The sequence below is a fragment of the Aminobacter sp. NyZ550 genome (genome assembly GCF_025628925.2).
Lineage (GTDB): Bacteria > Pseudomonadota > Alphaproteobacteria > Rhizobiales > Rhizobiaceae > Aminobacter > Aminobacter ciceronei.
In genome coordinates, this window is the sequence record NZ_CP114190.1 from 1,182,694 (window position 1) to 1,295,366 (window position 112,673).

The following is a 112,673-nucleotide window of genomic DNA, read 5'->3' on the forward strand; positions in this document are numbered from 1 at the left end:
GCCCTTCGCCGCGCCTTGCGCTATGGCAAGTGCGCTGAAACAACGAAATAGCAGCAGAAGACGAAGAGTCCGATGAAATTTCTCGATCAGGCCAAGGTTTACATCCGCTCCGGCAACGGTGGCGCGGGTGCAGTGTCGTTCCGGCGCGAAAAGTTCATCGAATTCGGCGGCCCGGACGGTGGCGATGGCGGCCGCGGTGGCGACGTCTGGCTCGAGGTCGTCGATGGTCTCAACACGCTGATCGACTATCGTTACCAGCAGCATTTCAAGGCGCAGACCGGCATTCACGGCATGGGCCGCAACATGACCGGCGCCAAGGGAGCCGACATCACGCTCAAGGTCCCGGTCGGCACGCAGGTCTATGAAGAAGACAACGAGACGCTGATCTGCGACCTGACCCAGGTCGGCCAGCGTTATCTGCTCGCCAAGGGCGGCAATGGCGGTTTCGGCAACCAGCATTTCAAGACCTCGACCAACCAGGCGCCGCGGCGAGCCAATCCCGGCCTCGAAGGCCAGGAGATGTGGGTCTGGCTCAGGCTCAAGCTGATCGCCGATGCCGGCCTCGTCGGCCTGCCCAATGCCGGCAAGTCGACCTTCCTTGCCTCGGTCACGGCGGCAAAGCCGAAGATTGCCGACTATCCCTTCACCACGCTGCATCCGGGCCTGGGCGTGGCCCGCATCGACGCCCGCGAGTTCGTCATCGCCGACATTCCCGGTCTGATCGAGGGCGCGCATGAAGGTGTTGGCATCGGCGACCGTTTCCTTGGCCATGTCGAGCGCACGCGCGTGCTGCTGCATCTGGTCTCGGCGCGGGAAGAAAGCCCTGCCAAGGCCTACAAGACGGTGCGCCGCGAGCTTGAGGCCTATGGCCACGGTCTCGACGAGAAGTTCGAAGTGGTCGCACTTTCCCAGGCTGATACGCTCGATCCAGATGAACGCAAGAAGAAGATGGCATCGTTGAAACGCGCGGCTGGGCGCGCGCCTATCCTCCTGTCGGCGGCGACGCGCGAGGGCGTCGAGGAGACGCTGCGCGCGCTGATGAGCGTGGTCGAAGAGGCACGTCAGGCAAGCGGCGAGGTGGCGCCCTCCGACGCGCGCTGGACGAAGTAGACTGCCATGACGATCCCTACGCTTCGAAGCTACAAGCGCATCACAGTCAAGATCGGCTCGGCGCTGCTTGTCGACCGCTCGACCGGTCTCAAGCGCGAATGGCTGGCCTCGATGGCCGACGACATCGCAACGCTCGCCGAAGGTGGCGCCGACGTGCTGGTCGTCTCGTCGGGCGCGATCGCGCTTGGCCGCACCATCCTCGGTCTCGGCAAGCGCGCCTTGAAGCTGGAAGAGAGTCAGGCCGCCGCGGCCGTCGGCCAGATCGCTTTGTCGGGCGCCTGGGCGGAAGAGCTCGGCCGCAAGGGGCTGAAGTCGGGCCAGATTCTGGTCACGCTCGGCGACACCGAGGAGCGCCGGCGCTATCTGAACGCGCGCGCCACCATATCGACGCTGCTCAAGATGGATGCTGTGCCGGTCATCAACGAAAACGACACGGTGGCGACGAGCGAAATCCGCTATGGCGACAATGATCGCCTGGCGGCGCGTGTGGCGACGATGATGGGATCTGATCTTTTGGTGCTGCTGTCCGACATCGACGGGCTCTACACCGCCCCGCCGGCAAGCGACCCGAATGCCAAATTCATTCCGGTCGTCGACCGCATCACGCCTGATATCGAGGCGATGGCCGGGGGAGCTGCCTCCGAACTGTCGCGCGGCGGCATGCGGACGAAGATCGACGCCGGCAAGATCGCCACTGCGGCCGGCACGGCGATGATCATCACCGCCGGCACGCGGCTGTCGCCGCTGATGGCGATCGAACGCGGCGAACGCTCCACCCTGTTTCGGCCGAGCGGCAATCCGGTGAAGGGCTACAAGACCTGGATCGCCGGCCAGCTCGAGCCGGCAGGACGGCTGACCGTCGATGCGGGTGCCGTCGGTGCGCTGCTGTCGGGCAAGTCGCTGCTGCCGGCCGGTGTGAAGCTTGTCAGCGGCAATTTCTCACGCGGCGACACGGTGGCGATTCTGTCGCCCGAGGGGCGCGAGATCGCGCGCGGGCTGGTTGCCTATGACGCTGCGGATGCCGTAAGGATCGCTGGACTGAAGACGGCGGAGATCGAAACCGTTCTTGGCTACGAGGCACGCTCGGCGATGATCCATCGTGACGACCTCGTGGTCAGCCATACGGACAAGGTTGCGGTGCAAGCGGAAGGGTAGGACATGCTGAAGGCGCATGAGAAGTCCCATGAGGATACGGCGCGGCTGATGGCTGATATCGGCCGCAAGGCTCGTGCCGCCGCCCGCCCACTCGCTGTCGCCTCCGCCGAACGCAAGCATGCTGCTCTCATCGGCATGGCCGAAGCCATGCTGAATCGCGAGCACGAGATCCTCGAAGCCAACGCCATCGACGTGAAGAACGGGGAAGAAGCCGGTCTCAGCGGTTCGTTCATGGATCGTTTGAAGCTGACGTCGGGCCGAATCCGCGACATGGCCGACGGCATCCGCGCCATTGCCGATCTCAGGGACCCGGTCGGCGAAGTGATTGCCGCATGGGACCGCCCCAATGGCCTGCATATCGAGCGCGTGCGCACGCCGCTCGGCGTCATCGGCGTGATCTATGAAAGCCGTCCCAATGTCACGGCGGATGCCGGTGCGCTGTGCCTCAAGGCCGGCAACCCCGTTATCCTGCGCGGCGGCTCGGATTCGCTCAACTCGTCGCTGGCGATTCATTCTTGCCTCGCCGAGGGACTGAAGTCGGCCAACCTGCCCGAGGACGCGATCCAGTTGGTGCCGGTGGCCGACCGTGCCGCCGTCGGCGAAATGCTGAAGGGCCTGTCGGGCAATCTCGACGTCATCATCCCGCGCGGCGGCAAGAGCCTTGTCGAACGCGTTCAGACCGAGGCGCGAGTGCCGGTATTCGCCCATCTCGAGGGTATCTGCCATCTCTACATCGACAAATCGGCCAAGCTCGACATGGCAGTGGCGATCGCAGTCAACGCCAAGATGCGCCGCACCGGCATCTGCGGCGCGGCAGAGACCTTGCTCGTTGATCGCGCAGTTGCGGCGACACATCTGATTCCGGTGCTCGAAGCGCTGCGCAAGGCAGGCTGTGAAATTCATGCCGACGCGGATGTACTCGCGGCCTTTGCCGACGCCAAGCCGGCGACCGATGCCGACTGGGTGACCGAATATCTCGACGCCATCATCTCGGTGAAGCTTGTCGACGGGGTCGCCGGCGCCATCGAGCATATCGAGACGTTCTCCTCACACCACACCGAGGCGATCGTTGCCGAGGATGCGAAGGCCGTCGAACGTTTCTTCAACGAGATCGATTCGGCGATCCTGCTGCACAACGCCTCAACCCAGTTCGCCGACGGCGGCGAGTTCGGCATGGGTGCGGAGATCGGCATCGCCACCGGCAAGATGCATGCGCGCGGACCGGTCGGCGTCGAGCAACTGACCTCGTTCAAATACCGTGTGCGCGGCAACGGCCAGCTTCGGCCGTGACGGAAAGCATCGGGCTGGTGTGACGGCTCAGGGGGCCTAAAGTTGCTGTTGCCTTCGGAGCCGCCAGTTTCCCAAAAGTACCTTCGCATGCCGCATGCCATGAAAGGCATGCAGGTCGGGCTGTTCGGCGGGTCGTTCAACCCGCCGCATGCCGGCCATGGCCTCGTCGCTGAAATCGCCATGCGCCGCCTGCAACTCGACCAGCTGTGGTGGATGGTCACCCCAGGCAATCCGCTGAAAAGCACACGCGAGCTGGCGCCGCTGGCCAGACGCATCGAACTGTCCGAGCAGATCGCGGAAAACCCGCACATCAAGGTCACCGCCTTCGAGGCGAGCCACAATGTGCGCTACACCGCCGACACGCTGGCGCTGATCAAGGCGCGCAACCCGGGCGTCGATTTTGTCTGGATCATGGGCGCCGACAATCTGCGCGATTTCCATCGCTGGCAGCGCTGGCGGCAGATCGCGACGACCTTCCCGATCGCCGTCATCGACCGGCCGGGGGCGACGCTGTCGTTCCTGTCGTCTGTGGTCGCCAAGACCTTCGACTATGCACGTGTCGACGAGGGTGACGCGCCGCTGCTGGCGCGGATGAAGGCCCCTGCCTGGACCTTCATCCACGGACCCCGTTCCCTGCTGTCGTCGACGGCGCTGAGGAACGGGACGGCCAAGGGCAAGTCCTAGCCGTCCGGACGGAAAACCGCGGTACAGTTTTCCTGGAATTGCGTCAGCCTTTGATCGGGATCCAGATCTCGTAGCCGCCATTGCCCGTCGCCGGGTCGAAGCTCTCCGGGTAGAGCTCGAAATTGGGACCGTCTGCGGCTTCATGCCCCGATGTCGGCAGCCACTTACTCCACACCGTGTGGGTGATGCGACGGATCATCGAAATGTGGTCGGTGGTGGCAAACACCGCATATCGCTGCGGCGGGATGCGCAGGCGGGTGTACTCCGAGGTCAGGTCGGCGAAATCCTTGACCTCGACGCCGGCGATGTACTCGAAACTGTCGTCGTCGAAATTGCAGCAGACGCCATAGCCGACATAGTTCTTCTGGCCGGGCACGCTGCCAAAATGCGGGCCGAAGCGCTGCCACAGCGACGGGATCGCCAGGCTCGTTTCGCTGGTGTAGCGCTGGCCGAAGCTGGCTATGAGCAGGGGGCCGCCATCGACGAAGCGCGACGGGGCGAGGTTTTCGACGAAGGTCTCGTCCATTTTGAGAAGCTCCAGGCATTGGGTCTGTGAAACGGAGCCATTGGCGCGCACCTCCTCGGGCGTCTGCCCAAAGCGATCGCGGAAGGCCCGGGTGAACGCCTCATGCGAGCCGTAACCGGCGTCGAGCGCGACCGCCAGAATGTCGGGCGCGCCCTTGGCCAGCGCCAGCGCGGCATCGATCAGGCGGCGGGCCCTGATATAGCCCGTGACCGATTGGCCGGTGGCGGCAGCGAAGGCGCGCGACATGTGAAAACGCGAGACCCCGCCAGCGGCGGCGATGTCATCGAGGCCGATGTCCTTGAGGTAGTGGCTCTCGATGTACCAGATGGCTTTCTGAACAGGGGTCATTGTTGTTTCCGGCATGAGGACGACCCCGATATGCCTGCTTGCGGGGAAGTCCATTTGATCGTGCTTGCTGCACAGCGCTTTTTGGCGCCGATGTCGATGGCAATAACGCCGGTCGGCCCGTCTTGATCCAGTCCGGACTATTGGCTGAACCTGCACGGCCGATGTCGCAAATGCAGCGGCGCCAATGTATCGCAGCCGCGAAACTGGCTGCATGGAACAACGGCACGGGATGATCAGCGAAGTCGAAGAGGGCGACCACACGCCGGCGATCGCCGTTGGCGGTGTGATCCTGGCGATGGCGCTGCTCGCCGTCGGCAACGGCCTGATGTTCGGCTACATCCCTGTCAGCCTGGGGGCCGCGGGCTATGCGCCGACCTGGGCGGGCACGATGCTGACCGGCCTGTCGGCGGGCGGCCTTGCCGGCTGCCTGCTCACCGGAGCGCTGGTGCGCCGTGTCGGCCATGCCCGTGCCTACATGGTGTTTTCCGCCCTGATCGTGCTGTCCAACGTTGCCGTTGCTGCAGGCACGTTCCCCTTCGTCTGGATCGCCGCTCGGGCGCTTTATGGCTTTGCCATCTGCGGCTTGTTCATCGTCGCGCAGAGCTGGCTCAACGACGCCGTCGGCAACGACATACGCGGCCGGGTCATGGCGATCTTCTACGTCGCTTATGTCGTCGGCCTCGGTATCGGTTCGTTCCTGCTGCGCTTCGTCGACATCGCAACCGCGCAGGCGCCGTTGCTTTGCGTGGCCTCCGCCGCCATCTCGATCCTGCCCGTCGGGCTGACCCGGCTGCGGCAGCCGCCGCCACCGCTGGCGGCCTCTGTGGCGCTGGCGCGGGCGTGGCGGATCTCTCCCGTTGGCGTCGCCGGTATGCTTGCGGTTGGTGGTCTGTCGATGATGATCGCCGGCTTCGCGCCGATCCACGCCACGGCGAGCGGTTTCAGCCAGCAGGAGGTGGCGACGCTGTTGTTTGCCATGCCCCTCGGTACGCTCCTGTTCCAGATCCCGCTGGGCTGGATCTCCGATCGAACCGACCGGCGCTATGTGCTGGTGGCGGCGGGGCTCCTGGTGGTGATCGCCGGGATTGCGGCAAACCGTTTCGACGGCAGTGCCCTGCCGCTGATGGTCGCGATCTATGTCGTGTGGAGCGGCACCAGCGAATCGATCTACTCGCTGTCGAGCGCGCATGCCAGCGACCGCGCCCACAAGGACGACCTCGTGGCACTGTCGAGCAGCATGCTGTTTGCCTGGTCGCTGTCGGGCTTCATCGTTCCCGGCCTCGGCACCTTGCTGACGGCTTTCTACGGAACCCAGGCTTTCATGTATGTCGCCACTGCCATCGCGGCGTTGTTCACCGCTTTCGTGCTCTGGCGCCTGCGTATCAGTCCGGCGGTGCCGGAGGCCGATGCTGGCAGCTTTGCGCCGATGTCGGCCCAGCTGCCGCCGTCGACCGAGCCATAGGAACCCTGGCGCGAGGGCTGCCGGGAACGATCAACTTGTTGTCGCTGTCTTGAAACTGTAGCCTAACTCTGCCTATCTAAATGGTGTCGCCCGAGTTCAGGGTGATTTGGTTGTTCCTGTCGGAAAGGAAAGACACTGAGAACAGCACTTCGGAAGAAGGCGGAAGTCATGCCTTCGCCGGCCGGGATAGGCGAATTCGACGCCGTTGCCCGCGCCCTCAAGACAGTCCTTGACAGTCTGGAAGACTCCAAGGCCGAAAACATCGTCTCCATCGACATTCAGGGGAAATCGAGCCTCGGCGACTACATGGTCATCGCCTCGGGTCGATCGCACCGTCATGTCGCGGCGGTTGCCGATCATCTCCTCACAGCGCTGAAGGATGCCGGTCTCGGCGCCGCCCGCGTCGAGGGGTTGTCAGGTGCCGACTGGGTCCTCATCGATTCAGGCGATATCATCGTCCATGTCTTCCGGCCCGAAATCCGCGAGTTCTACAACATCGAAAAGATGTGGCAGGCGCCGGATCTCGAGGAAGAAACGGTTCATTGAGCCGCTAGACGCCAGGGATGAAAGTCTGGGTACATGCCGTGGGCCGGATGAAAGCCGGCCCCGAGAAGGAACTCGCCGACCGCTATCTCGATCGGTTCTCGAAAAGCGGCGGCCCGCTCGGCCTCGACTTTTCCGGAGTTACCGAGATCGCAGAAAGCCGTGCCCAGACCGTCGATGAACGGCGGCGCGAAGAAGCCGACAGGCTGCGCGCCCAGATGACGCCGGGAACCGCACTCATCCTGCTCGACGAACGCGGCAAGAATCTCTCCTCGCAGCAATTTGCCGACAAGATGTCGTCGCTGCGCGACGGCGGCCAGCGCGGCGTGATGGTTGCCATTGGCGGTCCTGACGGCCACGACGAGGCGCTGCGCAACGAAGCCCAGATGCTGATTTCGTTCGGTGCCGCGACCTGGCCGCACCAGATGGTGCGCATCATGCTCGGCGAGCAACTCTATCGCGCGGCGACAATTCTTTCAGGGCATCCCTATCATCGCGCGTGAATGGGCTGATGTAGCGGTCTAGCTGTCGAAGCTATGAAGGTTGTTCATTCGAGGAGGGACTGAGAAGCTGGGGTTGCGAAGCCAACCAACCTTCAGTGGAGCTCCCCGAATGAACGTCCATAAGAATGCGCGTCTGACGCCGTCAGGTCGAGTGCTTTTGGTGCAACGAATTGAACAGGGCTGGAGCGTGCGGCGTGCTGCCGGTTCGGCCGGGGTTTCGGAACGAACGGCTTATCGCTGGCTCGACCGCTACCGGGCCGGCGACCGGGTTCTGCACGATCGCAGTTCGGCGCCGCACCGCTGCCGGCATCGGCTGGCAGCCATGCAGGTGTCGCGGATCGAGCAGTTGCGGCGCCAGCGCATGACCGGGCCGGCAATTGCCCGGTCCTTGGGCCTGGCGCGCTCGACGGTGGGCCTTGTGCTGCGCCGGCTAGGACTGAACCGGCTGGCCTGGCTCGATCCCCGGCCCCCGGTGTTGCGCTACGAGCGGCAGCGGCCGGGCGAACTGATCCATATCGACATCAAGACCCTGGGCCGTATCGACGGCGTTGGCCATCGGATCACGGGTCAGCACCAAGGCCATCATCGCGCCCGAGGCATCGGCTACGAACACCTGCATGTCGCCATCGACGATGCCTCGCGCCTCGCCTATGTCGAACTGCTGCCCAGCCTGGGCCGGGATGATGCCACCGGGTTCCTCAACCGGGCACTGGCCTGGTACGCCAGGCTGGGCGCCAGGGTTGAGCGGGTGATGACCGACAACGGCTCGGCGTATCGCTCCAAACTGTTCGCCCAGGCACTCCAAGGTGCCGGTGCCCGACACATCCGCACAAGGCCCTACACCCCGCGCACCAACGGCAAGGCCGAGCGCTTCATCCAGACTTCGCTGCGCGAATGCGCCTATGCCAGGCCATACGCCTCATCGAACGAACGCGCCAAGGCCATTCACCAATGGGCAGCCAACTACAACCTGGCACGCCCACACTCGGCCCTTGGAGGCATCAGCCCGTTCCAAAGACTGAACAACCTTCTTGGAAACGACATCTAGCCACCCTGATCAAGCTGGGCTGACATGTCGGCAAGCGCCTTGTCAGTTAGCATTTCCGGGCAGGATCTGGCGAACCGTTCAGCAAATGGATCCGGCACCATGTATGCGCCTCTGGTTCGGGAATGGTAGACCACGTGCTCGGTTGGATTGCCGCACAAGGTCTGCATATTGCAGCTGAAAACGCTGGTGCCGAAGTGCAAAGGCGGCGTCGTCCTTTTCCGGCACGCCAAGGTTGCGAGCTTTTCTTGGGCTGCCCCGGTAAGGTCCTGACCAGACAAGTATTCGTAGAGCGAATATACGTCGCCTGTGGCGCGGCTCTCGATGGTCAACGCATCCGTCGCTGCGATAAGTGCCGAGCAGATACATGCCAGTGAGAGGAACCTCCTTAGTCTTGTCATGTGGGTTCCCCGACAAGGCCTATCGCGTCCACTATACAAATTCGAACAGGAAATAATGGCAGCGTCCGGAATTTGACAAAATGGCTGGGCAAAAGTCCGCCCGCGGTCGTGCCCGATGAACATGGTTGATGGTTCGTTAACGATGCCGCCGCTAAGGTCTCAAGAATACAACCGGATCATCGCATGGCGCGGAATTCCCCAGTGAAGGCATGGCTCCAACCATGCCGCGGCATCGTCGCGGCAGGCTGGATCGCGCTCGCCTGCGGAGCCGCATTGGCCCAGGTAGGCCCGCCCTTGCCGGACCCGGACCGTACGCGGTCCGAACTCGAGAACCTGTCGCGCGTCATCGAGGTTTCAGCCGAGCGGCGCGAAAAGCTGGCGGCCGAGATTGCCCAGGTGAAGAAGGATCACGCCTCGATCACCGCGGCGCTGATTCAGTCGGCAAAGACTGAGCGCAAGCTCGCCCAGGACATCGAAGATATCGCCGGCAAGGTCGAGGGGCTGAAAGAGCAGGAGGCGGGCATCCGCACCTCGCTCAACATGCGCCGCGGCGTGCTGGCGGAGGTGCTTGGTGCGTTGCAGCGCATGGGCCTCAATCCGCCGCCGGCGATCCTGGTCAAGCCGGAGGACGCGCTGTCGTCGATCCGCAGCGCCATCCTGCTTGGCGCCGTGGTGCCCGAGCTGCGCTCCGAGACCGAGATTCTGATGGCCGACCTCAAGGAGCTGTCACGGGTTGTGGCCTCGATCGAGGCGGAACGTGACCGCCTGACAACCGCGATGACGGCGCAGGCCGGCGAAAAGGCGCGACTCGACCTGCTGCTCGAAGCCAAGAACCGGCTGCGCTCGGAATCCGAGACAGCGCTTGCCGAAGAGACGAAAAATTCAGTCGAACTCGCAGCGCGAGCCGAAAGTCTCAAAGATTTGATCGCCTCGCTCGACAAGCAGGCGGCGAAGAAGGCCGCCGACGCAGAGGCCTCTCGAAAGGCTGCCGCGGAGGCAGCGAAGGCAGCAAACGAACCGGTCTTTCCGGTGGTGCCGGAAGCCAACCAACTTGTTGCTTCCGCTCCATTTTCCTTGCTCCAGGGGCAGGTGGCGCTACCGGTCGCCGGGCGTATCAAACGCCGCTTCGGCGCCGACGATGGCATCGGCGGCACCATGCTTGGGGACATGGTTGCGACACAATCGGGCGCCATCGTCACCGCTCCGGCGGATGGAAGCGTTCTTTATGCGGGGCCTTTCCGCTCCTATGGTCAACTCTTGATCCTCAACGCCGGCGACGGCTATCATGTCGTCTTGGCGGGGATGAGCAGAATCAGCGTCGCGCCGGGTCAGTCCGTACTAGCAGGCGAGCCGATCGGTGCGATGGGAGAGGCGAGGGTGGCGAGCACCTCAGCCTCGGACAATGCAAATGCGACGCCGGAACTCTATATCGAGTTCCGCAAGGATGGAAAACCCGTCGATCCGACCCCGTGGTGGGCGGACCGCACCTCTGGAAGGACATGAAATGATGCGTAAACTGTCGCTTCTGCTTGCCGGGGCGCTGATGGGAGGCTCCGCGATGAGCCTGGTGTACGGTGCGCCCGGCTCGACAGCGAATGCGGCGGGTTCCGAAACCTACCGCCAGCTCGCCATCTTCGGCGACATCTTCGAACGCGTGCGCGGTCAGTATGTGACCCCGCCGGACGAAAAGTCGCTGATCGAGAACGCCATCAACGGCATGCTGACCTCGCTCGATCCGCATTCGTCATATCTCAACGCTGAAGCGGCCAAGGACATGCGTGTCCAGACCAAGGGCGAATTCGGCGGCCTCGGCATCGAGGTGACGATGGAGAATGAGCTGGTCAAGGTCATCACCCCGATCGACGACACGCCCGCCGCCAAGGCAGGCGTGCTGGCCGGCGATTACATTTCCAAGATCGATGGCGAGGAAGTTCGCGGCCTGACGCTGAACGACGCCGTCGAAAAGATGCGCGGCCTGATCAACACCCCGATCAAGCTGACGATCCTGCGCGAAGGCGCCGACAAGCCGATCGAGCTGTCGATCATGCGCGACGTCATCAAGGTCAAGGCGGTCAAGTTCCGCGTCGACAACGATGTCGGCTACCTGAAGGTCACCTCCTTCACCGAAAAGACCTTCGACGACCTGCAAAACGCGATCACCACGATCAAGAAGCAGGTCCCGGCGGACAAGTTGAAGGGTTATGTGCTCGACCTGCGCCTCAACCCGGGCGGCCTGCTCGACCAGGCGGTCAGCGTTTCCGACACGTTCCTCGACCGCGGCGAGATCGTTTCGACCCGCGGCCGCGATCCGAAGGACATCACCCGCTTCGACTCGCGTCCCGGCGACGACATCGACGGCAAGCCGCTGATCGTCCTGATCAATGGCGGTTCGGCGAGTGCTTCGGAAATCGTGGCTGGCGCGTTGCAGGATCTGCGCCGCGCCACCGTGGTGGGCACGCAGTCCTTCGGCAAGGGTTCGGTGCAGACCATCATCCCGCTGGCCGAAAACGGCGCGCTCAGGCTGACGACGGCGCTTTATTACACGCCGTCAGGCAAGTCGATCCAGGGCAAGGGTATCACGCCCGACATCAAGGTCGACCAGCCGCTGCCGGCAGACCTGCAGGGCCGCGACGTGACCCGTGGCGAGTCCGAACTCAAGGGCCATATCAAGGGGGCCGAGGAAAGCGACAAGGGTTCGGGGTCGGCAGCCTATGTGCCGCCGGAGCCGAAGGACGACTTGCAGCTCAATTACGCACTGGAGCTGTTGCGTGGACAGAAGACCGATCCGGCCTTCCCGCCCAACCCCGACAAGGCCGTGATGAACCAGCAGTAAGGGGCGACCGGCGAAGCGCTGGCCTGCTTTACGTGACAATGCCATGCTGCCGGGACCGCAAGGTTCCGGCAGTTTGATTCGGGGAGGCTGGCTTCGGCCACAGGGCACGGCGTGGTGCAGATCGAAAAAGAAATCGACCGTCCGCTTGGACAGGCGCCGCGCCGTCCGACTGGCAAGCGCTCTGCCTGGCTGCGCAAGGGGCCGCTGCTTGCCGGCCTGTGCGTCCTGGCATTGGTGGCGGCGTCGGCGTCGATCGCCTTTCGCCAGAAGCCTTATCGCACGCCTGAAGTCGTTGCGGTGGTTACGCCCGAGGTGGTTGCCGCGGCGCCCGCACAACCCGTGGCCAAACCGAAGCCGGCACAGACGCCAAGCGGCGGCCCGCAGATCATCCGCGTCAACCCGCCAGAGAGCGAGGGTGGTGCCGTCGTCGTCCGCGATCCCTCTGCCGTCGGGCTGAATGTGCGCGTCGCCCATTTGCCGGAGAAGGCACTGATCGAGGCCAGCCCCTCCGGGCCGTTGCCGATCCGCGCCGCCGACGGGCGCCGTCCGTTCGACGTCTATGCCCGGGCCTGGTCCGGTGCGCGTGGCGCGCGGGTGGCGATCGTGATCGGCGGGCTCGGACTGTCGCAGACCGGAACCCAGACGGCGATCGGCAAGCTGCCGCCGGAGATCACGCTCGGTTTCGCGCCGCAGGGCAACAGCCTTGGCCGATGGATGCAGGCGGCGCGGCGCGAGGGCCACGAGATCGTCATGCAGGTGCCGCTCGAGCCGTTCGATTTTCCCAACGTCAATCCCGGTCGCAACACGCTGACCGTCGAGGCCGGTGCCGACGAGATCCTCAAGAACCTGCGCTGGACGCTGTCGCGGACGACAAACTACACCGCCGTGATGAACTACATGGGGGCGCGCTTCTCGACGAACCCCGAGGCGATGGGCGTGATGATGGCCGAGCTCGGCAAGCGTGGTATCGGTTATGTCGACGACGGCACATCGGCACGAAGCCTCGCACCTGAGACAGCGTTGAAGAACGGCGTGCCGTTTGCTGCTGGTGATGCCATCATCGACGGCGTTCAGGATCGCGGCGCGATCCTCGACAAGCTCGACGAGCTGGAGCGGACGGCGCGCGCAAAGGGCTTTGCCATCGGCACCGGCAATGCATTCGACGTCACCGTCGACGCCGTGGCCTCGTGGGCAAGCGAGGCACGCAAGCGCGGCATCGAGATCGTGCCGATCTCGGCTGTCGCGAGCGACCCCGAACGAGGATAGGACTTGATGTCGAAGACCCTGAAAGCGCCCGCAGATCTGCCCTACCGTCCTTGCGTCGGCATCATGGTGCTGAATGCGAGGGGGATGGTCTGGGCCGGCCACCGCATCGCCGAGCCGGACAGCGAACTGTCTGATACCGACCAGTTGTGGCAGATGCCGCAAGGCGGCATCGACAAGGGTGAAGATCCGTATCCGGCCGCACTCCGCGAGCTTTATGAAGAGACCGGCATGCGCAGCGTCAGCCTGCTTGCAGAGGCGCCCGACTGGATCAACTACGACCTGCCGCCGCATCTGCTCGGCATCGCCCTCAAGGGCAAATATCGCGGCCAGACGCAGAAATGGTTCGCCTTCCGCTTCGAGGGCGAGGAAAGCGAGATCGCCATCAACCCGCCGCCGGGCGGCCATTCGGCCGAATTCGACCGCTGGGCGTGGAAGCCGATGTTCGAGCTGCCGGAACTGATCGTGCCGTTCAAGCGCAAGGTCTATGACGAGGTCGTGGCGGCGTTCAGGCACCTGGCCGGATAATACTTGGCCGGATAGCATCTGGCCGGCCGCCCTTGACAAGCAGGGCGGGGTCGGCGACCCTCCGGCCATGTGCACTTACGCTCATATTGGCAGCTTTGCCTTGTTCCGGGTCTGCCCCATCGCGGGATCCTAGCCCCGGCTCGGTCGCTATGCGACGTCCGAGCCTGCGGGGCACTTTTCAATGCATGAAATCATGAGCACCGGGCCGCTGGGCGGAACGGTCTGAACATTTGGGCACGTCCGCTTTTGCGCGGACGGACCGGTCGTGAGCGTTTCCGCCACGGCCGGACGAGAATCCGTGGAGTATCCATTGCGCCAGAACATCAAGCAGCGCCGCGAACATGAGATCGTGGTGAGCGAAAACGATCATGCCAGGCTGACCGGCCTCGCCGAATCCAGCCTCGAACGTCTACCTGGAATCGCCGAGGAACTGCTCGCCGAAATGGAGCGCGCCAAGATCAAGCCGCTCAGCCGCATCCCGGCCAATGTCGTGCGCATGGGCTCGACCGTGACGTTCCGCGGCGGCGACGGCGAGGTCAAGACGGTGACGCTGGTCTATCCCGGCAAGGCCGACATCGCCGAAGGCAAGGTCTCGATCCTGACGCCGGTGGGTGCAGCGCTGATCGGTCTTCGCGAAGGTCAGTCAGTTGCCTGGACATCGCGCGACGGGCGCCGTCTCGAACTGGAGATCGTGACCGTCGAAGCACCCCGTGCGGACGCCAACTGACGGCGCGCTCCTGCCAGCCCACTCCTGAAATCCCGCCTGCGCGTCCACCTTGACGCCTTGGCGCTGCATGCCGGGCAACAACCCGGTGCTTGCGGAGACAAGCCATGTCCAAATGTCAGCTGACGACCAAGGATTTTGCCATCGTCAAGACGATGCTCGACCGCCTCGCCTGGTCGGGCGGTCCGCTGGTGGCGCTGTTGCGCCGGAAGCTCGCTTCGGCCCAGGTCGTGTTTTCGAATGAGGCCGACGCCGACGTGGTGACGCTGAACAGCCGCGTCACCTTCAGCGTCGATGGTGGCGCGCCGCATACCCGGATCGTGGCGCATGGGCCGATGGACGGCATGGTCGGGCAGATCATCCCGATCACCGTGCCGCGCGGGCTTGCCCTGCTCGGCCTGCGCAAGGGCCAGTCGATATCGATCGACTGCGGCCGCGGTGCAACCGAGACCATCTGCGTCGACGAGATTCACTACCAGCCCGAGGCGGCGCGGCCGGGCATCGCGACGCCGGACCTTCGTCCCGACCCATCTGAACGCCGCTTTCCAGTGCTGGTGTTCAGCGCCGATGAGCCGCAAGCTCTTGGCGTGCCGGGAAAAATCCGGCACATCTCGACAAATGGCGATGATCCGGGCCCGTCTGCGGCCTGACCGGCGCCGTCTGCCGCGCTTCGGAGAGTGCTCGAAGCAGCCGCAAATCGGGAATATGCACGCTCCGAAATCGACCTGATATGTCGGAGCCTGTATCTGGGGGCGCAATGAAGGTCATAGTCGTCGGCGGCGGCGTCATCGGGGTGACGACTGCCTACTATCTTGCCGAGGCCGGCCACGAGGTGGTCGTCTACGACCGCCAGAAGGGGCCGGCGCAAGAAGCCAGCTATGCCAATTCGGGCGAGATTGCCTCCGGCTGTGCCTCGCCTCTGGCAGCACCTGGCTTGCCGCTCAAGGCGCTGAAATGGCTCGCCATGAAGGATGACTCCTTTTCCTTCCGGCCGAAATTCGACCCCAAGATGTGGATGTGGCTGGCCCGGGTGCTGCGCAATTGCACGGCCGAGCGCTACCAGGCGAACAAGTCGTTGATGGTGCCGCTCGCCGAATACAGCCGCGACATGTTGCGGGTGCTGCGCGAAGGCACCGGCATCGCCTATGACGAGCTCAGTCATGGCACGCTGCAACTGTTTCGCACCCAGGAACAACTCGACGGCATCGCTGCGGATGTCGCCGTGCTCGACAGGCTCGAAGTGCCGTACGAAATTCTCGATGCGGCGGGATGCGTTGAAGTGGAGCCCGGTCTTGTTCGCTCGCGCCACAGCTTATCTGGCGGCCTGCGCCTGCCTGACGACGAGACCGGTGACTGCAGCTTGTTCACCGAGCGCCTGGTCGAGTTGTGCGCCGCGCGCGGTGTGGTGTTCAAGTTCGGGCAGAAGGTCTTTTCGATCGATGCCTGGGCCGGGAAAGTTCAGCGCGTCACGGTCAACGGCCATGAGGACGCCGACGCGTTCGTTCTGGCGGCGGGCAGCTATTCCGAACGCTTCATGCGTAAGCTGCACCAGCGCCTGCCGCTCTATCCGCTGAAGGGCTATTCGCTGACGGTGCCGATCGCCGATGTCGATGCAGCGCCTGCCTCGAGTGTTATCGATGTTGCCGGCACGGTCGCGGTCACACGGCTTGGCGACCGCATCCGCATCGGTGGCACCGTGGAGATGTCGGGCTTCGATCCGACCCTGCACGAGCAGCGTCGGGTGCCGCTCGAGCGTGCGCTAAGCGAGCTGTTTCCGGATGCCGGCGATCTGCGCGAAGGGCGCTTTTGGTGCGGCTTGCGTTCGATGACGCCTGACGGTCCGCCGGTTCTGGGACGGACCAAGCTGCCGAACCTCTACATCAACGCCGGCCACGGCATGCTAGGCTGGACCATGGCCTGCGGTTCGGCGAAAATCCTTGCCGACATGATCTCCGGCCGCGAGCCGGAGGTCGATATCAGCGGCCTTGGCCCTGAGCGCTTTTGGGCCTGACGTCAGGCCACCTTCTTCAGCGAGCGCGGCGCCTCCGCCGATTGGTACATCGAGATGACGTGGCCGTCGGGATCGGTGAATTCGGATGACCATCCGCCCGGCGCGTGGCTCACCGGGGTGACGATGGTCACGCCATTGTCGGCCAGCGTCGACACGATGTCATCGATGCCGCCGTCGGCGATCTCGAAGACGATGATCGGTGAGTTGCCGGGCCGGGACTCCATCGCAAAGAAGATCAGGTCGACGCCATTGGCGGTATTGGCGAGCAGCCAGTCGCCGCCGGTGTCCGCGTCGCCTTCCATGCGCTGGAGCTCGAGACCCATGACATCGCGATAGAAGGCTTCGGTCTTGTCGATGTTCGAGACGTAGTAGCAGATGTTACCGAGTTTGCTTTTGCCGAACATATGGTCACTCCGTGATGTCGGTTGCACGCCTGTTGAGTTGCCGTGCCGCCGGGTTTTGTGAGGTGCCGACGACAAAAAGGTGCCCGTCGGGGTCGTGGCTGGCGAGCAGGGCGCCCGGTTGCTTGGCCAAAGCGAGCAGGGAACGCCTGATGCTGCCGAAGGCAAGAGTGCCGGTCAGGCCCGGAATTTCCCCAAAGGAGCCACCGCCATAGGCCAACCAGCGCCGCCGGATTTCTGCGATGCGCTGCCGCAAGGCCGGATCGGCGAGGTGCTGCAGCCAGGCGATTTCCTGCCGCGTATGGCCTGTCAGCGCCAGCAGCGTCGTCGTGCGCAAGCTAGGGGGCAAGGTCGCGACGAACCTGACCGGCAAGGCTTCTTGGGGCTTTGGCTCGCAGCTGATGGCTGCGAAAGGTTGTTCTCGTTTTCTGCGCCGAACTGCCGAACGCGCGTCGAAGGCGGCGCGGCGTCGCAATGCGCCTTCAAGCCAGCGCCGGTTCTCGACATTCGACAGGTCGGTGCGCCCCGCCTCGACCGCCGCGACAAGAACCGTCTGCAACAGATCTTCGGCCTCATCGGCGCGCCTCGTGGCGCGCCGGGCCTTGCGCAGCAATTCTGCGTAGGGACGGGGCAGCAAATCGGTTTCCTCGGTTGGAGTACCGACGTTAGCGGATGTGTGAGCTTGTCGGAAGGCTGTTCAGATGAACAGCGCCCGCTCGCGTTCCACAGCTTTGGTGATGAAGCCCGCCACCGTCTGGATGCGGCGCAAAGGCCGGACGGACTCGTGATAGACAAGCCAGTAGGCGCGGCGGATTGGCGGGATCGCCGTTACCGGCACGATGTCGGCAATCCTGCGGGCAATGAAGGTGTGCAGTATGCCGATGCCAGCGCCTGAGCGCACCGCCTCGACCTGCCCGAGCGCGGACGAAATCGAGAAGGCGGACTCCCATGACGGGCTGAACTCGGCGGCGTAGTCGAGCGATGAGCTGACCACGAGGTCGGGTACGTAGCCGATCAGGCGGTGGGCCGAAAGCTCGGGGCGCGAGGTGGGGAGGCCGTATTGTTCGACATAGGCGCGGGAAGCAAACAGGCCGAGCGAATAGTCGACAAGCTTTGCCGCCACCAGTCGGCCTTCGCTCGGCCGCTCGGTGGTGATGGCGATATCTGCCTCGCGCCGCGACAGTGAAAATGTCCTTGGGACCGGAACGAGCTGGATGCGCAGGTCGGCGTGCTGGGCGGTCAGCGTGCCCAGGCGTTGCGCAAGGAAGGCAACGCCGAATCCGTCAGGCGCGCCGATGCGCACAGTGCCCGACACTTCGTCGCCTTCGCCCGAAATTTCGGCGCGGGCAGTCAGCATGTCGGCTTCCATGCGCTCGGCGACTTCGAGGAAGCGCTCGCCGGCGGGCGTCAGTTCGCTGCCGGTGGTCAGCCGGCGGAAGAGTTTTGTCTTCAGCGCCTCTTCGAGGGCTGCCACGCGCCGAGATACGGTTGCGTGGTTGAGCTCGAGCCGCCGTGCCGCACCGAGGATCTGGCCGGTGCGCGCGACGGCGAGGAAGATGCGGACGTCATCCCAGTTCATCGGTGGTTCCGACCTCAGGCGAAGGGCTACGATCCGTGCACCCTACTATGCATGAAATCGCATTCAAGCTCTCGTCGGACTTTATTTTCTGCACAACGGTTGCGTTCACCCTCGCGTTGCAAAGGCGCGCGTTAAGCGGGACAATGAGCCATCAACAAAGAATTGGGAGAGAAGCAATGGTCGATTACGGTCATTTCATCGGCGGCAAGCATGTCGCCGGCACCAGCGGGCGCAAGCAGGACGTGCTGCAGCCGATGGACGGTTCGGTACGCGCCACGGTGGCACTTGCCTCGGCGCAGGAACTGCGCGCCGCCGTCGAGAATGCCAAGGCAGCACAGCCTGCCTGGGCGGCCACCAATCCGCAGCGCCGCGTCCGCGTGCTGATGAAGTTCCTGGAGCTGGTGCACAAGGAGTACGACTCGCTGGCCGAGCTTCTGGCGCGCGAGCATGGCAAGACCATTGCCGACGCCAAGGGTGACATCCAGCGCGGCCTTGAAGTTGTCGAAGTGTGCATTGGCGCTCCACACATGATGAAGGGCGAGTTCACCGACGGCGCCGGCCCCGGCATCGACGTCTACTCGATGCGCCAGGCGCTCGGCGTCGTCGCCGGCATCACTCCGTTCAACTTCCCGGCGATGATCCCGCTGTGGAAGATCGCGCCGGCGATTGCTTGCGGCAACGCCTTCATCCTGAAGCCGTCAGAGCGCGACCCGGGCGTGCCGTTGCGCATCGCCGAACTGTTCCTCGAAGCCGGCCTTCCGGCAGGCATCCTCAACGTCGTCAACGGCGACAAGACGGTTGTCGACGCGATCCTCGACGATCCCGACATCAAGGCCGTCGGCTTCGTCGGCTCGACGCCGATCGCCCAGTACATCTACAGCCGGGGCTGCGCCAACGGCAAGCGCGTGCAGTGCTTCGGCGGCGCCAAGAATCACATGATCATCATGCCCGACGCCGACATGGACCAGACCGTCGACGCGCTGATCGGCGCCGGCTACGGCTCGGCCGGCGAGCGCTGCATGGCGATCTCGGTGGCCGTTCCCGTCGGCCACGACACCGCCGAACGGCTGATGGAAAAGCTGGTCCCGCGCGTCGAGAGCCTGAAGGTCGGCCCGTCGACCGACTCGTCCGCCGACTTCGGCCCGGTCGTCACCCGTGAGGCGCTGGAGCGCATCAAGGGTTACGTCGACATCGGCGTCATGGAAGGCGCCAAGCTCGTCGTCGACGGCCGCGGCTTCAAGATGCAGGGCTACGAGAACGGCTTCTATATGGGCGGCTGTCTGTTCGACCATGTGACCGCCGATATGCGCATCTATAAGGAAGAGATCTTCGGCCCGGTTCTCTCGGTGGTGCGCGCGCCAACCTACGAGAACGCCATCAAGCTGGCCAACGACCACGAGATGGGCAACGGCGTGGCGATCTTCACCCGCGACGGCGACGCCGCCCGCGATTTCGCTTCGCGTGTCCAGGTCGGCATGGTCGGTATCAACGTGCCGATCCCGGTTCCGATCGCCTACTACACCTTCGGCGGCTGGAAGGCTTCGTCCTTCGGTGACCTCAACCAGCACGGTCCGGATGCGTTCCGCTTCTACACCAAGACCAAGACGGTGACCTCGCGCTGGCCGTCGGGCGTCAAGGACGGTGCGGAATTCGTCATTCCGACGATGAACTAAGCCCGACGGCGTGGAGTTCATCATCCCGACGATGAACTGACCGTTTCTAGCGGGAAAATGAACGGGCGCCCGTTGGGCGCCCGTTTTACGTTTCGTCCTCTTCTTCCGGTCCCGGCTGGTACTCCAGCAGGTCGCCCGGCTGGCACTCGAGCTCGGCGCAGATGCGGGCGAGCGTCGAAAACCTGACACCGCGCACCTTGCCGGACTTCAGCAGCGACAGGTTCTGCTCAGTGATGCCGATCTTGGCGGCGAGTTCCTTGGAACGCATCTTGCGGCGCGCCAGCATGACGTCGAGATTGACGATGACCGGCATGTCAGACGAACCGCTTGTTGTCGTCGTCGACCTCGGCGGCCACCGCAAGGAGGTGGCCAAAGACGATCAGTATGCCCGACAGGATCAGGGCCAGCAGTTCGTGCGTGCCGAAGCTGATCGCCAGGAACCGCTGGCCGGCCGGCATGTCGAGGCTGACGATGAGCGAGACCAGCGGCGGGGCCAACGCCATGGCGATCGCGTTGGTCAGAAAAGCCACGCCTGACAGGCGCATCAGGCGCGCGCTTTCAGCGCCGACGATGTCATGCAGGCCGATCTCGCGGAACGCCGCCCGCAGCGTCTGCAGCGCCCATCCGAGCAATCCGGCCTGTGCGAGAAATGCCGCTGCCAGCAACAGCATCGTCGAGGTCGAGAGCTGCGTCGGCGTCGGAAGTGCCAGCCTTTCGATCACGAACGTGCCGATCCAGGTCGGGTCGGACCAGGCCAGTACCTGCCCGTAGAGGACGAACAGGCCGAGAATGGCCATCAGCACGAGGATGAGCTTTTCCATGCGCCGGCTCAGCAAACGGGCGCGCTCGCGGGCAGTCTCCATTTCGGCCTCTCAAATTCTGTTTGCAAAAATTATCGTAAAACAATAAGTCAGTGCTGTCAAACAACCATATGGAGGCATTATGTCGGTGCGTGGACGTTCGATTGCAGGGCTGGCCTCGCTGTTGACGCTGTCTGCCTGCGCTTCGCTCAATCCGATGGCGCTGACCAGGCTCGCAGCCCTTGATCCTCTAGAGATCGCGCCGGAGCAGATGAGCGTCGCAGCCGTCATGCCTGTTCCGCTCAAGCTGCGCACCGGCGATGTCGTGCTGCATTTCGCGATGGAGGCGCCGGCACCTTATGGACCGGTCAACGAGGCCTTGCCGCTCGAAATCGTATCAGGCGACAATGCGCCGGGCGTGTCGGCCAGCCCTTCCTTCGAAAGGATCCAGGTCGCTCGCGTCGCGCAGGCGGACCTGGCCCGGCTCGCCGCCGCGCAGGCCAAGGCGCGCGCTTTCAAGGCGACCGGCCGGAAGGACGGCAAGGGCAGCATATCCGTGACGATCAAGGGTGGATGCCGCGACGGTGCCATCAACCCCGGCGCGCTCGCGGCAGAGATTTTCATGCGCAGCCAGGCGGACGAACAGTACTTCCTGGTGTCGTCGGTAAACCTGAGAAAACTGCTGACGGACGACGCCATCGCAAAGCTGCCATTGTGTGATCCCCGACAGGGCTGACGTGCCGCCGCTTGTTGCGGCGGTGTGCAGCAATATGCCCCGGGTGCGAGGGCCTGGACGGAATGACGGAAGGCCCAATGCTTCCGGGGCTTCCACTGGCCCTTCGTGTTAAGATGGGTCGTTACCTTCCCGCACAGATGCGGCGGCAAGGAGGTGTCGAATGGCGCTCGTGCCCGCATTCCACACAAGCGGGCTGGCGGCCGTCGGCTTGGCGCTGATGCTGCCGGCCACCCCGGCAGTTGCAGAGCTGTTCTGCAGCGACCATGACGCGATCGTGGCCGGCCTGACGGACAGTTTTCACGAGCGGCGCCTTGGTTACGGCGTCGCCAGCGACGCGGCCATCGTCGAAATCTACATCTCCGCCGATGGCACCTGGACCGTGCTGTTGTCGGATGTCAGAGGCCGCAGCTGTGTGCTCGCCGCCGGCGACGGCTGGGAGAGCGCCGTTGACGAGGTCAGGGAAGCCGAACCGAGACATTGATCGATCATGCGGCCTTACCGCGTCGCTGCCGCCTCGGCGTGGGCGCGCAGCATCGCCATCAGCCGCTCGGCTTCCTGGGCGGCGCCCTCCTCGTCATGCTCGAGGATGGACCGGATCAGGGCGACGTGGTGCTCGGCAGAGGCTGCGAGGCCGGTGTCGCGCTGGTAGCGGAACCAGAAACGCCGGCTGTGGGTCTGCAGGGGTGCTGCGAGGCGGGCGGCAAAGTCGTTGTCGGCGGCAAGGGCGAGCGCCTCGTCGAGCGCCTTGTCGGCCGCAAGGAAGCCGAGCACGTCGGCCGCGATCACTGCTTTCTGCATCGCAAGGGCTGCGGCATGGAACTGGTTGGCGGCATCGCGGGTGACGAAGCGCGCCGCCGAGCGAGCAAGCACGACCTCGATGCCGCGGCGCGCGTCGAGCACGCGCAGCCAATCGCCGGGGTGCAGCGGCGCAATCGCCAGGCCTGCGCGCGGCCTGATCTCGACCAGTCCTTCCCAGGCCAGGCGCTGGATCGCCTCGCGCACCGGCGTGCGGCCAAGGCCAAGCCTGTCGATCAGAGAACCTTCGGTGGCAATGGTCCCAGGGGCGAGTTCGAGGGTGACGATGAGCCGTTCGAGCTCGTGGTAGGCCCGTGTCGCAGCCGGTTCCAGTTTCTCAGCTTGCATGACCGAATCTCTTGAAAGCGCAATGATATATTTTTGATATATCAGATGCGATTGGCGATTGACAATGTTGGTCGCCTCGTCATATATCACTGATATATCAGATGGAGAGAGCGCCATGTGGGCCGGAGTCATCCCAGCAGTCACCACCAAATTCACGGCGGACGATCGCCTCGATCATGCCGAAATGGAGCGCTGCTTCGCGCTGCAGATGGAGGCCGGATGTGACGGCCTGATCGTCGCCGGCTCGCTCGGCGAGGGCCCGATGCTCTCGCATGACGAAAAGATCGAGGTGCTGAAGACCGCCCAGAAGGTCGCCGCCGGCAAGCCGGTGCTGCTGACGGTCAACGAGGCCGGCACCCGCGAGGCGGCGGCCATCGCCAAGCGCGCCTCTAGGGAAGGCGCGTCCGGCCTGATGGTGGTGCCGAGCCCGATCTACCACACCAACCCGGAAGAGACGGTGGCGGCCCTTCGCGCCGTGGCCGAAGCCGGCGACCTGCCGGTCATGATCTACTCCAACCGCCTCGCCTACCGCGTCGACGTCACCGTCGACCAGATGGAGGAACTGGCGTCCGACACGCGCTTCGTCGCGGTAAAGGAATCGTCCGACGACATCCGCCGCTCGACCGAGATCATCAACCGCCTGGGCAACCGCTACGACCTGTTCACCGGCGTCGACAACCTCGCCTTCGAGGCTCTTTCGGTCGGCGCAATCGGTTGGGTTGCAGGCCTCGTCGTCGCCTTCCCGCGCGAGACTGTCGCCATCTACCAGCTGATGAAGCAGGGCCGGCGCGAAGAGGCGCTCGCCATCTACCGCTGGTTCCGCCCGCTGCTCGACCTCGACGTCTCGACCTATCTGGTCCAGAACATCAAGCTTGCCGAGGTGCTGGCGATCGGCTCCCACGATCGTGTGCGCATGCCGCGCAAGCCATTGTCGGGCGAGCGCCGCAACGCGGTCGAGAAGATCATCAAGGACGCCCTGGAAGTCCGCCCCAAGCTGCCTTCGTTCTGATCTGGTAAGGGCAGGGCTCGGAGGGGAGCAAGGCATGAGTGCAGCGGTCGACGAGATCGACATTGCCATCATCGGCGCCGGCATCGTCGGCATCGTGGCGGCTGCCTATCTCGCCGAGGCCGGGCGCAAGGTGACGGTCTTTGACCGCACCGGCGTCTGCGAGGAAACCAGCTCCGGCAATGCCGGGGCGTTTGCGTTCTCCGATGTCCTGCCGCTTGCGCACAAGGGCATGATGCGCAACGTACCGAAATGGCTGGCCGACCCGCTTGGCCCGCTGACCATTCCACCTGCCTACCTGCCCAAGCTTGCGCCATGGCTCTTCCGCTTCTGGCGTGCCGGGGCGCCCGCCAACTATGAGGCGAGCCTTGCCGCGCAGGCCGGGCTGATGAAGCTCGCCGAGCAGGAGTGGGCGTCGCTGATGGCGCGCTCGGGTACCGGCTCGATGCTGCGCGAGGACGGTTCGCTTGAACTCTACGAGCGTGAGGCGGAGTTCAAGGCGGCATTGCCGAGCTGGGCGGCGCGTGACCGCTTCGGCATCGCCTACCGGCATCTCGAAAAGCACGAACTCGCAAACTATCAGCCCGGGCTGGCCGACCGCTTCACGCGTGGCACCTTCGTGCCCGGCTGGAAGACGGTGTCCGACCCGAAGGATCTCGGCAAGGCGATCTGGCGTCATGCCGAGGTCAGCGGCGCTTCCTTCGTCAAGGGCGATGTCGGGCTTGTCCGGCCGGCTGGTGACCGCATCCTGATCCAGCTCAAGCAAGGCCGCACGCTGTTCGCCCGCCAGGTGCTGATCGCTGCCGGAGCCTGGTCGCATCTGCTCGCCCGTCAGCTCGGCGACGTCATCCCGCTCGAAACCGAGCGCGGCTACAACACGACGCTCCCCACCAGTGCTTTCGACGTCAAGCGACAGCTGATCTTCTCCGGCCATGGCTTCGTCATCACGCCGCTTGCCACCGGCCTGCGCGTCGGCGGCGCGGTCGAGCTGGGCGGCATCTCGCGGGCGCCGAACTATGCGCGGTCGAAGGCGATGCTGGAGAAGGCGCGCAAGTTCCTACCGGGTCTCGATACTTCGGGCGGGCGCGAATGGATGGGCTTCCGCCCGTCGCTGCCCGATTCGCTGCCGGTCATTGGCGGCTCGCGCAGCCAAGCCGGCGTCCACTACGCTTTCGGCCATGGTCACCTTGGCCTCACCCAGGCGGCGGCCACCGGCCGGCTGGTGCGCGAGCGCATGCTGGGTCAAAAGTCGGCGATCGATCTCACCCCCTTTTCCGCCCAACGTTTCTGACGCAAGGTATCATCATGGCGCGCCACTCCTTTTTCTGTATCGACGGCCACACCTGCGGCAATCCGGTGCGGCTGGTGGCGGGCGGTGGCCCCCGCCTCGAAGGCGCGACGATGATGGAACGTCGGGCGCATTTCCTTGCCGAATACGACTGGATCCGCACCGGGCTGATGTTCGAGCCGCGCGGCCATGACGTGATGTCGGGCTCGATCCTCTATCCGCCGACGCGCGAGGATTGCGATGTCGCCATCCTGTTCATCGAGACGTCGGGCTGCCTGCCGATGTGCGGCCACGGCACGATCGGCACGGTGACGATGGCGATCGAGCACGGGCTGATCAAGCCGAAGACGCCGGGCACGCTGCGCCTCGACACGCCGGCCGGCCTCGTGATTGCCGAGTACAGGCAGGTCGGCGATTATGTCGAGGAAGTGCGCATCACCAACGTGCCGTCCTTCCTTTATGCCGAAGGGCTTTCGGTCGAATGCCCTGTACTCGGCGAGATCAGGGTCGACGTCGCTTATGGCGGAAATTTCTACGCCATCGTCGAGCCGCAGGAAAACTACCGCGACATGGCCGACTACACCGCCGGCGATTTCATCGCCTGGAGCCCTGTCGTGCGGCAGCGGCTGAACGAAAAATACCAGTTTGTGCATCCTGAAAATCCCGGCATCGACCGGCTGTCGCACATGCTGTGGACGGGTGCGCCGAAGCATGCCGAAGCGCATGCCCGCAACGCGGTCTTCTATGGCGACAAGGCGATCGACCGCTCGCCTTGCGGCACCGGCACCTCGGCGCGCATGGCGCAGCTTCACGGCAAGGACAAGCTCAGGGCGGGTGACGATTTCGTGCACGAATCGATCATCGGTTCGCTGTTCAAGGGGCGGGTCGAGCGCGAGGTCGAAGTGGCCGGCAAGAAGGCGATCATTCCCTCGATCGGGGGGTGGGCGCGGATGACCGGATTGAACACCATCTTCATCGACGATCGCGATCCGTTCGCGCATGGGTTCATAGTCAAATAGTCGTATGGCAGGGAGCTGGAGCAGCCAATATGTCTAGACATTCATAGGAAAGAGACCATCGGCAAGACGCAAGAACCTGTTGCTGTTACGTATCTTGGCGCTACATTCTTCGATCATGGCGCGCAAAATCACCGGAAACGGCAAAGACATTGCGTTGAGCCAATGATAGGTTTCGCGATAGTCCAGGGCCTGGACAACAAAAAACAGAGGCGGCGGAAAACGCTGTCCGGCAAGCCGCAACGGGTTGAAGAATCACGTTGCAATCCAGGCTCGAAACTTTAGGACTAGGGGAAATATCAAAAGGAATGCGTGCATCGCGCGACATTCCAGGGGAGCCGCATCCATATGCAATATTTCGTCCAGCAGCTGGTCAATGGGCTGACGCTGGGGTCCATCTATGGCCTGATCGCGATCGGCTATACGATGGTCTACGGCATCATCGGCATGATCAATTTCGCCCATGGCGACATCTTCATGCTCGGGGCGTTTACAGCCCTGATCGTGTTCCTGATCCTGGGCGCCATGTTCTATTCGGTGCCGGTCGTCATCGCCCTGCTGATCATGATGGTCGTGGCGATGCTCCTGACCAGCCTCTACAACTGGACGATCGAAAAGGTGGCCTACCGGCCGCTGCGCGGATCGTTCCGCCTGGCGCCGCTGATCACCGCCATCGGCATGTCGATCGCGCTGTCCAATTTCGTTCAGGTCACCCAGGGTCCGCGCAACAAGCCGATCCCGCCAATGGTCAGCCAGGTCTACGATGTCGGCGGCATCTCGATTTCGCTGAAGCAGATCATCATCGTCGTGGTCACCGCCCTGCTGCTCGCTTTGTTCTGGTACCTCGTCAACAAGACCTCGCTCGGCCGCGCCCAGCGTGCCTGCGAGCAGGACCGCAAGATGGCAGCTTTGCTCGGCATCGACGTCGACCGCACCATCTCCATCACCTTCATCATGGGTGCAGCCCTTGCCGCCGTCGCCGGTACCCTGTTCCTCATGTATTACGGTGTCGTTGCCTTCTCCGACGGTTTCGTGCCCGGGGTCAAAGCCTTCACGGCGGCGGTGCTTGGCGGCATCGGCTCGTTGCCGGGAGCTGTCATTGGCGGCCTGATGATCGGCTTCATCGAAAGCATGTGGTCGGCCTACTTCTCGATCGACTACAAGGACGTTGCAGCGTTCTCGATCCTCGCCATCGTGCTCATCTTCCTGCCCTCCGGCATCCTTGGCCGGCCCGAAGTCGAGAAGGTCTGACAACATGGCCAATATCGCCCAAGCTTCACGCGAAGAGACCGCCAGCCCATTGCAGCACGGCCTTCGCGAGGCCTTCTATGCGGGTATCATCGCGTTTGGCCTTTTCTTCCTCTTCATCGGCCTCAAGACCGACCAGAACATCAGCAACGAACTGGTCCTCGTTCCGCGCTGGGGCCTGCTTACCATCGTCGTCGGTCTGGTCATGCTCGGCCGCTTCCTCTACGTCGCCTATGCGCAGCCATTCATGGCGCGACAGAAGATCGTCGATGTCGCCAGCGGGCTGCTGCCAGACAGCGTGGCGACGCGGTTCTTCCGCTTGCCCTACTTCATTGGGGCGCTGGTCGTCGCGGCGGTGCTTCTGTTGTTCGCCAGCTCGCTTGACGGGATTTTCGGTTCCGGCCTGGCTGGTTACCTGCGCTTCTTCCGCGCGCTGGCGATCATCTATGCGCTGGCCTCGGTGCTGTTCTACTTCCGCGCCTTCATCCATAACCACTTTTCGGCCCTCGGCGTCGGCGTCCTGATCGCCTATCCAATCGTTGTCGTCCTGATCCTGGCGCTCTTGACGGGTTCGATGGCTGGCGGCTTCCAGGGTTCGCTCAAGTGGGTCGACAATTTCGGCATCCAGATCCTGATCTACGTCATGCTGGCCTGGGGCCTGAACATCGTCGTCGGTCTCGCCGGGCTGCTCGATCTCGGCTACGTCGCTTTCTACGCCGTCGGCGCCTATGCCTACGCGCTTTTGGCAACGCAGCTCGGCTGGTCGTTCTGGATCCTGCTGCCGGTGGCCGGCATCATGGCCGCCTTCTGGGGCGTCATCCTCGGCTTCCCGGTTCTGCGGCTTCGAGGCGACTATCTGGCGATCGTCACGCTCGCCTTTGGTGAGATCATCCGCCTCGTGCTGATCAACTGGCGCGAAGTCACCAACGGTGCTGCCGGCATCTCCGGCATCCCGAAGGTCAGCTTCTTCGGGCTGATGTCGTTCAACGTCTCCGATCCCAACTACATCGCCAAGGTGCTCGGCATCGCCCAGTCCGGCGCCTACTACAAGATCTTCCTCTACTACCTCATCCTTGGCCTGGCGCTGCTGACTGCCTTCGTCACCATACGCCTGCGCCGCATGCCGGTCGGCCGCGCCTGGGAAGCGCTGCGCGAGGACGAGATCGCCTGCCGTTCGCTCGGCATCAACACCACCACCACCAAGCTCACCGCCTTTGCGACAGGCGCCATGTTCGGCGGTTTCGCCGGCTCGTTCTTCGCCGCGCGCCAGGGCTTCGTGTCGCCTGAATCCTTCGTCTTCCTGGAATCGGCGATCATCCTGGCTATCGTGGTGCTCGGCGGCATGGGGTCGCTGGTCGGCATCGCGGTCGCGGCCGCGGTGATGATCGGCGGCACCGAGATCCTGCGCGAGATGGAGTTCCTCAAGCACGTTTTCGGGCCGGACTTCACGCCTGAGCTTTACCGCATGCTGCTGTTTGGCATGGCGATGGTCATCGTGATGCTGTGGAAGCCGCGAGGTTTCGTCGGCAGCCGCGAACCCACGGCCTTCCTGCATGAACGAAAAGCTGTCTCCAGTTCCTTCACCAAGGAAGGACACGGCTGATGAACGCGAGCGCATCCATGAGCAAGCCGATCCTGCAGGTCGAGCATCTGTCGATGAAATTCGGTGGCCTTGTCGCCATCGGCGACCTGTCCTTTGAGGCCAAGCGCGGGGAAATCACCGCGCTGATCGGCCCGAACGGTGCCGGCAAGACCACGGTCTTCAACTGCATTACGGGCTTCTACAAGCCGACCGAAGGCATGATCCGGTTCAACGGCCGCGAAGGCGGGGAATTCCTGCTCGAGCGCATGCCGGACTTCCAGATCACGGCCAAGGCCAAGGTCGCGCGTACCTTCCAGAACATCCGGCTGTTTTCGGGCATGACGCTGCTCGAGAATCTTCTGGTTGCCCAGCACAACAAGCTGATGAAGGCCTCCGGATTTACCGTCATGGGCCTGGTCGGCCTTGGCGGCTACCGCAGGGCGTCGGCTGAATCAGTCGAGCTTGCCAAGCATTGGCTCGAAAAGGCCGAACTGCTCGACCGTGCCGACGATCCGGCGGGCGACCTTCCCTATGGCGCACAACGCCGCCTCGAGATTGCGCGCGCCATGTGTACCGGACCAGAGCTGCTTTGCCTCGACGAACCGGCGGCCGGCCTCAACCCCAAAGAGTCGCTGGCACTCAATACGCTGCTCAACGACATCAAGGACAACACCGGCACGTCGATCCTGCTCATCGAGCACGACATGTCGGTGGTCATGCAGATTTCCGACCACGTCGTGGTGCTGGAATACGGCCGCAAGATTTCCGATGGCGACCCGATGTCGGTCAGGACAGATCCGAAGGTCATTGCCGCCTATCTCGGCGTCGACGACGAAGAGGTATCCAACGTTCTGGTCGAGGTCGGCGACGAGCAGGTCATCGAAGAGCTCGAAGGCATGCCGGATCCGGCCCATGGACCTGGTTCGTCTTCGTCGATGATGGCCGGACCGGTGAGCGACACCATTGGCCACAGCGATGGTCATGGCGAAGTCGTCTCGGTCTCCAAGGGCGCATCGAAAGCCAGTCAGGTTGAAGTGCAGGCTGCAAGGGCAGCCGCCGCGTCTGCAAGCCAGATGGCTCCCGCCGGAAAGGCGAAGAAGGCCAAGCCTACGGCTGCACCAGCCGCGGGGTTGATGTCTGCGCCGGTCAAGCCTGCGCCCAAGGCGGCAGCCGGCAAGGCATCCGCCGCTGTTCCTGCCAAGCTAGCGGCAAAGGCTGAGACGAAGCCTGCGGCCAGAGCAAGCAGGCCTGCCGTCTTGAAAGAGGCGGTCAAGCCCGCGGCCAAGGCAGCGTCGGCACCTTCAAAGCAAGTCGCCAGGGGGGATGCGCCGAAGGCTGCTGCCAAGACAACGACCAAGGCCCCGGCGAAGGCTGCTCCGGCAGCCAAGCCAGCCGCTGTATCGGCCAAGCCGGTTGCCAAAGCCACGACCGCTGCGAAGCCGACCGGCACGGCCACGCCGCCGGCGAAACCGGCTGCCAGGGCGACACCAGCCGCGAAACCTGCTACCAAGACAGCAAAGGTCGTAAAGTCTGCAGTCACGGCCACGCCGGCACCAAAGGGCAGCGCCAAGCCTGCCCCGGCTGCCAAGCCAGCGGTCGCCAAAGCCGAAACGAAGACGCCAGCAAAACCGTCATCAACGGCTGCGACAAAGGCGCCCGCCAAGCCGGCTGCGAAGGCTGCGGCCAAGCCGGCCGCCAAACCTGCGGCGTCAACGCCCAAACCGACTGCCGCCAAGCCGGCGGCGTCCAAACCTGCCGCCGCGAAGCCCTCAGCTCCGAAGACCATCTCCAACGTACTTGCCGCTCCGCGTGGCGGCGTTGCCGACCGGCTCATCGCGATCAAGGGCATCGGGCCGGTCAACGAAAAGAAGCTCAACGAGCACGGTATCTTCCATTTCGACCAGGTGGCGGCGTGGAAGAAGTCGGACATCGCGGCGGCCGAGGCCTATCTCGCCTTTGACGGCCGCATCGAACGGGAAGACTGGGTGGGGCAGGCCAAGGCGCTGGCGCGTGAAGCGGCCAAGCCGGCGAAAGCCAAGCGCGGAGGTGGCAAGTGACGGCTAAGACCTTGCTCGACATCAAAGGTGTCGAGACCTACTACGGCAACATCCGCGCCCTCAGCGGCGTCGACGTCGCTGTCAATGAAGGCGAGATCGTCGCGCTGATCGGCGCCAACGGCGCTGGCAAGTCAACGCTGATGATGACCATCTTCGGTACGCCAAGGGCGCGCCGCGGCACCATCACCTTCGCCGGAACCGACATCACCGACATGCCGACGCACGAGATCGCGAGGTTGCGCATCGCGCAATCGCCCGAGGGCCGGCGCATCTTCCCGCGCATGACGGTGATGGAAAATCTTCAGATGGGCGCAAGCCTCGACAACCTCAAATACTATGATGAGGACGTCGAGAAGGTGTTCACGCTGTTTCCACGTCTCAAGGAGCGCATCGGCCAGCGCGGCGGCACGCTTTCCGGCGGAGAGCAGCAGATGCTGTCGATCGGCCGCGCGCTGATGGCTCGACCCAAGCTGCTGCTGCTCGACGAGCCTTCGCTCGGTCTGGCGCCGCTGATCGTGAAGCAGATCTTCGACGCCATCCGCGAGCTCAACCGCACCCAAGGGCTGACCGTGTTCCTTGTCGAGCAGAACGCCTTCGGCGCGCTCAAGCTGGCGACGCGCGGCTACGTCATGGTCAACGGCGTCGTCACGATGAGCGGCACCGGCAAGGATCTGCTCGCCGATCCCGAGGTTCGCGCAGCCTATCTCGAAGGCGGCCGTCACTAGGAGATACCATCATGCACGGCATTCTCTACGAGGAAGCCTCGATCTGGCAGTTCCTGTTCGTCAGCTGCCTGCTGGGTGGATGGGCGGCCTGGATGACCGGACGCGCCTGTGCCCAGACCTGGCGCAGCTACGCGCAGCTCGTGTTGTACATTCTGGGGCTTGGGCTCGGCGTACGCTTCATCCACCACGCGCTGTTCGAGGGCACCATGTTCTCGCTGCAGTACTATATCGTCGACACCGTCATATTGCTGGTTTTTGCAACGCTTGGTTACAAATACACCCGCACCAATCAGATGGTGAAGCAATATCACTGGCTCTATGAAAAGGCCTCGCCGCTTTCTTGGCGCGCCAAGTCTTGAGGGGGTTCTAACGCGCCGATTCGCCAATGAATCGGCGTGACAACTGCCGGAAAATCGGCAAACTCACCTTTCTGCGATATGGGTGGGCATCGCATGAAAGAACATCCACGCCCACTCAACTAATGGGAGTGTTTCAATGAAAAAGTCACTTTTGTCGGCTGTTGCACTGACCGCGCTTGTGGCGTTCAGCGGCAGCGCATGGGCCGATATCATTGTTGGCGTCGCTGGCCCGATCACCGGCCCGAACGCAGCCTTCGGAGCGCAGCTCCAGAAGGGCGCCGAGCAGGCGGTTGCCGACATCAACGCCGCGGGCGGCATCAACGGCGAGCAGATCAAGCTGGTTGTCGGCGACGACGTTTCCGATCCGAAGCAGGGCATCTCGGTCGCCAACAAGTTCGTCGCTGACGGCGTCAAGTTCGTGGTCGGTCACTTCAACTCGGGCGTCTCGATTCCGGCTTCGGAAGTCTACGCCGAGAACGGCATCCTCGAAATCACCCCGGCTGCGACCAACCCGCAGTTCACCGAGCGCGGCCTGTGGAACACCTTCCGCACCTGCGGCCGTGACGACCAGCAGGGCGCCATCGCCGGTGCATATCTGGCTGAGAAGTTCAAGGACGCCAAGATCGCGGTGATCCACGACAAGACGCCTTACGGCCAGGGTCTGGCTGACGAAACCAAGAAGGCGATGAACGCTGCCGGCCTGACCGAGGTCATGTACGAAGGCGTCAACATCGGCGACAAGGATTTCTCGGCACTCATCGGCAAGATGAAGGAAGCCGGCGTCACCATCATCTACTGGGGCGGCCTACACACCGAAGCCGGCCTGATCATCCGCCAGACGGCTGACCAGGGCCTCAAGGCGAAGCTGGTTTCGGGTGATGGCATCGTCTCGAACGAACTCGCCTCGATCGCTGGCGACGCTGTTGCCGGTACCCTCAACACCTTCGGTCCCGATCCGACGCTGAACCCGACCAACAACGCGCTGGTCGAAAAGTTCCGTGCCGCCGGCTTCAACCCCGAGGCTTACACCCTCTACTCCTACGCAGCGATGCAGGTCATCGCCGAAGCTGCCAAGAAGGCTGGTTCGGTCGATCCGCAGGAAGTGGCGAAGGCAATGAAGGCGAACACCTTCCCGACCGTGCTTGGCGACATGGGCTTCGACGAGAAGGGCGACCCGAAGCTGCCCGGCTACATCATGTATGAATGGGTGAAGGGCGACGACGGCAAGTACACCTACAAGCCGCAGAAGTAATTTCAGCAGGGTCTGCTGATGTGAGATGCCCGGCGCGAAAGCGTCGGGCATTTTTTTGTGCCGTGGAAAAATGCCGGTCTGACCCGACGGAAATTAAATCGATTTAGCAATGTGTGTTTTCGGTTGCACCGCAGCATTTTCCCGCTAATCATTCGCCGCCTCTTAAATATCCGGTTCCCTGGAGCGTATTCGTGCCGATCAGCAAGATCCTCGTCGCCAACCGATCCGAAATCGCCATCCGCGTCTTCCGCGCGGCCAATGAGCTGGGGCTCAAAACCGTGGCGATCTGGGCCGAAGAGGACAAATATTCGCTGCATCGCTTCAAGGCCGACGAAAGCTACCAGGTCGGCCGTGGTCCCCATCTCACCAAGGACATGGGACCGATCGAAAGCTACCTGTCGATCGAGGAGATCATCCGCGTCGCCAGGCTGTCGGGTGCCGATGCCATCCATCCCGGCTATGGTCTGTTGTCGGAGAGCCCCGAGTTCGCTGACGCCTGTGCTGCCAATGGCATCACCTTCATCGGGCCGAAGCCCGAGACCATGCGCCGGCTTGGCAACAAGGTGGCGGCGCGCAATCTTGCCATTGAAGTCGGTGTGCCGGTGATCCCGGCGACCGACCCTCTGCCCGACGACATGGACGAGGTGAAGAGGCTCGCCGCCGAGGTTGGCTATCCCGTCATGCTCAAGGCCTCATGGGGTGGCGGCGGTCGTGGCATGCGCGCCATCCGCAGCGAGGCCGACCTCATCCGCGAGGTGACCGAAGGCAAGCGCGAGGCCAAGGCGGCGTTCGGCAAGGACGAGGTCTATCTTGAAAAGCTGATCGAACGCGCTCGCCATGTCGAGGTGCAGGTGCTGGGTGACACCCATGGCAACGCCGTGCACCTGTTCGAGCGCGACTGCTCGATCCAGCGCCGCAACCAGAAGGTCGTCGAGCGCGCACCAGCACCTTACCTCAGCGAGGAGCTGCGCCAGGAGCTGTGCGGTTATGCCCTCAAGCTCGCCCGCGACACCGCCTATATCGGCGCGGGCACTGTCGAGTTCCTGCAGGATGCCGACACCGGCAAGTTCTACTTCATCGAGGTCAACCCGCGCATCCAGGTTGAACATACCGTCACCGAGCAGGTGACCGGCATCGACATCGTCAAGGCACAGATCCACATCCTCGACGGCTTCGCCATAGGCACGCCGGAATCGGGCGTGCCCGTCCAGGCAGACATCCGCCTCAACGGCCATGCCTTGCAGTGCCGCATCACGACCGAGGACCCGGAGCAGAACTTTATTCCCGACTATGGCCGCATCACCGCCTATCGCGGCGCCACCGGTTTCGGCATCCGCCTCGACGGCGGCACGGCCTATTCGGGCGCGGTCATCACCCGTTTCTACGATCCGCTGCTGGAAAAGGTCACCGCCTGGGCGCCGAACCCGGTCGAGGCGATCGCGCGCATGCATCGGGCGCTGCGCGAGTTCCGCATTCGCGGCGTGGCGACCAACCTGACCTTCCTCGAAGCGATCATCACACACCCGTCGTTCCGCGATAATTCCTACACCACCAGGTTCATCGACTCGACGCCCGAGCTGTTCGCGCAGGTCAAGCGCCAGGACCGCGCCACCAAGCTGCTCAACTACCTCGCCGACGTCACCGTCAACGGCCACCCGGAGACGCGTGGCCGCGCCGCGCCCAATCCAGAGGCCGCAGCACCCGTCGTGCCGTGGTTCACCGGCCCGATCCCCGACGGCACCAGGCAGATGCTCGACCAGCTTGGCCCGGAGAAGTTCGCGGCCTGGATGCGGGCGCAGAAGCAGGTACTGATCACCGACACGACGATGCGTGACGGCCACCAGTCGCTTCTGGCGACGCGGGTGCGCACCCATGACATCGCCAAGATTGCCGGTACCTATGCGCGCGCGCTGCCGCAGCTGCTGTCGCTCGAATGCTGGGGCGGTGCCACCTTCGACGTCGCCATGCGCTTCCTGACCGAAGACCCGTGGGAGCGGCTATCGAAAGTCCGTCAGGCGGCGCCCAACATCCTGCTGCAGATGCTGCTGCGCGGCGCCAACGGCGTCGGCTACACCAACTATCCCGACAACGTCGTCCAGCATTTCGTTCGCCAGGCTGCATCAGGTGGCGTCGACCTGTTCCGCGTCTTCGACTGCCTCAACTGGGTCGAGAACATGCGCGTGTCGATGGATGCGGTCGGTGCCGAGGGCAAGCTCTGCGAAGCGGCGATCTGCTACACCGGTGACATCCTCGACCCGAACAGGGCGAAGTACGACCTGAAGTATTATGTCGGCCTCGCCAAGGAGCTGGAAGCGGCCGGCGCGCACATCATCGCCGTCAAGGACATGGCGGGCCTGCTCAAGCCGGCTGCGGCGCGCGTGCTGTTCAAGGCGCTGCGTGAGGCCACCGACCTGCCGATCCATTTCCACACCCACGACACGTCGGGCCTGTCGGCGGCAACCGTGCTGGCGGCGGTCGAAAGCGGCGTCGATGCCATCGACGCGGCCATGGATGCCTTCTCCGGCAACACCTCGCAGCCGTGCCTGGGCTCGATCGTCGAGGCACTGCGTGGTTCGGATCGCGACCCGGGCCTGGCGCCCGAATGGATCCGCCGCATCTCGTTCTACTGGGAAGCCGTGCGCAACCAGTATGCCGCCTTCGAGAGCGACCTGAAGGGACCCGCTTCGGAGGTCTATCTGCATGAGATGCCGGGTGGCCAGTTCACCAACCTGAAGGAACAGGCCCGCTCGCTCGGCCTCGAGACCCGCTGGCACGAGGTGGCGCAGGCTTATCACGACGTCAACCTGATGTTCGGCGACATCGTCAAGGTGACGCCGTCGTCCAAGGTCGTCGGCGACATGGCACTGATGATGGTCAGCCAGGAGCTGACCGTCGCCGACGTCGAGAACCCGGCCAAGGACATTGCCTTCCCGGACTCGGTGGTGTCGATGCTGCGCGGCGATCTCGGCCAGTCGCCTGGCGGCTGGCCGGCGGCACTGCAGAAAAAGGTGCTGAAGGGCGAGACACCGATCACCACGCGCCCCGGTTCGCTGCTCAAGCCGGCCGATCTCAAGGCCAACCGCAAGGAAATCGAGAGCAAGCTCGGGCGCAAGCTGTCCGAGGACGAGTTTGCCTCCTGGCTGATGTACCCGAAGGTGTTCACCGACTTCGTCGGCGCCCAGGACACCTACGGTCCGGTCAGCGTGCTGCCGACGCCGGTCTATTTCTACGGCATGAAGCCGGAGGACGAGGTTTTCGTCGATATCGAAAAGGGCAAGACGCTGGTCATCCGTTGCCTCGCTGTCGGCGACGTCGACGAGAAGGGCATGGTGACGGTGTTCTTCGAACTCAACGGCCAGCCGCGCCGCGTCAAGGTGCCGGACCGTGCCCATGGCGCATCCGCCTCCAAGGCACGGCGCAAGGCCGAGGCGGGCAACGACGCCCATGTCGGTGCGCCGATGCCGGGCGTCGTCTCGACGCTCGCCGTCTCAGCCGGCCAGCCGATCAAGGCCGGCGACGTGCTGCTGTCGATCGAAGCCATGAAGATGGAAACGGCACTGCATGCCGAACGCGACGGCACCATCGCCGAGGTGCTGGTGCGTGCCGGCGACCAGATCGACGCCAAGGACCTTTTGGTCGTCTACGGCTGATCTCGCTCAGGGTCGGGGGCTCAGAACAGCCCCTGACCTGCCTTTGCTTCTTCCGCCACGGTGCGGCGGATCAGGTTTTTATACATGTAGCCGCGCTGGCCTTTGTAGACGACCGTGCACCAGTTGCAGTCGACCTCGGCCTCGATCTCGGCATTGGCCGGAACGACGACGATCACCTTGGCCTCGTCGGCAGGTCCGTCACGCAAATTGGCGTATTTCACCACCTTTGCCGGGCGCAACTCCGGCAGCGGACCGGTCGTCGCCTGGGCAACATTACCGGTCTCGCCGTCTATCATGCCGGTCTGCTGCTCGAGCATCGCCACCTCCGTTTCCGTCTCCGCCACCTGGACGTCGATCGAGCCGCGCAATTCTTCCGTTGGAATGACCGTGGTCGGCGCTGGATCGGGCGCCTGGTCGGCGGCCGTGGTCAATGGCGTTGTGGCCGTCTCGCCTCGCTCGTCCGGGCCGGCAACTGCCGTCGCCTGGGGCTTTTCGAAATGGCTGGTTGCGGGTGCCGAGGCCAGGGCTGACAGGAGCGAGGCCTGTGTTGGCGCCGGCACTGCCGGAACCGGAGCGGCAGCTGTCTGACCGGTGGCCGATGCGATCGGCTTGGCTGTCTCGGCGGGGATTTCCGTGCCGGGGTTCTTGGTTTCGAGGCGCGGGGGCAGGACGGCTGCGGTTTCTATCGGGTCCGGCTTGTCGCTGCCGGTGAGCCCGAATGCGACGATGGCGATCGCCAGCGTCGCAGCTGCGCCAAGCAAGCCGATTTCGAGCTTCGACAGATGCAGCCGGGGCAGACGGGCGGCGAGGCCGCTTGATATCCCGGCAAGCCGGAAGGCGGGGGTATTCATGGTACAAGACTCCACACTGGTACAGCCCGGCGACATGCCGAAGCCGACCCCCAACCCGATTTGGCATGCAATGTATCGAAACGATTGCGAACGTGGAGTGTGTTGCCCGTCCCGCCGCAGTTTCCAAGCTTCCCTGCTAGCCCAGCTATTCGACGGAATTCGGGCAATCGTTAACCTTTGTTACCGTCCTGGCCCAATGCTTGCCATGGAAGCTGACTTGACTGGCTTCTAAATCGATTTAAAAATCAGCATTCGCCTTGAAATGCGGTGGTGATACCGGGACCTGTCGAGCTTGGCGGTCACTTTTTGAATCCGACGATCACGGCAGGTTGAAATCGATTTCAGCTGCCAGGCAGCTATGTTAGGAGTCGCGCTCGATGAGCATCAAAGACGCCACCCCGACACCCGCCAACGCTTCGGCCCGATGGGCTGTCGCAGCAGCATTTTTCATGAACGGCTTCATGACCGGAAGCTGGGCGCCGCAGATTCCGTTGCTGGTCACCCGGCTCGGCATCAGCGAGTTCGTGCTCGGCCTGTTGATCCTTGGTTTCGGCATCGGCGCGCTGACGGCGATGCCGTTCTCCGGTTACCTGATGACCAAGCGCGGCTCACGCCCTGTTGTCATCGGCTTCGCCTGGATTCTGGTCTTTGCACTGCTGATGGTAACCTTGGCGCCCAATGTCTGGCTGACTGCGATGACGATGTACATCTTCGGCGCCACGGCGGGCGCCATGGATGTCGCCATGAACGCCAATGCCGTTGCGGTGGAAAAGCGGCTGTCGCGCGCCATCATGTCGTCGTCGCACGGCTTCTGGAGCCTTGGCGGCTTCGTCGGCGGCGGGCTTGGCGGCATCATCATCCAGCAGTTCGGGCATCTGCCGCATGCCTTGTTCGTCACGCTCGTTGCAGCGGCCATGACCGCCTTTGCCCTGCGCTATCTGATCGAGGACAAGCCGGTGGCGCATGAGCATCGGCATTTCCGCATGCCGCGCCTGGCGGCCATTTATCTCGTCGGTGTCATGGCGCTGTTTTCGATGATCCCGGAAGGTGCGGTGCTCGACTGGGCGGCGCTCTACCTCAAGCAGGAACTTGGCGCCGACATCGCTACCGCCGGTTTCGCCTTTGCCGCCTTCTCCGGCATCATGGCACTGATGCGGTTCCTGGGTGATGGTGTCCGCAACCGCTTCGGCGCGGTCAACACCCTGCGCGTCTCGGCGCTGGTCGCCGCCGCCGGCATGCTGGCTGCAGGCCTTGCGCCCAATCCCTGGATCGCCATCGCCGCCTTCGCCATGTGCGGGCTGGGCGTCGCCAACATGGTGCCGATCGCCTTCTCCGCCGCCGGAAACCAGCCCGGCGTGGTGCCGAACATCGGCATGAGCGTGGTCACCACGATGGGTTATTCAGGCATACTGGTGGCGCCGTCGGCGATCGGCTTCGTCGCCGGCCATACGGGCTTTGCGCCTGTTTTCGTCACCTTGTCCGGCCTGCTGGTCGTGGTATCCGTCATGGCCGGGCTCGCCCGCCATGCCGACTTCAGGGCAATGACTCAAGCGGCGCCGGCGGAATAACGCTTCAGCTCTTCATGCAGGAAGTCGACGACGCGACGGATACGTACGCTTGCGCGCACGTCGCGATGCATGGCGAGCCAGACCGGCAGTACAGGCAGCGGCAGGTCAGGCAGGACGACCTCCAACCCCGGTTCGCGGTGGATCAGCGGCAACTGGCCGATACCCACGCCGTTGCCGGCCCGTACGGCCTCCCAGAGCACGATGTGGTTGTCGGAGCGGAAGCGGAAGGCATGCCGCGTCATCCCGGGGTAGAAGCGTTCGAGGCCGCGGATCATCTCGTCGCTGCGGTCGAACCCGATCAGGTCATGCTGCTGCAGATCCTCCGGATGCCCCAGCCGGCCGCGGCGGTTAAGATAGGTTGTAGCAGCGCACATCCGTAGCGCGATGTCGGTGACCTTGCGGGCCACCAGCTCATTCTGGGCCGGCTGCACCATGCGGATCGCGATGTCGGCGTCGCGGCGCAGAAGATTCTCGACCTGGTTGGACGCGACGACCTCGACCTCGATGCCCGGCTCTTCCATTCCGAGACGCGCCAGCATCACAGGCAGGACATGGGCGGCAACCATCTCGCTCGCCGCGATCCGGACCGTGCCTTCGATCGCTTCCACCGCGCCCAAAGCGAGTCGCGCGAATGATGTTGCCTGTTCGCTGACGGCACGGCCCCGCTCGAACAGCAGGCTACCGGCCTCGGTCAGCATATAACCCTGGCGGCCGCGCCGAAACAGCGTGACGTCGAGTACGTGCTCGAGCTCGGCGATATGGCGACCCAGGGTCGGCTGGCTGGAGCCCAGTTTGCGCGCCGCGGCCGACAGGCTGCCGGTTTCGGCAACCGCGACGAAGCTTCGGATGAGGTTCCAGTCGAGCTCAGGCATCTATACAAAAATGAATATCAGGTTGCCATTTCCAGTCAATTTATTTCCCGAAATGAATGAACGACATTGCGGTCACACAACAGGAGTGACCGACATGACCAAGATCGCAATATTGGGTGCCCGCGGCCGGCTTGGCCGCGCCGTCGCCAAGGCCTTTCTCGACGCGGGATACCAGGTGAGGGCCATCACCCGCGACGGCACGCTGCCGGCTGAGCTTGCTGGCGCCGAACCGTTCGCCGCCGACGCGCTCGACCGGCAGTCGCTTGTCGCTGCCACACGTGGCATGGACATCGTCTTCAACGGCCTGAGTCCCGTCTACACCGACTGGAGCTCGGTGCTGCCGATGGCCGAAAACGTCATGGCTGCCTGCCACACCAATGGCGCGCTGCACATGGTTGCCGGTACCGTCTACAACTTCGGCTCGCCGATGCCTGCCGTCATATCAGAGGACACGCCGCAGCGACCGACGACCGACAAGGGCCGCATCCGCGCAGAGCAAGAAGAGCTGTACCGGAACGAGGCCGATGCCGGCCGGGTTCGTACTGTGTTGCTCAGGGCCGGCGACTTCTTTGGCGGCAAGGGCACGGGCTCCTGGTTCGACCTGATCATCGCCTCCAAGCTGGCCAAGGGCGCCTACACCGCGCCTGGCCCCGTGGATCTCGTTCATGCCTGGGCCTATCTGCCCGATCTCGCCAGAACGTTTGTGGCGCTGGCCGACAGGCGAGAGTCTCTCGGCGCCTATGAAAGCTTCAATCTCCCGGGCCACTCCCTGACCGACCTGGAGATCAAGGCGGCAATGGGGCGTGTGACAGGCCGCAAGCTCAAGCTCGCCAGCATGCCGTGGTGGGTGCTGCGCGCCGGAAGCCCGTTCGTGCCGATGTGGAAGGCGATCGTATCGATGTCCTATCTGCGCTTCGAACCGCATCGCCTCGTCTCGAGGCGGCTGGGAGCCGCCATCGGCGAGATCCCGCACACGCCGCTGGACGAGGCGGTGAAGGGCGCGCTCGACGATCTTGACTTGCTCCCTTCCAGACTCAAGTCGGCCGCCTGAAGCCTTTCAGCTTCCAGCCGGTGACTGTGCATGAGATAGTTGCCGTGTGGGGGGCGTCGGATGAGCGCGTTGACCGGTATCGCCTTGTTGCTCGCAGCTTGCAGCGGCGCCGGCCGTGGCCGACGCGCTCTCCGACAGCCGGGACCTACACGACACGATCTCCGCCCGGTCGGCCGTGCTTGAAAGCCTGATCGAGAAGGTGGACGACGCCGCCCAGACTGCCGCCGACATCGAGAGGCTCGTCTATGTGCCAAGCTCGAAGCGGGAGAAGGCCTGGGCTTTGAAGGCCATGGATGTGGGCGGGGCCGCCAACCCCTACAGAAAGTACGGCGTCTGCCTTGAGGCGTCGTCCGACTTCAATGCTTATGTCACCGATGTCCAGCATGCGTTGCGGACCGGGGCGTCCCGGCCCGGCACGATTACCGCAAGGGGCTGGCGACCTGCGCAGGCTTGCTCCAGTCGCCTTAGCCGGTTGGTCCGCTGACGGTCAGATCCGCCCCATCAGCATCAACACCAAGAGCACCACGAGCAGGATGCCGACGATGCCCGATGGGCCATATCCCCATCCGCGCGAGTGCGGCCAGGCCGGCACCGCGCCGAGCAGGATCAGGATCAGGATGATGATGAGCAGCGTTGAAATCGTCATTGTTCATGCCTCGGATTCTTGGGGTTCATCGAGGCAGCAACGCAAAAGGCCGCCCGGTTGTTCCTGGGCGGCCTTTCATGGGGTCCTGCTTGGTCAGTCTATTCCGCTGCCTTGGGGAAGGCGACAGCAGGTTCGTCGGGGCTAGGCGCCGGGGTGGCGCTAGCCTCGACCTTGTCCTTCCGGTGGAGAAGCTTGCTGAACCAGCCACGCTGGCCGGGCTTGCGTTTCTCGCGGGTGAACACCATCAGCATCGCCGGCGTCACCACCAGTGTCAGCACGGTGGCGAACGACAGGCCGAAGACGATCGCCGAGGAGAGCGCGATCCACCACTGCGTCGACGGGGCGTTGATCGTCGTCTCGTGGTGGAAGATCTCCAGGCCGAGGCCGAAGGCGATCGGCATGACGCCAAGGATGGCCGACAGTGCGGTCAGTACCACGGGCCGCGCGCGTTCGCGGCAGGTCTGCAGCACCGCGTCGAGCTTGTTCCAACCTTCGTCGCGCAGCCGATCATAGGTGTCGATCAGCACGATGTTGTTGTTCACCACCACGCCGGCCAGTGCGATGAAGCCGATGCCCGACATGACGATGACGAAGGTCTGACCGGTCAGCAACATGCCGAGCAGCGCACCGATCACCGCCATGACGACGCAGGACAACACCAAGAGCACGCTGGTGAACTTGTTGAACTGCGCCAGAAGCACGATGAAGATCAGGAAGATCGCGGCGCCGAACGCATTGCTGAGGAAGGCAGCGGCCTCCGCGCTGTCTTCGTTCGACCCGGCGAGCTTCCAGTCGACGCCCGGCTTGGCAATCTCACCAACGGCCTTGGCGACCGCAGCCTGAACTTCGGCGACCTGGAAGCCGCCTGCCACATTGGCCTGGATGGTGATGGTGCGCTTGCTGTCGATACGTTTCAGGACGCCAGCGGTCGGCTCCGGCTTGCGTGAGACGAAGTTGGAGATAGGCACAGACCCTTGTGCCGTTTCGATGCGCAACTCGTCGAGCGCCGACAGCGTGCGTCGGTCCTCCGGCAGACGCAGCCTGATGTCGACCGCGTCGTCCGTGCCCGCGGGCCGGTAGTCGGTCAGTTTCAGGCCCGTGGTCACGAGCTGAACCACCGTTCCGACAGAGGTCGGGCTGATGCCGAACTGCGCGGCCTTGGAGCGATCGACCTCAAGCGCCCAGTCGACCCCGGGGGGCGGCAGGCCATCGGAAAGGTCGATGACGCCGGGAACCTTGGCCACGGTCGCGGCCACCAGCTTGGCATAGTCGTTGAGCCCGGTCGGGTCCGTCGCCGAAAGCTGCACCTGGATGGCCTTGCCGGTCGGCGGGCCGGCGTCCGGAACGCGCACCTCGACATCGACGCCCGGAATGCCGGCCATCGCGACACGCAGGTCGTCGAGGATCTTGTGCGCGGATTCGCGCTCGCGCCAGTCGATGAACTCATAGTTGATGACACCGACGACGTCTTCCGGAACGTCCTCGCCGCCGCGTGTCTTGCCGACCTTGGTCAGTACCGACTTGATGCCGGGCCAGCCGATGATGCGCTGTTCGGCGATGCGTGTTGCGGCGTCCATTTCCTCAAGCGAGAGGTTGCCGCGGGCGTGGACGTAAAGCAGGCCGTAGTCCGGCTCGACCGAGGGGAAGAACTCCACGCCATTGCCGAACTTGACATAGGAATAGAGGCCGCCGCCCAGCAGCATCAGCGTCAGGACGATGGCGGTGATCGGGAAGGCCACGGCCTTCTTGACGATCGCCATGTAGAGGCCGTCGCGGTTTTCTTCCTCGCCATGAAGCGGCGCCTTGCCGATGATGGCGCCGATCGCCGGGGCAAAAATCAACGCATAGGCCATCGAGGCGGCGAGCGTGACGATCAGTGTGATCGGCAGATATTTCATGAAGTCGCCGACGATGCCTGGCCAGAACAGCAGCGGCGAAAACGCCGCGATACGAGTCAGGGTCGCCGCAATGACCGGTCCGGCCATGCGTTTGGCGGCTTCCTCGAACGCCTGCGCCTTCGGCATGCCTTCCGACATGCGGCGCTCGGCATATTCGGTGACGATGATCGCATCGTCGACAAGCATGCCAACCGCCAGAATGAGCGAGAACAGCACGATCATGTTGATCGTGTAGCCCATCAAGGCAAGCAGCAGGATGCCGATCAGGAACGAAGACGGGATCGCCAGTCCGATCAGCATCGAGGCGCGCCCCGAAAGCGCATAGAGAATGACGATGAAGACCAGGATGACGGCAATCATCACGTGGTTCTGCAGGTCGTTCAGCAGCTGGTTGACGAAAACCGATTTGTCCTGGGTGTAGGTCACCTGCAGGTCGGGCAGCGCCTGTTTGCTCTTTGCCACGAACTCTTCGGCAACCTTCTTCGAGCCTTCGATGGTCTCGACGACATTGGCGCCGATGCGCTTCTTGACCGCCAGCGTGATCGCCGGCCTGCCGTCGATGCGGGCGATCGTCTCGGCGTCCTTGAAGGTCGAACGCACGGTGGCGACGTCGCGAACTCGGACGACAGCGTTCGGGCCGGCCACGACAGGCAGGTTTGCGACGTCCTCCGGCGTTTCGATCAGCGACGGCACCTTCACCGCGTATTTGCCTTCCGCTCCCTCGATGGTACCGGCGGCGACGAGACTGTTCGATGCGCCGACGCCCTGGATGAGCTGGTCGAGCTGCAGGCCATAGGAAGACAGCTTTACCGGATCGACGATCGCCTCGACGAGCTCGTCGCGAGATCCCTGGATCTCGGCCTCGAGCACGCCGGGCACCTCTTCGATGCGGTCGCGCAGGTCCTTGGCGGCGGCGGTCAGAGCGCGCTCCGGAATGTCGCCGGACAGCGTGATGAACACGACCGGGAATTCGGACAGATTCACCTCGTTGACTGTCGGTTCCTCGACCCCCGCGGGGAGGTCGCGCTTGGCGTCCTGCACCTTGTTGCGCGTGTCGATCAACGCATCGCCCAAATCGACCGACGGATCGAATTCGACGACGACGTTGGCGCCGCCCTGATAGGCGTTCGACTTCATCTCCTTGAGCCCCTTCAGGCTCTTGAGCTGAGATTCGACAGGGCGCAGCAACAGTCGTTCGGCGTCTTCAGGCGAAATGCCGTTGTAGACCAGGCTGACATACATGATCGGAATGGCGACGTCCGGCTCGGCTTCCTTGGGCACGGCGCGGTAGGCAAGCGCCCCCGCGATGACCAGGAAGAGCAAGACCGAAAGGGTCAGTCGCGCATTGCGGATCGCAAGGCTGACGATATCCATTTTTACTGCGTCCCGGCTGCGCTTTCAGCGAGTTTCTTGAGGGCCGCCTCGTCGGCGACCTGGGCCTGCACTTCGTCGCCTTCCTTGACCAGATCCTGGCCGGCGATGATGACCTTCGCGTCAGCTGGGATGCCACCGAGGACGAGACCCTTCTGGGTGTCGTCGACCAGGTCGATCGGGAAGAAGACCACCTTCGACGCCGCGTCGATGGCGCGGATGCCGAGGTCGCCGTTCTGGCCGAGCGTCACCACCGAACGGGGCAACACCACCGCGTCGGTCGGGTTGGCGCGCACGGTGATTTCAGCGGTCATGCCGGCCGGGATGGCATTGTCCTTGTTGGGGACCGCGATCTCGATCGGGAAGGTGCGGGTCTTGGCGGTGGCGTCGCGGCTGATATAGCGAACCTTGCCCTTGACCACTTCGCCGTTGATCAGGCTGACATCGGCCTCATCGCCGATCTTGACGTAGCGCAGGTCGCGCTCGCTGATCTCGCCCTTGGCGAGGATCGGATCGAGACTCAGGATCGTGGCAACCTCGCCGCCTTGCACGACCGAGGAGCCGAGCTCCACAGAAACACGATCGACGACGCCGTTGAACGGAGCCTTGACCTGGTTGCGCGACAGCTCGGCTTCGGATGCCTGGAGCTGCGACTGTGCGGTCTGGTAGTTGGACCATGCAATGTCGCCGGTCAGCTTGGCTGCAGAGCCTGCCTTGGTGAGCTTCTGCGCTGCTTCCCATTCGGCTTTGCGCTGCGACAGCACCGCCTTGGCCGTTTCGACGGCTGCGGCCTTCTCTTCGGCGTCGAGCATCAGGATCAGGTCACCCTGCTTGATGTGGTCGCCCTGCTTGACCGGCAGTTCGGCAATGATGCCGGCCGCACGAGTGGCAAGCGTTGCGCGCTTTTCTGCTTCGGTCTGGCCGGAAATGCGGATGGCGCGGGCGTGTTCGACGCGTGGCGGCGCGACAACCATGACAGTGCGCAGCGGCGCCTTTGGTTGTTCTGCGGCCTGGGCAGGTTTTTCGTCGGGTTGAGTCTGAGCGCTGCCCACCGAAGAGAATTCGCCAGTGCCCATCCACGCGGCGAATGCCACGAGCACGACCAAGGCTGCAAGCTTATGGAACCTAATCTTCGACATTGTCGTTATCCGTTAAGGACGGTTGCGGCTACCGCCATCTTGCCTGGCGCGTCGCCCCGATATGGTGGCGCGCAATACCGCATTCAATCCGCCGCGGGGGCAAAGCGGCGGAAGGGCGTCTTCTACATCAAATGAAGATTACAAAATAGTGATAAAAAAGAATGGAAACATCATCCTGACAAAACTGGCAGGAGGTGTCAGCACGCCGTGGTTGCTTGTCCCCAATGGCGGATTTTCGCGGGTTAGTTGTGCTGGCGAACGGCTGCTGGCTTGGTTCTGGTGGCCAGAAACTCGCGGACGCGGCGCCCGACCGAGGGGCCATGCAGCGGCTTGAAGCCGTCGTCGAGCTGCCCGGATAGGTCGAGCGTGGCCTTCGTGCCCACCGAATCAAAGTTGTCCTCGAGCCAGTCGCTGGCCGCCGTGCGGCCAAGGTCGCGCAAGTATTCGAGGAAAGCCCACTCGGCATTTACCTTCGACGACGCTGAAAGATCCTTGAACGCCTCGTCGGCGTCGATGCGGTGCATGCGGATGTCGCGGAACTCACCATGAGGCAGGCGGCCTGCGGCGATCAGCTCCTTGATGAAGGCGATGGCGCGGAATTCGCGCAGCAATCCGGCATTGAAGGTGATCTCGTCGATGCGGTTCTGGATTTCGTTGGCCGTCTTCGGCGTCTGTTCGCGGATGACGGGGTTGATCTGGACGAGCAGGACGTCGTCCGTTTCATTGGCCTTGAAGAACGGATAGATCGCTGGATTGCCGCCATAGCCGCCGTCCCAATAGGGCACGCCATTGATCTCGACGGCCTGGAAGATCTGCGGCAGACAGGCCGAGGCCATCACCGTGTCGAGGTCGATCTCGCCGTCGCTGAACACACGCAACTGTCCGGTCTCGACATTGGTCGCCGAGATGAACAGGTCGATGTCCTTGCAGGCGCGGACATTGGCGAAGTCGATCTCCTCGGCGACGACGTCCCGCAGCGGGTTGAGGTTCAGGGGATTGGCGACATAGGGCGACAGCACCCGCGACATGGTGTCGAACCAGATGTAGCCGGGGGTGTTCTCGATCGACCAATTGCCCCACAGCACGTCCCATGGCGAACGCTGCACCGGGCTGAAGCGTCCCTTTCGTGCGACTGCCCGCCAGAACCCAGCGAGCTTGGCGCGTGCTCCCTCGGCACCGCCGCGGACCCAGCCGTCGGCCAACGCCACCGCGTTCATCGCGCCGGCGCTGGTGCCGGAGATGGCCCTGATGTCGAGCCGGCCGTCCTCCAGCAGGCGATCGAGCACGCCCCAGGAGAAGGCTCCGTGCGAACCTCCACCCTGCAGCGCCACGTTGATCGGCTTGTTCTCCTCCGCCGTGCCGTTTCCAGTCATGGCGTCATTGTCCTTTGTGTCGGGGTTCGTCTACCTGGCGGAGCGTTACTGAGCCGTCCAGCCGCCATCGACCGAGATGTGGGTGCCGTTGATCTGGCTTGCCGCCGGGGAGGCGAGGAAGACGGCAGTCGCTGCGATCTGCTCGACGGTGACGAATTCCTTGGTCGGCTGGCGGTCGAGCATGACCTCGCGGATCACCGTCTCGCGGTCCATGTTGTGTGCCTTCATCTGGTCGGGGATCTGCGCCTCGACCAGCGGGGTCAGCACATAGCCGGGGCAGATGGCGTTGCAGGTGATCTTGTCCTGCGCCAGTTCCAGCGCCACCGTCTTGGTCAGGCCCATAATGCCATGCTTGGCCGAGACATAGGCAGACTTGTAGGCCGAGGCTACCAGGCCATGGGCCGAGGCGATGTTGATGATGCGGCCGCTGCCGGCCTTCTTCATCAGCGGGATCGCGGCCGCGGTGGTGTGAAACGCCGACGTCAGGTTGATGGCGATGATGGCGTCCCACTTCTCTGTGGGGAAGTCCTCGACCGGGGCGACATGCTGGATGCCGGCATTGTTGACCAGAACGTCGACGGTACCGAATTCCTCGGCGGCCCTGGCGACCAGCGCCCGGCATTCGGCCGCCTTGGACATGTCGGCCTTGATGTAGACGACCTCGGCCTTGTGTTCCTTCGACAGCCGTTCGGCGATGGCATGGTCGGCCGGCGTATCGGAAAAGGAGTTGATGACGACGTTCATGCCGTCGCGGGCAAAAGCCTCGGCGATGGCGAGGCCGATGCCGGAGGTCGAGCCGGTGACGATGGCGGTCCTGGTCGCGGTCATGCAGGAAAATCCTTCGGGAATCTTTATGGTGCGATGCAACATATACGTGCTGTGCGGCGCAAAAGAAGCACCGCTGTCGCACAGTTTCGTGAAATTGTGGGGTGAGGACCGAGTCTTTCCTACCAGTCGTCGTAGGCCGGGCACTCGGATGAGGCCTGCTTCGACAGCAGGAAGCGTTTGTCGTCGGCGCCGGACGATAACTCGACCCCGCCTTCTTCGTCCTCGCCGCAATCCGATGTCATACGCAGTCGGCCGAGCGCCTCGAGATCGACCACTATCTTGCCGCCGACGCTGCGTTTGACCATCACGCCGCCGCCGTCGCAATCGACGCCGCAGAAGATCGACTTGCCGTCGTCGCTGGGGCTGCATTCGCCCATCGCGCTGAGCGGCTTCGCCTGCTTGTGGCCGCGCAGCCTGGCCAGGACCTCGAAATAATAGTTGCGCTGGCCCTTGGGGTAAAACGCGTCCGGCTCGTGAATGTAGTAGGCGATGCGGAACTGCATTTCCGTCACCTGCTGCTTCGGATGCGCCTTGAGATGCGCTTCGTCGTAGATCCGGCCGAAACAGGCGCGTGCGCCGGCTTCAGGGGGGATGAAATTGGCGAGTTCACCCTCCTTGCCGGGTTCGATTGCCTGGGTGCGGGCTTGGGCGCAAACTAGCAGTGCTGACAGGGCGACAAGCGGCAAGACGGGACTGCGGAGCGATGCTGCCATGAAATCCCCCATGGATGTGGGGCCACACCACAGCATTGGACGCCGTTGTTCATCTCCGCATGCTGCCAGGTTAACGCCGCCCTTGGCGGGCGCGACCACCTGCGATATTGACATCGCGCGCAGCGCGCGCCACCTCAGGCGCGGATACCTCGAGCTTCAAGAAGGCCGTCGATGACCGGCTATTTTTCGTCCCCATTTGCCCGCCGCAAGTCGGTCGGCGTCAGCGTCGGCGGCGTGATCGTTGGTGGCGAAGCACCCGTCGTCGTGCAGTCGATGACCAACACCGATACGGCCGACATCGACAAGACCGTCGCCCAGGTCGCAGCGCTTCATCGCGCCGGGTCCGAAATCGTGCGCATCACCGTCGACCGCGACGAAAGTGCCGCCGCCGTTCCGCATATCCGCGACCGTCTCGCCCGCCTTGGCATCAACGTGCCTTTGGTCGGCGATTTCCATTACATCGGCCACAAGCTGCTTGCCGACCATCCCGCTTGTGCTGAGGCGCTGGCCAAGTACCGCATCAATCCGGGCAATGTCGGGTTCAAGGAGAAGAAGGACAAGCAGTTTGCCGACATCGTCGAGATGGCGATCCGCCACGACAAGCCTGTGCGCATCGGCGTCAACTGGGGCTCGCTCGACCAGGATTTGCTGACCCGGCTGATGGACGAGAACCAGGCGAACGGCTCGCCGCTCACCGCCAGCCAGGTCATGCACGAGGCGATCGTGCAGTCGGCGCTGATCTCGGCGGATCTCGCCGAAGAAATCGGCCTGCCGCGTGAAAACATCATCCTTTCGGCCAAGGTCAGCGGCGTCCAGGACCTGATCGCCGTCTACACAATGCTCGCCGCTCGCTCCAACCACGCGCTGCATCTCGGCCTGACCGAAGCAGGCATGGGCTCGAAAGGCATCGTCGCCTCGTCGGCGGCGATGGGCATCCTGTTGCAGCAGGGCATCGGCGACACCATCCGCATCTCGCTGACGCCTGAGCCCAATGGCGACCGCACCAGGGAAGTCCAGGTGTCGCAGGAGCTGCTGCAGACGATGGGCTTCCGCCAGTTCGTGCCGATCGTTGCCGCATGCCCGGGTTGCGGCCGCACCACCTCGACCGTGTTCCAGGAGCTGGCCCAGAACATCCAGGACGATCTGCGCAAGAACATGCCGGTCTGGCGCGAGAAGTATCCCGGCGTCGAAATGCTGAAGGTTGCGGTGATGGGCTGCATCGTCAATGGTCCGGGCGAATCCAAGCATGCCGACATCGGCATCTCGTTGCCTGGCACCGGCGAGACGCCGACGGCGCCTGTGTTCATCGACGGCAAGAAGGCCGCGACGCTGCGCGGTCCAGCGATCGCCGCGGATTTCGAAAAGATGGTTGCCGATTATATCGAGCAGCGTTTCGGCCGCGGCCAGGCGGCAGCCGAATAGGGATGCGCAACCTGTCGAGGGCAGCTCTGGCTTTCCTCGTCTCGCTTGCCATGTGCCTGCCTGCATTGGCCGATCCGCCACGGTCGCCGAAGAAGACCCATGCCGGGCGCGTCTGCGAGCTCATCGACACCCATGCCCGACGCCACGGCCTGCCCAGCGAGTTCTTCGCAAGACTGATCTGGAAGGAGAGCCGTTTCGATCCGAATGCGGTGAGCCCGGCAGGTGCGGAAGGCATTGCCCAGTTCATGCCCGGTACCGCCGCGATGCGCGGCCTCGCCAATCCGTTCGACATGGAGCAGGCGATCCCGGCGTCGGCGCGCTATCTCAGCGAGCTCAAATCCGGCTTCGGCAATCTTGGCCTGGCCGCCGCTGCCTACAATGCCGGCGAGAACCGCGTCGCGCGCTGGCTGTCGTCAGGCGGCTTCCTGCCGCTCGAAACCGAGGACTATGTGCTCGACATCATGGGCGAGCCGGCCGACAATTTTGCCGACAAGGCCCATGTCGGCACGAACCGGCCGCTCGATCCGAACATGTCTTTTGCCGCCGCCTGCCAGAACCTGAAGGTGATCATGTCCCAGACAGTCGCCATGGCCAGCGTGCATGTGAAACCCTGGGGCATCCAGGTCGCCGGCAATTTCCGCCGCGCGGCGGCGATCAGGCAGTGGCAGCGGCTCGAGGGACGATTTCCGAAGCTGCTGTCGTCGCATGATCCTGTCGTAAGTCGGGTGCGTACGCCAATCGGCCGACGTGGCATCTATGCCGTGCGCATCGGCGCCGACGACCGCAGCGAAGCAGGCCAGATCTGCCAGAGCCTGCGCAGCATCGGCGGCTCCTGCATCGTGGTCAGGAACCGCTGACGGCCGGTCTGTTCAGGCGGCTGCCGAGCTCTTGAGCGGCTGGTCCGTGAGCAAGCGATGACAAGTGGCAGCGTCGCCTGCCTTGCGCAGGCTTGCCACCACTTCGACGTCGCGCAGCCGACGGGCGATCTTGGCCAGCACGTTGAGATGTTCCTGCGGCGAGGCCTCCGGCAACAGCAGCAGCACGACAAGGTCGACATCCCGGTCATCGATAGCCTCGAAGGCACAGGGTGCGGCCAGTCTTACAAACGCGCCATAGGGCGTCTGCAGCCCGCGCAACCTGGAATGCGGGATGGCAACGCCTTGGCCAAGCCCGGTCGAGCCGAGCTTTTCCCTGGCTGCAAGCGTCGAACTGATCTCGGCGGCCGGACAGCCGGTGCGGCGTGCGGCATGCGCCGAAAGCGCTTTGAGCAGTCGTGTCTTGCTCTCCGGCCGGAGGTCGAGGACCACATCCTCGACCGAAATCACGTCCGAGATTTCCATTGTCAGCTTGAAAGCATGGTGGCCATCGCCAGGCCGCCCAGCAGCACGCCGGTGACGAAGAACAGGCGGGTGAACATGAAGGGCTCTGTCTGGCCCTTGACCAGCTTACCGTCATTGGCGGCATCACGGCGCGTGGGCTCTGTGGTCCGTGCACTGACGAACCGGTCGGGCATCTGGGTACGAAGCATTTTCTTACTTCCTTGTTGTTCACGCCGGAGCGGCGAGGTCGCCGTTGTCCGGTCGCGTCAGGAAGGTAAAATCAGCCGCATCAGGATTCGAGACGGGCGGAACTGCCAAGAAATAAAGAAGTCATAGGCAGTTTGCGTCGTCACGCAGACTGGACGAGCTCGGCGCTCTCGCTCAGCCAGATGCCGATCTTGGCGCCGAGCTTGTCGGGCGACACCGGCTTGGGCAGGTAATCGTCCATGCCGGCGTCAATGCATTTCTCGCGGTCGCCCTTCAACGCATGCGCTGTCACACCGATGATCGGCGTGCGGCTGCCATTGGCCGCTTCCTCCAAGCGGATGGCGCGTGTCGCCTCGTAGCCGTTCATCTCCGGCATCGAAACATCCATCAGGATCAGCTTGGGCTTGAAGGTGCGGTACATCTCCACCGCCGTGCGGCCATTGCCGGCGATGCGGTGGCTGAGCCCGAGGCCGGATAGAATCTGGCCGAAGACGAGCTGGTTGACCTCATTGTCCTCGGCCACCAGGACGTCGAGCCCGCTGGATTGCAACACTGCCGGCTCGTGATGGGCGACCGGTGCGACGGAAGGGCCGCGGATGACCGTGAATGCAGGTGTGTGTCGGACCGGCTCGCGCACGAATTCGGTGCGGCCGGCCTGCGATCGGGCCTTCTGCACCGCAGCGATCACCGTGCCGAGCAGCACTGCCGAGCGGGCGGGCTTGGTCAGATGCGCGGCGATGCCGAAATCGAGCACCATGCGGGAGAAATCGATTTGGTCGACCGAAGTTAACAGCACCACCGGGATCGACGAGATGCGGCTGTCGGCGGCGATTGCCTTGGCGACATCGGCGCCGTTCATGCCGGGCATCTGGTAGTCGAGGATGACGCAGTCGACGCTGGCGCCGAGCTGGGCGGCGCGGTCCAGGAAGGCGAGGCCGATGGCGCCGCTTTCCGCGGCTGCACAGTCGAAACCCCAGCTCTTCAGCTGCTCCAGCAGGATTTCGCGGTTGACCGGATTGTCGTCGATGACCAGCACGCGCGCGCCGGTGACGTCGACCGGCACGACGCTGCTTTCCTGTTGCGCGTCATGGACCGGCAGCATCGCTGTGAACCAGAACACCGAACCCTTGCCGAGCTCGCTTTCGACGCCGATACGGCCGCCCATCAGGTCGACAAGGCGGGCCGCGATGGCAAGGCCGAGGCCGGTGCCTTCATGGCGACGCGTCGAGCTGCCGTCGACCTGGGCGAATTTCTCGAACACGCTCTGCAGCTTGTCCGCGGGGATGCCGATGCCGGTGTCCTCGACACGGATGCTGAGTGCCACGGTCTCATCGACGACCTCGCCGGTCACGTCGACAAGCACATGGCCGCGCTCGGTGAACTTCACCGCATTGCCGAGCATGTTGGTGATGATCTGGCGGAAGCGCCCGACGTCGCCGGTGACGTGGCTCGGCAGGCGGGGATCGACGCGGACGATGAGCTCGAGGTTCTTTTCGGCAACCCGGGCCGAGATCAGCGTCGCGACATCCTCGACCGCCTCGCCGAGATGGAACGGGGCCGGGTCGAGCGTCAACTGGCCGGCGTTGATCTTGGAGAAGTCGAGTACGTCGTTGATGATCGTCAGCAGCGCGTTGCCCGATTTCACGATGACTTCAGTGAAGGTCTTCTGGCGTGGGGTCAGGTCGGTGCGTGCCAAGAGCTCGGCCATGCCGAGGACACCGTTCATCGGCGTCCGGATCTCATGGCTCATATTGGCAAGGAATTCCGACTTTGCCCGGTCGGCCGCTTCGGCCTTCGACAGCGATTCGGCACTTTCGGAGAATGCCTTGCGGATGGCGTGTTCCATCGGGCGGAAGACCCATGCAGCGACGCCGCCGATGACCAGGATCAGCAGTGCGGCGGCCGTGGTCAGCAGCCGGTCGCTGCGCGCTTCGGCATAACGGCGTTCGTTTTCCATGGCGGCCGTGGCGCGCAGCAGCATCGGCTGGGCGAAAAGATCGTTCTGGTTGCGGATCTCGCGATAGCTCCATTCGTCGGAGGTCTTGGCACTCGCCAGCGCTCCGAGGTTGTGGGTGATGTCGCGTGCCGACCAGAACAGATCGCCATTGACGGATGCGCTGTCGAGTTCGCGCACGGATTTGTCGGACAGGCTGGGGCGGACGGTGTCGATCGAGCTGGCCAGGTGGCTGATGCGGGCGTCGAGCCTGAGAGCATGGTTGCGGGCGGCAGCCGCCAGCGCTTCCTGCGTTTCCGGCCGCCAGGTACCGTTCGTTGTCTCGGCGAAGCTGCTGGCATTGCGCAGTTCGCGTGAGAACAGTTGAAGCTCGGCGGCAATGGCATCGACGTCGCGGCGATAAGTATTGCCCTGGCTGAAGGCCAGCATGACGGCGATAGACGTCAGGGCGAAGATCAGGAGACCCGAAAGATATCGGATCCGTATGGAACGGATGAAGGACGAGTGCTCCGGCATGCGCAACCCCAAACACATACGCACAATTTTACAGAGCCGGAATAGACACCATTAACATTAAGAGTTTCTGACCCGCACAACTTGTCCGCGAAATGTTGCTTGCCGGCTGACAGTAAAGATCAGCTGTTGCGCTCTGCGACGAAACTTGCGGCAGCTTTGAGCATGAGTGCGCGTTCGCCGAAGGGCTCCAGCAAGTCGTGCGCCTGGTTGACCAGGCCAACAAGCTGGGAGCGGGCCCAGTTGGGGCCGTGGAGTGAAACCAGCGTCGCCTTGCCGGCGGCTGCGTCCTTGCCGGTTGCCTTGCCCATCGTCTCGGCGTCGGCGGTGAGGTCGAGCAGGTCGTCGGCAAGCTGGAAGGCGAGCCCGATCGCCGAACCGAACTCGGCCAGTCTTTCACGCTCGTCGGCAGATGCGCCGCCAACGATGGCGCCGGCCTCGCAGGCGAAGCGGATCAGGGCGCCGGTCTTCATCGCTTGCAGTTTTATGATGCCTGTTTCGTCGGGTTTGTTGTGTTCGGCGTCGAGATCGAGCGCCTGGCCGCCGACCATGCCGCCGGGGCCGGCAGCGCGCGCCAGCGCCAAGACGAGGGCTGCGCGGCGGTCGGCCGGCAACGGCGTCGCCTCTTCGGCAATAATGTCGAAGGCAAAGGTCAACAGGCCGTCGCCGGCGAGGATCGCCGTCGCCTCGTCGAAAGCCTTGTGCACCGTCGGTTGGCCGCGGCGCAGGTCGTCGTCGTCCATCGCCGGCAGGTCGTCATGGATCAGCGAATAGCAATGCACACATTCGAGCGCAGTTGCGACACGCAGAGCTGCCTCGCCATCAGCATCGAACAAGGCAGCACTCTCCAGCACCAGGAATGGGCGCAGCCGCTTGCCGCCGTTGAGCACGCCATGGCGCATCGCCGCCATCAGATGCTCGGGCCGTGCGATCTCGCCGGACAGGGGGCTCTCGCCGAGCAACTGCCGCAACCGCGTTTCGACTGTTTCCGCGCGCATGCGCAGGAAGGTTTCGAACATGATATCGCTGTCGATCGTCATGGCGGCGAGCGGTAGCCGACAGTCAGACGTTGCGCAAGAAGCCAAGCGCCTTTATGCCAAAAGGCTGACAAGACAGGGCGGACGGGTTGTCGGAACCGATCATAGAGCCGGAAACCGAAAGGCTGGAAATGGCAGCAGCGCGACGCGGGATGTTCTCGCGCGGAAGCCTGCGCCGCTGGGTGCGGCTCGGTGCGCTGCTCGCCGCGCTGATGATCGCGCTGCCGGTGGTGTTGACCATCCTCTATCTGCCTCCGGTCGTGCGCCCGATCTCGACGCTGATGATCAAGGATGTCGTCACGCTGCAGGGCTATGACCGCCAGTGGGTGCCGCTCGACGACATCGCGCCCGTCATGGCGCATTCCGTCATCATGTCCGAGGACGGGCAATTCTGCGCCCACAGGGGCGTCGACCTGGGTGAGTTGCGTGGTGTCATCAGCGATGCGCTCGACGGGGAATCGACTCGTGGTGCTTCGACCATCCCGATGCAGACGGTGAAGAATCTTTATCTCTGGAATGGCCGCTCGTTCCTGCGGAAGGCGCTGGAACTGCCGCTGGCGATCTATTTCGATGCGCTGATGCCCAAGCGGCGGATCATGGAAATCTATCTCAACATCGCCGAGTGGGGCCCCAACATCTACGGCGTCGAGGCGGCGTCGCAGCATTATTTCGGCAAGCCGGCCAGCCAGCTGTCGCGGCGCCAGGCAGCGCTTCTGGCGGTAACCTTGCCCAATCCGGCGGCACGCAATCCAGCCAAGCCTGGACCCGGGCTGAGGCGGCTCGCATCGCTCATCGAGCGCCGCGCCACCAAGGCAGGCGCCTATGTGCAGTGCCTGAACTAGATAGACGGCTGTCGGCTGAAAAAAGAGTCGCTTCGGGCTGGTCAAGCCTGCTTTCGCCGTGTATAGGCTCGCCAACTTTCTCAGTTTCCGGCCCATGCGCGGCCCTTTCACGAGGGCGGACAGGGTCATTTGACCGATTGGTGGAGTATATCCATGGCTGTTCCAAAACGAAAAACCTCCCCGTCCAAGCGCGGCATGCGCCGCTCGGCCGACGCGCTGAAGGCCCCGACCTATGTCGAGGACAAGAATTCCGGCGAAATGCGCCGCCCGCACCACATCGACCTGAAGACAGGCATGTATCGCGGTCGCCAGGTTCTGACGCCGAAGGAAAGCTAAGCAGCTTTTCCCGAGGGAAAGCCAAACGGCTTTACCCGAGCGAGCAAATTGGGAAAGGACCGGCCTTGCCGGTCCTTTCTTTTTGCATGTCCGGATGATGGTGCTGAATTTCCTTGACGCCCGGCCGTCCGGGGATTCTAGAAGGTGCCAGCGCAAAGCGGAGACCGGTCCATGCTCGCGGGCATTCCCCTTCTGATCATACCCTTCGTCCTCTACAATATCGGCGTGGCCGGCTTGTTCGGCAGCGGCCCCGACGGCAATCCGTGGGCAACCGAGATCCTCACGTTGGGGATGATGTCGGGCGGCAGTTTTGCGCTTACCCTCGGCGACCTGCTGATCGTGGTGGCGCTGCTGCTTTTCTTCGTCGAGATCGTGAAGGCGACCCGCACGGGCAGCGCCTCTGTCGTCGATCACTTGCTTTCGACCTTCGTCTTCGTCGCGTTCCTGGTCGAATTCCTGCTGGTGCGCGGCGCCACCAGCTCGGTCTTCTTCATATTGATGGTGATTTCGCTGCTCGACGTGCTGGCTGGCTTCTCGGTATCGATCCGTTCGGCCAACCGGGACGTCACGTTCGGGCGCGAGTAGAAGCGCGCTCCTCGAGGAGCGCGCTTGATAGGTCAGACCTTGGCGACGAAGCCGGCCGATTCGATGCCGGCCATGGCCGCCAGTTCGTCATTGTCCGACGTGTCGCCCGAAATGCCGACCGCGCCGAGCACGTCGCCATTCTTGTTGCGGATCAACACGCCGCCCGGCACCGGTACGATCTTTCCGCCCGACACCGCCGAAAGCCCCTGGAAGAAATGCGGACGCTCGACGGCGGCAACGCCGAGTGCGCGCGAGCTCGAGCCGACGGCAAGCGCGCCATAGGCCTTGCCCGACGCCACTTCGGCGCGGATGAAGGGCGAGCCGTCCTGGCGCTGGAAGGCCAGGAGGTGGCCGCCGGCGTCGAGCACGGCGACGCCCAGGGGCTTGAACTTCTGCTCGGCGGCAAGGCCGAAAGCGGTGTCGATGATGGCGTTGGCCTTGGCCAGCGTCAGTTCGGTCATGTGCAGTCCTCCTGATAAAATCGATGGGCGTCTAGCAAACACCCTCCCGACGCCCGGCAAAACCCTGCGTCAGGTTGAAAATCTCTCGTCCTAAAGGGTAGGGGCGGGGGCGTGCTGCGTTGGCTTGCCGGTGGTTCAAGGAAGAGCTCAAGCTTCAAGTCTCTCCGGCCCTTCGCTGTCGCTCCGGGCGTTCGACGCTCGGAAAGCCAAGCAGTTGGCTTTCCGTCGGCCCTAAGTGCCGCGGTTCCCTGCCGGGGCCCCCGCTGCCTCCGGCAGCTTCCCGGCGTTCGCACCCTTTGAAACGTCCACCGGACGTTTCAATCCGCCAAGGCGGACCGGGTGCTCACCCCATCGAATCGATCTTGCGCTGCATGGCGGCGAGCTGGTCCTTGAGTTCCTTGAGCTCGTCCGGCTTCTCGGGCGTTTCTTTCTTCGCCGGCTCGGCGGGCGCTGCGGTGCCGGGCATCGGAAACGGGGTGAACATGCGCATCGCATTCTGGAACAGCTCCATGTTGCGGCGCGTCTGCTCTTCCAGCGCCTTCATCGGCGCGGTCCCCTTCATCATGTCCATCGGCGCCTTGCCGAAGGTCGCCTTCATCTGTTCGCGGAAGCGTTCCTGTTCCTTCGAGAAGGCGAGCATGGACTGTTCGAGGAAGCTCGGCACGACCATCTGCATCTGGTCGCCGTAATAGGAGATCAGCTGCCTGAGGAACGGGATCGGCAGCATGTTCTGGCCGTCCTTGTTCTCCAGTTCGAAGATGATCTGGGTCAAAACCGGGTGCGTGATATCCTCGCCGGTCTTGGCGTCCTGCACGGTAAATTCCTCGCCTTTCTTGACCATTTCGGCCAGGTCCTCGAGCGTGACGTAAGTACTCGTGCCGGTGTTGTAGAGGCGGCGGTTGGCGTATTTCTTGATTACGATTGGCGTGTCTTTGGCAACCATCAGCATCCTCCCCCGGAAGACCGGAATGCCGTGTAAGCAGCCGGTAACATTTCGCCGGCCACGAGGATAAGCGCAAAGCAATCGCAAATCCAAGTGGTTTGTGCACTGCGAGAAGGCAAGGCGAGGCAACGCCGGCAAAAAAATGCTGCGCAGCATTGCTGCAGTGCGGCCGCAGCATCGGCGATCCGTTGATTTTCCGGTTTGACTCGGGTCCTGGAACGGGCAAGAAAAGTCATGAGCGCCAATGTCCTCGAGGCGCAAGAACCATTCGTCAAACGAAGTCTGGAGAGAAACATGTCCGCCTCGTCCTCCATCGTCGTCGCCAGCGCCGCTCGAACGCCGGTCGGCTCGTTCAACGGTGCCTTCGCCAACACCCCGGCCCATGAACTCGGCGCAGTCGCGGTCCGCGAGGCGCTGGCACGCGCCGGTGTCGACCCCAGGGAAGTCGACGAAGTCATCCTCGGCCAGATCCTTGCCGCCGGCGCCGGCCAGAACCCGGCCCGCCAGGCGGCCATGGCGGCGGGTGTGCCGCAGGAGGCGACCGCCTGGGGCCTCAACCAGCTGTGCGGCTCGGGCCTGCGCACCATTGCCATCGGCATGCAGCAGATTGCTACCGGCGACGCCAAGATCATCGTCGCCGGCGGCCAGGAATCGATGTCGATGGCGCCGCACTGCCAGCACCTGCGTGGCGGCGTGAAGATGGGCGACTTCAAGATGATCGACACGATGATCAAGGACGGCCTGACCGACGCCTTCTACGGCTACCACATGGGCAACACCGCCGAGAACGTCGCGCGCCAGTGGCAGCTGACCCGCGACGAGCAGGATCAGTTCGCCGTCGCCTCGCAGAACAAGGCCGAAGCCGCGCAGGTTGCAGGCCGCTTCAAGGACGAGATCGTTCCGGTCACCATCAAGGGCAAGAAGGGCGACACCATCGTCGACCAGGACGAATACATCCGCCACGGTGCGACCCTCGATTCGCTTGCCAAGCTGCGGCCTGCCTTCGACAAGGAAGGCTCCGTCACCGCCGGCAATGCCTCCGGCATCAATGACGGCGCTGCCGCTGTCGTGCTGATGACCGAAGCCGAGGCTGTACGCCGCGGCCTCACCCCGCTGGTCCGCATCGTTTCCTGGGCGACCGCCGGCGTCGACCCGCAGATCATGGGCACCGGCCCGATCCCGGCGTCGCGCAAGGCGCTGGAAAAGGCCGGCTGGTCGGTCGGCGATCTCGACCTGGTCGAAGCCAACGAGGCTTTCGCCGCGCAGGCCTGCGCGGTCAACAAGGACATGGGCTGGGATCCGGCGATCGTCAACGTCAATGGCGGCGCCATTGCCATCGGCCATCCGGTGGGCGCGTCCGGCGCCCGCGTCTTCAACACGCTGGTCTACGAAATGCGCCGGCGCAGTGCGAAAAAGGGTCTGGCGACCCTGTGCATCGGCGGCGGCATGGGCGTCGCGATGTGTGTCGAGGCGATGTAAATCGAAAACAAAAGGGCGGCCGATGTGCCGCCCTTTTTGTCTCTAAAAGCCTCTCGCAAGGGAAAAGCCTGTCGCAAGGGCAGTCCATCAAGCAGCAGAAAAGGGGAAACGCATGAGCAAGGTTGCACTGGTTACCGGAGGATCGCGCGGCATCGGTGCTGCTATTTCGATCGCGCTGAAGGAGGCGGGCTACTCGGTTGCGGCCAACTACGCCGGCAATGACGAAGCTGCGCAGAAGTTCAAGGCCGAGACGGGCATTCCGGTCTACAAATGGTCGGTCGCCGACTACGACGCCTGCGAGGCCGGCATCAAGCAGGTCGAGGCTGACCTCGGCCCCGTCTCGGTGCTGGTCAACAACGCCGGCATCACGCGCGACTCGATGTTCCACAAGATGACGCGCGAGCAGTGGAAGGAAGTCATCGACACCAACCTGAACGGTGCCTTCAACATGACCCATCCGCTGTGGAGCGGCATGCGCGACCGCAAGTTCGGCCGCGTCATCACCATCTCCTCGATCAACGGCCAGAAGGGCCAGGCCGGCCAGGCCAATTATTCGGCCTCCAAGGCAGGCGACATCGGCTTCACCAAGGCCCTGGCCCAGGAAGGCGCCCGCGCCGGCATCACCGTCAATGTCATCTGTCCCGGCTACATTGCCACCGAGATGGTGATGGCGGTTCCGGAAAAGGTGCGGGAATCGATCATCGCCCAGATCCCGGTCAGCAGGCTCGGCGAGCCTGAAGAGATCGCGCGCTGCGTGGTGTTCCTGGCATCGGAACAATCGGGCTTCATCACGGGCGCGACCCTGTCCGCAAACGGCGGACAATATTTCGTCTGACCGCCAGGCTTGCTGCCCCGAAACAAGACGGCGCCGCAAGGCGCCGTTTTCGCGTCTGGCCCGTGAGGCTCAGTCCTTTTCGAACATCGCCTTGTGAACGACGCCGGCGATCGCCGCGCCGACGATCGGGGCTACCCAGAACAACCACAACTGCTGCAGGGCGATGCCGCCGACGAACAGCGCCGGTCCGGTCGAGCGGGCCGGGTTGACCGAGGTGTTGGTGACCGGAATCGAGATCAGGTGGATAAGCGTCAGCGCAAGGCCAATGGCGATCGGTGCGAAGCCGGCCGGCACGCGTCCATGGGTCGAGCCCAGGATGATCATCAGGAACATGAAGGTCAAAACGACCTCGATGATCAATGCCGAGGTCAGGCCATATTTGCCGGGTGAAGCGTCGCCATAGCCGTTGGTCGCGAAGCCGCCGATCCCGGCAAAGTCGGCCTTACCGCTGACGATGAGGTAGAGCACCGTCGAGGCGACGATGGCGCCGACAAGCTGGGCGATGATATAAGGCACCAGGTTCTTGGCTTCGAAGCGACCGGCCATCATCAGGCCGACAGAGACTGCGGGGTTGAAGTGGCCGCCCGAGATGCCGCCGACGGCATAGGCCATGGTCAGCACGGTCAGGCCGAATGCCAGGGCTACCCCGGCAAAGCCGATGCCGAGTTCGGGAAACGCAGCTGCAAGCACCGCACTGCCGCAACCACCAAAGACAAGCCAGAATGTGCCGAGGAACTCGGCGAATAGACGTTTGCTCATGATCTTCCCTCCAGATGTCGTGCGCCTGCGTGGTGCGCCGCATTTTCCGGAGGCCCCGCCTGGGCAATCCCCGCCGCGCAGACTCAACATGCGGATGGAGACATGCCTCGCTGTCGCATTCAACGGGTGTGGTTCCCTTAACGTAATGCAATCACAGATATTTTCGTCGAACCAGCGGTGTGCCGCTTTGGCACGCAAAGATTAACGCGCCCGGGAGCCTGTTGTGGACAAGCCTGTGACTCCACGGTGGATAATCGGTGGAGTCGTTGGGGAAGACACAACATCTAGCGGTGAACAAATCAGGAAACTTGTCCTATCAGTGATTCGTCGCCTGTTCGTTCCGCATTTGGTTCAAATGTTAACGAAATGCCGCTCGTCGACGATTCCAGCGTTAACCCGGAGATAGGAAACATCAACAAAATCATTATTTTGCGTCGGGTTTGCCAAAGCGTTCGGGCGCTTGGCCGGCAAAGGTTAACAGCAGTGGGCTAAAGCATGAAACGGGCCACTTTAGAGAATCTGCATGTGGTGCGACTTGCCAGCACGAAATCTATATGTTGGGGTGAACAAAACCTGAATCTGCCGGAGTCAGTGATTCGTCGCTGATTCGTTCCAGACTCGTTCCAACTCTTAAATCTGGAACATTCCGCTTTCGCTTCGTCTCGCAAATCCCTATGTGTCCAGTCGTCGTGAAAGCGGCGCAACGCCGGGTGGGCCCGGCGCCGAGGGCGGTTCCTTAGAATGAATGTTCACTCCAAGCAGAATGACCCCCTGATCCTGTCGGGTCGCGATGTGACAGCGGTCCTCGGGCCGACCAACACCGGCAAGACGCATCTCGCCATCGAGCGCATGGTCGCGCATGAAAGCGGCATCATCGGCCTGCCGCTCAGGCTGCTTGCCCGCGAGGTCTATGGCCGGCTCTGCGAGAAGGTTGGTGCCCATAAGGTCGCGCTGGTGACCGGCGAGGAGAAGATCCTGCCGGCCGGTGCCAAGTATTCCGTCTGCACCGTCGAGGCGATGCCGCGTCAGACCGATGCCGCCTTCGTCGCCATCGACGAGGTACAGCTCGCCGGCGATCTCGAGCGGGGCCATATCTTCACCGACCGCATCCTGCACCTGCGGGGCAGGCAGGAAACGCTGCTGCTGGGTGCTGCCACCATGCACGGCATCCTGCAGAAGCTTTTGAAGGGCGTGTCGGTGGTCACCCGGCCGCGCCTGTCGCATCTTGCCTATGCCGGCTCCAAGAAGCTGACGCGGCTGCCGCGCCGCTCGGCCATCGTCGCCTTTTCGGCGGATGAGGTCTATGGCATCGCCGAGCTCATCCGCCGTCAGCAGGGCGGCGCTGCCGTCGTGCTCGGCGCGCTCAGCCCACGCACCCGCAACGCCCAGGTCGAACTCTACCAGTCCGGCGACGTCGACTACCTGATTGCCACAGATGCCATCGGCATGGGCCTCAATCTCGATGTCGACCATGTTGCCTTTGCCCAGAACCGCAAGTTCGACGGCTACCAGTATCGCCAGCTGACCGCCGCCGAGCTTGGCCAGATCGCCGGCCGTGCCGGCCGTCATCTTCGCGACGGCACCTTTGGCGTTACCGGCCAGGTTGATCCGTTCGACGAGGAGCTGATCGAGAAGATCGAAGGGCACGATTTCGAGCCGGTGAAGGTGCTGCAGTGGCGCACCGCTTCGTTCGACTTCACAAGCCTCGACACGCTCAAGCGCTCGATCGACACGGTGGCGCCCGTCGAGGGCCTGACGCGGGCGCTACCTGCGGTCGACGCCCAGGCGCTCGAACACCTGTCGCGTGACGAAAACATCCGCTCGCTCGCCACCGGTCGCGAACGTGTCGCCCTTTTGTGGGAGACCTGCGCGCTGCCCGACTATCGCAGGATTGCGCCTGCCCAGCACGCCGACCTCATTGCGTCGATGTATGACGATCTCGCCCGCAACGGTCATGTCGACGAAAACTACATGGCCGAACAGGTGCGCCGCGCCGATTCCACCGAAGGCGACATCGACACGCTCTCCCACCGGATCGCACAGATCCGGACCTGGACTTTTGTCTCAAACCGCCCTGGCTGGCTTGCCGATCCGGCACACTGGCAAGAAAAAACGCGAAACATCGAAGACAGATTGTCGGATGCACTGCATGAGCGGTTGACGAAACGCTTTGTAGACCGCAGGACTTCCGTCCTCATGCGCCGCCTTAGAGAAAACACTATGCTTGAAGCCGAAATAAGCCCGTCCGGAACTGTCCTCGTCGAGGGCCACCATGTCGGCGAACTGCAAGGGTTCCGTTTCACCGCAGATCAGAGCGCTGGCGGAGAAGACGCCAAGGCCGTGCGCACGGCAGCACAGAAGGCGCTCGCCACAGAATTCGATGCCCGCGCGGAGCGTTTCTCGGCGTCGCCCAATGGCGATATCGCGCTTGGCTCCGACGGCGTTCTGCGCTGGATCGGCGCGCCGATCGGCACGCTGGTCGAGGGCGAGGACGCGCTCAAGCCGCGCGTCGTGCTGCTCGCCGACGAGCAACTGACGGGCCCGGCCCGTGACAAGGTCGCGGCGCGCGCCGACCGTTTCGTCAATTTCCAGATTGAGTCGCTGCTCAAGCCGTTGGTCGATCTCAAGGCCGGAGAACAGCTTTCCGGCATTGGCCGTGGCATCGCTTTCCAGTTGGTCGAGAATTTCGGCCTGATCAATCGCCGCGACATCGCCGACGAGGTGAAGTCGCTCGACCAGGAAGGTCGCGCAGCACTTCGCCGTCTCGGCGTCCGCTTCGGCGCCTACCACGTCTTTGTACCGGCGCTGATCAAGCCGGCACCGTCCGGCCTGGTGACGCTGCTCTGGGCGCTCAAGAATGATGGCAAGGACAAGCCGGGCTTCGGCGATGTCGTCCACGCGTTGGCCGCCGGCCGTACGTCTGTTGTCATCGACCAGGCTTTCGACAAGACCTTCTACAAGCTCGCCGGCTTCCGCAATCTTGGCCGCCGCGCCGTGCGTGTCGACATTCTCGAACGTCTCGCCGATCTGATCCGCCCGGCGCTTGCCTGGAAGCAGGGCGTCGGTGCGCGTCCTGACGGTGCCTATGACGGCAGCGCCTTCATCGTCACGCCGCAGATGATGTCGATCCTCGGCGCAACCGGCGACGACATGGAAGAAATCCTCAAGGGCCTCGGCTATCGCGCCGAGCCGAAGCCGGCTGCCGAGGTCAAGGACAAGCTCGAGACGATCGACGCTGCCACGCGCGAGGCCGTGGCCAAGGCGCAGGCCGACAAGGCCGCAGCGGCAGCTGCCGCTGCCGGCCAGGCCGCCGAGGTTTCCACGGAAGCATTTGCCCAAGCCGCGCAGGAAGCGGATGCCGAGCAGGCGCCGGAAGCTGTTGCCGAGGTTGCAGCTGAAGTCGTGGCCGAAATGGCGGCCGAGCCTGCCGTCGAACCCGAGGCAGTTGCTGCACCCGCCGCAGAAGTGGAAGCCGTCGCAGAACCTGTAGCCGAAGCGCTGTCGGAAGCGGCGGCCGTCGAGACTGCTGCAGCCGAAGCCCAGCCGGCAACTGCCGCTGCGGAGCCTGCCGAAGAACCCAAGCCGATCCTTTTGTGGCGTCAGGGCCGCTTCGAGCAGCGCCCGCGTCATCGCCAGGACAATCGCCCACGCGGCGGCCAGCGCGAGCAGCGTGCCGCCGGCGCACCCGCAGCCCGTCAGGGTCAGGGCGAGGGCAACCGCAGTGGCGGGCGCGAGGGTGGCGAAGGCCGTGATGGCGGCCGTCCGCGTTTCGACCGCAAGCCCGGCGGCAAGCCGCAGGGCGAGGGTGGGCGTCCCGAACACCGCAATCGCAATGAGCGTCCGCAGGCCGACAGGCACGGCGGCGACCGCAACGGCCCCAAGGGCAAGCCCGCCTTCCAGCCCAAGCCACGCGAGGAGCGTCCGGTGCGCATCGATCCGGATTCGCCCTTCGCCAAGCTCGCCGCGCTGCGCGACCAGCTCAAGAAGTAAGCGCCTTGGCCGGCGAGGGAAGACAGCGCATCGACAAGTGGCTGTTCTTCTCGCGCGCGGTCAAGTCGCGCTCGCTTGGCGCCAAGCTCGCGCAATCTGGCGGCGTCAGGTGCAACGGCCAGAAGCTCAGCCAGGCCTCCGACATCGTCAAGGCAGGCGACGTGCTGACGATTACGCTCGATCGTCGTATCCTGGTCTACAAGATTCTGCTGGCTGGCGAGCGTCGCGGGCCGGCCGAAGAAGCACGCAAGCTCTACGACGACATCTCTCCCGCACCCACGCCGAGGGATGAGGCGCCGCCCGACGCCAGGCCGCCGCTGCGCGAGGTTGGCAGTGGCCGTCCGACCAAGAAAGAACGGCGGGCCACCGACAGGCTGCGCGACCAGTGACGCAAAGGCTCTGGAGCGGCGGCAACGAAGTTGAGAATTACGTTCCGCAAACGTGCTTCTGCGCGGAATGGCCGCCCTTGCAACGACCCCGCAAAGGGGATACCTCACCCGAAAGATACAAACTACGGGAAGTCCCGGAGCCTGCTTCATGACCTACGTCGTCACCGACAACTGCATCAAATGCAAATACATGGATTGCATCGAGGTTTGTCCGGTCGACTGCTTCTATGAAGGCGAGAACATGCTCGTCATTCATCCCGACGAGTGCATCGACTGCGGCGTCTGCGAACCGGAATGTCCGGCCGACGCGATCAAGCCTGACACTGAGTCGGGGCTCGACAAATGGCTGCAGATCAACACCGAATATGCCGAAAAATGGCCGAATATCACGGCAAAGAAGGAGCCGCCGGCAGACGCCAAGGAATTTGACGGCGTCGAAGGCAAGTTCGAGAAGTTCTTTTCGGCCGAGCCTGGCGAAGGCAACTGAGGGTAGCGCGCCCTAAATGGCGCTAGATCGTTGGATTGAGAGCCGCCGTCGACTCTTGACGCGGCAGATTGTTCGCGTATGCAGCAAAATCTTGATTCTTCCGACTTTTTGTGTTAGAGCTAGCCTAACATGCCGATGACACAACGTCGATTTATGGCGCATAGCCTAATTCACTGAAAGGTGACAACCCTAATCCGGACCAGAGTAATCTGGGCCCGGCGGTCGCAACGTTTTGCGGTTTGCCGGTCCAGGCTCTTCCGATTGGGGGTCGAATGTCGTGCGGCAGAAGGTCGCGTTTTGCGACCGTCCCGATCAACCGGCCTCGGCGGGCCGGTGTCACAAGAAGGAGTTCAGGGCGTATGGCAACTTCCATCCCGCAGAAGAAATCCGCAGCACGTCACGGTTTCAAGACTGGCGAGTACATTGTCTACCCGGCGCACGGCGTCGGCCAGATCGTATCGATCGACGAGCAGGAAGTGGCGGGACACAAGCTCGAGCTGTTCGTAATCGATTTCCAGAAAGACAAGATGCGCCTCAAGGTGCCGGTCGCCAAGGCAACGTCCATCGGCATGCGCAAGCTGTCGGAGACCGACTATGTCGAGCGTGCGTTGAAGGTCGTGCAGGGCCGCGCCCGCGTCAAGCGCACCATGTGGTCGCGCCGCGCCCAGGAATATGATGCGAAGATCAATTCCGGTGATCTGATCTCGATCGCCGAGGTCGTGCGCGACCTCTATCGCGCCGACAACCAGCCGGAGCAGTCCTACTCCGAGCGCCAGCTCTATGAAGCAGCGCTCGACCGCATGGCGCGCGAACTGGCAGCGGTCAACCGCCTGTCGGAGACCGAGGCTGTCCGTCTCATCGAGACCAACCTCAACAAGGGTCCGAAGCGCGGCACAAAGGCCGACAACGAAGAAGCCGACGCCGAGCAGGAAGAAGCTGCCTGATAGGGCTTGTAAGTTCCGCTATGAAAAACCCGGCCATTGGCCGGGTTCAGACTGCTGACAAACCCCGTCGAATTTCGGCGGGGTTTTGTTTTGTGGGTTGATTGAGCTTTTGGATTGATGTCGGGGGGCAGATGCCAAGGCCGTTGCGAGCCGGCTTTGGCCTCATGCGAGGCTTGGTTTTGGCTTTGGCCAGAGGCTGATTGCGATCTTTTTCATGTTCTGGGCGGCGGCTGCGATCAGGCACTGGCAGGCGACGCGTGTTCGCCCTCGGAAGCGGGCATAGCGATGGCCGAAGAGCTGCTTGGCATCGGCGAAGGATCGCTCGACCGTCTCCTTGCGGCGTCGATAGATCGCCTTGCCCCATGCGGTTAAGCGGTTGGCATCGACCCGCTCGCGGACATCCTGCCAGACATGGCGCGTGATGGTGCGCTCGGCCTTGGCGTTTGATGTGCAAGACGCCAGCAGCGGACAGTTGCGGCAGATCGTCGGGTCGCTCCTGTAGTGGCGATAACCGCCGCGATCGGTGGTGGCGTAAGTGAGCAACTGGCCCTGCGGGCAACGATAGCCGTCAAGGTCCGGCTCATGGACGAAAGCGCCCTTCCTCATCTTGCCAGGCTTTGGCCGGGTCGGGTTGCGATAGCCGACGACACCGTGGATGTTCCTGTCCTCCAGGCCCTTGGCGATGCCTGGCGTGGCATAGCCGGCATCCAGCCCCGCCGCCGTGACGTCGAAGCCGAAACGCTCCACCTGGCGGTCGAGCCGGTCGAGATAGACGATCGAGTCATGCACGTTGGCCGGCGTGGCAAACGTGTCGGTGATGATGCCGAAGCCGCCATCCACCGTGCGGTGATCGAGATAAAAGAAGCCCTTCGGCTTGCCCTCGCGCACCATATAGCCAGCCTCAGGATCGGTGCGCGAGACCTTCGTCTCTTTCACCGCAGGCTGCCGCTCCTGCTCCTTCAGCGCCTTCTGGCCGTGCAACGCCCGTTCGGCATCGATCGCCCGGTCGAGCTCGCCCCAGTAGTCGGCACGCGACTTGGCGACCATGGCAAGGTCGTACTTGCCCTTGTTGGCATTGGCCTTCAGGTGCGTGCTGTCGGTGTAGAGCACCGTGCCGTCGACCAAGCCTGCCCCGATCGCCTGCTCGACAATGCGGTCGAAGATCGCCTGCGCGATCGTCTCGTCCTGGTAGCGCCGGCGTCGGTTCTGCGACAATGTCGAGGCGTCGAACACCTTGTCCGTCAGCTTCAGCCGCAGGAACCACCGGTAGGCGACATTGACCTCGATCTCTCGCACCAATTGCCGCTCCGAGCGCACCCCGAACAGGTAGCCGATGAACAGCGCCTTGAACATCAAGGTCGGATCAAGTGGCGGGCGACCATTGTCGGCGCAGTAAAGCGGCGCTGTCAGATCGTGGATGAACGAGAAATCGATAACACCATCGATCTTGCGCAGAAGGTGATCAACTGGAACCAGTTGATCGAGCGTGACGATCTCAAGTGCGGTTTGTTCAGGGCCGGCTCGCTTCAACATCACCCACTGAATCACAAACCCCCAACTCTCGCCAGGGGTTTGTCAGCAGTCTGAACGCGCCGGCATGCCGGCGCGTTTTTTGTTTGTCTGCCGAGAGGCAGCGCGTCTCAGCAGACAATGGTGCGTTGCGCGGCCAATCGGCTGACAGTCACTTCTGGAAAATATCCTAGAGGCTCTGGCTGGATGAGATGCCGCCGCTTCTGGACCGTCACCGCGGTTGCCGTGACCCTGCGGCCGACGGGACAGGCCAGAAGGTGGCCCTGCTGGCCGAGCAGTTCGGCGTGAAAGCCGCTACTGAGCCGACCGGTTTTGCTGTATCCAACGCCAATCATCGCAACAGGAGAGGCAGCATATGGGCACCGCACTTCTTGTCATCGACGTGCAGAATGCGATCCTGAGGGGCAAAGGCACCTCGGAGCGGCGGCCACTGCTCGAGGCTGCGCTCGACGATACCATTGGCAGGCTGCGTGATCTCCAGGACAGAGCGCGTTCTGCGGGCGTGCCGGTCATAGTCATCCAGCATGACGGCGCTGCGGGCCACCGCCTGGCAGTTGGCACGGAAGGTTGGGAAGTTCGGCCGGAGCTGGCCCCGCGGGCCGGTGACCTTCTCGTTCGCAAGAAGAGCTCGGACTCGTTTCACGAGACCGAGCTCGGCGCCCGCCTTGGGGAGCTTGGTATCTCGCATCTTGTCGTCGGCGGCTGCATGACCCAGTTCTGCGTCGACACGACTGTGCGTCGGGCCGTGTCGCTCGGTTACGACGTCACGCTCGTCGCCGACTGCCATACGACCGCCGACTCGGCCCATCTCACCCATGTCGACATCATCGCCCACCACAACGAAACGCTCGACGGTTTTGGTGCCGGCGATGCCGTGGTCGATGTCCGCCCGGCCGTGGCAATCTCGTTCCGACCACTGCCTGGGGCGGCAGCGAGATCTAGCCTTCGCCGCCCTTGCCGTGGTCGTGCTGATGCGTCATCGTCGCGATGAACCGTTTGGTGCGCTCGTGCCTGGGATTGCCGAACACCTCGTTGGCAGGGCCCTTTTCAACCACCGAGCCCGCTTCCAGGAACAGCACCTCATGGGCAATCTTCGACGCCAGGCGCAGATCGTGCGTGGCGATCACCATCGTCGTGCCCTCGCGCGCCAGCTGGCCGAGCACGTCGACCACTTCCTGCGCGAGTTCCGGGTCGAGTGCCGAGGTCGGCTCATCGCACAACAGCACCTTGGGCGACGGCGCCAGCGCGCGTGCGATGGCCACGCGCTGCTGCTGACCGCCGGATAAGGTCGCGGGCCAGGCGTCGAGCTTGTGCGCCATGCCGACCTTGTCGAGCAGCGTCATGGCCCGCTCGCGTGCCTTCGCATCTGGCCATTTCAGTACCGTCACCAGCCCTTCCATGACGTTCTCGATCGCCGTGCGATGCGGAAACAACTGGAAGTTCTGGAACACCATGCCTGTCTGGCGGCGCAACTGCTGGATTGCCTTGGTGGCGACGCGGTGGCCGGGGCGGAATACGAGCGTGTCGTCGCCGATGCGCACAGTGCCGGAGGTCGGAATTTCCAGCAGGTTGATGCAGCGCAGCAGCGTGCTCTTGCCGCCGCCGGAAGGCCCGACGAGAGCGGTGACGCTGCCCTCGCGGATCTCGACCGAAACATCCTTGAGCACGACATTGTCGCCGAATTGTTTGACGATGTGGGACAGTCCGATCATGACCGTGCCTCCAGGAAGCCGCCGTAACGGTTGAGCCGCTTCTCGAGCCTGACCTGAAGCGACGACAGCACCGAGCTCATTGCGAGATAGAGTATGGCCGCCTCGACATAGAGGATCAGCGGTTCATAAGTGGTGGCGACGATGCGCTGGGCTGCCTGGAACATCTCCGGCACGGTGATGGCGGCAGCCAGCGAGGTGTCCTTGACCAGCGAGATGAAGGTGTTGGACAGCGGTGGCACGGCGACGCGGGCTGCCTGCGGCAGGACTGTGCGACGCATCGCCTGCGACCATGTCATGCCGATAGAGTAAGCCGCTTCCCACTGCCCCTTGGCCACCGAGCTGATAGCGGCACGAATGATCTCGGAGGAATACGCGCCGACATTGAGGGTGAAGCCGATCAGTGCCGCCGGAAAGGCGTCGAGCACGATGCCGATGCTGGGCAGGCCGTAGAAGATCAGGAACAGCTGCACCAGAAGCGGCGTGCCGCGGATGATCCAGACGTAGAAGCGGACGATGCCAGAAAGCCAGGTAGGCCCGAACAGGCGGGCAAGGGCTGCGCCCAGCCCCACGGTCAGGCCGAAGGCGAAAGAGAGAAGCGTCAGCGGGGCTGTGAAAACGAGCGCGGCCCACAACAGTGGGCCGAGCGAGTCCAGCATCAATTGAAGCCAGTGTGGCAAGATGAATGCTCCCTCTCCACAACAAACAAGCCCGGAAAATCGCAGATTTTCCGGGCAAGTTCATGGGAAAAAATGAGAGGTGGAAAATGAGCGCCTTACAGGCGGCCGCCACGCCGGGCGCCGCCTGAAGGGCAATGCTGTTACTGCGAGACGTCGGCGCCGAAATAGGTCTCGGAAATCTTCTTGTAGGTGCCGTCGGCCTTGATCTCCGCCAGCGCCTTGTTGATCGCCTCGACCAGCTCGGGCTCACCCTTACGCACGATCACGCCGGAGAAGTCGGCCTTGGCCTCTTCGGCGACGATCTTCACGTCGGCGTCCGGCTTGTGCTTCTTGAAGTCGAGGAACGATAGCGAGTCGTTGATGGTGGCGTCGGCGCGGCCGTTCAGCACCAGCTGGATCGACTGGTCGAAGCCATCGGTGCCGACGAGCTCGGCGCCATTGGCCTCGGCGATCTTGCCGAAATTGCTGGTCAGCGACTGGGCCGACTTTTTGCCCTTGAGGTCGGCGAAGCCCTTGATGTCCTCATTCTTGCCGCTGACGATCAGCACTGCCTTCGAGGCGATGTAGGGATCGGAGAAGTCGTACTTGGCCTTGCGCGCCTCCGTGATGCCGACCTGGTTGATGACGGCGTCATAGCGCTTGGCGTCGATGCCGGCGATCAGGCCGTCCCACTTGCCTTCGAGAAACTCTGCCTTGACGCCGAGGCGCTTGGCGATTTCCTTGCCGATCTCGACGTCGAAGCCGACGAGCGCTCCCGATGCGTCGTGATAGGTAAAGGGCGCGTAGGTGCCCTCGGTGCCGATCTTGAATACGCCGGCTGCCTTGATCTCATTGAGATTTTCACCGGCATGGCCGGCGGCGACGGCTGCGAGCTGGATCGTTGCGGCAACGGCCAGCGACTTAAACCACTTCATTTTGTGTGATCCCGATTTTGTGCCCGGCTCGCTGGCCGGGAAAGTTGTGATTGGCGGCAATCTGTCAGAAGCCAGCTCTCGACATAAGGAATGAAATTTCAAAATTGACGCAATACTGGAATGCGAATCTACGCAACTGAAGGCCGCCAGCCGCCCCGGAACATTCGACGATACGGCGCGTTAATGGCGCTGCGGGGCAGCGCGGCAATTGCGGTGCGCGTCTGGCTGCTCTCAGGACAAGGGGCGCAAGATGTATATGGATCGGGCAGGCCTGTCTGGCGAGCAGATGATGCTGAGGGCGGCGTCGCGCGCGCCCTATCTGGAGCGCGGCGAAGAGCTCGAGCTGGCGATCCGCTGGAAAGAGCGGCACGATCAGGATGCGCTCAACTGCATCACCACCGCCCATATGCGCCTCGTCATCGCCATGGCGGTCAAGTTCCGGCGCTACGGGCTGCCGATGGGCGACCTCATCCAGGAAGGCCATGTCGGGCTGCTTGAAGCGGCGGCACGCTTCGACCCTGAGCGTGAGGTCCGCTTCTCGACCTATGCGACCTGGTGGATTCGCGCCTCGATGCAGGACTATATCCTGCGCAACTGGTCGATCGTCCGTGGCGGCACGAGTTCGGCGCAGAAGTCGCTGTTCTTCAACCTGCGGCGCATGCGCGCCCGGCTCGCCCAGGGCGGCGACCCGCTCGGCGGCACCGCAGCCTATCAGGAGATTTCGGTAGCCCTTGGCGTGTCGGAAGCCGACGTCGCGCTGATGGACATGCGGTTGTCGGTGCCCGACACCTCGCTCAATGCGCCGCTCAGCGACGATGGCGATTCGGGCGAACGGATGGATCTGCTGGTCTCGGACGATCCCTTGCCGGACGAGCTGGTCGGCGAGGCGATCGACATCGAGCGCCGCTCGGGATGGCTGCATGACGCGCTCACCGTGCTCAATGCGAGGGAACTGCAGATCATCGAAGAACGTCGGCTGACGGAGGAAGGTGCTACGCTGGAAGAGCTCGGCACCTCGCTCGGCATCTCGAAGGAGCGGGTTCGCCAGATCGAGACCCGCGCCATGGAAAAGCTGAAATCAGCGCTGGAGCGGAGGAACCCGGCGTTCCAGGTCGCCTGAGCGCTGATCTCCTGGACCTGCATCGTGCTTGCCGAACGTCCCGATTTCCGGGCCGATGCGCTACCGGTCGGTGACGATCTTGACCTTGTCGCCGGCGGAGACCGAGGCGCCGGGCGCCAGCGCATTCAGAACCCTGAACAGGTCGAGCTTGCGGTCGACGCCGACCATGCTGGCGGCGAGCGAGCCCATGTTCTGGCCGGGCTGGACGGTGACGACGCGGATGCGCAACGGCTTCAGACCAGCCTTCTCCGCTGCCGTCATGACCCGGAAGCTGGAGCTGACCGAACGGGCGATCTGGTCCAGCGCGGTGCTGGCCGTCGGAGCGGCCGTCAGCAGGCGATAGACCTGCGCGCCATTGCGGATCACGACGATATCGAACTGCCAGCCTTCGGCGCTGGCGCGGGCGAAGGCCGCCTCGTTGCCGTTGATCGTATCGGCGCGCACGCTCGACGGGTCGAGGCCTGCGACCCAGCCGCTCTTGACGTAGTCGGTCAGTGGCAGCTTGGCGTCGATCGCCACGCCATCGAAGCGGATAGCCGTATTGTCAGGTCCGGTCGCTGTGACGGCGGCTGCCGTGTTGTCGATGACAAAGCCTTGCGGCACGGCAAACGAGATGCCGAGCTTGGGGTGCATGAAGGTGGTGCCGCGCACATAACCTTCGTCGGGCGTATCGCCGAACAGCAGGCCGTCGATGCCGGCGAGGAAGGAATCGCGATCGCGGCGGCCGATGCCGGGCGCGCCGAACTGGCGGGCGTGGCGCTGGGCAAGGTCGATGCGCTGCGGCGCGTTGGGGTGGCTCGCCAGGAAGTCGAGGCTGGCGTCGGTGGCGCCGCTGACCGCGCGCAGGTCGGAGTAGGCGGCCATCGACTGCAGGAAGCGTCCTGCGGCAAACGGATCGTAGCCGGCCTGGCCGCTCATCTTGATGCCGATGCCGTCGGCTTCCAGCTCCTGATTGCGCGAGAACTGGGCGAGCCGGAGCTTGCCGCGGATCAGCGCTGCCTTGGCGGTCGGGCTTTCGCCGAGCACGTCGGTGACGACCTTGGTCGCCAACACTTCCTCGGCTTCCTTCTGCTGACGCTGGATGCCGTGGTTGGCAGTGACGTGGCCCATCTCGTGCGAGATGACGGCGGCAAGCTCGGCCGAATCATTGGCCAGCGCCAGCAGGCCGCGCGTCACGTAGAGATAGCCGCCGGGCAGCGCAAAGGCATTGACGTTGGGCGAGTTCAGGATGGTGATGCGGTAGGTCTGGTTCGGGTTGCTCGACACGGTGGTCAAGCTGCCGACAACCTTGGCGACCATGCGCTCAAGCTTGGGATCCGAATACTCGCCGCCATAGGTCGCCAGAATGCGCGGATGCTGCGCCTTGGCGATCTCGGCGAGCTTGTCGTTGCGGGTGACGTTGTCGACGGTGACAGGATTGTTGGACGGCTGGAAGCCTGACTCGCGGACATCGGAGGGGTTGAGTATCTGGCAACCCGAGACAAGCGCCGACAGCGCGACGGCAACCATCAGGCGCGCATAGCGGGGCGTTCTCGTCTCGATCAACATGTCGCGGCAGGTGGGCAGAGCTCGCGTCCTTTCGAAGTCTTCAGGCGGCAGGCAAAACAGAAGCGGGCCCGACCAGATGGACGTAGCCACAGACGACTCGCCGACACAATAAGGCCGATACCGCCAATGTGGCGATTTGGCTGTAAATTATGTCCGCTTCCGGGCAACCCGGCGTGATCGCATCATCACCGTTCACCGCCGATATAGTGTCTGAACGCTTCAGGTCCAGCATTGGTGAAGAAATCCGCAGTCTTTCCAGCCGCCGCGACAGTGCCAGCTTCGACGAAAACCATGTTTTTGGCCAGTTTTCGGGCATCTTCGGGCTGGTGTGTCACGAAAAGCACGGTCATGCCGCGTTCTGCATGAAGGCTCGCCACGAGATCCAGCATATCCTCGCGCAATGCTGGTCCAAGCGAGGCAAAGGGTTCATCCAGCAGGAGAATCGGCCGGTCGCGGACAAGGACGCGCGCCAGCGCCACGCGCTGGCGTTCGCCGCCCGACAGTTCGCGGGGCAGGCGCTTCTCCATGCCGGCGAGGCCGACGCGTGTCAGTGCGGTTGCCACGTCCCGCCTGTCGGCAGTGTCCAGGCGCAGCGCAGGCGAGCGACCGAGCCCGACATTCTTCTCGACGTCGAGGTGGGCAAAGAGGTTGTTTTCCTGGAAAACCATCGACACCGGCCGCTCGGATGGCGGTGCGATCGTCACGTCGACGTCGCCGATCAACACGCGGCCTTCGCGCGGTATCTCAAAGCCGGCGACGAGGTTGAGCAATGTCGACTTGCCGGCGCCGCTCGGTCCCATGATCGCGGTGATCTCGCCCGGTGCAAAGGTCACGTCGAAGCGCACCATGGTGTCGCTATAGCTGAACACCACATGGTCGAGGCGTACCACGGCACTGGTCGAGGTCATTTCGCAGTCTCCCTGCCGAGGCGGTCGGCGAGCATCGTCAACGCCAGGCACAACAGGCCGAGCATCAATGCAAGTCCCGCCGCGTCATCGGTGCGGTAGCTGCCCATGCGGGCGAGCAAAAGGTAGGGCAAGGTCTGCACCGCGTCGCTGCCGAACAGCGCGATGACACCGAGATCGCCGAGCGACAGCGCCATGGCAAAGGAGAATGCCGTTGCAAGCGGGCGCTTGAGCACCGGCCAGTCGATCAACCGCAGCCTGTTCCAGCCTGAGATGCCGAGCTGGGCGCACAGCCTTTCGTGACGTTCGCTGGCCGCATCATAGGCAGGGCGGACGGCGCGGACGGCAAATGGCATGGCCATAACGGCGTTGACGGTGACGACCATGAATGGCGCCAGCGAAAACACCTCGACCGACTGCCGCACCAGCACGAACCAGCCGGCACCGATGACGATCGGCGGCACCACCAATACGAAGCCGGCGCCGGTGTCGGTGAAGCGTTCGAGCAATGTCTTTTCGCCGCCTGTCCTGCTGCCGGCCAGTGCCCGGCGCGCCATGACGAGGGACAGCGCAAGCATGGTTGCGAGTGTTGCCGACAGCGTCGCAAGCACGATGCTGGTACGTGTCGCACGCTGCACCGCCGCTTCGCCGGCGAGGCGGCCGAGATTGGCCTCAAGCCCGGAGACGATTGTCGCCAGCATCGGCCCACCGACGAAGACGAGCGCCACAACGATGATGGCGGTGTTGAGCGCCTTCTCGCCGGTCTTTGCCTTGATGTAGTTGCGCTGGGCCACCGGCAGGTTGGCGTCGCCGGTCGTGTTGGCACCGAGCCGCATCAGCGCCAGAACCACAACTGCCGTGAGCGCGATCTGCAGCAGGGTCAGGGCGACTGCGCGCGCGGGGTCGAAGTCGAAGCGCAACGCCTGATAGATCGCAACCTCAAGCGTTGTTGCGGCCGGGCCGCCGCCGAGCGTCAGCACGATGGTGAAGGAGGTGATGCACAGCATGAAAACGAGGCCCGCAATGCCGGGCAAGGCTGCTCGGATTGCCGGCCATTCGATCATGCGGAAGCTCGACCGTGCGCCCATGCCGAGCTGGCTCGCCAGCCGCCACTGGTCCGCCGGCACCGTCTGCAGCGCCTCCAGAATCAGCCGCGTCGCCAGCGGCAGGTTGAAGAAGACATGGGCAACGAGAATGCCGGACAGCCCATAGATGCCGGGCCAGGTGCCGCCGGTCAGCGCCGCCAGCGGTTCAGCGAAATAGCCGGCGCGGCCGTAGAGCGACAGGATGCCAAGGGCTGCGACGATCGCCGGCAAGGCGAGGGGAACGGCAAACAGGCGCAGGATCAGCGCGCGGCCGGGAAAGGCGGAATGCCGTGCGAGCGCTCGGGCAACGAAGATCGCCGGCACAACCGACAGCAAGGTCGACAGCAGCGCCTGCCACAGGGTGAAACGGGCAATGCGGAAGAGATAGGAATCGAAGGCGTCGGCAGCACCTTGTGGATTGCGTGCGGCCTCGATGCCAAGACCGGCAAATGCGCCGCCGATCAGGATGCCGATGGCCGCCAGCGCGATGATGCCGGCGGCAATGCGGGGGTCTGTACGGCTCACCGACATGCGGGGCCGCGATTGGCTAGGCGCAGGTGCGGCAGCCGCGATGGGTCGCGCTCTGTCCCACCCCCCTCTGGCCTGCCGGCCATCTCCCCCGCAAGGGGGGAGATCAGCGGCTTGGATGCCCACGCACCACCGGCAACCTCTGGGGTTGGCGAGAGCCATTCCACTACCAATCTCCCCCCTTGCGGGGGAGATGGCCGGCAGGCCAGAAGGGGATGTTCAAGCGCAACCATGGCAGGTCGACAGAGCCTTACTTGCTCATCACGCCGAGCCACTCGTCGACCCATGCCTTGCGGTTGGCAGCCACCTCGTCGGCGCTGAAGATCAGCGTCTTGGTCGGCTTCACCAGCTTGTCGAAGGCAGGGTTGAGCGGCTTGTCGGTCTTGCCGGCGGGCAGCATCCAGTTGGTTTCGGGTACGGCGTCCTGGAAGCCTGGGCTGGTCATGAAGGCCATGAACTTTTCGGCCAGCGGGTTCTTGGCGCCGGTCGTGGTGATGCCGGCGACCTCGATCTGCAGGTAGTGGCCTTCCTCGAAGGACGCCGCCTGGTAACGCTCGGTGTTCTCGGCGACCATGTGGTAGGCTGGCGACGTGGTGTAGGACAGCACCATCGGCGCCTCGCCCTTGGTGAACAGGCCATAGGCCTCGCTCCAGCCCGGGGTGACGGTCAGCACGCGGCCCTTGAGCTTGGCCCAGGCTTCCGGCGCCTTGTCGCCATAGACCGACTTGACCCAGAGCAGCAGGCCGAGGCCCGGCGTCGAGGTGCGCGGATCCTGGATCGCGATCTTTTCTTCCGGATTGCCCTCGACAAGTTCCTTCAGGCTTTTCGGCGGGTCCTTCAGCGTCTCGGTGTCATAGACGACGGCGAAGTAGCCGTAGTCGTAAGGAACGAAGGTGTCGTCCTTCCAGTCACCCGGAACCTTGACGTCGGCGCCGGCGGCACCATGCGGTGCAAACAGGCCGGTGGCCTTGGCTTCGGCTGTCAGATTGGTGTCGAGGCCAAGCACGATGTCGGCCTTGGTCGATGCACCTTCGAGCTTGACGCGGTTGAGCAGTGCTACGCCATCGGCGACCGAGACGAAGTCGACAGTGCAGGCGCAGTCGGCTTCGAAGGCCTTCTTGACCTGCGGGCCGGGGCCCCACTCGGAGGTGAAGCTTTCATAGGTGTAGACGGTAAGCTTGCCTTCGGCAGCGGCAGGGAAAGCAACCGTGGCCAGCGCCAGGGCGGAAGTCATGGACAGGATCAACGAGCGCATCGGCGCCTCCTTCATAGGTGTTGAAAGGGAATTTGAAGCGCCGGGCGTCCGAAGCATCTAATCCCTCCGCCGGTACAAGCCGGATCAGGTTCAGCGGGTTGGCCGGGACGGTTCCCTATGCCTCTCAGCCGGCACGCAATTGCGCGACCGGCACCCCGTTAGAGCGGTTCAACAAATAGGCTCGCGCATCAGGCCACGCAAGCGGTAGTTTGCCGGCCACCGACCGCGTCGCGGCCTTCCGTTTCGGCTGCCGGGCTGGTAATGCGCATGCCATGACCCGGTTCACCATACTTCTCGGCGGCGAGCTTTTCCGCACCCCGCGCCTCGACCGCCAGGTGGCGGGCAGCAGGGTGATTGCGGCAGATGCCGGTATCCGCCATGCCGCCACGCTCGGGCTGATGCCGGAACTGTGGCTCGGCGACTTCGATTCCGTGCCGGTAGATCTCGACCCGCGTTTTGCCGACCTGCCGCGGGCGACCTTTCCGGCCGAAAAGGACAGGACCGACGGTGAACTGGCCATCGATGCCGCGCTTCGGCTCGGCGCGACCTCGCTGGTGCTTGTCGGCGCCTTCGGCGGCGCCCGCGCCGACCACGCCTTCCTTCATTTCGCTCTTGCGCTCAGGCTTGCCGAAGCCGGCATCGAGGTGCTGCTGAGCAGCGGGCGCCAGGAGGCTTTGCCGCTCCTGCCCGGCAGCGCAGGCTTCGACTATGAAGACGGCATGCTGTTTTCGGTGCTCGCCTTCTCCGAGCTGACCGGGCTGTCCGAACAGGGCGCCAAGTGGCCGCTCGACAATGTCGACGTGCCGTTCGGTTCGTCGCTGACCCTTTCCAATGAAGTGCGGGGTCCGTTGCGGATTTCGCTCGGCAGCGGCCGTGCCCTACTCCTCGCTCATCCCTTTCCTGCCTCGGATTTCTGAAACATGGCGCCTCCGCTTCTCAATCTCGACGGCATCCGTCTGACCTTTGGCGGCACGCCGCTGCTCGATGGCGCCGCACTGACGGCCGCTGCCGGCGACAAGATCGCGCTTGTCGGCCGCAACGGCTCGGGCAAGTCGACGCTGCTCAAGATCGCGGCGGGCATGATCGAGCCGCAGGACGGCGTGGTGTTCCGCCAGCCGACGGCAACCATCCGCTACTTGCCGCAGATGCCCGACATGGACGGCTTCGCCTCTGTCCGCGCCTATGTCGAAGCCGGGCTCGGACCTGCTGACGATCCGCATCGCGCCACCTATCTGCTCGACCATCTCGGCCTGACCGGCGAAGAGTCCCCGGCCGACCTGTCGGGCGGCGAAGCGCGTCGCGCAGCCCTTGCCCGCGTCATGGCGCCCGAGCCCGACATCCTGCTGCTCGACGAGCCGACCAACCATCTCGACCTCGCGGTCATCGAATGGCTGGAAGAGGAGCTGATCCGCACCTCCTCGGCGCTGATCCTGATTTCGCACGACCGCCGCTTTCTCGAGCGCGTCAGCCGCAACACCGTCTGGCTCGATCGCGGCCAGACGCGCCGGCTCGACCGCGGCTTTGCCCATTTCGAGGAATGGCGCGACCAGATCCTCGAGGAGGAGGAGCGCGAGCAGCACAAGCTCGGCCGCCAGATCGTGCGCGAGGAGCATTGGCTGCGTTATGGCGTGACGGCGCGGCGCAAGCGCAACATGCGCCGGCTCGGCGAACTGCAGACGATGCGCCAGACGTTCCGCAGCCATCGCGGCGCCGAGGGCGTGGCGACCATGGTTGCCAGCGAGGCGGCAGAATCCGGCAAGCTGATCATCGAGGCCAAGAACATCGACAAGAGCTTTGGCGAGCTTTCAGTCGTCAAGGGTTTCTCGACCCGCATCCAGCGCGGCGATCGCGTCGGTCTCGTCGGCCCCAACGGTGCCGGCAAGACGACCTTGCTCAAGATGCTGACCGGCGAGTTGGAGCCCGATGCCGGCAGCGTGCGGCTTGGCGTCAATCTGGAGATCGCCACCCTCGACCAAAAGCGCGAGGCGGTCGATCCGAACGAAACGCTGTCGAGCTACCTGACCGATGGCCGTGGCGAAAACCTCGTCATCAATGGCGAGCAGCGCCACGTCGTCTCCTACATGAAGGACTTCCTGTTCAAGCCCGAGCAGGCGCGCACGCCGGTGCGCGAACTCTCCGGCGGCGAGCGTGCCCGGCTGATCCTGGCCCGCGTGCTGGCGCGTCCGGCAAACCTTCTGGTGCTCGACGAGCCGACCAACGATCTCGACATGGAGACGCTGGAACTGCTTCAGGAACTGGTCGCCGGTTTCGCCGGCACCGTCATCCTGGTCAGCCACGACCGCGATTTCCTCGACCGCACCGTCACCAGCATCATCGCGCCCGACGGCGAGGGCCGCTGGATCGAATATGCCGGCGGCTACGCCGACATGCTGGCCCAGCGCGGTGGCACCAAGCTCGACGACCGCAAGTCACGCAAGGCAGCCAATGGCCAGGCTTCTGCCGGCCGCAGTGACGTCGAAGCGCCCAAGGCCGCGTCGAAAAAGCTGTCGTTCAAACAGAAGTTCGCGCTCGAAAGCCTGCCCAAGAAGATGGAGGCGGTGACCGCTTCGATCTCGCGGCTGGAAAACCAGATCGCCGATCCGGCCTTCTACGAACGCGACCCCCACGGCTTCCAGAAGACCATTGCCGCGCTCGACAAGGAACGCGCGACGTTGACCGCTCTCGAGGAGGAATGGCTGGAGCTGGAGATGCTGCGCGAGGAATTGGAAGGCTAGCCAGGGGCCCTAGAGGCAGGCTTCGCAGATCGCCGCGATATGGCGATGATCGGTGCCGCAACAGCCGCCAAGAACCTTGATGTGGCCGAAGCCGTCCCGCATCGTCCGATAGCGGCGGGCGAGATCGGCAGGATCGCCGGGATCGAGCTCCGTTGCGGCATCGAGTTCGGCGTGGCTTTTTGTCGATGCGTTTGCCCGCACGCCGCCAATGCGCTGGACCCAGCTGCCGGCGTCCGCCAGCACGCTGTCGAAATGGCTGGGATGGGCGCAGTTGATCATGAAGTAGGCGGGCGCGCCGTCGGTCTCGTCATCGACGATCTCGATCGCTTCCGCCAGGCTTTCGCCCGATGGCAATCGCCCGTCAGTCTCTACCGTAAAGGAAATCACCGATGGCAGGCCCGCTTCCATGGCGGCACAGGCGATGCCGACCGCTTCCTCGGGGTAGTTCATGGTCACGGCGCTGATCATGTCGGCTCCGGCGTCGCGGAACGCGACGACCTGGTCGCGATGATAGTCCGAGGCCTCGACCGGCGTCATCTTCATCTCGGGACGGTAGCCGTCGCCACGTGGGCCGACCACACCGTTGACCGGCACCGTCATGCCGCGGGCAACGTAAGGCGCCCGCAGCGCTTTCGCCTGTGCGACGGCGCGACGATTAATGTCCGAAAGTGCCGTGCGGGAGTAGCCCAGCTTCTCGCCCCAGTCGGGATTGGCCCGCCATGTCGGCGTGTCCAGCACGAAGCTCACCCCGTGTTGCTCGGCGATATCGAGAAAGCGCCTGAAATAGCCGTCGAGCCTGTCGCGGCCGGCCGCATCGAGCAACAGCGGAAACGCCGCGAAACACGGCAGGTCCATCCCGTCCAGGAAGACCAACGTTGTCTCGAGGCCGCCGTCGGTGAGTGCGACGGAAGCGCCGAGATGCGGAAGATCTGTCGTCGCAGCGCACATGATATACCGAAGGCGTTCGGCTTTCCGTCGGCTGGGTCATATCCGTCAGCCTGGACGCGGCCGAACGCGTTCTTCAGCCTAACATCTTACTTCAGGGGTTTCTACTTTAAGCCGCCGGCTGGAATCTCTGGCGTGAGACGACGCGCGAGGACCGAAAGGTACGTCTCGGTCGTCGTGCAAGCGGCGGTCATAGTTGCCCTGCAGGCGCGCCGTTCCAAGGCTACTGACGCGGAGGATGATCATCCGCGCCAGCGAAAGCTCCAGATCAGCCGGCTTCCTTGGCCTGCCAGGCCTTCATCGCGTCTTCGAACACCTTGTCGCCCGGGATGCCCTTTTCGAGCGTGAACAGCGCGCGGCGGCCCGACTTGTAGACGACCGGCACGTCGATCCAGCTCTGGCGACGCAGGAGGTTCAGATTGGCGTCGACCTCGGCCTTGGTGTCGTTGAGCGCAACGAGGAAGAAGCCGTCGGCGATCTTGGCCGGAATGCCGAGCAGCGAATTGCCGGCGTCCTGTTCCGAGCTCTTCATCGCCACGCGCAGGATGTTCTCGATGCCGCCGCCGTCAAAGCCCTGAGGCGTCAGGAAGATCATTTCCAGGATATGGCTCGCCGGCAGCGTCTTGTCGGCGTTGCGGCGGATGGTCATGCGCAACTGGATGTCCTTGCCGGGGATTGTCGCTTCGGCGCGGATGGCAGGCTCGGGCGGCAGGTCGCCGCCGGGCGATTCCTGTACCACCGTCCAGACGACGGAACCCGGCTCAGCCGAGCCTTGGGCGACGTTGGTGCGCTCTTCGTAGAAGATCGCCTTCTGGCCGACGGCCACGGGTGCGTTTTCGCCTGCCGCAGGCGTTGTCGTCGCCGGTGTTCCCTCGGCGGGCGTCGCGGGCGTGGCAGGGGTTGCCGGCGCGGTCTCGGGCGTCGCCGGTGGCGTTGCCGGAGCCGGCTGGGTCAGTGCTGCAACCGAGGTGCCTTCGCCGACGGTGTTGCTGCCGCTGGCCGGACCAGGATCGACCTCCTTGCCATCCGCGGTCATGCGCTGGGTGAACTTGCCGGGCTCGTCGCTTGCCGGCGCTTGTGCTGCCTGGCCGCCATTGGCGGGCGGAGGAGTGGCTGCTTCATTCGTTGGCGGGGGCGTTTCCGCCGCCGTGTCGCTGCCACTGCCGACAAAGGCATCGCGGTTGGACCACAGCGCATAGCCGCCGGCGCCGACCACCACCACGGCAAGTGCCGCTGCGATCAGGCCGCCGCTGATGCGCTTGCGCGGCTTCTGCCGCGTGTTGGCGAATGGATCGCCATTGTTGGCTGCGGCGTCGCCGAAGTTGTTGTCGCCTTCGCCGTCCTGCGCTTCGTCATCGTCGCTTGCCGAGAAGTCGGGTAGGGGCTCGCGCTGCTGCGGCGTGTAGGCCGGAATGGGGTCTGCGGCAGGCGGTGGCGCGACCGGGGTCACCGGGCTGCGTGGCTCCGGTGCAGGTGCTGCCCTGGTATAGGCCGGCTGATCCTTGTTGCGGGCGATCGAGGTAAAGACGTTTTCCAGCTCGGCCAGCGGATCGTCTTCCACAACGGGCGGATGGAATTCCGCCTCGACGATCGCGATCGCGTCCTCGAGCGACTTGGTCTGGCGTTCGGCAACGGCTGCGGGCGGCTGCGGGTTGAGCGCGGCGAGCTTGGCCGCGATGGTGCTGCGGGCCTTGTCATACACCCGCGCGCGCATCGCCGGCGTGGTGTCGCCCATGCCATCCAGCGTCTTTTTCAGAACCGCTACGAAGTCTGCCATTCTCTCGTCGACCTATCTCTTCTTCTGGGCCGCGGCGATTCCGGCGGCAAATCAGCCGCCGGAAAGTTGCCAAAACTAGTCTTCAAACGGATCGGTCACAAGTATCGTGTCATCCCGCTCCGGGCTGGTGGAAAGCATGGCCACCGGGGCGCCGATCAGCTCCTCGATGTAGCGCACATACTTTACCGCCTGGGCCGGCAGGTCGTTCCAGCTGCGGGCGCCCGCGGTGGTGCCCTTCCAGCCTTCCAGCGTCTCGTAGACCGGCTCGACACGCGCCTGGGCGCCCTGGCTCGCCGGCAGGTAGTCGATCAGTTCGCCGTCGAGCATATAGCCGGTGCAGACCTTGATCTCGTCGAGACCGTCGAGCACGTCGAGCTTGGTCAAGGCGATGCCCTTGATGCCGTTGACGGCAACCGCCTGGCGCACCAGCACGGCATCGAACCAGCCGCAGCGGCGCTTGCGGCCGGTGACGACGCCGAATTCGTGGCCGCGGGTGCCGAGGAATTCGCCGACTTCGTTCTGTTGCTCGGTCGGGAAGGGGCCCTCGCCGACGCGGGTGGTGTAGGCCTTGGTGATGCCGAGCACGTAGTGGATCGAGCCCGGGCCCATGCCGGAACCCGCTGCCGCCTGGCCGGCGACTGTGTTCGACGAGGTCACGAACGGATAGGTGCCGTGGTCGATGTCGAGCAGGGTGCCCTGGGCGCCTTCGAACAGGATGCGTTCGCCGGCGCGACGCTTGTCGTCGAGCACCTTCCAGACGCGGTCCATGTAGGGCAGGATCTTGTCGGCGATCGAGGTCAGCTCGGCCATGATGACGTCGTGCGTCACCTCGGGATGGCCAAGCCCGCGGCGCATGGCATTGTGGTGCGTCAGCAAACGGTCGACCTTCTGGGGGAGCGTTTCCAAATCCGCCAAGTCCATCACCCTGACGGCACGGCGGCCCACCTTGTCTTCGTAGGCGGGGCCGATGCCGCGACGGGTCGTGCCAATCTTCGTTCCGGAATTGGAGGCGGCGTCCTCGCGGAAGCCATCCAGCTCACGATGCAGCGACAGGATAAGCGCGGTGTTTTCGGCTATTTTCAGGCGATCGGGGCCGATCTCGACGCCCTGGGCGCGGATTTTCTCGATCTCGGCGACAAAGGCATGCGGGTCGAAGACCACGCCATTGCCGATGATCGACAGCTTGCCCTCGCGCACGACGCCGGATGGCAGCAGCGACAGCTTGTAGACCACACCGTCGACCACCAGCGTATGGCCGGCATTATGCCCGCCCTGGAAACGCACCACCACATCGGCGCGCTCCGACAGCCAGTCGACGATCTTGCCCTTGCCTTCGTCGCCCCACTGGGAACCGACGACCACCACATTGGCCATAATATTTTCCTTCCGACATCGCGGCTGAGGCCGCGAACAGTGCAAAATGACAGGCCTCTATAACGCCAAGCAATTGGATGTGCGACCTTTCTTTGCCGCCTCAGGCACAACAAATTCAGCCTTTGGGCGCATTTACATGCCGACAGCCAGCACCTAGGTCGGCATGGTGCCCCTCGCCAGCGAAAGTCCGGCCGCATGTATCGAAACGCCTATGTCCTGCTGTTGGCGACCACCCTGTTCTGGGGTGGCAATGCGGTGGCGGGCAAGCTTGCCGTGGGCCACGCCTCGCCGATGCTTTTGACCTCGTTGCGCTGGGCGTTCGCCGCCGCATTTCTCGGCGCCGTCGGCTGGTCCAGGCTCCGGGTGGACTGGGCGGTGGCGCGCAGGCAACTCTGGCTGCTTGTCGCCTTGGGCGGGTTAGGCTTCACCGCCTTCAATGCCGCCCTCTACTCCGCGCTCAATTTCACCTCGGCCATCAATGCCAGCATCGAGCAGGCGGGCATGCCCATGGTCATCTTTGCTGCCAACTTCATCCTGTTTCGCATGCGGGTCAGCTGGGGCCAGATTCTGGGCTTCCTGTTGTCGCTGACAGGCATCGCGCTGACCGCCAGCCATGGCGATCTCAGGAGCTTGCTCGCGCTCGACATGAATTTCGGCGATGCGCTGATGCTGATCGCCGTTCTTGTCTACAGTGCCTACACAGTTGCGCTGCGCTTCAAGCCGGACATCCACTGGCTGAGCCTGATGATCGTCATGACATCGGCCGCCTTCGTCACCTCGCTTCCGTTCGTCGCCTGGGAAATCGGCACAGGCCGCGCCATCGCGCCCGATGCGACGGGCTGGGCGATCACCGCCTACATGGTGCTGTTTCCCTCGATCCTGGCGCAGATCTTCTACATCAGGGGTGTCGAACTCATCGGCGCCAATCGTGCGGGCCTGTTCATCAACATGGTGCCGATCTTCGGCACGTTGTTGTCGGTGATGATCATCGGCGAGGACTTCCAGCTCTACCACGCAGTCGCCATCGTGCTGGTGCTTGGCGGCATCTGGCTTGCCGAGCACTCCGGGCGGAAAATGGCGAGCGCCGAGGAGCTTTTGGCTGCCGAAAAACACAGCTCCGATGCCTGAAAAGAAAAAGGCGCGGGGATCGGCCCGCGCCTTTGGTGCCTTGGGAGGCTTTGTCAGATCCCGTTGACGTCGAACTGCAGGCGCTTGGCCGAGTCGATCGACTTGTGGTCGCGCACCTTGGCGAGCACGTCTTCGGGGAACGGTGCGTCGAGATAGAGCAAGGCGATCGCATTTCCACCCGGCCGGTCGCGGCCGAGCTGGAAGTTGGCGATGTTGACGCCGCTCTCGCCGCACACGGTGCCGAGCAGGCCGATGATGCCAGGCGCGTCGGCGTTGGTGGTATAGAGCATGTGTTGGCCGACCTCGGCATCGAGATTGATGCCCTTGATCTGGATGAAACGCGGCTTGCCGTCGGAGAAGCACGTGCCGGCGATCGAGCGCGTCATATGCTCGGTCTTCACGCTCAGCTTGATGTATCCGTCGAACACGCCCGACTTGTCGCGCTTGACCTCGGCGACGATGATGCCGCGCTCCTTCACCATGATCGGCGCCGACACCATGTTGACGTCGGAGACCTGCGGCCGGATCAGGCCGGCGAGCGCAGCACTGATCAGCGCCCTGGTGTTCATCTGTGCGGTCTGGCCGTCGAACAGGATCTCGACCTCGGTGATCGGGTCTTCCGTCACCTGGCCGACAAAGGCGCCGAGCACTTCGGCGAGCTTGACGAAGGGCTTGAGCCGCGGCGCTTCCTCAGCGGTGATGGACGGCATGTTGATGGCGTTGGAAACAGCACCCTTGACCAGATAGTCGGCCATCTGCTCGGCCACCTGCAAGGCGACGTTCTCCTGCGCTTCCGAGGTCGAGGCGCCGAGATGCGGGGTGCAGACGACGTTGTCCATGCCGAACAGTTCGTTTTGCTCAGCCGGTTCCACCTCGAACACGTCGATGCCGGCGCCTGCCACCTTGCCGCTTTTCAGGCCGGCGATCAGGTCCTTCTCGACGATCAGGCCGCCGCGGGCGCAGTTGATGATGCGCACGCCCGTCTTCATCTTGGCGATGGACTCGGCGTTGATGATGTTGCGCGTCTTGTCGGTCAGTGGCGTATGCAGCGTGATGAAGTCGGCGCGGGCGAACAACTCGTCGAGCTCGACCTTTTCGACGCCGAGTTCTTCGGCGCGATGCTCGGACAGGAACGGATCGAAGGCAACGACATGCATCTTGAGGCCGACGGCGCGCGTGGCGACGATCGAGCCGATGTTGCCGCAGCCGATCAGGCCGAGCGTCTTGCCGGTGATCTCGACGCCCATGAAGCGGTTCTTCTCCCACTTGCCGGCATGGGTCGAGGCATTGGCCTCGGGCAACTGGCGGGCGACCGCGAACATCAGCGCGATGGCGTGTTCGGCGGTGGTGATCGAATTGCCGAAGGGCGTGTTCATGACGATGATACCGCGCCGCGAGGCGGCAGGAATATCGACATTGTCGACGCCTATGCCGGCGCGGCCGATGACCTTGAGATTGGTCGCTGCAGCGATCAGCTTTTCGGTGACCTTGGTCGCCGAGCGGATGGCCAGGCCGTCATATTGGCCGATGACTTCGAGCAGCTTTTCCTTGTCCTTGCCGAGGTCGGGCAGGTAGTCGACCTCGACGCCACGATCCTTGAAAATCTGGACGGCGGTGGTGGAGAGTTTGTCGGAAACGAGAACGCGAGGCATGGGTCTTAATCCCTTTGCGATTGGTCTGCCTCCCCCTTGTGGGGAGGTCGGTCGCGAAGCGACCAGGTGGGGGAATGGGTTGAACGCGGGGATGGGAGCAAAGTCTGATGCGCCCCCAATCCCAATCCGCCGTGCGGATCGACCTCCCCCGCGCGGGGGAGGGCAAGGGCGTCAGGCCGCAGCCTTGAGCGCTGCCTTCTGGTTGGCGAAGGCCCAGTCGAGCCAGGGCATCAGCGCCACCAGATCGGACGTCTCGACGGTGGCGCCGGCCCAAATGCGCAGGCCGGGAGGCGCATCGCGATAGGCGCCGATGTCGAAGGCGACGCCTTCCTTTTCCAGCGCTGAAACCATGCCCTTGGCGAAGGCCGCCTGACCGTCCTTGTCGAGAGCGGCGACCTCAGGGTCGACGATCGACAGGCAGACCGAGGTGTTGGAGCGCGTCTCCGCAACGACGGCCAGGTTGGCAAGCCAGCCGGACTTTTCGACGAACGCGTCGATGGCCGCGAAGTTCGCGTCGGCGCGGGCAACCAGCGCATCGAGGCCGCCCAGGCCCTTGGCCCAATTCAGCGCGTCGAGATAATCCTCGACGCAGAGCATCGACGGCGTGTTGATGGTCTCGCCCTTGAAGATGCCTTCGATCAGCTTGCCGCCCGAGGTCAGGCGGAAGATCTTGGGCAGCGGCCAGGCCGGCTTGTAGCTCTCGAGCCGCTCGACGGCGCGCGGGCTGAGGATCAGCATGCCGTGCGCGCCTTCGCCACCGAGCACCTTCTGCCAGGAGAAGGTGACGACATCGAGCTTCCGGAAATCGAGCTTCTGGGCGAACGCCGCCGATGTGGCGTCGCAGATGGTCAGGCCCTTGCGGTCGGCGGGGACGAAGTCGCCATTGGCGACGCGCACGCCCGAGGTCGTGCCGTTCCAGGTGAAGACGACGTCGCGGTCGAAATCGACCTTGCCGAGATCGGGTAGCTCGCCATAGGGCGCCTCGAACTTGCGCACGTCTTCGATCTTGAGCTGCTTGACAACGTCGGTGACCCAGCCGGCGCCGAAGCTCTCCCAGGCGACCATGTCGATGCCACGTTCGCCGAGCAGCGACCACATCGCCATCTCGACGGCGCCGGTGTCGGAAGCCGGAACGATGCCGATGCGGTAGTCCGATGGGACCTGGAGAACTTCGCGGGTCAGCGCGATGGCCTGCTCGAGCTTGGTCTTGCCGATCTTGGCACGGTGCGAGCGGCCGAGCGGCGCGTCAGCGAGGGCCTGGAGCGACCAGCCGGGACGTTTTGCGCAGGGACCTGAGGAGAAATTGGGGTTTGCCGGACGGAGTCCGGGTTTGGCGACGATCGTCATCGTGGTTCTATCCTTCCAGATAGTTGGCCCCTCGTTGGGGAGGGGTGGCCCACGGACGGCGATATGCGTTTAGCGTTCGGGCGTCAAGAGGAAAGTTTCTGTCGCAAAGAGGACATGCCGTGACGGTGCGGAAATGCAGGCAGCGCTGGTCGCCGACCGGGCATGCCCGCAATCGCCACCTACTCTGCCGGCAGATAGCCCGCATGGACCAGATGGTCGTGCAGCAACTCCCGGATGGCTTCCTGCCGGCTGGCGTCGCTCTGCTTGTTGCGGCGATATTCGTCCACGGCGTCCAGCACGGTCGATGGAAACCTCATATGCACGGCCTCGGTCCCCGCTGGCCGCCGCCCTCGTTTCGGAAGTTGTTCACGCAAGCCCGCCCCCAAGTGAAGTCTAATTTAGAGAATCGTAAATTCCGAAAGATGAAATTGCAATAACGAAGTGGCTGGTGGGAAGGTGGCAGAAATGCCTCCAACGCTCTTTGTGGGCACGGGGAAGACCGGTTTAGGTCAGCGGTTGTGCGGCGATTGGAATTAACGCAGAACGGGCATCGGTTTGCGGGGCTTGCATTGGCGGGGTGGTTCGTGGCTCACGTGTTTTCACTCGGACTGCGGTTTCAGGGGCTGATTGCCGCTCGTCCGCAAGCCGTGACCGTGGCTTCGCTGACTGCAATCGTCGGCATTTCTCTGGCCCTCGGATTCTACAATCTCGACTTCCTCTATGGCGCCCATGTCGACGAACCAACGAAGGTGGCACTGGTCGCGGACAAGCCCAACAATTATTTCCACCCACCGTTACTGATCGTTCTGGCGAGGGGCGTTGTGTGGCTCGTGTCGGCTTCCAGCGACCTCGATCGGCTTTGGGCCGGCCGCTTCGTCAGCGTCATGGCAATGACGGCCGCAAGCGCGCTTTTCTACCTTGTCATGGCGCGCTACGTCGATCGCCTGCAGTCCGTGATCTGGAGTTGCGTTTTCGCATCGTCTCCGGCAATCGCCGTGCATGCCCACTACTTCAAGGAAGACGCGTTGCTCGTGTTTGCCATTTGCCTTGGCCTCCACGCGCTGGTGCGGCTTGTGGAAAGAACCGACCTGCACAATCTGATCTATTTGGGCATTGCTCTCGGTCTTGCGCCGTCGGCCAAGTATGTTGGTTTCCTGAACAGCGTCGGGTTGTTCGCATTTGCCCTGTGGTACTGCCGGTTAGGCGTGAGGGGCGGCGCATTGGTGGTCGTCGCGGGCGCCGCCACCATTCTCGCCGTTCTGCTCGTCTCCTTCGCGGGCGAAAGCGGAACCGGTCTTGGCGATGTGTTGACTGGCCTCGCAAGGGAACTCAGGCATGCCGAGGATGGTCATGACCTCAAGGAATGGGTCTGGGCAGGCTATGGATTCACCCATCTGCGTCACCACCTGCTTCCAAGCATCACGGCGATGACGTTTCTGATAGGTCTCGGGGCAATCTGTTTGGCGCTGGTCAAGGACCGAGACCGGCAAGTGGCAGCCTTTGCGGCGGCCGCGATCATATGGTTGTTCGCGCTTGAGCTCTCGCCGCTCAAGATCGTGGGGCAGATGCGCTATGTGCTTCCAGTTGTCATCTATTTCCTGCTCGCCGCTGGGATTGCCTGCTCGCGCTCAGTCGCCATTCGAAGCCGAGCCGGGGCCATGGTGTTGGCCCTTGTTGCGCTGACGGTCACAGCACATGCGGGGATTTCCTATGTTCGGAACATGAATCCCGGCAAGGACACGCGGACGAGGGCAGTCGAATTCCTGACGGCAAACGGGATGACCAATGTGATCTCCGACTATCCGATCGGTCATCCAGTGGCGCAGACATGGGACTATGAAGCGCTGGCCTCGTACGACTATCTGCTGTCGCTCAGATTCGAGCGCTATTTGCGCGGTGGCGGGCTGAGAGCACAAGACTCGCAAGTCTACGAGCTGGCATCGATGTTCCATTGCCTCGACGGGTATGCTGTCGCAACGATTTCCCGGCTCTATGGGGACTACGGCTTCGTGGCGCCGACTGTCAGGATATACGATCTCAAGCGCGGCGCCTCATGCATCCCGGCAGCAAAAAGCCGGATGTGAGGCACGGCTGGCTTCTTCGAGAGAACGCAGCGCTTCTAGAAAGCAAACGGCGGGCCTTTGTCCGCCGCGGTCATCATCTAGGGGAGATCAGGCGCTTACCAAAGATCGTAGCGCAGGCCGACCTTGACCTGGTGGTAGTCGAGGCCCTTCTTGGTGGTAAGCGTGCTGAAATCCATGTATTCCAGATCGGGCGCGCTCAGATACTGGTAGCCGACGTCGATCGAGGTGTTCTGGGCGACGCGATATGCGACACCGGCGCCGACCGAGTATGCGACCTTGTATTGCGCGTCGCGGGCATAGAAGTCGAGTGTCGGGTCGACATCGTCTATGCTCACGCGCTGGCTTGAATAGATCAGGCCCAGGCCGGCGCCGACATAGGGCGTGAAGCCGGCGACGGTGCCGAGATCGGCATAGACATTTGCCATGCCGTTCCAGAAGCTGTTCTTCAGCGAGACGGTGGTGTCGGCATCCGAAGCGCTGAAATTGTCGGTGCCCAGGAAACCGACATTGAGCTCACCGCGCAGGAAATCACTGAAATGATAGCCCGCACCGATGCTGCCGGTGATGCTGGTGCTGTCGGATTCAACGCCGAACAGCGTGAAGTCGTAGGGCGACTTGGTGATGTTGTAGCCGACGTCGCCGCGCAGGTACCAGCCGGAACCGACTTCGACCGGGACATATTCCGGGGCCTCGTCGATGGCGATTGGCGGGTCGTAGTCGGCAGCGCCGGCTGCCAGTGGCCAAAGCATGGTCGCGGCCAGTGCCAGCGCTATGCGAGACGTCAAGGTCATGATCGCATTCTCCCGAAATGGCGCCAGATGTTGCCGATGAGCCCAGCAGCCGTTCAGCTCATCATTAACCATAGAGGTTAAGTCACAGTTAAGGATAACAGATGCTTAGCTGGTGTTTGCGGACGTCGCCGCAAAGAAAAACCGCCCGGCGAGCCGGGCGGTTTGGTGTCAGGAACTCCGCTTGGACGCTTAGTTCAGCGAGTAGCGGACACCAAGCTTGAAGTCGTGCGAGGTGATGTCCTTGAACCGGATGCCGTCATTGGCAGGCGGGAAGGGGAAGGACGGGTCGACGTTCTTCAGCTCACCGGTCTGGCCGTCGCCGAGGTTGACGAAGCTGTAGCCGAGGTCGATGGTCATGCGCTCGGTGGCCTTGATGCCGAGGCCGGCATGAAGTGCCCAGGCGAGATCCCAGCGCGACTTGTCGGCGGCATAGGCGCCACCGCCCGTCTGCGGGTTGGTGTCGGTGAAGCTGGAGATCGTGTTGCGCGACGCGCCGATACCCGCACCGACATATGGCGTGATGCCATAGAACGTGCCGACGTCGGCATAGGCGTTGGCCAGGAACAGCCATTCCGACTTTCTGCCGCGATAGTTGTTGGTTGTTACCGGATCACCGGGAGCCGTGGCCCTCAGCCAGTCCTGTGCGGTGAAGTCCGCCGCGCCGCGATACTCCGCGGTGATGTCGCCACGCAGGAAGTCGTTGAACTGATAGCCGACGCCGAGGCCGAAAATCGGCGCCGAGCCGAAGCTGCCGTCATCGTACCAGCCATGTTCGAACGGGATGTCGAACAGCGGCGATTCCAGTCGCTTGATGCGCTGGTTGCTCATGCCGATGTGGCCGCGCAGGTACCAGCCGCCATAGGATGGCTGCTCGACCTCGATGATCGGCTCGGGCATGTCGGCGGCGAAAGCCGGCCCGGCGACCCCGACGAGCAGCGCGGCGAATAATGCGTTCCTTCCAATATTGAACATTGCCCATAACCCTATACTTGCGGACCCGCTACGCGCCCGACGTCACTAACCGGGATGGATAATGCTTGGTATAGGTTAAGGCCCGCTTAACCCTGGCGATTAACCATGTTTGCCTGCGCTCAATGGTTGCCGAGGTTGTGGCCTCAAGCTTTTGAACAACAAAAAGCCCGCCATCCGGCGGGCTTCAGACTGCTGACAACCCCCTGGCGAGAGTTGGGGGTTTGTGATTCAGTGGGTGATGTTGAAGCGAGCCGGCCCTGAACAAACCGCACTTGAGATCGTCACGCTCGATCAACTGGTTCCAGTTGATCACCTTCTGCGCAAGATCGATGGTGTTATCGATTTCTCGTTCATCCACGATCTGACAGCGCCGCTTTACTGCGCCGACAATGGTCGCCCGCCACTTGATCCGACCTTGATGTTCAAGGCGCTGTTCATCGGCTACCTGTTCGGGGTGCGCTCGGAGCGGCAATTGGTGCGAGAGATCGAGGTCAATGTCGCCTACCGGTGGTTCCTGCGGCTGAAGCTGACGGACAAGGTGTTCGACGCCTCGACATTGTCGCAGAACCGACGCCGGCGCTACCAGGACGAGACGATCGCGCAGGCGATCTTCGACCGCATTGTCGAGCAGGCGATCGGGGCAGGCTTGGTCGACGGCACGGTGCTCTACACCGACAGCACGCACCTGAAGGCCAATGCCAACAAGGGCAAGTACGACCTTGCCATGGTCGCCAAGTCGCGTGCCGACTACTGGGGCGAGCTCGACCGGGCGATCGATGCCGAACGGGCGTTGCACGGCCAGAAGGCGCTGAAGGAGCAGGAGCGGCAGCCTGCGGTGAAAGAGACGAAGGTCTCGCGCACCGATCCTGAGGCTGGCTATATGGTGCGCGAGGGCAAGCCGAAGGGCTTCTTTTATCTCGATCACCGCACGGTGGATGGCGGCTTCGGCATCATCACCGACACGTTTGCCACGCCGGCCAACGTGCATGACTCGATCGTCTATCTCGACCGGCTCGACCGCCAGGTGGAGCGTTTCGGCTTCGACGTCACGGCGGCGGGGCTGGATGCCGGCTATGCCACGCCAGGCATCGCCAAGGGCCTGGAGGACAGGAACATCCACGGTGTCGTCGGCTATCGCAACCCGACCCGGCCAAAGCCTGGCAAGATGAGGAAGGGCGCTTTCGTCCATGAGCCGGACCTTGACGGCTATCGTTGCCCGCAGGGCCAGTTGCTCACTTACGCCACCACCGATCGCGGCGGTTATCGCCACTACAGGAGCGACCCGACGATCTGCCGCAACTGTCCGCTGCTGGCGTCTTGCACATCAAACGCCAAGGCCGAGCGCACCATCACGCGCCATGTCTGGCAGGATGTCCGCGAGCGGGTCGATGCCAACCGCTTAACCGCATGGGGCAAGGCGATCTATCGACGCCGCAAGGAGACGGTCGAGCGATCCTTCGCCGATGCCAAGCAGCTCTTCGGCCATCGCTATGCCCGCTTCCGAGGGCGAACACGCGTCGCCTGCCAGTGCCTGATCGCAGCCGCCGCCCAGAACATGAAAAAGATCGCAATCAGCCTCTGGCCAAAGCCAAAACCAAGCCTCGCATGAGGCCAAAGCCGGCTCGCAACGGCCTTGGCATCTGCTTCCCGACATCAATCCAAAAGCTCAATCAACCCACAAAACAAAACCCCGCCGAAATTCGACGGGGTTTGTCAGCAGTCTGAGCCCGCCGGAGGCGGGCCTTTCAGTGTCTCTCAGATATCTTGGCTCAGGCGGCCGAGCGGCTTTCCGATATGACGCCGACGATGTCGTTGACCACGGTTTCGACCAGTTGCGGGTCGTCGCCTTCGGCCATCACGCGGATCAGGGGCTCGGTGCCCGACGGGCGGATCACCAGACGACCGGTCTTGCCCAGCCGGTTGCGGCCGTCTTCGATCGCCGCCTTCACCAGTGTCTCCTCCAGCGGCTTGCCGCCGGAGAAGCGGACGTTCTTGAGCAACTGCGGCACCGGCTCGAAGGTGCGGCTGAGCTCGCTCATCGGCTTGTTGGAGCGCTTGATGCAGGCAAGCACCTGCAGCGCCGCCACCAGCCCGTCGCCCGTGGTCGAGTAGTCGGTCAAAACGATGTGGCCCGACTGCTCGCCGCCGATGTTCAGGCCATGCGCGCGCATGTGCTCGACGACATAGCGGTCGCCGACCTTGGTGCGATGCAGTTCGAGGTTGAGCTCGCCGAGATAGCGCTCCAGGCCGAGGTTCGACATCACGGTCGCCACGACGCCGCCGCCGGCGAGACGGCCGCTCTGCTGCCAGGATTGCGCGATCAGCGCCATGATCTGATCGCCGTCGACGACGGTGCCGTTTTCGTCGACGATGACGACGCGGTCGGCGTCGCCGTCAAGCGCGATGCCGATGTCGGCGCGAACCTCGTGGATCTTCTTTTGCAGGCCGGCCGGATGGGTCGAGCCGCATTCGGCGTTGATGTTGAAGCCGTTGGGCTCGACATTGATCGGGATCACCTCGGCGCCGAGTTCCCAAAGGGCGGCAGGCGCCACCTTGTAGGCTGCGCCGTTGGCGCAGTCGACGACGATGCGCAGGCCCGACAGAGACATCGAGCGCGGCAGGGTGCGCTTGGCGAATTCGATGTAGCGGTCATGCACGCCATCGACGCGCTTTGCCCGGCCGAGCCCGTCGGAATCGGCGAGCAGCGCCTCGACATCCTGGTCGAGCATCGCCTCGATGCGTTCCTCAATCTCGTCGGAGAGCTTGTAGCCGTCTGGGCCGAACAGCTTGATGCCGTTGTCGTGGTAGGGATTGTGCGATGCCGAGATCATCACGCCGATGTCGGCGCGCAGCGAACGCACAAGCATGGCGACAGCCGGCGTCGGGATCGGGCCGAGCAGGAACACGTCCATGCCGGCGGCGCACAGGCCCGACACCAGCGCGTTCTCGATCATGTAGCCCGACAGGCGCGTGTCTTTGCCAAGCACGACGCGGTGGCGGTGATTGCCGCGCTGGAACGACAGGCCGGCAGCCATGCCGACCTTCATCGCAACCTCAGCGGTCATCGGAAATTTGTTGGCCCGTCCGCGAATGCCGTCGGTGCCGAAATAGCGTCCAGCCATGTTAGCCTGTCCCCGTGGAGTCCACCCGCGCCTGCTTTGCCACAACGCGGGCCGACCAACGCATCACATTTGGTGATTTTATGTCACAAAAGCTTAGAAAAGGGTTGGGGTTTTTCGCGGCAGTCTCCCCGACTTGAAGGTGGGTGGGCCTTTCTCGGCCCCCCTGATGCCAGGCTACAAACGTGGCGCGGCTCCAATTTGGACAAACCGTTTGTTGGAGCCCGACAGGATCCATATCGCAATGGTTGCAGAAGTTGCTTGGCTGTCGGGCGCAGATGCAGAAGGCGCCACCTTGCCAATTCCTTGAATCCAGCTAGACAGGAACTCCGGCTCACTCGAAAGAACACGATATGCCGGAACTCTCCACACTCATGCTTTTTGCCGCCGCATCGGTGGTTCTGACCGCCACGCCCGGTCCCGACATGCTGCTCATCGCCTCGCGCAGCATCAGCCAGGGGCGCTCGGCGGGTTTCCTGACCTATCTCGGCATCGCGCTCGGCACCTATTGCCATGCGCTGGCCGCGGCCCTCGGGCTTTCGCAGCTGTTTGTGGCAGTGCCTGTCGCCTACGAGATCGTGCGCTGGGCCGGTTGCGCCTATCTGCTCTACCTTGCCTGGAAGACGCTGCGCTCCGAGACATCGGCCTTTGCGCCGGCGTCCGGTCTCAAGCGGTTCTCGTCAAGGCGCATCCTCGGCGCAGGGCTTGCCACCAACCTGCTCAACCCCAAGATGGCGTTGTTCGTGCTGGCGCTGTTTCCGCAGTTCATCCGTCCCGACACCGGATCGATGATCGTGCAGACGCTGGTGCTGGCGACCGTGCTCAACGGGATCGGCTTCATCGTCAACGGCTCGGTCATCCTGCTGAGCAGCCACCTGCGCCAGCGGGCAGGCGGATTGGTGCGGCTGGGCAGGCTGCCTCAATATTTCCTCGCCAGTGTCTTTGCCGGGCTGGCATGCCGGGTGGCGCTGGGCAGCCGAAACTGAGCATCGCCGCTGCTGCATCGAAGATGCAAAACCGCCGCTGGGTGTCCTCAGCGGCGGTTCCCTGAGAACGCTATCGACTCACGTCGCAAGTTTCGCGCCGGCCAGTAGGTCGTCGATCACCGACGCCCGGAACGCGCCGCTCTCTAGAGTGCCATCGTTGTTCATGAGAAGTGCCGCCACGTAGTTCTGGTCCTCCGACAGCGCCACGATGTTGGAGGCGCCGTTGTCGCTGCCTATGTGGCCGACGACTTTGCGGCTGGCACTTTCCTCTTCGGTCCAGCCGAGCCCTTGATAAGGGTAGATCTTCGGGTCGACCTGCCTGCGCAGCATTTCGGCGGATGCTCGCTGGGACAGGACGGCATTATGGCTTCCCCACAGCATGGCATGCAGCGACTTGACGAGGTCGCTCACCGAGCAGCGTAGCAATCCGGCCGGAACGTCGGGATAACCCTGCTGCGGCAGTTCGACGAACGTGCCGTCCTCGAAGCTGTAGGGCTTGGCAAGCACATCGCGCTGAAATTGCCTCAGATACCAATGGGCATTGCTGACGCCGATCGGGTCGAGAATGTTCTCCTTGACGTAAGCCGGGAAGCTCGTCCCGCTGATGCGTTCGACGACGTAGCCGGCGAGCGCAATGGCGACGTTGCTGTATTCCCACTTCGTGCCCGGCTCCGCCTGGAGGAAGGATGTCCCGGGTGCATAGGTGCCGCCGCCACTCACAAGATAGTTCCGCAGGAAGTCCGACAGGCTCTGCGTGGGATCGCCCGGGAAAGAAACGTCGCCATGGCCTTCGTCGAAAATGCCCGATGTGTGGGTCAAAAGGTGGTGCGGCGTGATCGGCAACTGTGGATGGTGCGGGTTGCGGACCTGAAAATCGATGAACCCGCTGACGTCGCCCTGCAGGTCGAGACCCTTGCGTTCGAACAGCTGCACCAGGGCGGAAGCCGTGAAAAGCTTGCTTATGGACGCCAGGTGCATCGGGGTGTCGGTGGTAAGCTTTCGCTGCTGTTTCAGGTCGGCGAAGCCGAAGGCCTCGGAGAAGAGCGTGATGTTTTCCCTGGATGCGATTGCAACGGCCGCGCCCACGACGTTTGCCGCCTTCATCCGTGCAGGAATGCCGGCTGCGAAGTCGCGGCGCCAGTCTTCGAAAGACGGGTTCCTTGCGTCGACCGCAAAGGCCAAGGATCGCTGAGGGATGAGCATGCCGGTCAATCCCAGTTTGAGCAGTGAACGACGCGATGCGACCATGATCTGTTCCGCTTCGGTCTGCCGACTGGATGCGATTCGGATGCGTGCCCGACCATTGGCGGCAGCGTGCCGATGACCTCTGCGAAAACTTGGTGGAAACGGTCATCTGCTTGGAGGCAGTCTGCGACCGCCCAGAATGCAAAAACGCCGCCGAGTTTCCTCGACGGCGTTTTTCATTCAGTACCGCTGTCCGGGCCTCAGCTCGACGGCTGGGGTTCCATGCCGCCTTCGGGCTCCGAACCCTTCTTCTTGCCGCGGGTCGAACCGGCCTTCGGCACGGCCGAGCCGCGCGACGGCGGGGTGTCGTCACCCATGTCGCGGGCGGGCTTGCTGCCGGCGATCAACTGCTTGATCTCTTCGCCCGACAGCGTCTCGTATTCGAGCAGGCCTTCGGCGAGTGCGATCCAGTCCTTCTTCTTCTTGGTCAGGATGGTCCTGGCCGTCGAATAGGCCTCGTCGATCAGGCGGCGCACTTCGGCGTCGATGATCTGGGCAGTCTCTTCCGAGATGTTCTGGGTGCGGGCCACCGAGTGGCCGAGGAACACCTCTTCCTGGTTGTCGCCGTAAGCGACGTGGCCAAGCTTGTCGGAGAAGCCCCAGCGGGTGACCATGGCGCGCGCCAGCTTGGTCGCCTGCTCGATGTCGGAGGAGGCACCGGACGTGATGTTCTCCTTGCCGAACTTGAACTCCTCGGCAACGCGACCGCCCATCATGATCGCCAGACGCGAGATCATGTACTTGTAGCTCATCGAGTAGCGGTCGCCTTCCGGCAGCTGCATGACCATACCCAGCGCGCGGCCGCGTGGGATGATGGTCGCCTTGTGCAGCGGGTCGGCGGCCGGCACGTTGAGCGCCAGGATGGCGTGGCCAGATTCGTGATAGGCGGTCAGCTCCTTCTCGGCCTGGGTCATGGCCGAGGAGCGGCGCTCTGCGCCCATCATGATCTTGTCCTTGGCGTCCTCGAATTCCTGCATGGTGACCAGGCGCTTGTTGCGGCGCGCAGCCATCAGGGCGGATTCGTTGACCAGGTTCATCAGGTCGGCGCCGGAGAAGCCGGGGGTGCCGCGTGCGACCGTCTTGAGGTCGACATTGGGCGCCAACGGCACGTTGCGGACGTGAACCTTTAGGATCTTCTCGCGACCGACGATGTCCGGGTTCGGCACAACGACCTGGCGGTCGAAGCGGCCCGGACGCAGCAGCGCGGGATCGAGAACGTCGGGACGGTTGGTCGCGGCGATCAGGATGATCGACTCGTTGGCCTCGAAGCCGTCCATTTCGACCAGCAACTGGTTCAGCGTCTGCTCGCGTTCGTCGTTGCCACCGCCGAGGCCAGCGCCACGATGGCGGCCGACGGCGTCGATTTCGTCGATGAAGATGATGCAAGGCGCGTTCTTCTTGGCCTGCTCGAACATGTCGCGGACGCGGCTTGCACCGACGCCGACGAACATTTCGACGAAGTCAGAACCCGAGATGGTGAAAAACGGCACATTGGCTTCACCGGCGACCGAGCGGGCCAGCAGCGTCTTGCCGGTACCGGGAGGGCCGACGAGCAGCACGCCGCGCGGGATCTTGCCGCCGAGGCGCTGGAACTTCTGCGGGTCGCGCAGGAACTCGACGATCTCTTCCAGGTCTTCCTTGGCTTCGTCGACACCGGCGACATCGCCGAAGGTGACGCGGCCGTGTGCTTCGGTCAGAAGCTTGGCCTTGGACTTGCCGAAGCCCATGGCGCGGCCGGAACCCGACTGCATCTGGCGCATGAAGAAGATCCACACGCCGAGGATCAGGATCATAGGCAGCCAGGACAAGAGTACCGAGAAGATCGAGCCCGAACCGTCATTTTCAGGGCGGGCGTTGATGGTGACGTTCTTCTGCTCGAGGCGCGACACCAGCGTCGCGTCGCCCGGCGAGTAGGTCTGGAAGCCTGTCGAGTTGTCAATATAGGTGCCGCTGATGCGGTCACCGGCAATCGTCACCGTCTTGACGCGGCCAGAGTCCAGATCCTGAAGGAACTGCGAATACGCCACTTCGCTCGACGCGCCGCGGGTCTGCGGGGTCTGGAACAGATTGAACAGGGCGATGAGCAGAACGGCTATGATCGCCCACAGCGCGAAGTTGCGATAGTTCGGATTCATCGAGTTTCCCGTTGGCGCCCACGAGGGGCGCGTATGGTGAGAGTAAGCTTGCCCCTAACATAGGCACGGCCTCGGACATTGCCAAGCGCGTCCCTAAGTCTCGGTTAAGGTCAAACAGCAATGTGACCACGGCATGGCGAGGCCGGGATCGCTCGCCCGCCAATCAGTTCTGACACTGCCTGAGCCGGAGCCAGGTCGAAGCCGGGGAGGAAACGCGCCCAAGGGCCGGCCAGCGCGTCAGCATTTGTTAGAAAAGCCAATCCCGCCAATCTTTCGCCGCGCCACAAGGCGGGCTCGGCTTGAAGTGCCGCCCGGACAAGACTTTGCGGTGCATTCGCCTCCGACGCCATCGAGATGGCGGCCGTCAAACCGAGTGGTGCGACGGTCATTTCAGCCTGTCCTGGTTGTGGGGCCGCAAACCTGTAGCGGCCGTCCCACAGACCGGTCGCCAATGGCGTTGCCCGCGGCAATCCGCGTCCCTCGCGCAGCAGGAAAATGCCTGTGCTTCTGATGTCGACGAGCGCGCGCGACAATGTGGCGCGGGCCGGTTTTTTGTTGGCCGGCCCATCGGCGAGACGCTCCAGCAGGTCGCGGACGCGTGCCTCGTCAGGCAGATGTGGCACGCCGCCTGACACCGCAATCAACACACGCAGCGCGTAGGCCGCCGCATCGCTGTCAGGTGTCTCCGCGAAGGCCGGGTCGAGACGGTTCAGTCCCGGGCCGACGCGACTGGCATGGGTGGCGATCAGCGCTGCCGCACGCTCGCCCAGTTTGGTGCGCGCCGCGCCTGCCTGCCGGGCGTCGCTTAGGGCGGCCTCGATCCGCTGGATGCCATCGTTCTGCAGCGACAGCCGCATGCGTGGCCGCTCGTAGGCGTCATTGGTGTTGGTGGGGTCGTCGATCCAGCTGGTGCTGAGTGCCCTGAGCATGTCGCGCAGCCGCTCGCGGCGCTGACCGAGCAGCGGGCGGACGATCCAGATGTCGCCGTCGAAAAGCGTGGCCGAGGCCATGCCGGCGGCACCGCGGCCCGTGCCGCGCGCGCTGCGCATCAGCACCGTCTCGGCCTGGTCGTCGGCGGTGTGACCGGTGACCAGGATCGTCGCACCCGCCTCGCGCGCTGCCTGCGCGAGCAGATCGTAGCGCGCATTGCGCGCGGCGGCTGCGATGCCGGTCGACGGCTTGTCGCCGGTCCAGTGCATCGTGCGATGGGCAATGCCAAAGCGGGCGCAGAGCTGCCCAACCGCGTCGGCCTCGGCGCCCGAACCGGGGCGTAGCGCGTGGTCGACGGTCACCGCCTGCAAGCGCGTCGTCGGCGCGTGCCGGTCGAGATGGGATTTGAGAAGAAGGAGAAGCGCTGTCGAGTCGCTGCCGCCTGATACCGCTGCGATGATCGTTGCGTGCGCGGCGAAGTCGAACTCGGAAAAGTCTGCAAAAAAGTCGGCGTCGATCGGCTGCGTCAGCACGCGGCGAGAGCCCGTTCCTGCTTGACCCGCTCCTTGATGGCGCCGGAGACGTCGGGATAGCGCTTGCCAATCTCGCCGAAGGTGGCGCAGGCAACATCGCGCTGCTTCAGGCCGACAAGCGAAACGCCGAGCTTGAGCATCATTTCAGGCGCCTTCTTGGACTTCGGATATTCCTTCGAGGCGTTGAGGAAAATCTCGGCAGCGTCGCGGTACTTCTTCTGGCCGAGAAGCGACTCGCCCAGCCAGAAGCGGGCATCGGCCGTCTTGGGATCGGCGGGGAAGCGCGAGATGTGATCGCGAAAACCCTGTTCGGCGGTGGTGTAGTCGCCCGAAAGAACGAACTGGTAGGAGTTGCGGTAAAGCTCGTCCGGATCGTTGGTGTCGGGCAATGCGGCAACGGCGGTGCCATTGCTCTTCGGCTGCGCCGGTTGGGTTGCGGCAGGCGCGTGCGGCTGGGCCGGGGCAGCGGCCTGCGGATTGGCGGTTTCCGAGACGACGTTGCCATTGGCATCGACGGTGATGGTGCCGAATGTCGTCGGCGGCGCGCCGGTGCCGCCACCGGCAACTGCACCGGGCTCACCGGCGCCGGAATCGGTGATTACGTCTTCGACGCTGTTTGCGCCTGGGGCGGGAGCGGTCGCCGTCTGGGCCGCGCCGGGTTGAGGCGCCGTGGGCGCCTCAACGATCGAGCTGTTGCTCTTGCCGGAGGCGTCGGACTTCTTCTGTCCGCCGCCCTCAAGCTCCTGGAAGCGGAACTCGTTGTCTTCCTGCATCTTCCGCATCTGCTCCTGCATCTGCAGGATCTGGAAGTTCAGCTCCTCGATGGAGCCGTTGAGCTTGCGGATTTCCTCCTCGAGCGCGGTGACGCGCGGATCGCCCGCCTGGGCGAGCTGGATCGGAGCTTCGGTGCTCTCCGTCTTGCTGCCGAAAACACCCGGCAGGCCGAACTTGGGGAAGTCGATGCCAATGCCGTCGCGCGCGTGCGCTGCGGCCCCCGACAGAAGGAAGATGGCAAGTGTGCCACTCAGGATTGATCGAAAATGCATTAGCCTCTCGCCGTGGAAGAGAATTTGGTTGCTTCGCGCCGATGCGCTCTCGTCATTTATCAGGACCGGAGACTTCGGCCAAATTTTGTTTCGGACTGCCAGATAAGCAAAAGGCGGCCCGAAGACCGCCTTTCGTTCCACTCAGTGGCTTCGCGCAGCTCAGCTGCCGGCGCCCGACAGCGTCGTGACGGCGCGGCGGTTCTGCGACCAGCAGGAGATGTCGTCGCAAACCGCGACCGGACGTTCCTTGCCGTAGGAGATCGTCTTCAGGCGGTTGGCGGCAACGCCCTGCGAGATCAGGTAGTCGCGGGCGGCAGCGGCGCGACGTGCGCCGAGAGCCAGGTTGTATTCGCGGGTGCCGCGTTCGTCGGCATGGCCTTCGACAACGACTGCGTACTGGCCGTACTTGTTCAGCCACTGCGCCTGGCGGCTCAGGATGCCCTGGGCGTCGGCACGAACCGACGAAGAGTCGGTGTCAAAGAAGATGCGGTCGCCGACATTGACGGTGAAGTCCTGCGACGAGCCCGGCGTTGCCGAGCCGGCGCCGCCGCCGAGGCCGAGATCGGCCGCGTTGTTCGGGGTCTTCTTCGAGGCGCAGCCGGCAATCGCCAGAGAGGCGATCAGGGCCACGACCACGGGGTTGGTTGCAAATTTTGCGATACGGCGCATCCCGCCTCTCCTTCGCATTCGAGTGATTTCGTTGAACATCCAGTAACCACGTTGGGGTTAACCGGCATTCAAGAAACGTGGTTAAAATATCGTTGCTGCTCGCTGTAGTGTCCCCGCATGCGGCAGCCGTCGAACATGCACTTCGCCGCGCACCGTAGGCGAAAATACGGCAGAAAGGCGGCGTCAATGGTCAAATGACGCCGCCTGGTCCATTCGTCGCGCCTTCACCGGAGAAGGTTAACAACGGGCCCCTGTGGCACTGCGTGTCAGCTGGGACGCGCAAAGGGCGCTGTCACACTTTGACACGGTGACTGCCCCGTTGCGAAGTTCGAAGCCGATCTTCCTGCCCGTGTACTTAGTCGAGCAGCGGCGACCATGCCGGGTCGGAGGCAAAGCCCGAGGTCGGGATCGCCTGCTCGTTGCGGCCGGTGAGGTCGACCGAGTAGAGCTTGGGACCGCCGCCGCCGGGCTGGTCGCGGAAGAACATCACGACACGGCCGTTCGGGGCCCAGGTCGGGCCTTCCTGCTGGAATCCGGTCGACAGGATGCGCTCGCCCGAACCGTCGGTCTTCATGACGCCGATCTGGAACTGACCGCCCGACTGCTTGGTGAAGGCGATCAGGTCGCCGCGCGGCGACCACACCGGGGTCGAGTAGCTGCCGCCGCCGAAGGAAACGCGGGTCTGGCCCGAGCCGTCGGCGCCCATGACGTAGATCTGTGGCTGGCCGCCACGGTCGGAGGTGAAGACCACCTTGGAACCGTCGGGCGAATAGGATGGCGAGGTATCGATGGCGCTGGAGTTGGTCAGGCGCGTGGTGGTGCGGCTGCGCAGGTCCATCGAGAAGATGTTGGAATTGCCGTCGTCGCGCAGCAGGCTCATGATCACCTTCTGGCCGTCGGGTGAAAAGCGCGGCGCAAAGGTCATGCCGGGGAAGTTGCCGACGAGTTCGCGCTGGCCGGTCTCGATCTGCAGCAGGTAGACCTGCGGCTGACCGCTTTCGTAGGACATGTAGGTGATTTCCTGGCGCGTCGGCGAGAAGCGCGGGGTCATGGCGATCGAGCGGCCATCGGAGAGGTAGCGCACATTGGCGCCGTCCTGATCCATGATCGCGAGGCGCTTCTTGCGCGCGGTCTTGGCGCCCGACTCGTCGATGAACACGACGCGGGTGTCGAAGTAACCCTTCTCGCCGGTCAGGCGCTCGTAAATGGCATCGGCGATGATGTGGGCGATGCGGCGCGAATTGGCCTTGTTGGCGAAGAACTGCTCGCCGGCAAGCTGCTGGCCGGCAAAGGTGTCCCACAGCCGGAACTCGGCCTTCAGCCTGCCGTCCGCTTCCTGGCTGACACGGCCGGTGACCAGCGCCTGGGCATTGATGACCTTCCAGTCCTCGAAGCGCGGTGCGACATCGGGGTTGGAGATCTTCTCGATGAAGGCGCCCTTGTCGATCGGGGCGAACAGGCCCGAGCGCTGCAGGTCGGCGGCGACGATGCCGGCGATCTCGGCGCCCATCGCATCACCTGACAGGAAATCGGTGATGGCGATCGGCAGCGGCTCGACATTGCCCTTGTTGACGTCGATCTCGACCAGCGCGCGTGCGGGCAAGGTTGCAAACGCGGTCATGCCGCTCGCCATGGCGCCGATCAGAAGGATCGCTTTGATTACATGCTTCATTAGACAGGCCTCTTAGTTCCGGGTGAGCGTGTGGGCGCTCAGAACATTTCGCTCGGGTCGAAATTGACGATGACTTGGTCCCAGCCGCCGGCATATTTGTCAGCCGGCAGATTGTACGGAGCACACTGGAGGACCGCGCGGCGCGCCGACTCGGCTGCCGCCCGCTCGATGCCGGCCGAACCACCACCGGAGATGATCTCCGGCCGTCCCTCGACTTCGCCGCTAGGGGTGAGATTGAACTGAATGGAAACCTTGAGGTTGCCGCCGTCCATGGCGCCTGCCGGCACGTTCCAGCAACGCTGGACCTGACCGCGAAGGGCGTCCATCTCGCTCTGGCTCAGCTTGTTGCCGCCGGTGTCCTTCTTGCCGCCCAGCGATGCCTGTTCGGTGGAGCGCTTGGCGCCGCCGCCCGAAGGCTTCTGTTTGTTGAGAAGGGCCGCAACCTCGTCGGCGTTGAATTCCTTTTCTTCCGACTTCGGCTTGGACGAGGCCTGCTGGGTCTGCTTGTCTTCCTGCTTGCGCTCGGGCGTCTTGGCCGTCTGCGCCTGCGGAGGCTGCGGCTTGGCTTCGGGTGCCGGCGCATTCTCGGGCAGCTTGACGGCTTCCGCCTCGGCCTGGTCGTTGACGATGGTCTCGGCAACCGGGTCGGGCTTGACTTCCTGCTTGGGCTGGGGCTGCGGCGTCACTTCGGTCGCCGGTACCGGCACAGGCTTTGGCTCGGCCTGCTTCACCGGCTCGGGCTTGGGCTGCTCGACCGGTGTCGGCTTGGGCTCGGGCTTGGGCGAGGGCGGCGGTGCGGCTGCGACATCCACGTCCTTCTGCGTCGGCTCGGGCGTCGGCGGTTTGTCGCTGTCGGTCTTGTTGTCGCCGACATTCTGGGCGTCCGGCACGATGTCGGGACGGCTTGTCGGCTTGGGCGCCGGCTTTTCGTTGGCCGGGGCCTTCTTGTCGCCCTTCTGGATCTGGGTGATCGATTCCACCGGCACGATGTCGACCGGGAACGCCTCGACGTCGGCGACTTCGAGGGCGCTGGGTGCCGACAGGGTGAACAGGCCGAAACCCAGCACCGCCGCATGCAAAACCACAGATGTCGTGATGCCGGTCTTCATTTTGCGGGCTACTGGTCCTGTTCCTGCAGCGTAACGAGGCCGATCTTGTTGTAGCCGGCGGCCTGGATACGGGCCATGACCTTCATCACCGTACCGTAGTCGGCGGTCTTGTCGCCGCGCACGTAGATGCGTTCCTCGTAGCCGGCCCTGGCGATGGCGCCGAGCTTGGCGACGACCTCGTCGATCGGGATCTCGGTTTCCTGGATGTGGATCTGGCCGGCCTCGTTGATGGAGATGGTGATCGGCTGTGTTTCCGAATTCAGCGCTTTGGCCTGGGTCTCGGGCAGGTCGATCGGCACGCCGACGGTCATCAGCGGTGCGGCCACCATGAAGATGATGAGCAGCACCAGCATCACGTCGACGAACGGCGTGACGTTGATTTCGGACATCAGGCCGTGGTGGCGGCCGCGCCGCCTGTGGCCGCGCCCGCCGCGGCCCGAACCGCCCGCGCTAATTGACATACCCATGGTCTACTCCTCAGGCCCGCTGCGCGACTTTTTCATCGATTTGGCGCGACAGTATGGCGGAGAACTCGTCCGAGAAGCCCTCCATGCGCATGCCAATCTTGCCGGCGTCGGATGACAGCTTGTTGTAGGCGATGACCGCGGGAATAGCGGCGAGCAGGCCGATTGCGGTTGCCAGCAGTGCCTCGGCGATGCCGGGGGCGACGACGGCGAGGTTGGTCGACTTCGAGCCGGCAATGGCCTGGAACGAGGTCATGATGCCGACGACGGTGCCGAACAGGCCGATGAAGGGGGCGGCCGAACCGATGGTGGCGAGGAAGCCGAGCCGGCCTTCCAGCCGCTCCATCTCGCGCGTCAGCGCCAGGTCCATTGCCTTGTCGATACGGGTCTGCAGCGCCAGCGGCGATTTGGCGCCCTTCTCGAAACTCTTCTTCCACTCCTTCATGGCAGCGACGAAGATCGCGCTCATGCCTGTGGTCTTGCGGTCGGAAAGGTTGCGATAGAGCTCTTCCAGCGACTGGCCCGACCAGAAGATCTGTTCGAAGCGGTTCAGCGCTGCGCGCATGCGGTTGTAGGCGACCAGCTTGTCGACGATGATCGCCCAGGTCCATACCGACGCGCCGAGCAGGCCCAGCATCACCAGCTTGACCACCCAGCCGGCCTGCCAGAACAGCGCCCAAATCGACAATTCCGCGCCGGTTTGGGCGAGAGGTAGGTTTTCCATCTTGTAACAGTCCTTAAGATTTCCGGGCCCGGCTCGCAGCTAGCCCTTGCGCATCATCCCATCGTGGTCCGTTCGCGCGAAGCTTCCGGAAGTGCCCCAAAATGCGCCTTTTCGGCCTTTTCGGAGCGAATTTTGGTGAAAGGAAGGCCGCTCGGAATACTTACGACTTTCACCGACCTCTTAATGGACCGTTATGGTTAAAGATGGGTTAGGAACATGGTGGTGCGCCATCCTGTCACCCCAGCGGGACCGGCTTGCAGCGCTGCGCAGTGCGGATTCGCGGCTCCGGCGCCACACGATCTTGTGATCGCGAGTTCACTCTCGGCACGCCTAAGCTCGGCGCGCCGGGGCCCGTCCCGCTTTAGCGGCCGGGCATGAAGGCTTCGATCCAGTCCTTGGGGAAGCGTCTCGGACGGCCGTTCTCGCCGATGATGGCCGCTTCGACCTTGGCTTCGACCAGCACCTCGTCACCGCGTTTCAACTGCTGGGCCATGGTGATGCGGGCGCCCGAGACCTCCTGCGTCCGGGTTTCGATGGTCAGGATGTCGTCGATCTTGGCAGATCCGCGGAAATCGATCTCCATGCGGCGCACCACCCAGACGATCTTTTCGCCATGCTTGCCGTCGACAAGTTCGGTGTGATGGACGCCGGCGAGGCGCAGGAAGTCCGAGCGCCCGCGTTCAAAGAATTCGAGATAACGCGCATGGTAGACGACGCCGGAGAAGTCGGTGTCGGCATAATAGACCCGCGCCATCAGCCGGTGGCCGAACGGCGTCAGGGCGCCGGATAGGCCGGCCGCCAGCAAGTCCTGGTCCACATCATCCGCCATTGCACATCCTCTTTGCGGTCCATTGTCGGGACGATCCGGCAACAGGGCAGGGAGTCCGATGGCATTATCGGTGGCAACGATCAAGAACTGTCTGACGCATTGCCGGCACGGGTTTGTCGGCAGCCGAGCAGCCTTGGCCAGGGCAGCGCCTTGCGGCAGTTCCGTCAGACCTTTTCGCCCTGCCTTTCGGCAGGTGCGACGCTCAGGTCCTGGCATGCCTTCTGCAGTCGAGCCTGCGTACCTATCGGCCCCGGACGTTTGCGCGAAAACACCAGCAGGTTGGTCCGCATGGCCGGCGGCATGAGCCATTGCAGCAGCGAGACGAAGGCAAAGCCCGCCGCCGTGCCGCCATGATATTTCGGCGTGCCGTTGGAAACGTAGCCATGGTGCGACCAGCTTTTGTCGTCGAAGGCGCGCCGAATGCTGCCCAAGGTGTTCATGCGGTAGAATGTCGGAAACGCATCTTCCCGTGGCCGCTCGGGCCACACCAGCCTCATCATGCGATCCTTCACCGTTTCCGGCACCAGCGTGGTGCCAATCCCGACATAGCCAAGGCGGTTCGGGGTGAGCGCGCAAAGCCATCCGCCGGGCTTGAGCACCCGGTGGATTTCCTGCGCGAACTGCCGGGGATGTTCGACATGCTCGATCACCCATTCGCAGATGATGATGTCGACGCTTGCGTCTTCCAGTGGCAGGCAGCCGCCAGGTTCAATGACCCGCGCCTCGTCGAGATGCGGATGCGTCATCACCACCGGGTCGACGTCGATGCCGATGACCTTCCTCACGCGGCCATGGAAATTGCAGAACCACTTGCGGAAAGGCGCACTGCCGTGGTCGAAACGGGAGCCGCGCCCGGCCCCCAGGTCGACGACCACCATATCGGGCTCCACAAGGGCGTTGACGCGCGTGTAGAACTCGATCGCCTCATCGTCCCGGGTAAATCCGCCGGCTGCTGTCTCAGGCCGCCATTGGTCAACCACCGTCATTGCATAACCCCCGCTGCGCAATCGATCGAAATTCTATCAATAGCTGTGATCTGCAAACAAGTATCCATGCTGAGCAAACAAATCATGAAGATCATCGTTTACGGTTAACCTGAACATTTATTAATTTCCATGCAGATACATTCGCAATGGATCTCGCGCAGATATTGTAATGAATCGTGCCGACGAATCTGTCGACGTGTTGTTTAGAAGGTGCTTTAGTGCGTCGGTGGCCTGGACTTTCACCATGTTCGGCCTTGGGGCTTTCCTTTCTCCGGGCTTTTGGGCACCAGTTCTGTCTGACCGAGAGGGTGGCGATGTGGTGATGATCCGAACCTCAGTGATGGCCTTGCTTGTGCTCGCGTTGCCGCTCTGCACGGCCGACGCCGCGACTTTCACGATGAAGCGGGGCATCAATCTCGACATCTGGGAAACCTGGCCCGGTGAGGACAAATGGGACGACGCGAACGTCATCCTGCCGTTTCCCGAATGGCGCCAACGGCTCGGTGAGGGCGACCTGAAAACGCTCAAGGCCGGCGGGTTCGACGTCGTGCGCATTCCCGTCGACCCTTCGGTGTTCCTGTCCAAAAAGACAGAACCGCTGCGCGAACAATTGCTTGAGAGCGTCCTGGAGTCGGCGCGCATGGTCAACGCGGCCGGGCTCAAGGCGGTGGTCGACCTTCACCTCATTCCGTCAGGCGGCAATGGCCAGATCGGCATGTCCGAGGTGATGGACGATCCGGCCAATTTCGACCGTTATGTCGAGCTGGTCCGGCAGATGGGACTCACCTTGGCCAAGGAAGATCCGGGCCTGGTCGCCTTTGAGCTGATGAACGAGCCGGTCGTCGATTGCGAACGAGGCGAGGCCAAGCTCTGGCCTGAACGTCTCAAGCGCCTTTATGCCGCCGCGCGCGCAACGGCGACCCGCCTGACCCTTGTGCTGTCAGGCAGTTGCTGGGCCGGTGCGGAAGGTCTCGCCACGCTCGACCCCAAGGATATTCCCGACGACAATGTCATCTGGACGTTCCATTCCTACCAGCCGTTCCTGCTGACCAGCCAGGGCGCCACCTGGGCCGGCGACTTCATTCGTTATGTTACCGGGCTGCCTTATCCGCCCTATGCCGTGCCTCGCGCAGAGCTTGATGCTGTGCTCGACAAGGTCCGGGCCAAGATCCGGGCCGAGGCGCCGATGCTGCGCCGGGCCGGCATGCTCGCCTATCTCGATGAGCAGATCGCCCTGATCGACAGCAAGGAAAAGCTCGAAGCCGAGCTCGACGCGCCGTTCCGCCAGGTCGACGCCTGGGCGAAGAAGCACGACATCTCGCCCGACAATATCTATCTCGGCGAGTTCGGCATGATCCGCCAGGAGTACAACAATCCCTACGTCATGCCCGGTGCCTGGCGCGCCGCTTATGTCAACGACATGATCGCTCGCGCCGAGGCGCGCGGTTATGCCTGGTCGATCTGGGGCTACGGCGGCGCTTTCGGCATCGTCGACGAATTCGAGGGGCGGAAGGCGGAACCTGACGTGCTCGAGGTTGTGAAGGGGCTGAAGTAGCTTCGCTTCAGCTCAACCCAGGTCGATCGTGAGGATTTCCGGACGCACGCCGAAACGGATCGGTGCGATGCTGAAACCGAGGCCGCCCGAAACGATCAGGTTGCGGCCAGCTTCGACGACGTGGCCATAGGCGTAGCGGTTGCCGTAACGCGAAGGAACGACCGGCGAATAGCCGAACAGGCGCACCTGGCCGCCATGGGTGTGGCCCGACAGGGTCAACGCAACGCGGCTGGGAACGTCGGGAAAAATGTCGGGCTCATGGGCGAGCAGGATGACAGGTGCCTCATCGCCGACTTTCGCCAACGTGCCTCTCAGGTCGTGAAGCCCGATGAAGCCCTTGCGGCCCCATGCCCTGGCCGCAAGGCCAGCTGGTCGGCGAGGCCTGCGATCCAGAAGCCATGACCTTCCTTTTCCAGCCGGACGACGTCGTTTTCCATGACGGGAATACCCGCCGCTTCCAGCGCCCGCCTGGCAATTGTCGGACCTTGCCCGGCCTTCTGCGCCGTCAGGTCCTCCCACCAGTCATGATTGCCAAGGATGGAGAACACGCCGAGCGGTGCCTTGAGGCCCGACAGGGCCGGAGCCCATTCATGGGAATCGACCCAGCCGCTTACCATGCGGGTTCCAGCGACGTAGTCGCCAAGCAGTACGATGATGTCGGGCTCCAGCGCTTTGGCTTCTTCCGCCAACGAAGCGATGCGCTCTGGCGTCATCCAGGGACGGCAGGCGTGGATGTCGGCGAGCGCCACGACGCGCAGCTTCAAGCCATCGGGCCAGTTGGGCGGGGTCAGCGCGTAGCGTTTCACCCGGGTCAGCAGCATCGGTTCGATGCCGACCGC

Annotated in this window: 100 protein-coding genes, 4 pseudogenes and 1 riboswitch (1 of these 105 running past the window's edge); of the genes and pseudogenes, 52 read left to right on the plus strand and 52 right to left on the minus strand. The window is 63.6% G+C overall.

Annotated features, from left to right (window positions below):
* Positions 1–72 precede the first annotated feature (72 nt).
* The 4 genes from obgE (at position 73) to N7E70_RS05860 (ending at position 4,239) form a co-directional block, all read left to right on the plus strand.
* Complete coding sequence (obgE, locus tag N7E70_RS05845; protein WP_067956589.1) at positions 73–1,110, plus strand: GTPase ObgE; 1,038 nt, start codon at positions 73–75, stop codon at positions 1,108–1,110.
* Positions 1,111–1,116: 6 nt separating this feature from the next.
* Positions 1,117–2,265, plus strand: a complete 1,149-nt coding sequence (proB, locus tag N7E70_RS05850; RefSeq protein WP_154386200.1) for a glutamate 5-kinase — start codon at positions 1,117–1,119, stop codon at positions 2,263–2,265.
* 3 nt (positions 2,266–2,268) lie between these two features.
* On the plus strand, positions 2,269–3,555 hold the full coding sequence (locus tag N7E70_RS05855) for a glutamate-5-semialdehyde dehydrogenase (protein WP_263005774.1): 1,287 nt from the start codon (positions 2,269–2,271) through the stop codon (positions 3,553–3,555).
* 87 nt (positions 3,556–3,642) lie between these two features.
* Entirely contained in the window at positions 3,643–4,239 is a 597-nt protein-coding gene (locus tag N7E70_RS05860; RefSeq protein ID WP_263005775.1) for a nicotinate-nucleotide adenylyltransferase, read from the plus strand.
* A 43-nt stretch (positions 4,240–4,282) separates the two neighbouring features.
* Here N7E70_RS05860 and N7E70_RS05865 read toward each other — a convergent pair whose 3' ends face one another.
* Positions 4,283–5,113 carry an AraC family transcriptional regulator gene (locus N7E70_RS05865; RefSeq protein ID WP_263005776.1) on the minus strand — a complete coding sequence of 277 codons (831 nt, stop codon included), beginning with the start codon at positions 5,111–5,113 and terminating at the stop codon, positions 4,283–4,285.
* Positions 5,114–5,342: 229 nt separating this feature from the next.
* Here N7E70_RS05865 and N7E70_RS05870 point away from each other — a divergent pair, with 229 nt between their 5' ends.
* The 4 genes from N7E70_RS05870 to N7E70_RS05885 all read left to right on the plus strand — a co-directional run bounded on the left by N7E70_RS05870 (position 5,343) and on the right by N7E70_RS05885 (position 8,669).
* Entirely contained in the window at positions 5,343–6,575 is a 1,233-nt protein-coding gene (locus N7E70_RS05870; protein ID WP_263005777.1) for an MFS transporter, read from the plus strand.
* A 168-nt stretch (positions 6,576–6,743) separates the two neighbouring features.
* A complete protein-coding gene (rsfS, locus tag N7E70_RS05875; protein ID WP_067956597.1) occupies positions 6,744–7,121 on the plus strand; it encodes a ribosome silencing factor in 378 nt (125 codons plus the stop codon).
* Positions 7,122–7,138: 17 nt separating this feature from the next.
* The gene (rlmH, locus tag N7E70_RS05880; protein WP_263005778.1) at positions 7,139–7,621 is read left to right on the plus strand and encodes a 23S rRNA (pseudouridine(1915)-N(3))-methyltransferase RlmH; all 483 of its coding nucleotides are present in this window, start codon (positions 7,139–7,141) and stop codon (positions 7,619–7,621) included.
* A 109-nt stretch (positions 7,622–7,730) separates the two neighbouring features.
* Positions 7,731–8,669 carry an IS481 family transposase gene (locus tag N7E70_RS05885; RefSeq protein WP_263005546.1) on the plus strand — a complete coding sequence of 313 codons (939 nt, stop codon included), beginning with the start codon at positions 7,731–7,733 and terminating at the stop codon, positions 8,667–8,669.
* Here the strand turns inward: N7E70_RS05885 and N7E70_RS05890 are convergent.
* Positions 8,666–8,998 carry a hypothetical protein gene (locus N7E70_RS05890; RefSeq protein ID WP_263005779.1) on the minus strand — a complete coding sequence of 111 codons (333 nt, stop codon included), beginning with the start codon at positions 8,996–8,998 and terminating at the stop codon, positions 8,666–8,668. The two genes, N7E70_RS05885 and N7E70_RS05890, sit on opposite strands and share 4 nt — an antisense overlap.
* A 252-nt stretch (positions 8,999–9,250) precedes the next feature.
* On the opposite strand from N7E70_RS05890, the gene N7E70_RS05895 reads away from it, so the two are divergent.
* The 7 genes from N7E70_RS05895 (at position 9,251) to N7E70_RS05925 (ending at position 16,426) form a co-directional block, all read left to right on the plus strand.
* Entirely contained in the window at positions 9,251–10,570 is a 1,320-nt protein-coding gene (locus N7E70_RS05895; RefSeq protein WP_263005780.1) for a murein hydrolase activator EnvC family protein, read from the plus strand.
* Position 10,571: 1 nt separating this feature from the next.
* Complete coding sequence (locus N7E70_RS05900; RefSeq protein WP_067956602.1) at positions 10,572–11,900, plus strand: S41 family peptidase; 1,329 nt, start codon at positions 10,572–10,574, stop codon at positions 11,898–11,900.
* Between the two features lie 111 nt (positions 11,901–12,011).
* A complete protein-coding gene (locus tag N7E70_RS05905; protein WP_157096993.1) occupies positions 12,012–13,166 on the plus strand; it encodes a divergent polysaccharide deacetylase family protein in 1,155 nt (384 codons plus the stop codon).
* A 6-nt stretch (positions 13,167–13,172) separates the two neighbouring features.
* Positions 13,173–13,691 carry an RNA pyrophosphohydrolase gene (locus tag N7E70_RS05910; protein WP_067956604.1) on the plus strand — a complete coding sequence of 173 codons (519 nt, stop codon included), beginning with the start codon at positions 13,173–13,175 and terminating at the stop codon, positions 13,689–13,691.
* A 298-nt stretch (positions 13,692–13,989) separates the two neighbouring features.
* A complete protein-coding gene (gene rnk / locus N7E70_RS05915; RefSeq protein WP_263005781.1) occupies positions 13,990–14,418 on the plus strand; it encodes a nucleoside diphosphate kinase regulator in 429 nt (142 codons plus the stop codon).
* 104 nt (positions 14,419–14,522) lie between these two features.
* The gene (locus tag N7E70_RS05920; protein WP_067956608.1) at positions 14,523–15,065 is read left to right on the plus strand and encodes a GreA/GreB family elongation factor; all 543 of its coding nucleotides are present in this window, start codon (positions 14,523–14,525) and stop codon (positions 15,063–15,065) included.
* Between the two features lie 107 nt (positions 15,066–15,172).
* Positions 15,173–16,426: a D-amino acid dehydrogenase gene (locus tag N7E70_RS05925; RefSeq protein WP_263005782.1), complete on the plus strand. Its 1,254-nt coding sequence runs from the start codon at positions 15,173–15,175 to the stop codon at positions 16,424–16,426.
* Positions 16,427–16,428: 2 nt separating this feature from the next.
* Here the strand turns inward: N7E70_RS05925 and N7E70_RS05930 are convergent, their stop codons facing one another.
* The 3 genes from N7E70_RS05930 to N7E70_RS05940 all read right to left on the minus strand — a co-directional run bounded on the left by N7E70_RS05930 (position 16,429) and on the right by N7E70_RS05940 (position 18,406).
* Positions 16,429–16,830 carry a VOC family protein gene (locus tag N7E70_RS05930; protein ID WP_263005783.1) on the minus strand — a complete coding sequence of 134 codons (402 nt, stop codon included), beginning with the start codon at positions 16,828–16,830 and terminating at the stop codon, positions 16,429–16,431.
* A 4-nt stretch (positions 16,831–16,834) separates the two neighbouring features.
* On the minus strand, positions 16,835–17,440 hold the full coding sequence (locus N7E70_RS05935) for a transcriptional regulator (RefSeq protein WP_263005784.1): 606 nt from the start codon (positions 17,438–17,440) through the stop codon (positions 16,835–16,837).
* 84 nt (positions 17,441–17,524) lie between these two features.
* On the minus strand, positions 17,525–18,406 hold the full coding sequence (locus tag N7E70_RS05940; RefSeq protein ID WP_154386189.1) for a LysR family transcriptional regulator: 882 nt from the start codon (positions 18,404–18,406) through the stop codon (positions 17,525–17,527).
* Between the two features lie 176 nt (positions 18,407–18,582).
* On the opposite strand from N7E70_RS05940, the gene N7E70_RS05945 reads away from it, so the two are divergent.
* Positions 18,583–20,079 carry a CoA-acylating methylmalonate-semialdehyde dehydrogenase gene (locus tag N7E70_RS05945; RefSeq protein ID WP_263005785.1) on the plus strand — a complete coding sequence of 499 codons (1,497 nt, stop codon included), beginning with the start codon at positions 18,583–18,585 and terminating at the stop codon, positions 20,077–20,079.
* An 85-nt stretch (positions 20,080–20,164) separates the two neighbouring features.
* Here the strand turns inward: N7E70_RS05945 and N7E70_RS05950 are convergent, their stop codons facing one another.
* On the minus strand, positions 20,165–20,392 hold the full coding sequence (locus N7E70_RS05950) for a helix-turn-helix domain-containing protein (protein WP_192313696.1): 228 nt from the start codon (positions 20,390–20,392) through the stop codon (positions 20,165–20,167).
* Between the two features lies 1 nt (position 20,393).
* A complete protein-coding gene (locus N7E70_RS05955) occupies positions 20,394–20,942 on the minus strand; it encodes a hypothetical protein (RefSeq protein WP_263005786.1) in 549 nt (182 codons plus the stop codon).
* 79 nt (positions 20,943–21,021) lie between these two features.
* Between N7E70_RS05955 and N7E70_RS05960 the strand changes: the two genes are divergently transcribed.
* Positions 21,022–21,615, plus strand: coding sequence for a hypothetical protein (locus tag N7E70_RS05960; protein WP_263005787.1), 594 nt, complete (start codon positions 21,022–21,024; stop codon positions 21,613–21,615).
* A 160-nt stretch (positions 21,616–21,775) separates the two neighbouring features.
* Complete coding sequence (locus N7E70_RS05965) at positions 21,776–22,096, plus strand: hypothetical protein (protein WP_263005788.1); 321 nt, start codon at positions 21,776–21,778, stop codon at positions 22,094–22,096.
* A gap of 14 nt (positions 22,097–22,110) precedes the next feature.
* Here the strand turns inward: N7E70_RS05965 and N7E70_RS05970 are convergent, their stop codons facing one another.
* Positions 22,111–22,758: a GntR family transcriptional regulator gene (locus N7E70_RS05970; RefSeq protein ID WP_263005789.1), complete on the minus strand. Its 648-nt coding sequence runs from the start codon at positions 22,756–22,758 to the stop codon at positions 22,111–22,113.
* Positions 22,759–22,873: 115 nt separating this feature from the next.
* On the opposite strand from N7E70_RS05970, the gene N7E70_RS05975 reads away from it, so the two are divergent.
* The 11 genes and pseudogenes from N7E70_RS05975 (at position 22,874) to pyc (ending at position 36,941) form a co-directional block, all read left to right on the plus strand.
* Entirely contained in the window at positions 22,874–23,767 is an 894-nt protein-coding gene (locus N7E70_RS05975) for a dihydrodipicolinate synthase family protein (protein WP_067956627.1), read from the plus strand.
* A gap of 34 nt (positions 23,768–23,801) precedes the next feature.
* Positions 23,802–25,055 (plus strand): NAD(P)/FAD-dependent oxidoreductase, encoded by a 1,254-nt coding sequence (locus tag N7E70_RS05980; protein WP_154386184.1) that lies wholly within the window; start codon positions 23,802–23,804, stop codon positions 25,053–25,055.
* A gap of 14 nt (positions 25,056–25,069) precedes the next feature.
* Positions 25,070–26,071, plus strand: coding sequence for a 4-hydroxyproline epimerase (locus tag N7E70_RS05985; protein ID WP_067956631.1), 1,002 nt, complete (start codon positions 25,070–25,072; stop codon positions 26,069–26,071).
* 345 nt (positions 26,072–26,416) lie between these two features.
* On the plus strand, positions 26,417–27,319 hold the full coding sequence (locus tag N7E70_RS05990; protein WP_154386183.1) for a branched-chain amino acid ABC transporter permease: 903 nt from the start codon (positions 26,417–26,419) through the stop codon (positions 27,317–27,319).
* A 4-nt stretch (positions 27,320–27,323) separates the two neighbouring features.
* The gene (gene livM, locus N7E70_RS05995) at positions 27,324–28,919 is read left to right on the plus strand and encodes a high-affinity branched-chain amino acid ABC transporter permease LivM (protein WP_263005790.1); all 1,596 of its coding nucleotides are present in this window, start codon (positions 27,324–27,326) and stop codon (positions 28,917–28,919) included.
* Positions 28,919–29,785 (plus strand): annotated as a pseudogene (locus tag N7E70_RS30890) (ABC transporter ATP-binding protein); the annotation flags it as partial. The gene livM and the pseudogene N7E70_RS30890, both read left to right, overlap by 1 nt.
* A 915-nt stretch (positions 29,786–30,700) precedes the next feature.
* A pseudogene (locus tag N7E70_RS30895) lies at positions 30,701–30,955 on the plus strand (ATP-binding cassette domain-containing protein); the annotation flags it as partial.
* Positions 30,952–31,680 (plus strand): ABC transporter ATP-binding protein, encoded by a 729-nt coding sequence (locus tag N7E70_RS06005; protein ID WP_067956640.1) that lies wholly within the window; start codon positions 30,952–30,954, stop codon positions 31,678–31,680. The pseudogene N7E70_RS30895 and the gene N7E70_RS06005, both read left to right, overlap by 4 nt.
* Positions 31,681–31,691: 11 nt before the next feature.
* Complete coding sequence (locus tag N7E70_RS06010; protein ID WP_067956643.1) at positions 31,692–32,039, plus strand: DUF6867 family protein; 348 nt, start codon at positions 31,692–31,694, stop codon at positions 32,037–32,039.
* Positions 32,040–32,175: 136 nt separating this feature from the next.
* Positions 32,176–33,291: a branched-chain amino acid ABC transporter substrate-binding protein gene (locus tag N7E70_RS06015; RefSeq protein WP_067956644.1), complete on the plus strand. Its 1,116-nt coding sequence runs from the start codon at positions 32,176–32,178 to the stop codon at positions 33,289–33,291.
* A 191-nt stretch (positions 33,292–33,482) separates the two neighbouring features.
* Positions 33,483–36,941, plus strand: coding sequence for a pyruvate carboxylase (gene pyc, locus N7E70_RS06020; RefSeq protein WP_067956648.1), 3,459 nt, complete (start codon positions 33,483–33,485; stop codon positions 36,939–36,941).
* 20 nt (positions 36,942–36,961) lie between these two features.
* On the opposite strand, the gene N7E70_RS06025 is transcribed toward pyc, so the two are convergent.
* Complete coding sequence (locus N7E70_RS06025) at positions 36,962–37,792, minus strand: SH3 domain-containing protein (protein WP_263005792.1); 831 nt, start codon at positions 37,790–37,792, stop codon at positions 36,962–36,964.
* Between the two features lie 377 nt (positions 37,793–38,169).
* Here N7E70_RS06025 and N7E70_RS06030 point away from each other — a divergent pair, with 377 nt between their 5' ends.
* A complete protein-coding gene (locus tag N7E70_RS06030) occupies positions 38,170–39,360 on the plus strand; it encodes an MFS transporter (protein ID WP_263005793.1) in 1,191 nt (396 codons plus the stop codon).
* Here N7E70_RS06030 and N7E70_RS06035 read toward each other — a convergent pair.
* Positions 39,339–40,232: a LysR family transcriptional regulator gene (locus tag N7E70_RS06035; protein ID WP_263005794.1), complete on the minus strand. Its 894-nt coding sequence runs from the start codon at positions 40,230–40,232 to the stop codon at positions 39,339–39,341. The genes N7E70_RS06030 and N7E70_RS06035 overlap by 22 nt on opposite strands.
* 94 nt (positions 40,233–40,326) lie before the next feature.
* Here N7E70_RS06035 and N7E70_RS06040 point away from each other — a divergent pair, with 94 nt between their 5' ends.
* Complete coding sequence (locus N7E70_RS06040; protein ID WP_263005795.1) at positions 40,327–41,283, plus strand: NmrA family NAD(P)-binding protein; 957 nt, start codon at positions 40,327–40,329, stop codon at positions 41,281–41,283.
* Positions 41,284–41,398: 115 nt separating this feature from the next.
* Positions 41,399–41,767 carry a hypothetical protein gene (locus N7E70_RS06045; protein ID WP_067956656.1) on the plus strand — a complete coding sequence of 123 codons (369 nt, stop codon included), beginning with the start codon at positions 41,399–41,401 and terminating at the stop codon, positions 41,765–41,767.
* Between the two features lie 3 nt (positions 41,768–41,770).
* Here N7E70_RS06045 and N7E70_RS06050 read toward each other — a convergent pair whose 3' ends face one another.
* From N7E70_RS06050 to N7E70_RS06075, 6 genes are all read right to left on the minus strand, one after another.
* Positions 41,771–41,929 carry a DUF3309 family protein gene (locus tag N7E70_RS06050; protein WP_083948446.1) on the minus strand — a complete coding sequence of 53 codons (159 nt, stop codon included), beginning with the start codon at positions 41,927–41,929 and terminating at the stop codon, positions 41,771–41,773.
* Between the two features lie 98 nt (positions 41,930–42,027).
* Positions 42,028–45,201, minus strand: coding sequence for an efflux RND transporter permease subunit (locus N7E70_RS06055; RefSeq protein WP_263005796.1), 3,174 nt, complete (start codon positions 45,199–45,201; stop codon positions 42,028–42,030).
* A gap of 2 nt (positions 45,202–45,203) precedes the next feature.
* Positions 45,204–46,337: an efflux RND transporter periplasmic adaptor subunit gene (locus N7E70_RS06060; RefSeq protein WP_263005797.1), complete on the minus strand. Its 1,134-nt coding sequence runs from the start codon at positions 46,335–46,337 to the stop codon at positions 45,204–45,206.
* Positions 46,338–46,579: 242 nt separating this feature from the next.
* Complete coding sequence (locus tag N7E70_RS06065) at positions 46,580–47,710, minus strand: patatin-like phospholipase family protein (protein ID WP_067956662.1); 1,131 nt, start codon at positions 47,708–47,710, stop codon at positions 46,580–46,582.
* Positions 47,711–47,755: 45 nt separating this feature from the next.
* Positions 47,756–48,538, minus strand: coding sequence for a 3-hydroxybutyrate dehydrogenase (locus N7E70_RS06070; RefSeq protein ID WP_083948733.1), 783 nt, complete (start codon positions 48,536–48,538; stop codon positions 47,756–47,758).
* A gap of 119 nt (positions 48,539–48,657) precedes the next feature.
* Positions 48,658–49,224: a hypothetical protein gene (locus N7E70_RS06075; RefSeq protein WP_269441446.1), complete on the minus strand. Its 567-nt coding sequence runs from the start codon at positions 49,222–49,224 to the stop codon at positions 48,658–48,660.
* Positions 49,225–49,422: 198 nt separating this feature from the next.
* Between N7E70_RS06075 and ispG the strand changes: the two genes are divergently transcribed.
* Both ispG and N7E70_RS06085 read left to right on the plus strand, forming a co-directional pair.
* A complete protein-coding gene (gene ispG, locus N7E70_RS06080; protein ID WP_182574273.1) occupies positions 49,423–50,673 on the plus strand; it encodes a flavodoxin-dependent (E)-4-hydroxy-3-methylbut-2-enyl-diphosphate synthase in 1,251 nt (416 codons plus the stop codon).
* Between the two features lie 2 nt (positions 50,674–50,675).
* Positions 50,676–51,530: a transglycosylase SLT domain-containing protein gene (locus tag N7E70_RS06085; RefSeq protein ID WP_442866496.1), complete on the plus strand. Its 855-nt coding sequence runs from the start codon at positions 50,676–50,678 to the stop codon at positions 51,528–51,530.
* Between the two features lie 12 nt (positions 51,531–51,542).
* Here the strand turns inward: N7E70_RS06085 and N7E70_RS06090 are convergent, their stop codons facing one another.
* The 4 genes from N7E70_RS06090 to N7E70_RS06105 all read right to left on the minus strand — a co-directional run bounded on the left by N7E70_RS06090 (position 51,543) and on the right by N7E70_RS06105 (position 55,706).
* Positions 51,543–52,013 carry a PTS sugar transporter subunit IIA gene (locus N7E70_RS06090; protein WP_263005799.1) on the minus strand — a complete coding sequence of 157 codons (471 nt, stop codon included), beginning with the start codon at positions 52,011–52,013 and terminating at the stop codon, positions 51,543–51,545.
* Positions 52,014–52,015: 2 nt separating this feature from the next.
* Positions 52,016–52,201, minus strand: coding sequence for a hypothetical protein (locus N7E70_RS06095; RefSeq protein ID WP_263005800.1), 186 nt, complete (start codon positions 52,199–52,201; stop codon positions 52,016–52,018).
* Positions 52,202–52,341: 140 nt separating this feature from the next.
* Positions 52,342–54,669 (minus strand): response regulator, encoded by a 2,328-nt coding sequence (locus N7E70_RS06100; RefSeq protein WP_269441447.1) that lies wholly within the window; start codon positions 54,667–54,669, stop codon positions 52,342–52,344.
* 119 nt (positions 54,670–54,788) lie between these two features.
* Positions 54,789–55,706, minus strand: coding sequence for a polyprenyl synthetase family protein (locus N7E70_RS06105; RefSeq protein ID WP_442866497.1), 918 nt, complete (start codon positions 55,704–55,706; stop codon positions 54,789–54,791).
* Positions 55,707–55,834: 128 nt separating this feature from the next.
* Here N7E70_RS06105 and mtgA point away from each other — a divergent pair, with 128 nt between their 5' ends.
* The 3 genes from mtgA (at position 55,835) to N7E70_RS06120 (ending at position 57,466) form a co-directional block, all read left to right on the plus strand.
* On the plus strand, positions 55,835–56,545 hold the full coding sequence (gene mtgA / locus N7E70_RS06110; protein ID WP_263005961.1) for a monofunctional biosynthetic peptidoglycan transglycosylase: 711 nt from the start codon (positions 55,835–55,837) through the stop codon (positions 56,543–56,545).
* A 153-nt stretch (positions 56,546–56,698) separates the two neighbouring features.
* The gene (rpmF, locus tag N7E70_RS06115; protein ID WP_008834724.1) at positions 56,699–56,881 is read left to right on the plus strand and encodes a 50S ribosomal protein L32; all 183 of its coding nucleotides are present in this window, start codon (positions 56,699–56,701) and stop codon (positions 56,879–56,881) included.
* A gap of 171 nt (positions 56,882–57,052) precedes the next feature.
* Positions 57,053–57,466 (plus strand): hypothetical protein, encoded by a 414-nt coding sequence (locus N7E70_RS06120; RefSeq protein WP_067956693.1) that lies wholly within the window; start codon positions 57,053–57,055, stop codon positions 57,464–57,466.
* A gap of 32 nt (positions 57,467–57,498) precedes the next feature.
* Here the strand turns inward: N7E70_RS06120 and N7E70_RS06125 are convergent, their stop codons facing one another.
* Both N7E70_RS06125 and phaR read right to left on the minus strand, forming a co-directional pair.
* Complete coding sequence (locus N7E70_RS06125; protein ID WP_067956696.1) at positions 57,499–57,927, minus strand: GlcG/HbpS family heme-binding protein; 429 nt, start codon at positions 57,925–57,927, stop codon at positions 57,499–57,501.
* 343 nt (positions 57,928–58,270) lie between these two features.
* The gene (gene phaR / locus N7E70_RS06130) at positions 58,271–58,870 is read right to left on the minus strand and encodes a polyhydroxyalkanoate synthesis repressor PhaR (RefSeq protein ID WP_067966042.1); all 600 of its coding nucleotides are present in this window, start codon (positions 58,868–58,870) and stop codon (positions 58,271–58,273) included.
* A gap of 294 nt (positions 58,871–59,164) precedes the next feature.
* Between phaR and N7E70_RS06135 the strand changes: the two genes are divergently transcribed.
* Positions 59,165–60,349 carry an acetyl-CoA C-acetyltransferase gene (locus N7E70_RS06135; protein WP_067956699.1) on the plus strand — a complete coding sequence of 395 codons (1,185 nt, stop codon included), beginning with the start codon at positions 59,165–59,167 and terminating at the stop codon, positions 60,347–60,349.
* 112 nt (positions 60,350–60,461) lie between these two features.
* Positions 60,462–61,184, plus strand: a complete 723-nt coding sequence (locus N7E70_RS06140) for a beta-ketoacyl-ACP reductase (RefSeq protein ID WP_067956702.1) — start codon at positions 60,462–60,464, stop codon at positions 61,182–61,184.
* 69 nt (positions 61,185–61,253) lie between these two features.
* Here N7E70_RS06140 and aqpZ read toward each other — a convergent pair whose 3' ends face one another.
* Complete coding sequence (gene aqpZ / locus N7E70_RS06145; protein WP_263005804.1) at positions 61,254–61,943, minus strand: aquaporin Z; 690 nt, start codon at positions 61,941–61,943, stop codon at positions 61,254–61,256.
* Positions 61,944–62,684: 741 nt separating this feature from the next.
* Between aqpZ and N7E70_RS06150 the strand changes: the two genes are divergently transcribed.
* The 4 genes from N7E70_RS06150 to N7E70_RS06165 all read left to right on the plus strand — a co-directional run bounded on the left by N7E70_RS06150 (position 62,685) and on the right by N7E70_RS06165 (position 67,753).
* On the plus strand, positions 62,685–65,933 hold the full coding sequence (locus N7E70_RS06150; protein WP_263005805.1) for a helicase-related protein: 3,249 nt from the start codon (positions 62,685–62,687) through the stop codon (positions 65,931–65,933).
* A gap of 5 nt (positions 65,934–65,938) precedes the next feature.
* Positions 65,939–66,322, plus strand: a complete 384-nt coding sequence (locus tag N7E70_RS06155; protein ID WP_067956710.1) for an RNA-binding S4 domain-containing protein — start codon at positions 65,939–65,941, stop codon at positions 66,320–66,322.
* Positions 66,323–66,470: 148 nt separating this feature from the next.
* Positions 66,471–66,809, plus strand: coding sequence for a ferredoxin FdxA (gene fdxA, locus N7E70_RS06160; RefSeq protein WP_067956714.1), 339 nt, complete (start codon positions 66,471–66,473; stop codon positions 66,807–66,809).
* A 359-nt stretch (positions 66,810–67,168) separates the two neighbouring features.
* The gene (locus tag N7E70_RS06165; protein ID WP_067956717.1) at positions 67,169–67,753 is read left to right on the plus strand and encodes a CarD family transcriptional regulator; all 585 of its coding nucleotides are present in this window, start codon (positions 67,169–67,171) and stop codon (positions 67,751–67,753) included.
* A 162-nt stretch (positions 67,754–67,915) separates the two neighbouring features.
* Here N7E70_RS06165 and N7E70_RS06170 read toward each other — a convergent pair whose 3' ends face one another.
* Positions 67,916–69,286 carry an IS1182 family transposase gene (locus N7E70_RS06170; RefSeq protein ID WP_192316544.1) on the minus strand — a complete coding sequence of 457 codons (1,371 nt, stop codon included), beginning with the start codon at positions 69,284–69,286 and terminating at the stop codon, positions 67,916–67,918.
* 352 nt (positions 69,287–69,638) lie between these two features.
* Between N7E70_RS06170 and N7E70_RS06175 the strand changes: the two genes are divergently transcribed.
* A complete protein-coding gene (locus tag N7E70_RS06175) occupies positions 69,639–70,274 on the plus strand; it encodes a cysteine hydrolase family protein (RefSeq protein ID WP_263005806.1) in 636 nt (211 codons plus the stop codon).
* Here the strand turns inward: N7E70_RS06175 and N7E70_RS06180 are convergent.
* From N7E70_RS06180 to N7E70_RS06190, 3 genes are all read right to left on the minus strand, one after another.
* Complete coding sequence (locus N7E70_RS06180; protein ID WP_263005807.1) at positions 70,222–70,995, minus strand: amino acid ABC transporter ATP-binding protein; 774 nt, start codon at positions 70,993–70,995, stop codon at positions 70,222–70,224. The two genes, N7E70_RS06175 and N7E70_RS06180, sit on opposite strands and share 53 nt — an antisense overlap.
* A complete protein-coding gene (locus N7E70_RS06185; protein WP_067956726.1) occupies positions 70,992–71,672 on the minus strand; it encodes an amino acid ABC transporter permease in 681 nt (226 codons plus the stop codon). The genes N7E70_RS06180 and N7E70_RS06185 overlap by 4 nt, the downstream gene beginning before the upstream one ends.
* Before the next feature lie 140 nt (positions 71,673–71,812).
* Positions 71,813–72,586, minus strand: coding sequence for an amino acid ABC transporter substrate-binding protein (locus tag N7E70_RS06190; protein ID WP_067956728.1), 774 nt, complete (start codon positions 72,584–72,586; stop codon positions 71,813–71,815).
* Between the two features lie 250 nt (positions 72,587–72,836).
* Here N7E70_RS06190 and N7E70_RS06195 point away from each other — a divergent pair, with 250 nt between their 5' ends.
* A complete protein-coding gene (locus N7E70_RS06195) occupies positions 72,837–73,706 on the plus strand; it encodes an RNA polymerase factor sigma-32 (RefSeq protein ID WP_263005808.1) in 870 nt (289 codons plus the stop codon).
* 60 nt (positions 73,707–73,766) lie between these two features.
* On the opposite strand, the gene N7E70_RS06200 is transcribed toward N7E70_RS06195, so the two are convergent.
* The 4 genes and pseudogenes from N7E70_RS06200 to thiB all read right to left on the minus strand — a co-directional run bounded on the left by N7E70_RS06200 (position 73,767) and on the right by thiB (position 79,027).
* Positions 73,767–75,215, minus strand: a complete 1,449-nt coding sequence (locus N7E70_RS06200; protein ID WP_154386648.1) for a M48 family metalloprotease — start codon at positions 75,213–75,215, stop codon at positions 73,767–73,769.
* 186 nt (positions 75,216–75,401) lie between these two features.
* Positions 75,402–76,162 (minus strand): annotated as a pseudogene (gene thiQ, locus N7E70_RS06205) (thiamine ABC transporter ATP-binding protein).
* Complete coding sequence (thiP, locus tag N7E70_RS06210) at positions 76,159–77,775, minus strand: thiamine/thiamine pyrophosphate ABC transporter permease (protein ID WP_263005810.1); 1,617 nt, start codon at positions 77,773–77,775, stop codon at positions 76,159–76,161. The pseudogene thiQ and the gene thiP overlap by 4 nt, the downstream one beginning before the upstream one ends.
* Before the next feature lie 247 nt (positions 77,776–78,022).
* Positions 78,023–79,027, minus strand: a complete 1,005-nt coding sequence (thiB, locus tag N7E70_RS06215) for a thiamine ABC transporter substrate binding subunit (RefSeq protein ID WP_263005811.1) — start codon at positions 79,025–79,027, stop codon at positions 78,023–78,025.
* Positions 79,028–79,071: 44 nt separating this feature from the next.
* A riboswitch (TPP riboswitch) is annotated at positions 79,072–79,195 on the minus strand.
* A 104-nt stretch (positions 79,196–79,299) separates the two neighbouring features.
* Here thiB and N7E70_RS06220 point away from each other — a divergent pair.
* Both N7E70_RS06220 and N7E70_RS06225 read left to right on the plus strand, forming a co-directional pair.
* The gene (locus N7E70_RS06220) at positions 79,300–79,944 is read left to right on the plus strand and encodes a thiamine diphosphokinase (protein ID WP_067966047.1); all 645 of its coding nucleotides are present in this window, start codon (positions 79,300–79,302) and stop codon (positions 79,942–79,944) included.
* Between the two features lie 3 nt (positions 79,945–79,947).
* Positions 79,948–81,762 carry an ABC-F family ATP-binding cassette domain-containing protein gene (locus N7E70_RS06225; protein ID WP_263005812.1) on the plus strand — a complete coding sequence of 605 codons (1,815 nt, stop codon included), beginning with the start codon at positions 79,948–79,950 and terminating at the stop codon, positions 81,760–81,762.
* 9 nt (positions 81,763–81,771) lie between these two features.
* Here N7E70_RS06225 and N7E70_RS06230 read toward each other — a convergent pair whose 3' ends face one another.
* The 3 genes from N7E70_RS06230 to N7E70_RS06240 form a co-directional block, all read right to left on the minus strand.
* A complete protein-coding gene (locus N7E70_RS06230) occupies positions 81,772–82,710 on the minus strand; it encodes a homocysteine S-methyltransferase family protein (protein ID WP_263005813.1) in 939 nt (312 codons plus the stop codon).
* Between the two features lie 265 nt (positions 82,711–82,975).
* Positions 82,976–84,484, minus strand: coding sequence for a hypothetical protein (locus N7E70_RS06235; RefSeq protein ID WP_067956745.1), 1,509 nt, complete (start codon positions 84,482–84,484; stop codon positions 82,976–82,978).
* Between the two features lie 75 nt (positions 84,485–84,559).
* Entirely contained in the window at positions 84,560–85,858 is a 1,299-nt protein-coding gene (locus N7E70_RS06240) for an adenylosuccinate synthase (RefSeq protein ID WP_067956749.1), read from the minus strand.
* 195 nt (positions 85,859–86,053) lie between these two features.
* Here N7E70_RS06240 and N7E70_RS06245 point away from each other — a divergent pair, with 195 nt between their 5' ends.
* Entirely contained in the window at positions 86,054–86,986 is a 933-nt protein-coding gene (locus tag N7E70_RS06245; protein ID WP_263005814.1) for a DMT family transporter, read from the plus strand.
* Between the two features lie 53 nt (positions 86,987–87,039).
* On the opposite strand, the gene serA is transcribed toward N7E70_RS06245, so the two are convergent.
* The 3 genes from serA to N7E70_RS06260 form a co-directional block, all read right to left on the minus strand.
* Complete coding sequence (gene serA / locus N7E70_RS06250; protein ID WP_263005815.1) at positions 87,040–88,638, minus strand: phosphoglycerate dehydrogenase; 1,599 nt, start codon at positions 88,636–88,638, stop codon at positions 87,040–87,042.
* 171 nt (positions 88,639–88,809) lie between these two features.
* Positions 88,810–89,985, minus strand: coding sequence for a phosphoserine transaminase (locus N7E70_RS06255; protein WP_263005816.1), 1,176 nt, complete (start codon positions 89,983–89,985; stop codon positions 88,810–88,812).
* 179 nt (positions 89,986–90,164) lie between these two features.
* Entirely contained in the window at positions 90,165–90,302 is a 138-nt protein-coding gene (locus tag N7E70_RS06260; protein ID WP_169808307.1) for a hypothetical protein, read from the minus strand.
* 267 nt (positions 90,303–90,569) lie between these two features.
* Here N7E70_RS06260 and N7E70_RS06265 point away from each other — a divergent pair, with 267 nt between their 5' ends.
* Positions 90,570–92,069: an ArnT family glycosyltransferase gene (locus tag N7E70_RS06265; protein ID WP_263005817.1), complete on the plus strand. Its 1,500-nt coding sequence runs from the start codon at positions 90,570–90,572 to the stop codon at positions 92,067–92,069.
* Between the two features lie 95 nt (positions 92,070–92,164).
* On the opposite strand, the gene N7E70_RS06270 is transcribed toward N7E70_RS06265, so the two are convergent.
* Both N7E70_RS06270 and N7E70_RS06275 read right to left on the minus strand, forming a co-directional pair.
* Entirely contained in the window at positions 92,165–92,860 is a 696-nt protein-coding gene (locus N7E70_RS06270; protein WP_263005818.1) for an outer membrane protein, read from the minus strand.
* Between the two features lie 189 nt (positions 92,861–93,049).
* Entirely contained in the window at positions 93,050–93,832 is a 783-nt protein-coding gene (locus tag N7E70_RS06275; RefSeq protein WP_263005819.1) for an outer membrane protein, read from the minus strand.
* A gap of 238 nt (positions 93,833–94,070) precedes the next feature.
* On the opposite strand from N7E70_RS06275, the gene N7E70_RS06280 reads away from it, so the two are divergent.
* Complete coding sequence (locus N7E70_RS06280) at positions 94,071–95,441, plus strand: IS1182 family transposase (RefSeq protein WP_192316544.1); 1,371 nt, start codon at positions 94,071–94,073, stop codon at positions 95,439–95,441.
* 160 nt (positions 95,442–95,601) lie between these two features.
* On the opposite strand, the gene glmM is transcribed toward N7E70_RS06280, so the two are convergent.
* Positions 95,602–96,954: a phosphoglucosamine mutase gene (gene glmM, locus N7E70_RS06285; RefSeq protein ID WP_067956772.1), complete on the minus strand. Its 1,353-nt coding sequence runs from the start codon at positions 96,952–96,954 to the stop codon at positions 95,602–95,604.
* Positions 96,955–97,304: 350 nt separating this feature from the next.
* Between glmM and N7E70_RS06290 the strand changes: the two genes are divergently transcribed.
* Positions 97,305–97,937: a LysE family translocator gene (locus N7E70_RS06290; RefSeq protein ID WP_263005820.1), complete on the plus strand. Its 633-nt coding sequence runs from the start codon at positions 97,305–97,307 to the stop codon at positions 97,935–97,937.
* A gap of 78 nt (positions 97,938–98,015) precedes the next feature.
* Here N7E70_RS06290 and N7E70_RS06295 read toward each other — a convergent pair whose 3' ends face one another.
* From N7E70_RS06295 to N7E70_RS06345, 11 genes are all read right to left on the minus strand, one after another.
* Complete coding sequence (locus N7E70_RS06295) at positions 98,016–99,185, minus strand: serine hydrolase domain-containing protein (RefSeq protein WP_263005821.1); 1,170 nt, start codon at positions 99,183–99,185, stop codon at positions 98,016–98,018.
* A gap of 197 nt (positions 99,186–99,382) precedes the next feature.
* Positions 99,383–101,317: an ATP-dependent zinc metalloprotease FtsH gene (gene ftsH / locus N7E70_RS06300; RefSeq protein ID WP_067956781.1), complete on the minus strand. Its 1,935-nt coding sequence runs from the start codon at positions 101,315–101,317 to the stop codon at positions 99,383–99,385.
* Between the two features lie 110 nt (positions 101,318–101,427).
* On the minus strand, positions 101,428–102,780 hold the full coding sequence (gene tilS, locus N7E70_RS06305; RefSeq protein ID WP_263005822.1) for a tRNA lysidine(34) synthetase TilS: 1,353 nt from the start codon (positions 102,778–102,780) through the stop codon (positions 101,428–101,430).
* On the minus strand, positions 102,774–103,826 hold the full coding sequence (ybgF, locus tag N7E70_RS06310; RefSeq protein ID WP_263005823.1) for a tol-pal system protein YbgF: 1,053 nt from the start codon (positions 103,824–103,826) through the stop codon (positions 102,774–102,776). The genes tilS and ybgF overlap by 7 nt, the downstream gene beginning before the upstream one ends.
* Before the next feature lie 159 nt (positions 103,827–103,985).
* Positions 103,986–104,495 (minus strand): peptidoglycan-associated lipoprotein Pal, encoded by a 510-nt coding sequence (gene pal, locus N7E70_RS06315; RefSeq protein ID WP_067956787.1) that lies wholly within the window; start codon positions 104,493–104,495, stop codon positions 103,986–103,988.
* Between the two features lie 355 nt (positions 104,496–104,850).
* Positions 104,851–106,167 (minus strand): Tol-Pal system beta propeller repeat protein TolB, encoded by a 1,317-nt coding sequence (gene tolB / locus N7E70_RS06320; protein WP_067956791.1) that lies wholly within the window; start codon positions 106,165–106,167, stop codon positions 104,851–104,853.
* Positions 106,168–106,205: 38 nt separating this feature from the next.
* Entirely contained in the window at positions 106,206–107,276 is a 1,071-nt protein-coding gene (locus N7E70_RS06325) for a hypothetical protein (protein WP_067956794.1), read from the minus strand.
* A gap of 8 nt (positions 107,277–107,284) precedes the next feature.
* The gene (tolR, locus tag N7E70_RS06330; RefSeq protein WP_263005824.1) at positions 107,285–107,743 is read right to left on the minus strand and encodes a protein TolR; all 459 of its coding nucleotides are present in this window, start codon (positions 107,741–107,743) and stop codon (positions 107,285–107,287) included.
* Positions 107,744–107,753: 10 nt separating this feature from the next.
* A complete protein-coding gene (gene tolQ, locus N7E70_RS06335; protein WP_067956800.1) occupies positions 107,754–108,464 on the minus strand; it encodes a protein TolQ in 711 nt (236 codons plus the stop codon).
* Positions 108,465–108,825: 361 nt separating this feature from the next.
* Positions 108,826–109,293, minus strand: coding sequence for a tol-pal system-associated acyl-CoA thioesterase (ybgC, locus tag N7E70_RS06340; RefSeq protein WP_263005825.1), 468 nt, complete (start codon positions 109,291–109,293; stop codon positions 108,826–108,828).
* Positions 109,294–109,457: 164 nt separating this feature from the next.
* Positions 109,458–110,279 carry a class I SAM-dependent methyltransferase gene (locus tag N7E70_RS06345; protein ID WP_263005826.1) on the minus strand — a complete coding sequence of 274 codons (822 nt, stop codon included), beginning with the start codon at positions 110,277–110,279 and terminating at the stop codon, positions 109,458–109,460.
* A 322-nt stretch (positions 110,280–110,601) separates the two neighbouring features.
* Here N7E70_RS06345 and N7E70_RS06350 point away from each other — a divergent pair, with 322 nt between their 5' ends.
* Positions 110,602–111,834: a glycoside hydrolase family 5 protein gene (locus N7E70_RS06350; RefSeq protein ID WP_263005827.1), complete on the plus strand. Its 1,233-nt coding sequence runs from the start codon at positions 110,602–110,604 to the stop codon at positions 111,832–111,834.
* Positions 111,835–111,846: 12 nt separating this feature from the next.
* Here N7E70_RS06350 and N7E70_RS06355 read toward each other — a convergent pair.
* Positions 111,847–112,673, minus strand: a pseudogene (locus N7E70_RS06355) (metallophosphoesterase); it runs 72 nt beyond the window's last position.

Excerpts from the sequence above, each read along its gene's own strand:
- obgE (WP_067956589.1), top strand. The coding sequence starts at position 73 with ATGAAATTTCTCGATCAGGCCAAGGTTTACATCCGCTCCGGCAACGGT.
- proB (WP_154386200.1), top strand. The coding sequence starts at position 1,117 with ATGACGATCCCTACGCTTCGAAGCTACAAGCGCATCACAGTCAAGATC.
- N7E70_RS05855 (WP_263005774.1), top strand. The coding sequence starts at position 2,269 with ATGCTGAAGGCGCATGAGAAGTCCCATGAGGATACGGCGCGGCTGATG.
- N7E70_RS05860 (WP_263005775.1), top strand. The coding sequence starts at position 3,643 with ATGCCGCATGCCATGAAAGGCATGCAGGTCGGGCTGTTCGGCGGGTCG.
- N7E70_RS05865 (WP_263005776.1), bottom strand. The coding sequence starts at position 5,113 with ATGACCCCTGTTCAGAAAGCCATCTGGTACATCGAGAGCCACTACCTC.
- N7E70_RS05870 (WP_263005777.1), top strand. The coding sequence starts at position 5,343 with ATGATCAGCGAAGTCGAAGAGGGCGACCACACGCCGGCGATCGCCGTT.
- rsfS (WP_067956597.1), top strand. The coding sequence starts at position 6,744 with ATGCCTTCGCCGGCCGGGATAGGCGAATTCGACGCCGTTGCCCGCGCC.
- rlmH (WP_263005778.1), top strand. The coding sequence starts at position 7,139 with ATGAAAGTCTGGGTACATGCCGTGGGCCGGATGAAAGCCGGCCCCGAG.
- N7E70_RS05885 (WP_263005546.1), top strand. The coding sequence starts at position 7,731 with ATGAACGTCCATAAGAATGCGCGTCTGACGCCGTCAGGTCGAGTGCTT.
- N7E70_RS05895 (WP_263005780.1), top strand. The coding sequence starts at position 9,251 with ATGGCGCGGAATTCCCCAGTGAAGGCATGGCTCCAACCATGCCGCGGC.
- N7E70_RS05900 (WP_067956602.1), top strand. The coding sequence starts at position 10,572 with ATGATGCGTAAACTGTCGCTTCTGCTTGCCGGGGCGCTGATGGGAGGC.
- N7E70_RS05910 (WP_067956604.1), top strand. The coding sequence starts at position 13,173 with ATGTCGAAGACCCTGAAAGCGCCCGCAGATCTGCCCTACCGTCCTTGC.
- N7E70_RS05920 (WP_067956608.1), top strand. The coding sequence starts at position 14,523 with ATGTCCAAATGTCAGCTGACGACCAAGGATTTTGCCATCGTCAAGACG.
- N7E70_RS05925 (WP_263005782.1), top strand. The coding sequence starts at position 15,173 with ATGAAGGTCATAGTCGTCGGCGGCGGCGTCATCGGGGTGACGACTGCC.
- N7E70_RS05930 (WP_263005783.1), bottom strand. The coding sequence starts at position 16,830 with ATGTTCGGCAAAAGCAAACTCGGTAACATCTGCTACTACGTCTCGAAC.
- N7E70_RS05940 (WP_154386189.1), bottom strand. The coding sequence starts at position 18,406 with ATGAACTGGGATGACGTCCGCATCTTCCTCGCCGTCGCGCGCACCGGC.
- N7E70_RS05945 (WP_263005785.1), top strand. The coding sequence starts at position 18,583 with ATGGTCGATTACGGTCATTTCATCGGCGGCAAGCATGTCGCCGGCACC.
- N7E70_RS05950 (WP_192313696.1), bottom strand. The coding sequence starts at position 20,392 with ATGCCGGTCATCGTCAATCTCGACGTCATGCTGGCGCGCCGCAAGATG.
- N7E70_RS05955 (WP_263005786.1), bottom strand. The coding sequence starts at position 20,942 with ATGGAGACTGCCCGCGAGCGCGCCCGTTTGCTGAGCCGGCGCATGGAA.
- N7E70_RS05960 (WP_263005787.1), top strand. The coding sequence starts at position 21,022 with ATGTCGGTGCGTGGACGTTCGATTGCAGGGCTGGCCTCGCTGTTGACG.
- N7E70_RS05965 (WP_263005788.1), top strand. The coding sequence starts at position 21,776 with ATGGCGCTCGTGCCCGCATTCCACACAAGCGGGCTGGCGGCCGTCGGC.
- N7E70_RS05970 (WP_263005789.1), bottom strand. The coding sequence starts at position 22,758 with ATGCAAGCTGAGAAACTGGAACCGGCTGCGACACGGGCCTACCACGAG.
- N7E70_RS05975 (WP_067956627.1), top strand. The coding sequence starts at position 22,874 with ATGTGGGCCGGAGTCATCCCAGCAGTCACCACCAAATTCACGGCGGAC.
- N7E70_RS05980 (WP_154386184.1), top strand. The coding sequence starts at position 23,802 with ATGAGTGCAGCGGTCGACGAGATCGACATTGCCATCATCGGCGCCGGC.
- N7E70_RS05985 (WP_067956631.1), top strand. The coding sequence starts at position 25,070 with ATGGCGCGCCACTCCTTTTTCTGTATCGACGGCCACACCTGCGGCAAT.
- N7E70_RS05990 (WP_154386183.1), top strand. The coding sequence starts at position 26,417 with ATGCAATATTTCGTCCAGCAGCTGGTCAATGGGCTGACGCTGGGGTCC.
- livM (WP_263005790.1), top strand. The coding sequence starts at position 27,324 with ATGGCCAATATCGCCCAAGCTTCACGCGAAGAGACCGCCAGCCCATTG.
- N7E70_RS06010 (WP_067956643.1), top strand. The coding sequence starts at position 31,692 with ATGCACGGCATTCTCTACGAGGAAGCCTCGATCTGGCAGTTCCTGTTC.
- N7E70_RS06015 (WP_067956644.1), top strand. The coding sequence starts at position 32,176 with ATGAAAAAGTCACTTTTGTCGGCTGTTGCACTGACCGCGCTTGTGGCG.
- N7E70_RS06025 (WP_263005792.1), bottom strand. The coding sequence starts at position 37,792 with ATGAATACCCCCGCCTTCCGGCTTGCCGGGATATCAAGCGGCCTCGCC.
- N7E70_RS06030 (WP_263005793.1), top strand. The coding sequence starts at position 38,170 with ATGAGCATCAAAGACGCCACCCCGACACCCGCCAACGCTTCGGCCCGA.
- N7E70_RS06035 (WP_263005794.1), bottom strand. The coding sequence starts at position 40,232 with ATGCCTGAGCTCGACTGGAACCTCATCCGAAGCTTCGTCGCGGTTGCC.
- N7E70_RS06040 (WP_263005795.1), top strand. The coding sequence starts at position 40,327 with ATGACCAAGATCGCAATATTGGGTGCCCGCGGCCGGCTTGGCCGCGCC.
- N7E70_RS06050 (WP_083948446.1), bottom strand. The coding sequence starts at position 41,929 with ATGACGATTTCAACGCTGCTCATCATCATCCTGATCCTGATCCTGCTC.
- N7E70_RS06055 (WP_263005796.1), bottom strand. The coding sequence starts at position 45,201 with ATGGATATCGTCAGCCTTGCGATCCGCAATGCGCGACTGACCCTTTCG.
- N7E70_RS06060 (WP_263005797.1), bottom strand. The coding sequence starts at position 46,337 with ATGTCGAAGATTAGGTTCCATAAGCTTGCAGCCTTGGTCGTGCTCGTG.
- N7E70_RS06065 (WP_067956662.1), bottom strand. The coding sequence starts at position 47,710 with ATGACTGGAAACGGCACGGCGGAGGAGAACAAGCCGATCAACGTGGCG.
- N7E70_RS06070 (WP_083948733.1), bottom strand. The coding sequence starts at position 48,538 with ATGACCGCGACCAGGACCGCCATCGTCACCGGCTCGACCTCCGGCATC.
- ispG (WP_182574273.1), top strand. The coding sequence starts at position 49,423 with ATGACCGGCTATTTTTCGTCCCCATTTGCCCGCCGCAAGTCGGTCGGC.
- N7E70_RS06085 (WP_442866496.1), top strand. The coding sequence starts at position 50,676 with ATGCGCAACCTGTCGAGGGCAGCTCTGGCTTTCCTCGTCTCGCTTGCC.
- N7E70_RS06090 (WP_263005799.1), bottom strand. The coding sequence starts at position 52,013 with ATGGAAATCTCGGACGTGATTTCGGTCGAGGATGTGGTCCTCGACCTC.
- N7E70_RS06095 (WP_263005800.1), bottom strand. The coding sequence starts at position 52,201 with ATGCTTCGTACCCAGATGCCCGACCGGTTCGTCAGTGCACGGACCACA.
- N7E70_RS06100 (WP_269441447.1), bottom strand. The coding sequence starts at position 54,669 with ATGCCGGAGCACTCGTCCTTCATCCGTTCCATACGGATCCGATATCTT.
- N7E70_RS06105 (WP_442866497.1), bottom strand. The coding sequence starts at position 55,706 with ATGACGATCGACAGCGATATCATGTTCGAAACCTTCCTGCGCATGCGC.
- mtgA (WP_263005961.1), top strand. The coding sequence starts at position 55,835 with ATGGCAGCAGCGCGACGCGGGATGTTCTCGCGCGGAAGCCTGCGCCGC.
- rpmF (WP_008834724.1), top strand. The coding sequence starts at position 56,699 with ATGGCTGTTCCAAAACGAAAAACCTCCCCGTCCAAGCGCGGCATGCGC.
- N7E70_RS06120 (WP_067956693.1), top strand. The coding sequence starts at position 57,053 with ATGCTCGCGGGCATTCCCCTTCTGATCATACCCTTCGTCCTCTACAAT.
- N7E70_RS06125 (WP_067956696.1), bottom strand. The coding sequence starts at position 57,927 with ATGACCGAACTGACGCTGGCCAAGGCCAACGCCATCATCGACACCGCT.
- phaR (WP_067966042.1), bottom strand. The coding sequence starts at position 58,870 with ATGGTTGCCAAAGACACGCCAATCGTAATCAAGAAATACGCCAACCGC.
- N7E70_RS06135 (WP_067956699.1), top strand. The coding sequence starts at position 59,165 with ATGTCCGCCTCGTCCTCCATCGTCGTCGCCAGCGCCGCTCGAACGCCG.
- N7E70_RS06140 (WP_067956702.1), top strand. The coding sequence starts at position 60,462 with ATGAGCAAGGTTGCACTGGTTACCGGAGGATCGCGCGGCATCGGTGCT.
- aqpZ (WP_263005804.1), bottom strand. The coding sequence starts at position 61,943 with ATGAGCAAACGTCTATTCGCCGAGTTCCTCGGCACATTCTGGCTTGTC.
- N7E70_RS06150 (WP_263005805.1), top strand. The coding sequence starts at position 62,685 with ATGAATGTTCACTCCAAGCAGAATGACCCCCTGATCCTGTCGGGTCGC.
- fdxA (WP_067956714.1), top strand. The coding sequence starts at position 66,471 with ATGACCTACGTCGTCACCGACAACTGCATCAAATGCAAATACATGGAT.
- N7E70_RS06165 (WP_067956717.1), top strand. The coding sequence starts at position 67,169 with ATGGCAACTTCCATCCCGCAGAAGAAATCCGCAGCACGTCACGGTTTC.
- N7E70_RS06170 (WP_192316544.1), bottom strand. The coding sequence starts at position 69,286 with ATGTTGAAGCGAGCCGGCCCTGAACAAACCGCACTTGAGATCGTCACG.
- N7E70_RS06175 (WP_263005806.1), top strand. The coding sequence starts at position 69,639 with ATGGGCACCGCACTTCTTGTCATCGACGTGCAGAATGCGATCCTGAGG.
- N7E70_RS06180 (WP_263005807.1), bottom strand. The coding sequence starts at position 70,995 with ATGATCGGACTGTCCCACATCGTCAAACAATTCGGCGACAATGTCGTG.
- N7E70_RS06190 (WP_067956728.1), bottom strand. The coding sequence starts at position 72,586 with ATGAAGTGGTTTAAGTCGCTGGCCGTTGCCGCAACGATCCAGCTCGCA.
- N7E70_RS06195 (WP_263005808.1), top strand. The coding sequence starts at position 72,837 with ATGTATATGGATCGGGCAGGCCTGTCTGGCGAGCAGATGATGCTGAGG.
- N7E70_RS06200 (WP_154386648.1), bottom strand. The coding sequence starts at position 75,215 with ATGGTTGCCGTCGCGCTGTCGGCGCTTGTCTCGGGTTGCCAGATACTC.
- thiP (WP_263005810.1), bottom strand. The coding sequence starts at position 77,775 with ATGTCGGTGAGCCGTACAGACCCCCGCATTGCCGCCGGCATCATCGCG.
- thiB (WP_263005811.1), bottom strand. The coding sequence starts at position 79,027 with ATGCGCTCGTTGATCCTGTCCATGACTTCCGCCCTGGCGCTGGCCACG.
- N7E70_RS06220 (WP_067966047.1), top strand. The coding sequence starts at position 79,300 with ATGACCCGGTTCACCATACTTCTCGGCGGCGAGCTTTTCCGCACCCCG.
- N7E70_RS06225 (WP_263005812.1), top strand. The coding sequence starts at position 79,948 with ATGGCGCCTCCGCTTCTCAATCTCGACGGCATCCGTCTGACCTTTGGC.
- N7E70_RS06230 (WP_263005813.1), bottom strand. The coding sequence starts at position 82,710 with ATGTGCGCTGCGACGACAGATCTTCCGCATCTCGGCGCTTCCGTCGCA.
- N7E70_RS06235 (WP_067956745.1), bottom strand. The coding sequence starts at position 84,484 with ATGGCAGACTTCGTAGCGGTTCTGAAAAAGACGCTGGATGGCATGGGC.
- N7E70_RS06240 (WP_067956749.1), bottom strand. The coding sequence starts at position 85,858 with ATGGCCAATGTGGTGGTCGTCGGTTCCCAGTGGGGCGACGAAGGCAAG.
- N7E70_RS06245 (WP_263005814.1), top strand. The coding sequence starts at position 86,054 with ATGTATCGAAACGCCTATGTCCTGCTGTTGGCGACCACCCTGTTCTGG.
- serA (WP_263005815.1), bottom strand. The coding sequence starts at position 88,638 with ATGCCTCGCGTTCTCGTTTCCGACAAACTCTCCACCACCGCCGTCCAG.
- N7E70_RS06255 (WP_263005816.1), bottom strand. The coding sequence starts at position 89,985 with ATGACGATCGTCGCCAAACCCGGACTCCGTCCGGCAAACCCCAATTTC.
- N7E70_RS06260 (WP_169808307.1), bottom strand. The coding sequence starts at position 90,302 with ATGAGGTTTCCATCGACCGTGCTGGACGCCGTGGACGAATATCGCCGC.
- N7E70_RS06270 (WP_263005818.1), bottom strand. The coding sequence starts at position 92,860 with ATGACCTTGACGTCTCGCATAGCGCTGGCACTGGCCGCGACCATGCTT.
- N7E70_RS06275 (WP_263005819.1), bottom strand. The coding sequence starts at position 93,832 with ATGTTCAATATTGGAAGGAACGCATTATTCGCCGCGCTGCTCGTCGGG.
- N7E70_RS06280 (WP_192316544.1), top strand. The coding sequence starts at position 94,071 with ATGTTGAAGCGAGCCGGCCCTGAACAAACCGCACTTGAGATCGTCACG.
- glmM (WP_067956772.1), bottom strand. The coding sequence starts at position 96,954 with ATGGCTGGACGCTATTTCGGCACCGACGGCATTCGCGGACGGGCCAAC.
- N7E70_RS06290 (WP_263005820.1), top strand. The coding sequence starts at position 97,305 with ATGCCGGAACTCTCCACACTCATGCTTTTTGCCGCCGCATCGGTGGTT.
- N7E70_RS06295 (WP_263005821.1), bottom strand. The coding sequence starts at position 99,185 with ATGGTCGCATCGCGTCGTTCACTGCTCAAACTGGGATTGACCGGCATG.
- ftsH (WP_067956781.1), bottom strand. The coding sequence starts at position 101,317 with ATGAATCCGAACTATCGCAACTTCGCGCTGTGGGCGATCATAGCCGTT.
- ybgF (WP_263005823.1), bottom strand. The coding sequence starts at position 103,826 with ATGCATTTTCGATCAATCCTGAGTGGCACACTTGCCATCTTCCTTCTG.
- pal (WP_067956787.1), bottom strand. The coding sequence starts at position 104,495 with ATGCGCCGTATCGCAAAATTTGCAACCAACCCCGTGGTCGTGGCCCTG.
- tolB (WP_067956791.1), bottom strand. The coding sequence starts at position 106,167 with ATGAAGCATGTAATCAAAGCGATCCTTCTGATCGGCGCCATGGCGAGC.
- N7E70_RS06325 (WP_067956794.1), bottom strand. The coding sequence starts at position 107,276 with ATGAAGACCGGCATCACGACATCTGTGGTTTTGCATGCGGCGGTGCTG.
- tolR (WP_263005824.1), bottom strand. The coding sequence starts at position 107,743 with ATGGGTATGTCAATTAGCGCGGGCGGTTCGGGCCGCGGCGGGCGCGGC.
- tolQ (WP_067956800.1), bottom strand. The coding sequence starts at position 108,464 with ATGGAAAACCTACCTCTCGCCCAAACCGGCGCGGAATTGTCGATTTGG.
- ybgC (WP_263005825.1), bottom strand. The coding sequence starts at position 109,293 with ATGGCGGATGATGTGGACCAGGACTTGCTGGCGGCCGGCCTATCCGGC.
- N7E70_RS06345 (WP_263005826.1), bottom strand. The coding sequence starts at position 110,279 with ATGACGGTGGTTGACCAATGGCGGCCTGAGACAGCAGCCGGCGGATTT.
- N7E70_RS06350 (WP_263005827.1), top strand. The coding sequence starts at position 110,602 with ATGATCCGAACCTCAGTGATGGCCTTGCTTGTGCTCGCGTTGCCGCTC.